The sequence below is a fragment of the Kitasatospora sp. A2-31 genome (genome assembly GCF_022288725.1).
In the GTDB taxonomy this organism is placed as follows: Bacteria; Actinomycetota; Actinomycetes; order Streptomycetales; family Streptomycetaceae; genus Kitasatospora.
Window position 1 is genome coordinate 623,738 of record NZ_JAKNTA010000003.1, and the last position, 111,887, is coordinate 735,624.

General features: G+C 73.4%; 103 protein-coding genes, 2 rRNA genes, 3 pseudogenes, 1 riboswitch and 2 other annotated features (1 of these 111 cut by a window edge). Of the genes and pseudogenes, 69 read left to right on the forward strand and 39 right to left on the reverse strand.

Annotation, left to right across the window (positions count from 1 at the left end; genetic code table 11):
* The 9 genes and pseudogenes from MCM47_RS11690 to MCM47_RS11730 form a co-directional block, all read left to right on the forward strand.
* Nucleotides 1-84, forward strand: a 16S ribosomal RNA gene (locus MCM47_RS11690) (it extends 933 nt beyond the left edge of the window).
* Between the two features lie 261 nt (nt 85-345).
* Nucleotides 346-623: a sequence feature (16S ribosomal RNA rRNA prediction is too short), on the forward strand.
* Between the two features lie 106 nt (nt 624-729).
* Nucleotides 730-992, forward strand: a sequence feature (23S ribosomal RNA rRNA prediction is too short).
* A 94-nt stretch (nt 993-1,086) separates the two neighbouring features.
* A 5S ribosomal RNA gene (gene rrf / locus MCM47_RS11695) occupies nt 1,087-1,203 on the forward strand.
* Nucleotides 1,204-1,277: 74 nt separating this feature from the next.
* Nucleotides 1,278-2,282, forward strand: a complete 1,005-nt coding sequence (gene mshD, locus MCM47_RS11700; protein WP_238861100.1) for a mycothiol synthase — start codon at nt 1,278-1,280, stop codon at nt 2,280-2,282.
* A 370-nt stretch (nt 2,283-2,652) separates the two neighbouring features.
* Entirely contained in the window at nt 2,653-4,830 is a 2,178-nt protein-coding gene (locus tag MCM47_RS11705; RefSeq protein WP_238861448.1) for an RNA degradosome polyphosphate kinase, read from the forward strand.
* A gap of 160 nt (nt 4,831-4,990) precedes the next feature.
* Nucleotides 4,991-6,079 (forward strand): CHAD domain-containing protein, encoded by a 1,089-nt coding sequence (locus MCM47_RS11710; protein ID WP_238861102.1) that lies wholly within the window; start codon nt 4,991-4,993, stop codon nt 6,077-6,079.
* A gap of 97 nt (nt 6,080-6,176) precedes the next feature.
* Nucleotides 6,177-6,602, forward strand: coding sequence for an NUDIX hydrolase (locus MCM47_RS11715; RefSeq protein WP_374209112.1), 426 nt, complete (start codon nt 6,177-6,179; stop codon nt 6,600-6,602).
* Nucleotides 6,603-6,893: 291 nt separating this feature from the next.
* Nucleotides 6,894-8,030, forward strand: coding sequence for a phosphate ABC transporter substrate-binding protein PstS (gene pstS, locus MCM47_RS11720; protein WP_238861104.1), 1,137 nt, complete (start codon nt 6,894-6,896; stop codon nt 8,028-8,030).
* Nucleotides 8,031-8,177: 147 nt separating this feature from the next.
* A pseudogene (gene pstC, locus MCM47_RS11725) lies at nt 8,178-9,086 on the forward strand (phosphate ABC transporter permease subunit PstC); the annotation flags it as partial.
* 82 nt (nt 9,087-9,168) lie between these two features.
* Nucleotides 9,169-9,798 (forward strand): annotated as a pseudogene (locus tag MCM47_RS11730) (phosphate ABC transporter ATP-binding protein); the annotation flags it as partial.
* A gap of 272 nt (nt 9,799-10,070) precedes the next feature.
* On the opposite strand, the gene MCM47_RS11735 reads toward MCM47_RS11730, so the two are convergent.
* Together MCM47_RS11735 and MCM47_RS11740 are read right to left on the reverse strand one after the other, a co-directional pair.
* The gene (locus tag MCM47_RS11735; protein ID WP_238861106.1) at nt 10,071-11,066 is read right to left on the reverse strand and encodes an inorganic phosphate transporter; all 996 of its coding nucleotides are present in this window, start codon (nt 11,064-11,066) and stop codon (nt 10,071-10,073) included.
* Nucleotides 11,067-11,071: 5 nt separating this feature from the next.
* Nucleotides 11,072-11,692 carry a DUF47 domain-containing protein gene (locus tag MCM47_RS11740; protein WP_030059626.1) on the reverse strand — a complete coding sequence of 207 codons (621 nt, stop codon included), beginning with the start codon at nt 11,690-11,692 and terminating at the stop codon, nt 11,072-11,074.
* Between the two features lie 306 nt (nt 11,693-11,998).
* Between MCM47_RS11740 and MCM47_RS11745 the strand changes: the two genes are divergently transcribed.
* The gene (locus tag MCM47_RS11745; protein ID WP_238861108.1) at nt 11,999-12,358 is read left to right on the forward strand and encodes a metal-sensitive transcriptional regulator; all 360 of its coding nucleotides are present in this window, start codon (nt 11,999-12,001) and stop codon (nt 12,356-12,358) included.
* Nucleotides 12,359-12,361: 3 nt separating this feature from the next.
* Here the strand turns inward: MCM47_RS11745 and MCM47_RS11750 are convergent, their stop codons facing one another.
* On the reverse strand, nt 12,362-12,559 hold the full coding sequence (locus MCM47_RS11750; RefSeq protein WP_238861110.1) for a hypothetical protein: 198 nt from the start codon (nt 12,557-12,559) through the stop codon (nt 12,362-12,364).
* A 172-nt stretch (nt 12,560-12,731) separates the two neighbouring features.
* A complete protein-coding gene (locus MCM47_RS11755) occupies nt 12,732-13,634 on the reverse strand; it encodes a hypothetical protein (RefSeq protein WP_238861112.1) in 903 nt (300 codons plus the stop codon).
* A gap of 163 nt (nt 13,635-13,797) precedes the next feature.
* Between MCM47_RS11755 and MCM47_RS11760 the strand changes: the two genes are divergently transcribed.
* A complete protein-coding gene (locus MCM47_RS11760; RefSeq protein ID WP_238861496.1) occupies nt 13,798-13,986 on the forward strand; it encodes a hypothetical protein in 189 nt (62 codons plus the stop codon).
* Nucleotides 13,987-14,123: 137 nt separating this feature from the next.
* Here the strand turns inward: MCM47_RS11760 and MCM47_RS11765 are convergent, their stop codons facing one another.
* Together MCM47_RS11765 and MCM47_RS11770 are read right to left on the reverse strand one after the other, a co-directional pair.
* Nucleotides 14,124-14,837 (reverse strand): phosphatase PAP2 family protein, encoded by a 714-nt coding sequence (locus MCM47_RS11765; RefSeq protein WP_238861114.1) that lies wholly within the window; start codon nt 14,835-14,837, stop codon nt 14,124-14,126.
* 192 nt (nt 14,838-15,029) lie between these two features.
* Nucleotides 15,030-16,202, reverse strand: a complete 1,173-nt coding sequence (locus tag MCM47_RS11770; RefSeq protein ID WP_238861455.1) for a bifunctional lytic transglycosylase/C40 family peptidase — start codon at nt 16,200-16,202, stop codon at nt 15,030-15,032.
* A 248-nt stretch (nt 16,203-16,450) separates the two neighbouring features.
* On the opposite strand from MCM47_RS11770, the gene MCM47_RS11775 reads away from it, so the two are divergent.
* The 6 genes from MCM47_RS11775 to MCM47_RS11800 all read left to right on the forward strand — a co-directional run bounded on the left by MCM47_RS11775 (nt 16,451) and on the right by MCM47_RS11800 (nt 24,044).
* The gene (locus MCM47_RS11775) at nt 16,451-16,801 is read left to right on the forward strand and encodes a hypothetical protein (protein WP_238861116.1); all 351 of its coding nucleotides are present in this window, start codon (nt 16,451-16,453) and stop codon (nt 16,799-16,801) included.
* Between the two features lie 136 nt (nt 16,802-16,937).
* Nucleotides 16,938-17,759, forward strand: coding sequence for a hypothetical protein (locus MCM47_RS11780; protein WP_238861118.1), 822 nt, complete (start codon nt 16,938-16,940; stop codon nt 17,757-17,759).
* 280 nt (nt 17,760-18,039) lie between these two features.
* Nucleotides 18,040-19,062 (forward strand): hypothetical protein, encoded by a 1,023-nt coding sequence (locus tag MCM47_RS11785; protein ID WP_238861119.1) that lies wholly within the window; start codon nt 18,040-18,042, stop codon nt 19,060-19,062.
* Between the two features lie 7 nt (nt 19,063-19,069).
* Nucleotides 19,070-20,644 (forward strand): SCO6880 family protein, encoded by a 1,575-nt coding sequence (locus MCM47_RS11790; RefSeq protein ID WP_238861121.1) that lies wholly within the window; start codon nt 19,070-19,072, stop codon nt 20,642-20,644.
* A gap of 18 nt (nt 20,645-20,662) precedes the next feature.
* Entirely contained in the window at nt 20,663-22,012 is a 1,350-nt protein-coding gene (locus MCM47_RS11795; protein ID WP_238861123.1) for an ATP-binding protein, read from the forward strand.
* 238 nt (nt 22,013-22,250) lie between these two features.
* Nucleotides 22,251-24,044, forward strand: a complete 1,794-nt coding sequence (locus MCM47_RS11800) for a bifunctional UDP-sugar hydrolase/5'-nucleotidase (protein WP_238861126.1) — start codon at nt 22,251-22,253, stop codon at nt 24,042-24,044.
* 69 nt (nt 24,045-24,113) lie between these two features.
* Here MCM47_RS11800 and MCM47_RS11805 read toward each other — a convergent pair whose 3' ends face one another.
* The 5 genes from MCM47_RS11805 to MCM47_RS11825 all read right to left on the reverse strand — a co-directional run bounded on the left by MCM47_RS11805 (nt 24,114) and on the right by MCM47_RS11825 (nt 29,756).
* On the reverse strand, nt 24,114-25,622 hold the full coding sequence (locus MCM47_RS11805; protein ID WP_238861128.1) for a cell wall metabolism sensor histidine kinase WalK: 1,509 nt from the start codon (nt 25,620-25,622) through the stop codon (nt 24,114-24,116).
* Nucleotides 25,619-26,392 (reverse strand): response regulator transcription factor, encoded by a 774-nt coding sequence (locus tag MCM47_RS11810; RefSeq protein ID WP_238861130.1) that lies wholly within the window; start codon nt 26,390-26,392, stop codon nt 25,619-25,621. Before MCM47_RS11810 ends, MCM47_RS11805 begins: the two co-directional genes overlap by 4 nt.
* 98 nt (nt 26,393-26,490) lie before the next feature.
* Complete coding sequence (locus MCM47_RS11815; RefSeq protein WP_305067967.1) at nt 26,491-27,720, reverse strand: S1C family serine protease; 1,230 nt, start codon at nt 27,718-27,720, stop codon at nt 26,491-26,493.
* An 89-nt stretch (nt 27,721-27,809) separates the two neighbouring features.
* Entirely contained in the window at nt 27,810-28,862 is a 1,053-nt protein-coding gene (locus MCM47_RS11820) for a LacI family DNA-binding transcriptional regulator (RefSeq protein WP_238861132.1), read from the reverse strand.
* 159 nt (nt 28,863-29,021) lie between these two features.
* Nucleotides 29,022-29,756 carry a response regulator transcription factor gene (locus tag MCM47_RS11825; RefSeq protein WP_238861135.1) on the reverse strand — a complete coding sequence of 245 codons (735 nt, stop codon included), beginning with the start codon at nt 29,754-29,756 and terminating at the stop codon, nt 29,022-29,024.
* 676 nt (nt 29,757-30,432) lie between these two features.
* Here MCM47_RS11825 and MCM47_RS11830 point away from each other — a divergent pair.
* From MCM47_RS11830 to MCM47_RS11855, 7 genes are all read left to right on the forward strand, one after another.
* On the forward strand, nt 30,433-30,726 hold the full coding sequence (locus tag MCM47_RS11830) for a MoaD/ThiS family protein (protein ID WP_238861137.1): 294 nt from the start codon (nt 30,433-30,435) through the stop codon (nt 30,724-30,726).
* Nucleotides 30,727-30,731: 5 nt separating this feature from the next.
* Nucleotides 30,732-32,105, forward strand: a complete 1,374-nt coding sequence (locus tag MCM47_RS11835; protein ID WP_238861139.1) for a hypothetical protein — start codon at nt 30,732-30,734, stop codon at nt 32,103-32,105.
* A 236-nt stretch (nt 32,106-32,341) separates the two neighbouring features.
* Nucleotides 32,342-33,058: a DUF2993 domain-containing protein gene (locus MCM47_RS11840; protein WP_238861141.1), complete on the forward strand. Its 717-nt coding sequence runs from the start codon at nt 32,342-32,344 to the stop codon at nt 33,056-33,058.
* 340 nt (nt 33,059-33,398) lie between these two features.
* Nucleotides 33,399-33,479, forward strand: a complete 81-nt coding sequence (locus tag MCM47_RS43990) for an Ms5788A family Cys-rich leader peptide (RefSeq protein ID WP_350517234.1) — start codon at nt 33,399-33,401, stop codon at nt 33,477-33,479.
* 257 nt (nt 33,480-33,736) lie between these two features.
* The gene (locus MCM47_RS11845) at nt 33,737-34,570 is read left to right on the forward strand and encodes a sulfurtransferase (protein WP_238861143.1); all 834 of its coding nucleotides are present in this window, start codon (nt 33,737-33,739) and stop codon (nt 34,568-34,570) included.
* A 40-nt stretch (nt 34,571-34,610) separates the two neighbouring features.
* Nucleotides 34,611-34,901: a DUF1416 domain-containing protein gene (locus MCM47_RS11850; protein ID WP_093861460.1), complete on the forward strand. Its 291-nt coding sequence runs from the start codon at nt 34,611-34,613 to the stop codon at nt 34,899-34,901.
* Nucleotides 34,902-34,975: 74 nt separating this feature from the next.
* A complete protein-coding gene (locus MCM47_RS11855; RefSeq protein WP_238861145.1) occupies nt 34,976-35,251 on the forward strand; it encodes a DUF3099 domain-containing protein in 276 nt (91 codons plus the stop codon).
* Between the two features lie 114 nt (nt 35,252-35,365).
* Here MCM47_RS11855 and MCM47_RS11860 read toward each other — a convergent pair whose 3' ends face one another.
* Nucleotides 35,366-35,734, reverse strand: a complete 369-nt coding sequence (locus MCM47_RS11860; protein WP_238861147.1) for a DsrE family protein — start codon at nt 35,732-35,734, stop codon at nt 35,366-35,368.
* 298 nt (nt 35,735-36,032) lie between these two features.
* On the opposite strand from MCM47_RS11860, the gene MCM47_RS11865 reads away from it, so the two are divergent.
* From MCM47_RS11865 to MCM47_RS11875, 3 genes are all read left to right on the forward strand, one after another.
* Nucleotides 36,033-36,635 (forward strand): FABP family protein, encoded by a 603-nt coding sequence (locus MCM47_RS11865; protein ID WP_238861149.1) that lies wholly within the window; start codon nt 36,033-36,035, stop codon nt 36,633-36,635.
* Nucleotides 36,636-36,739: 104 nt separating this feature from the next.
* A complete protein-coding gene (locus MCM47_RS11870) occupies nt 36,740-37,204 on the forward strand; it encodes a Fur family transcriptional regulator (protein WP_238861151.1) in 465 nt (154 codons plus the stop codon).
* Between the two features lie 10 nt (nt 37,205-37,214).
* Nucleotides 37,215-38,177 carry a folate-binding protein YgfZ gene (locus tag MCM47_RS11875; RefSeq protein ID WP_238861153.1) on the forward strand — a complete coding sequence of 321 codons (963 nt, stop codon included), beginning with the start codon at nt 37,215-37,217 and terminating at the stop codon, nt 38,175-38,177.
* A 40-nt stretch (nt 38,178-38,217) separates the two neighbouring features.
* Here MCM47_RS11875 and dtd read toward each other — a convergent pair whose 3' ends face one another.
* Nucleotides 38,218-38,658 carry a D-aminoacyl-tRNA deacylase gene (gene dtd / locus MCM47_RS11880; protein WP_238861154.1) on the reverse strand — a complete coding sequence of 147 codons (441 nt, stop codon included), beginning with the start codon at nt 38,656-38,658 and terminating at the stop codon, nt 38,218-38,220.
* A gap of 579 nt (nt 38,659-39,237) precedes the next feature.
* On the opposite strand from dtd, the gene MCM47_RS11885 reads away from it, so the two are divergent.
* The 3 genes from MCM47_RS11885 to MCM47_RS11895 all read left to right on the forward strand — a co-directional run bounded on the left by MCM47_RS11885 (nt 39,238) and on the right by MCM47_RS11895 (nt 41,272).
* A complete protein-coding gene (locus MCM47_RS11885; protein WP_238861157.1) occupies nt 39,238-39,930 on the forward strand; it encodes an ABC transporter substrate-binding protein in 693 nt (230 codons plus the stop codon).
* 77 nt (nt 39,931-40,007) lie between these two features.
* Nucleotides 40,008-40,967 carry an asparaginase gene (locus tag MCM47_RS11890; protein ID WP_238861159.1) on the forward strand — a complete coding sequence of 320 codons (960 nt, stop codon included), beginning with the start codon at nt 40,008-40,010 and terminating at the stop codon, nt 40,965-40,967.
* An 89-nt stretch (nt 40,968-41,056) separates the two neighbouring features.
* Nucleotides 41,057-41,272 (forward strand): dodecin, encoded by a 216-nt coding sequence (locus MCM47_RS11895; protein ID WP_238861161.1) that lies wholly within the window; start codon nt 41,057-41,059, stop codon nt 41,270-41,272.
* A gap of 328 nt (nt 41,273-41,600) precedes the next feature.
* Here MCM47_RS11895 and MCM47_RS11900 read toward each other — a convergent pair whose 3' ends face one another.
* Nucleotides 41,601-42,092, reverse strand: coding sequence for an inorganic diphosphatase (locus tag MCM47_RS11900; RefSeq protein WP_030244505.1), 492 nt, complete (start codon nt 42,090-42,092; stop codon nt 41,601-41,603).
* Nucleotides 42,093-42,168: 76 nt separating this feature from the next.
* Between MCM47_RS11900 and dacB the strand changes: the two genes are divergently transcribed.
* The 6 genes from dacB to folE all read left to right on the forward strand — a co-directional run bounded on the left by dacB (nt 42,169) and on the right by folE (nt 50,184).
* Nucleotides 42,169-43,797: a D-alanyl-D-alanine carboxypeptidase/D-alanyl-D-alanine-endopeptidase gene (dacB, locus tag MCM47_RS11905; RefSeq protein ID WP_238861163.1), complete on the forward strand. Its 1,629-nt coding sequence runs from the start codon at nt 42,169-42,171 to the stop codon at nt 43,795-43,797.
* 129 nt (nt 43,798-43,926) lie between these two features.
* Nucleotides 43,927-45,108: a zinc-dependent metalloprotease gene (locus tag MCM47_RS11910; protein ID WP_238861165.1), complete on the forward strand. Its 1,182-nt coding sequence runs from the start codon at nt 43,927-43,929 to the stop codon at nt 45,106-45,108.
* Nucleotides 45,109-45,420: 312 nt separating this feature from the next.
* Nucleotides 45,421-46,548, forward strand: a complete 1,128-nt coding sequence (gene tilS / locus MCM47_RS11915) for a tRNA lysidine(34) synthetase TilS (protein WP_238861166.1) — start codon at nt 45,421-45,423, stop codon at nt 46,546-46,548.
* A gap of 69 nt (nt 46,549-46,617) precedes the next feature.
* Entirely contained in the window at nt 46,618-47,172 is a 555-nt protein-coding gene (gene hpt, locus MCM47_RS11920; protein ID WP_030059589.1) for a hypoxanthine phosphoribosyltransferase, read from the forward strand.
* A 237-nt stretch (nt 47,173-47,409) separates the two neighbouring features.
* Nucleotides 47,410-49,467 (forward strand): ATP-dependent zinc metalloprotease FtsH, encoded by a 2,058-nt coding sequence (gene ftsH / locus MCM47_RS11925; protein WP_238861168.1) that lies wholly within the window; start codon nt 47,410-47,412, stop codon nt 49,465-49,467.
* A gap of 111 nt (nt 49,468-49,578) precedes the next feature.
* Complete coding sequence (gene folE / locus MCM47_RS11930) at nt 49,579-50,184, forward strand: GTP cyclohydrolase I FolE (RefSeq protein ID WP_030309924.1); 606 nt, start codon at nt 49,579-49,581, stop codon at nt 50,182-50,184.
* A gap of 95 nt (nt 50,185-50,279) precedes the next feature.
* On the opposite strand, the gene MCM47_RS11935 is transcribed toward folE, so the two are convergent.
* Nucleotides 50,280-51,068 (reverse strand): ferritin-like domain-containing protein, encoded by a 789-nt coding sequence (locus MCM47_RS11935; RefSeq protein ID WP_238861170.1) that lies wholly within the window; start codon nt 51,066-51,068, stop codon nt 50,280-50,282.
* 134 nt (nt 51,069-51,202) lie between these two features.
* Nucleotides 51,203-52,363 (reverse strand): esterase family protein, encoded by a 1,161-nt coding sequence (locus tag MCM47_RS11940; protein WP_238861172.1) that lies wholly within the window; start codon nt 52,361-52,363, stop codon nt 51,203-51,205.
* A 373-nt stretch (nt 52,364-52,736) separates the two neighbouring features.
* On the opposite strand from MCM47_RS11940, the gene MCM47_RS11945 reads away from it, so the two are divergent.
* The 7 genes from MCM47_RS11945 to MCM47_RS11975 all read left to right on the forward strand — a co-directional run bounded on the left by MCM47_RS11945 (nt 52,737) and on the right by MCM47_RS11975 (nt 59,376).
* Entirely contained in the window at nt 52,737-54,572 is a 1,836-nt protein-coding gene (locus tag MCM47_RS11945; RefSeq protein WP_238861174.1) for a phosphatidylglycerol lysyltransferase domain-containing protein, read from the forward strand.
* A gap of 94 nt (nt 54,573-54,666) precedes the next feature.
* Entirely contained in the window at nt 54,667-55,533 is an 867-nt protein-coding gene (folP, locus tag MCM47_RS11950) for a dihydropteroate synthase (protein WP_374209113.1), read from the forward strand.
* 66 nt (nt 55,534-55,599) lie between these two features.
* Entirely contained in the window at nt 55,600-56,082 is a 483-nt protein-coding gene (locus MCM47_RS11955) for a nuclear transport factor 2 family protein (protein ID WP_238861179.1), read from the forward strand.
* A 245-nt stretch (nt 56,083-56,327) separates the two neighbouring features.
* Nucleotides 56,328-56,687 carry a dihydroneopterin aldolase gene (folB, locus tag MCM47_RS11960; RefSeq protein ID WP_030059580.1) on the forward strand — a complete coding sequence of 120 codons (360 nt, stop codon included), beginning with the start codon at nt 56,328-56,330 and terminating at the stop codon, nt 56,685-56,687.
* 60 nt (nt 56,688-56,747) lie between these two features.
* Nucleotides 56,748-57,347 carry a 2-amino-4-hydroxy-6-hydroxymethyldihydropteridine diphosphokinase gene (folK, locus tag MCM47_RS11965; protein ID WP_238861181.1) on the forward strand — a complete coding sequence of 200 codons (600 nt, stop codon included), beginning with the start codon at nt 56,748-56,750 and terminating at the stop codon, nt 57,345-57,347.
* A 252-nt stretch (nt 57,348-57,599) separates the two neighbouring features.
* The gene (locus MCM47_RS11970) at nt 57,600-58,088 is read left to right on the forward strand and encodes a DUF3180 domain-containing protein (RefSeq protein ID WP_238861183.1); all 489 of its coding nucleotides are present in this window, start codon (nt 57,600-57,602) and stop codon (nt 58,086-58,088) included.
* A 142-nt stretch (nt 58,089-58,230) separates the two neighbouring features.
* Complete coding sequence (locus MCM47_RS11975; RefSeq protein ID WP_238861185.1) at nt 58,231-59,376, forward strand: hypothetical protein; 1,146 nt, start codon at nt 58,231-58,233, stop codon at nt 59,374-59,376.
* A 165-nt stretch (nt 59,377-59,541) separates the two neighbouring features.
* On the opposite strand, the gene MCM47_RS11980 is transcribed toward MCM47_RS11975, so the two are convergent.
* Complete coding sequence (locus MCM47_RS11980) at nt 59,542-60,117, reverse strand: TerD family protein (RefSeq protein WP_238861187.1); 576 nt, start codon at nt 60,115-60,117, stop codon at nt 59,542-59,544.
* Nucleotides 60,118-60,241: 124 nt separating this feature from the next.
* Nucleotides 60,242-60,739 (reverse strand): hypothetical protein, encoded by a 498-nt coding sequence (locus tag MCM47_RS11985; protein ID WP_255751988.1) that lies wholly within the window; start codon nt 60,737-60,739, stop codon nt 60,242-60,244.
* Nucleotides 60,740-60,806: 67 nt separating this feature from the next.
* Here MCM47_RS11985 and arfB point away from each other — a divergent pair, with 67 nt between their 5' ends.
* Nucleotides 60,807-61,238, forward strand: coding sequence for an alternative ribosome rescue aminoacyl-tRNA hydrolase ArfB (gene arfB, locus MCM47_RS11990; protein WP_238861192.1), 432 nt, complete (start codon nt 60,807-60,809; stop codon nt 61,236-61,238).
* Between the two features lie 29 nt (nt 61,239-61,267).
* Here the strand turns inward: arfB and MCM47_RS11995 are convergent.
* Nucleotides 61,268-61,801 (reverse strand): annotated as a pseudogene (locus MCM47_RS11995) (flavin reductase family protein); the annotation flags it as partial.
* A 359-nt stretch (nt 61,802-62,160) separates the two neighbouring features.
* Between MCM47_RS11995 and MCM47_RS12000 the strand changes: the two are divergent.
* Together MCM47_RS12000 and MCM47_RS12005 are read left to right on the forward strand one after the other, a co-directional pair.
* Nucleotides 62,161-63,948: a diguanylate cyclase gene (locus MCM47_RS12000; protein WP_238861194.1), complete on the forward strand. Its 1,788-nt coding sequence runs from the start codon at nt 62,161-62,163 to the stop codon at nt 63,946-63,948.
* Between the two features lie 142 nt (nt 63,949-64,090).
* Nucleotides 64,091-65,068, forward strand: coding sequence for a hypothetical protein (locus MCM47_RS12005; protein ID WP_238861196.1), 978 nt, complete (start codon nt 64,091-64,093; stop codon nt 65,066-65,068).
* Between the two features lie 73 nt (nt 65,069-65,141).
* On the opposite strand, the gene nagA is transcribed toward MCM47_RS12005, so the two are convergent.
* Both nagA and MCM47_RS12015 read right to left on the reverse strand, forming a co-directional pair.
* A complete protein-coding gene (nagA, locus tag MCM47_RS12010; RefSeq protein WP_238861199.1) occupies nt 65,142-66,317 on the reverse strand; it encodes an N-acetylglucosamine-6-phosphate deacetylase in 1,176 nt (391 codons plus the stop codon).
* The gene (locus tag MCM47_RS12015) at nt 66,314-67,261 is read right to left on the reverse strand and encodes an ROK family protein (RefSeq protein WP_238861201.1); all 948 of its coding nucleotides are present in this window, start codon (nt 67,259-67,261) and stop codon (nt 66,314-66,316) included. Before MCM47_RS12015 ends, nagA begins: the two co-directional genes overlap by 4 nt.
* Nucleotides 67,262-67,575: 314 nt before the next feature.
* Here MCM47_RS12015 and MCM47_RS12020 point away from each other — a divergent pair, with 314 nt between their 5' ends.
* On the forward strand, nt 67,576-68,850 hold the full coding sequence (locus MCM47_RS12020) for an extracellular solute-binding protein (RefSeq protein WP_238861203.1): 1,275 nt from the start codon (nt 67,576-67,578) through the stop codon (nt 68,848-68,850).
* 27 nt (nt 68,851-68,877) lie between these two features.
* On the opposite strand, the gene MCM47_RS12025 is transcribed toward MCM47_RS12020, so the two are convergent.
* Nucleotides 68,878-69,231 carry a cupin domain-containing protein gene (locus MCM47_RS12025; protein ID WP_238861205.1) on the reverse strand — a complete coding sequence of 118 codons (354 nt, stop codon included), beginning with the start codon at nt 69,229-69,231 and terminating at the stop codon, nt 68,878-68,880.
* Between the two features lie 102 nt (nt 69,232-69,333).
* Here MCM47_RS12025 and MCM47_RS12030 point away from each other — a divergent pair, with 102 nt between their 5' ends.
* Nucleotides 69,334-69,570: a DUF3263 domain-containing protein gene (locus tag MCM47_RS12030; RefSeq protein WP_238861206.1), complete on the forward strand. Its 237-nt coding sequence runs from the start codon at nt 69,334-69,336 to the stop codon at nt 69,568-69,570.
* A gap of 38 nt (nt 69,571-69,608) precedes the next feature.
* A complete protein-coding gene (gene otsB, locus MCM47_RS12035) occupies nt 69,609-70,451 on the forward strand; it encodes a trehalose-phosphatase (RefSeq protein ID WP_238861208.1) in 843 nt (280 codons plus the stop codon).
* Between the two features lie 46 nt (nt 70,452-70,497).
* Here otsB and MCM47_RS12040 read toward each other — a convergent pair whose 3' ends face one another.
* Nucleotides 70,498-71,967 carry a trehalose-6-phosphate synthase gene (locus MCM47_RS12040; protein WP_238861210.1) on the reverse strand — a complete coding sequence of 490 codons (1,470 nt, stop codon included), beginning with the start codon at nt 71,965-71,967 and terminating at the stop codon, nt 70,498-70,500.
* A gap of 38 nt (nt 71,968-72,005) precedes the next feature.
* Nucleotides 72,006-73,046 (reverse strand): glucosyl-3-phosphoglycerate synthase, encoded by a 1,041-nt coding sequence (locus MCM47_RS12045; RefSeq protein ID WP_238861212.1) that lies wholly within the window; start codon nt 73,044-73,046, stop codon nt 72,006-72,008.
* 191 nt (nt 73,047-73,237) lie between these two features.
* Nucleotides 73,238-73,372: riboswitch (SAM riboswitch) on the forward strand.
* 17 nt (nt 73,373-73,389) lie between these two features.
* On the opposite strand from MCM47_RS12045, the gene thrC reads away from it, so the two are divergent.
* The 5 genes from thrC to MCM47_RS12070 all read left to right on the forward strand — a co-directional run bounded on the left by thrC (nt 73,390) and on the right by MCM47_RS12070 (nt 78,213).
* Entirely contained in the window at nt 73,390-74,673 is a 1,284-nt protein-coding gene (gene thrC / locus MCM47_RS12050; RefSeq protein WP_238861214.1) for a threonine synthase, read from the forward strand.
* Between the two features lie 27 nt (nt 74,674-74,700).
* Complete coding sequence (locus MCM47_RS12055; protein WP_238861216.1) at nt 74,701-74,979, forward strand: ubiquitin-like small modifier protein 1; 279 nt, start codon at nt 74,701-74,703, stop codon at nt 74,977-74,979.
* A gap of 559 nt (nt 74,980-75,538) precedes the next feature.
* Entirely contained in the window at nt 75,539-75,742 is a 204-nt protein-coding gene (locus MCM47_RS12060; protein WP_030289665.1) for a cold-shock protein, read from the forward strand.
* Nucleotides 75,743-76,142: 400 nt separating this feature from the next.
* Nucleotides 76,143-77,765: a chaperonin GroEL gene (gene groL / locus MCM47_RS12065; RefSeq protein WP_238861218.1), complete on the forward strand. Its 1,623-nt coding sequence runs from the start codon at nt 76,143-76,145 to the stop codon at nt 77,763-77,765.
* A gap of 88 nt (nt 77,766-77,853) precedes the next feature.
* A complete protein-coding gene (locus MCM47_RS12070; protein ID WP_238861220.1) occupies nt 77,854-78,213 on the forward strand; it encodes a hypothetical protein in 360 nt (119 codons plus the stop codon).
* A gap of 144 nt (nt 78,214-78,357) precedes the next feature.
* On the opposite strand, the gene MCM47_RS12075 is transcribed toward MCM47_RS12070, so the two are convergent.
* The gene (locus tag MCM47_RS12075; RefSeq protein ID WP_238861222.1) at nt 78,358-78,990 is read right to left on the reverse strand and encodes a hypothetical protein; all 633 of its coding nucleotides are present in this window, start codon (nt 78,988-78,990) and stop codon (nt 78,358-78,360) included.
* Between the two features lie 82 nt (nt 78,991-79,072).
* Between MCM47_RS12075 and MCM47_RS12080 the strand changes: the two genes are divergently transcribed.
* From MCM47_RS12080 to MCM47_RS12090, 3 genes are all read left to right on the forward strand, one after another.
* Nucleotides 79,073-79,426, forward strand: a complete 354-nt coding sequence (locus MCM47_RS12080; RefSeq protein WP_238861224.1) for a PadR family transcriptional regulator — start codon at nt 79,073-79,075, stop codon at nt 79,424-79,426.
* The gene (locus tag MCM47_RS12085; protein WP_238861226.1) at nt 79,423-80,364 is read left to right on the forward strand and encodes a hypothetical protein; all 942 of its coding nucleotides are present in this window, start codon (nt 79,423-79,425) and stop codon (nt 80,362-80,364) included. Before MCM47_RS12080 ends, MCM47_RS12085 begins: the two co-directional genes overlap by 4 nt.
* Before the next feature lie 71 nt (nt 80,365-80,435).
* Nucleotides 80,436-81,122: a copper homeostasis protein CutC gene (locus MCM47_RS12090; protein ID WP_238861228.1), complete on the forward strand. Its 687-nt coding sequence runs from the start codon at nt 80,436-80,438 to the stop codon at nt 81,120-81,122.
* A 108-nt stretch (nt 81,123-81,230) separates the two neighbouring features.
* Here the strand turns inward: MCM47_RS12090 and MCM47_RS12095 are convergent, their stop codons facing one another.
* Entirely contained in the window at nt 81,231-83,204 is a 1,974-nt protein-coding gene (locus tag MCM47_RS12095) for an ATP-binding domain-containing protein (RefSeq protein WP_238861468.1), read from the reverse strand.
* Between the two features lie 376 nt (nt 83,205-83,580).
* On the opposite strand from MCM47_RS12095, the gene MCM47_RS12100 reads away from it, so the two are divergent.
* The 3 genes from MCM47_RS12100 (at nt 83,581) to MCM47_RS12110 (ending at nt 85,801) form a co-directional block, all read left to right on the forward strand.
* Nucleotides 83,581-83,775: a hypothetical protein gene (locus MCM47_RS12100; RefSeq protein WP_238861230.1), complete on the forward strand. Its 195-nt coding sequence runs from the start codon at nt 83,581-83,583 to the stop codon at nt 83,773-83,775.
* Nucleotides 83,776-83,871: 96 nt separating this feature from the next.
* A complete protein-coding gene (locus MCM47_RS12105; RefSeq protein WP_238861231.1) occupies nt 83,872-85,227 on the forward strand; it encodes an ATP/GTP-binding protein in 1,356 nt (451 codons plus the stop codon).
* Nucleotides 85,175-85,801: an RloB family protein gene (locus MCM47_RS12110; protein WP_238861233.1), complete on the forward strand. Its 627-nt coding sequence runs from the start codon at nt 85,175-85,177 to the stop codon at nt 85,799-85,801. The genes MCM47_RS12105 and MCM47_RS12110 overlap by 53 nt, the downstream gene beginning before the upstream one ends.
* A gap of 3 nt (nt 85,802-85,804) precedes the next feature.
* Here MCM47_RS12110 and MCM47_RS12115 read toward each other — a convergent pair whose 3' ends face one another.
* Nucleotides 85,805-87,442: a DNA repair helicase XPB gene (locus MCM47_RS12115; protein ID WP_238861234.1), complete on the reverse strand. Its 1,638-nt coding sequence runs from the start codon at nt 87,440-87,442 to the stop codon at nt 85,805-85,807.
* Nucleotides 87,443-87,524: 82 nt separating this feature from the next.
* On the reverse strand, nt 87,525-87,929 hold the full coding sequence (locus MCM47_RS12120) for a hypothetical protein (protein ID WP_238861236.1): 405 nt from the start codon (nt 87,927-87,929) through the stop codon (nt 87,525-87,527).
* A gap of 199 nt (nt 87,930-88,128) precedes the next feature.
* Here MCM47_RS12120 and MCM47_RS12125 point away from each other — a divergent pair, with 199 nt between their 5' ends.
* Nucleotides 88,129-88,380 carry a hypothetical protein gene (locus tag MCM47_RS12125; RefSeq protein ID WP_238861238.1) on the forward strand — a complete coding sequence of 84 codons (252 nt, stop codon included), beginning with the start codon at nt 88,129-88,131 and terminating at the stop codon, nt 88,378-88,380.
* A 38-nt stretch (nt 88,381-88,418) separates the two neighbouring features.
* Here MCM47_RS12125 and MCM47_RS12130 read toward each other — a convergent pair whose 3' ends face one another.
* Nucleotides 88,419-91,028 carry a helicase C-terminal domain-containing protein gene (locus MCM47_RS12130; protein ID WP_238861240.1) on the reverse strand — a complete coding sequence of 870 codons (2,610 nt, stop codon included), beginning with the start codon at nt 91,026-91,028 and terminating at the stop codon, nt 88,419-88,421.
* Between the two features lie 501 nt (nt 91,029-91,529).
* Between MCM47_RS12130 and MCM47_RS12135 the strand changes: the two genes are divergently transcribed.
* Entirely contained in the window at nt 91,530-92,192 is a 663-nt protein-coding gene (locus tag MCM47_RS12135; protein ID WP_238861242.1) for a hypothetical protein, read from the forward strand.
* A 158-nt stretch (nt 92,193-92,350) separates the two neighbouring features.
* On the opposite strand, the gene MCM47_RS12140 is transcribed toward MCM47_RS12135, so the two are convergent.
* Nucleotides 92,351-92,986 (reverse strand): NAD(P)-dependent oxidoreductase, encoded by a 636-nt coding sequence (locus MCM47_RS12140; protein ID WP_238861244.1) that lies wholly within the window; start codon nt 92,984-92,986, stop codon nt 92,351-92,353.
* 98 nt (nt 92,987-93,084) lie between these two features.
* On the opposite strand from MCM47_RS12140, the gene MCM47_RS12145 reads away from it, so the two are divergent.
* On the forward strand, nt 93,085-93,849 hold the full coding sequence (locus MCM47_RS12145; protein WP_238861245.1) for an SDR family NAD(P)-dependent oxidoreductase: 765 nt from the start codon (nt 93,085-93,087) through the stop codon (nt 93,847-93,849).
* Nucleotides 93,850-93,973: 124 nt separating this feature from the next.
* Entirely contained in the window at nt 93,974-94,573 is a 600-nt protein-coding gene (locus MCM47_RS12150; protein ID WP_238861247.1) for a TetR/AcrR family transcriptional regulator, read from the forward strand.
* A 116-nt stretch (nt 94,574-94,689) separates the two neighbouring features.
* Here the strand turns inward: MCM47_RS12150 and MCM47_RS12155 are convergent, their stop codons facing one another.
* A complete protein-coding gene (locus MCM47_RS12155; RefSeq protein ID WP_238861249.1) occupies nt 94,690-95,673 on the reverse strand; it encodes an iron-siderophore ABC transporter substrate-binding protein in 984 nt (327 codons plus the stop codon).
* A 268-nt stretch (nt 95,674-95,941) separates the two neighbouring features.
* On the opposite strand from MCM47_RS12155, the gene MCM47_RS12160 reads away from it, so the two are divergent.
* On the forward strand, nt 95,942-96,580 hold the full coding sequence (locus MCM47_RS12160; RefSeq protein WP_238861251.1) for an HAD family hydrolase: 639 nt from the start codon (nt 95,942-95,944) through the stop codon (nt 96,578-96,580).
* Between the two features lie 74 nt (nt 96,581-96,654).
* Here the strand turns inward: MCM47_RS12160 and MCM47_RS12165 are convergent, their stop codons facing one another.
* A complete protein-coding gene (locus tag MCM47_RS12165; protein WP_238861253.1) occupies nt 96,655-96,891 on the reverse strand; it encodes a hypothetical protein in 237 nt (78 codons plus the stop codon).
* A 456-nt stretch (nt 96,892-97,347) separates the two neighbouring features.
* Here MCM47_RS12165 and MCM47_RS42550 point away from each other — a divergent pair, with 456 nt between their 5' ends.
* Nucleotides 97,348-97,731: a cold-shock protein gene (locus MCM47_RS42550; protein ID WP_305067969.1), complete on the forward strand. Its 384-nt coding sequence runs from the start codon at nt 97,348-97,350 to the stop codon at nt 97,729-97,731.
* A gap of 152 nt (nt 97,732-97,883) precedes the next feature.
* Here MCM47_RS42550 and MCM47_RS12175 read toward each other — a convergent pair whose 3' ends face one another.
* The 4 genes from MCM47_RS12175 to MCM47_RS12190 all read right to left on the reverse strand — a co-directional run bounded on the left by MCM47_RS12175 (nt 97,884) and on the right by MCM47_RS12190 (nt 101,479).
* Entirely contained in the window at nt 97,884-98,744 is an 861-nt protein-coding gene (locus tag MCM47_RS12175) for a 1,4-dihydroxy-6-naphthoate synthase (protein WP_238861255.1), read from the reverse strand.
* Nucleotides 98,737-99,501, reverse strand: a complete 765-nt coding sequence (locus tag MCM47_RS12180; protein WP_238861257.1) for a futalosine hydrolase — start codon at nt 99,499-99,501, stop codon at nt 98,737-98,739. Before MCM47_RS12180 ends, MCM47_RS12175 begins: the two co-directional genes overlap by 8 nt.
* A gap of 11 nt (nt 99,502-99,512) precedes the next feature.
* Complete coding sequence (locus MCM47_RS12185) at nt 99,513-100,043, reverse strand: hypothetical protein (protein WP_238861259.1); 531 nt, start codon at nt 100,041-100,043, stop codon at nt 99,513-99,515.
* Nucleotides 100,044-100,114: 71 nt separating this feature from the next.
* Nucleotides 100,115-101,479 (reverse strand): MFS transporter, encoded by a 1,365-nt coding sequence (locus MCM47_RS12190; protein ID WP_374209118.1) that lies wholly within the window; start codon nt 101,477-101,479, stop codon nt 100,115-100,117.
* Between the two features lie 628 nt (nt 101,480-102,107).
* On the opposite strand from MCM47_RS12190, the gene MCM47_RS12195 reads away from it, so the two are divergent.
* Nucleotides 102,108-102,989 (forward strand): DUF3027 domain-containing protein, encoded by an 882-nt coding sequence (locus MCM47_RS12195; protein WP_238861473.1) that lies wholly within the window; start codon nt 102,108-102,110, stop codon nt 102,987-102,989.
* A gap of 238 nt (nt 102,990-103,227) precedes the next feature.
* Entirely contained in the window at nt 103,228-106,539 is a 3,312-nt protein-coding gene (locus MCM47_RS12200) for a sacsin N-terminal ATP-binding-like domain-containing protein (RefSeq protein WP_238861261.1), read from the forward strand.
* A gap of 90 nt (nt 106,540-106,629) precedes the next feature.
* On the opposite strand, the gene MCM47_RS12205 is transcribed toward MCM47_RS12200, so the two are convergent.
* Together MCM47_RS12205 and MCM47_RS12210 are read right to left on the reverse strand one after the other, a co-directional pair.
* Nucleotides 106,630-109,119, reverse strand: coding sequence for an HAD-IC family P-type ATPase (locus MCM47_RS12205; protein ID WP_238861263.1), 2,490 nt, complete (start codon nt 109,117-109,119; stop codon nt 106,630-106,632).
* 79 nt (nt 109,120-109,198) lie between these two features.
* The gene (locus tag MCM47_RS12210) at nt 109,199-109,519 is read right to left on the reverse strand and encodes a DUF2530 domain-containing protein (RefSeq protein WP_238861265.1); all 321 of its coding nucleotides are present in this window, start codon (nt 109,517-109,519) and stop codon (nt 109,199-109,201) included.
* 247 nt (nt 109,520-109,766) lie between these two features.
* On the opposite strand from MCM47_RS12210, the gene MCM47_RS12215 reads away from it, so the two are divergent.
* The gene (locus MCM47_RS12215; RefSeq protein ID WP_238861267.1) at nt 109,767-111,227 is read left to right on the forward strand and encodes an NCS2 family permease; all 1,461 of its coding nucleotides are present in this window, start codon (nt 109,767-109,769) and stop codon (nt 111,225-111,227) included.
* Nucleotides 111,228-111,300: 73 nt separating this feature from the next.
* On the opposite strand, the gene MCM47_RS12220 is transcribed toward MCM47_RS12215, so the two are convergent.
* Nucleotides 111,301-111,756: a VOC family protein gene (locus MCM47_RS12220; protein ID WP_238861269.1), complete on the reverse strand. Its 456-nt coding sequence runs from the start codon at nt 111,754-111,756 to the stop codon at nt 111,301-111,303.
* Between the last annotated feature and the right edge of the window lie 131 nt (nt 111,757-111,887).

Below are 111,887 nucleotides of genomic sequence, written 5' to 3' on the forward strand. Positions count from 1 at the left end.
CCCGGAAACGGAGCGGAAAACATCTGATAAGCTGGAAACACGAAAGAACGAAGCGCCCGGAGGGCCGGTGTGAAAGCCGCCTGAAGGAAGCGTCCGTTCCTTGAGAACTCAACAGCGTGCCAAAAGTCAACGCCAGATATGTTGACATCCCCGGCCTCAGATTCTCTGGGGTTGGAGATTCCTTTTGAAATAACACAGCGAGGACGCAGTGCGCGGGGCCGCCCTATTCCGGTGGTTGCCGTGCCGCTCAACGCGAGTGTGCCGCTCGCAGCTCTTAATCGAGCACAGTCGGGCAAGCATTCACGGAGAGTTTGATCCTGGCTCAGGACGAACGCTGGCGGCGTGCTTAACACATGCAAGTCGAACGGTGAAGCCCTTCGGGGTGGATCAGTGGCGAACGGGTGAGTAACACGTGGGCAATCTGCCCTGCACTCTGGGACAAGCCCTGGAAACGGGGTCTAATACCGGATATGACCTTCCTCCGCATGGGGGTTGGTGGGAGGGATAACCGCTGAAAGCATCTAAGCGGGAAGCCTGCTTCGAGATGAGCACTCCCACCTCCTTGAGAGGGTAAGGCTCCCAGTAGACGACTGGGTTGATAGGCCGGATATGGAAGCCCTGTGAGGGGTGGAGTTGACCGGTACTAATAGGCCGAGGGCTTGTCCTCAGTTGCTCGCGTCCACTGTGTTGTTCTGAAACAACGACAGTTCGGTCCCTATCCGCTGTGCGCGTAGGAGTGTTGAGAAGGGCTGTCCCTAGTACGAGAGGACCGGGACGGACGAACCTCTGGTGTGCCAGTTGTTCTGCCAAGGGCATGGCTGGTTGGCTACGTTCGGGAGGGATAACCGCTGAAAGCATCTAAGCGGGAAGCCTGCTTCGAGATGAGCACTCCCACCTCCTTGAGAGGGTAAGGCTCCCAGTAGACGACTGGGTTGATAGGCCGGATATGGAAGCCCTGTGAGGGGTGGAGTTGACCGGTACTAATAGGCCGAGGGCTTGTCCTCAGTTGCTCGCGTCCACTGTGTTGTTCTGAAACAACGACCCCCTACCGCTCTGGCGGGTGGGCGGCGGATAGTTTCATAGTGTTTCGGTGGTCATAGCGTGAGGGAAACGCCCGGTTACATTCCGAACCCGGAAGCTAAGCCTCACAGCGCCGATGGTACTGCAGGGGGGACCCTGTGGGAGAGTAGGACGCCGCCGAACAATTCTTCTGAAGAACCCCCATCCGGATTCCCGGATGGGGGTTCTTCGCGTTTCCGTTGACGTATCGTCAGGACATGGACGAAGAGCAGGAGCAGCGGTTCTACAACGGCACGCCGGCGACCGACGAGGGGGCCGTGGTCGCGTACGAGGTGCTGCGGCCCGAGCAGCGTGACAGTGCGCTGCGCGTGCTGGCGGACGCCCAGGAGGCGGACGGCCGGGCTGCGGTCTCCGAGCAGGGGCGGCTCAGGCTGCGTTCGGCCGAGGCCGCCCGGCCCGGCGTGGTCCACTTCGTGCAGGGCCGGCGGGCCGACGTCGGCTACGGCCAGCTGGAGGTGCCGCAGGGCGCCGCCGGGGGGAACCCCGCCGCCGAGCTGGTGGTGGCCCCGGGGGCGCGCGGCCGCGGCCACGGCCGGCCCCTGGTCGACGCGGTGCTGGCCGAGGCGCACCGGGCCGGCCACGACCACGTCGACTTCTGGGTGCACGGCGGTCACCCGGCGGCCCGGCACCTGGCCGAGCTGTACGGCGCCGAGCTGGTCCGCGAACTGCGGCAGATGCGGCGGACCGGACCGCAGACCGAGGAGGTCGCCCTGCCGGACGGCGTCGAGCTGCGGACCTTCCGGCCCGGCGAGGACGACGCGGAGTGGCTGCGGCTGAACGCGCTGGCCTTCGCCCACCACCCCGAGCAGGGCGCCTGGACGGAGCGGGACCTCGCCGAGCGGCTGGCCGAGCCGTGGTTCGACCCGGCGGGCTTCTTCCTCGCCACCCGTGGCGACAAGCTGGTCGGCTTCCACTGGACGAAGGTGCATCCGGCGACCACCACCGAGCCGGCCCTCGGCGAGGTGTACGTCGTCGGTGTGGACCCGGCGGAGCAGGGGAGCGGCCTCGGCCGTGCGCTCACCGCGGCGGGCCTGCGTCACCTGACCGGCGGCAGCCCGGGCGAGCGCGGTCTGGCGACCGTACTTCTGTACGTCGACGCCGACAATACGGCCGCCGTGCGGGTATATGAACGACTGGGGTTCGCCGTCCACGAGGTGGACCTCATGTACCGCGCCGCGTACCGGGGCGGTCAGGTCTCCTGACCCGGCCCCGAGCCGGGGCACGGGGGAGCCCGTGCCCCGGCCCGGGCGCCTCGGCCCGGGAGACAACCGGGCGGAAGCCCCGGGGCCATAGCGGAGGAACGGGTCCGGGGCAATCGGTGGGTCGTACGGCCTCCGACCCCGACCGACTCAGCTTTCCTCCTGGCCATGCGGTGTTTACCGTGGATTCAATTGCTGCCGCGAAGATCACAGGATGAAGTCCGTAGTGTCTCGCTCGTGCAGCACCGGCCGACACTCACCGGCCGGTGCTGTAGCGACCGTGCCGGGTGGGTGGGCGCTGGTACCGGGCGAGGGCGACGGCCCGTTGAGCCTTTCGCGACCGGACGCCGTCCTGCTGGAGGAGCTGGAGCCGATGAGCATCCCCCGCCCCGTCCCTGCCCCGCTGTCCCCGCCGGCCCGGATGTCGAGTGCGCTGGGGATACCGCCGGAGCTGCCGGCCGCCGACGACAAGGACTTCGAGGAGCTGCCCCAGGGCCGGTTCCTGGACCGCGAGCGCAGCTGGCTGGCCTTCAACGAGCGCGTCCTGGAACTGGCCGAGGACGCGTCCATCCCGCTGCTGGAGCGGGCCAAGTTCCTGGCGATCTTCGCCAGCAACCTGGACGAGTTCTTCATGGTCCGGGTGGCCGGCCTGAAGCGCCGGATCGCCACCGGCGTGGCCCAGCGCAGTGCCTCCGGCCTGCAGCCGCGCGAGGTGCTCGACCTGATCTGGACCAGGTCCCGCGAGCTGATGGCGCGGCACGCCGCCGCCTTCCAGCAGGAGGTCCTGCCGGACCTCGCCGCCGAGGGCATCGAGGTGGCCCGCTGGGCCGAGCTGGCGGAGAAGGAGCAGGCCCGCCTGCACACGCTCTTCCGGCAGAAGATCTTCCCGGTGCTCACGCCGCTCGCGGTGGACCCGGCGCACCCCTTCCCCTACATATCGGGACTCTCCCTCAACCTCGCGGTCGTCGTGCGCAACCCGGTCTCCGGGCACAAGCACTTCGCCCGGGTGAAGGTCCCGCAGTCCCTCGCGCGCTTCCTGGAGGCCTCCCCGCAGCGGTACGTGCCCCTGGAGGACGTCATGGGCGCGCACCTGGAGGAGCTGTTCCCGGGGATGGAGGTGCTCGCCCACCACGCCTTCCGGGTCACCCGCAACGAGGACCTCGAGGTCGAGGAGGACGACACCGAGAACATCCTCAAGGCGCTGGAGAAGGAGCTGATGCGGCGGCGCTTCGGCCCGCCGGTCCGGCTGGAGGTCGAGGAGTCGATCGACCCCTACATCCTGGACCTGCTGGTGCGGGAGCTGAACATCACCGAGGCGGAGGTCTTCCCGCTGCCCGGCCCGCTCGACCTGACCGGTCTGTTCGGCATCGCCGACCTGGACCGGCCGGAGCTGAAGTACCCGAAGTTCGTGGCGGGGACGGCCCGCGGCCTGACCGACGTGGAGTCGGCCTCGCAGCCGGACATCTTCGCCGCGATGCGCGAGCGGGACGTGCTGCTGCACCACCCGTACGACAGCTTCTCCACCTCGGTGCAGGCCTTCCTGGAGCAGGCCGCGGCCGATCCGGACGTGCTGGCGATCAAGCAGACGCTGTACCGGACCTCCGGTGACTCGCCGATCGTGGACGCGCTGATCGACGCGGCGGAGTCCGGCAAGCAGGTGCTCGTCCTGGTGGAGATCAAGGCGCGCTTCGACGAGCAGGCGAACATCAAGTGGGCCCGCAAGCTGGAGGAGGCCGGCTGCCACGTCGTCTACGGCCTGGTGGGCCTGAAGACCCACTGCAAGCTGTCGCTGGTGGTGCGCCAGGAGGGCGACACCCTGCGCCGCTACTCGCACGTGGGCACCGGCAACTACCACCCGAAGACGGCCCGGCTCTACGAGGACCTGGGCCTGCTGACGTCGGACCCGCAGGTCGGGGCGGACCTCTCGGACCTCTTCAACCGGCTCTCCGGCTACTCGCGCCGCGAGTCCTACCGCCGCCTGCTGACCGCGCCCCGCGGCCTGCGGGACGGGCTGATCGCGCGGATCCACAACGAGATCGCCCACCACAAGGACGGTCGCCCGGCCTTCGTGAAGCTCAAGGTCAACTCCATCGTCGACGAGGCGGTCATCGACGCGCTCTACCGGGCCTCCCAGGCCGGGGTGCCGGTGGACGTCTGGGTGCGCGGGATCTGCGCGATCCGCCCGGGCGTGCCGGGGCTCAGCGAGAACGTCCGGGTCCGCAGCATCCTGGGGCGGTTCCTGGAGCACTCGCGGATCTTCGTGTTCGGCAACAACGGCGATCCGGAGGTCTGGATCGGCAGCGCCGACATGATGCACCGGAACCTGGACCGCCGGATCGAGGCGCTGCTGCGGATCACCGACCCGGCGCACCGGGCGGAGCTGTCGGGGCTGATCGACCTCGGGATGTCGGACGAGACCGAGTCCTGGCACCTCGGGCCGGACGGCACCTGGACCCGCCACGCCCAGGACGCCGAGGACAAGCCGCTGCGGCACGTCCAGGACCTGCTCATCGACTCGCGCCAGCGCCGCCGGGCCGCCGCCGCCCGGTGACCGTACGTCGCCGCCACGACGCACGGACGCGACCCACCGACGTGAGCCACTGATGCCGACGCGCGCCACCGATGCGAGCCGCTGAGCGGTCGGGACCCGCCACAGCGGTCGGCCACCAGCCCCGGGGGACGGCCCCGGGGGAACGGGGATCTACCTAGTCATGACCGATGCGCCGATGACGGCCCAGGCGGCCTCCACCGCGACCGCCGGGGACATCCTCTCCAGCCATCTCACCGCCCAGGCCGGCGCGTTCCTCCGCGCGCTGCCGGCGGCGGTGGGCGAGGTCGGCGCGAGACCCGGGACGGGGGCCGCACCGTCCGGCGGGACGGCCGACCTGCTGCGGGCGGTGCGGCGGATCGGCGGACTGCTGCACACCTTCGGGGCCACCTTCGAGCAGTCCTGGGCGCAGGAGTCGCGCACCGAGCTGCGCTGGCTGCTGAACCTGCTGGCGCTGGAGCCGGGGTACGTCCGCCGGTCGGCACGGCTGCTGGGGGCGCTGGACGCGCTCACCGGCACCGAGTCGGACGGGCCGGGGATGCTGGCCGGGCACGCCGGGGCGCCGAAGGCGCGGGCCTTGCTGGACCGCCAGCTGACCCTGGCCCGGACCAGGGCGCACTCGACCGTCCTGCAGGAGCTCCGCTCCGCCCGGCTGCACGCGCTGGCGGACCGGATGACGCTGCTGGTGGCGGAGGCGCCGCTGCTGGACGCGGCGGCCGGCCGGGCCGGGGCGGTGCTGCTGCCGCAGGCGGCGGCGGCGTTCACCGCGCTGACCGCCGGCACCCAGAAGCTGCGGCTGCAGCGCGCCGCGACGCCGTACGGCGGCGACGGGCTGCGCCGGCTCGGCTCGGTGCCGGCCGCCCGGGGTGCGATGGACGCGGACACGGCGCTGGCGGCGGACGACGCGCCGTGGCACCGGGTGCGGATCCTGGTGAAGCGGGCCCGGTACGCGCTGGAGGTGTGCGGCCGGCCGGCCGTCGAGCTGGACGAGCTGGACCGGGTGCTGGCGCGGCACCAGGACGCCTCGGACGCGGCGGTCACCGCCGCCACCGCGGCGCGGACGCCGAGGATCACACCCGCGACCGCGTACGTGCTCGGGGTGGTGCATGCTGATCAGCGACTGGAGGTGGAGGCGGCCAGGTACGCCTTCGGCCGCCAGTGGCCCGAGCTCCCGCCCGGCCTGGACGGCTGGCTGGAGATCCCCCCTGCCGAGGGCGGCTGGGGGCACACCCCCGCACCCCGGATGGCATGAGTTGCGCAACCGCCTGAGCACCGAGCAGGCCGAGGGTCCCGCCCGGACCCGTTCCACCACGCCGGGGGCGACCCCGGGGCCCGCAGGTAGGGCGCCGGTGATCCTCGCGGCGGGCGCGGTGCTCTGGCTGCCGGGGCGGCCGAAGAAGAGCGGTCGGCTGGGGCGGCCGCGGATCGCGGTGATCCACCGCCCCAAGTACGACGACTGGAGCCTGCCGAAGGGCAAGCTCGACCCGGGGGAGGGCGTGGTCGAGGCGGCGCTGCGCGAAGTGCGGGAGGAGACCGGCTTCTCCTGCGTGCTGGGGGCGGAGCTGCCCACCCAGCACTACCTGGCGCAGGGTCGGCCGAAGGAGGTCCGGTACTGGGCCGCGGTGCCGGGGGCGGGGGCTTTCCGGCCGAGCCGGGAGGTGGACCGGCTGGAGTGGCTGCCGGCCGGCAAGGCCCGGGCCCGGCTGACGCACGAGCGGGACCGGGTGCTGGTGGACGCGCTGCTGGAGCTGCTGGGCGCCCGCCCGGTGCGGTAGCACGGGACCCGGGTCGTCCGGTGGATCTGGCGAGGTCGGGGCTGTGGAGGAACCATGGAAGTGATCTCCCCGCGCTCTCGCCGTGACGCAACCGTTACTACCTGACGTAGTTTCCTGCCATCCCTTCGAGGTTCACTCTCCGTTCACTTCGGACCGGCTGACGTGTCACTTGCCCGGCCTAACTTCGGCTGCACCGGAGGGCCGAACGGGCCCCGGACCACAGCAAAACCCGCGCTCCGCCGTGGTCTCACGGCCCGCGTGCCGGGCAATGCCACAGAAAGGGACACCCCTGTGAAGCTCCAGCGGAACGGCCGCTCCAAGGCCCTCGCCATCGGTGCCATGGCGCTCGTCAGCTCGCTGTCGCTCGCCGCCTGCGGTTCGGACGAGAACAACAACACCACCGCGTCCAGCGGCAGCGGCTCGGCCGCCCCGGCCGCCGCGATCAACTGTGGCAGCAAGCCGAGCGCGCTGGTCGCCGCGGGCTCCACCGCCCAGGGCAACGCGATCGACGTCTGGAAGACGAACTTCGGCGCGGCCTGCTCCGGCGCTACCATCAACTACGGTGGTGGCGGTTCCGGCGCCGGTGTCCAGCAGTTCACCCAGGGCAAGGTCCAGTTCGCCGGCTCCGACTCGGCGCTCAAGCCGGCCGAGGTCGACGCCACCAAGGCGGTCTGCACCGGCGGCCAGGGCATCAACCTGCCGCTCGTCGCCGGTCTGATCTCGATCGTCTACAACGTCGAGGGCGTCGACAACCTGGTCCTGGACGGCCCGACCACCGCCAAGATCTTCGACTCGCAGATCACCAAGTGGAACGACCCGGCGATCGCCGCCCTGAACCCGGGCGCCAAGCTGCCGGACGCCGACATCCAGGCCTTCCACCGCTCGGACGACTCCGGCACCACCGACAACCTGACCAAGTACTTCGCCAAGGCCTCCGGTGGCGCCTGGTCCTACCCGGCCAGCAAGACCTGGGCGGGCAAGGGCGGCCAGTCGGCCAACGGCTCCGCCGGCGTCTCCGCCCAGGTGAAGCAGGTCAAGAACTCGATCAGCTACGCCGAGCTGTCGTTCGCCCAGACCAACAACCTGAAGAGCGCCGCCATCGCCACCGGCGCCTCCAAGCCGGTCGAGGCCACCGCCGCCAACGCCGCCAACACCTTCGCCAAGGCCAAGGTCGCCGGCACCGGCAGCGACCTGGCGCTGACCCTCGACTACGCGACCAAGGACGAGGGCTCGTACCCGCTGGTCCTGGTCACCTACGAGATCGTCTGCGACAAGGGCAACAAGGCCGACACCCTCGACACGCTGAAGGCGTTCCTGACCTACGGCGCCAGCGAGGCCGGCCAGAAGGCCATCGGTGAGAAGGGCTACGTCCCGCTGCCGAAGGAGCTCACCGACAAGGTCAACGCCGTCATCCCGACGCTGGCCTGACCTCCGTAGTACCTCCGGTGGAGCGGCCCCGTGAACGAGGGGGCCGGGGCCGCTCCGCCGGACAGCACGAAACCCAGCACAACGTCCGGGGCACCGCCGCCAGGGTGCCGCCCCCTCGGGGCAGCACCACCAGACCGGAGTAGACCAATGACTTCACCCACTCCTGCCGCCCCGCAAGGCAGGGTACGCCGCAAGCGCGACAGCCGCTTCGGCGACAAGATCTTCATGAACCTCTCCCGCGGGTCGGGCATCCTGCTGCTGGTCGTCATGGCCGCCATCGCGGGCTTCCTGACCTGGCGCTCGGGCATCGCCCTGAGCAAGAACGAGGGCAACTTCCTCACCACCTTCGAGTGGACCCCGGACGGCGTGAAGCCGGTCTTCGGCATCGCCGTCCTCGCCTTCGGCACCATCGTCAGCGCGGTGATCGCGATGGCGATCGCCGTGCCGGTGGCCATCGGCATCGCGCTGTTCATCTCGCACTACGCGCCGCGCCGGATCGCCCAGCCGTTCGCCTACCTGGTGGACCTGCTCGCGGCCGTCCCCAGCATCATCTACGGCCTCTGGGGCGCGCTCTTCCTCGTCCCGCACCTGGACGGGCTGACCAGCTGGCTGGACCAGTACCTCGGCTGGACGTACGTCTTCGACCAGTCCCGGGCCGGCACCACGCCGCGCAACCTGTTCACCGTCGGCATCCTGCTGGCGATCATGATCCTGCCGATCATCACCGCGGTCTCCCGCGAGGTCTTCCGGCAGGTCCCGCGGATGCACGAGGAGGCGGCGCTCGCCCTCGGCGCGACCCGCTGGGAGATGATCCGCACCGCGGTGCTCCCGTTCGGCCGCCCCGGCATCATCTCGGCCTCGATGCTCGGCCTGGGCCGTGCGCTCGGCGAGACCATCGCGGTCGCGGTGGTGCTCTCCTCCAACAGCGTGCTCTCGCTGCACCTGCTCGACCCGGGCGGCGGCACCTTCGCGCAGAACATCGCGCTGAAGTTCAACGAGGCCCAGCCCCTCGGCCGCGACGCGCTGATGGCCTCCGGCCTCGTCCTGTTCGTCATCGGCCCCGGAGCACGGCCCCGGGGACTCAGCCCCAGAAGAGGTGGACGAACCAGTAGATCAGCGCTGCGACGACGGCGGCCCGCTCAACCGCATGCACGAGGTGATCCCCGGCGCCCGCGTCGAGGGCAAGGTCCTCCTGGACGACGAGAACCTGTACGCCTCGAACGTCGACCCGGTGGCCGTCCGCCGCTCGGTCGGCATGGTCTTCCAGCGCCCGAACCCGTTCCCGACCATGTCGATCTACGACAACGTGGTCGCCGGGCTGAAGCTCGCGGGCGTGCGCAAGAAGTCCGTGCTGGACGGCGTGGTGGAGAAGTCCCTCAAGGGCGCCAACCTCTGGAACGAGGTCAAGGACCGGCTGGGCAAGCCGGGCGCCGGCCTCTCCGGCGGTCAGCAGCAGCGCCTCTGCATCGCCCGCGCCATCGCGGTCGAGCCGCAGGTCCTGCTGATGGACGAGCCCTGCTCGGCCCTCGACCCGATCTCCACCCTCGCCATCGAGGACCTGATCGGCGAGCTGAAGGAGCAGTTCACGATCGTCATCGTGACGCACAACATGCAGCAGGCGGCCCGCGTCAGCGACCGCACGGCCTTCTTCAACCTGGCCGGCGTCGGCCAGCCGGGCAAGCTGATCGAGCTGGACGACACCCAGCGGATCTTCTCCAACCCGTCGGTCCAGGCCACCGAGGACTACATCTCCGGCCGCTTCGGCTGAGCCGCTTCCGGCCGAGCCGGTCCGGCCGAGGAGCACGCCTCGCGCCACAGGCTGCTTCGCGGTGCTGCATGGCGGTGCCGCCGCGAAGTATGAATAAGGGCCCGCCCCCGAGATGTGGGGGCGGGCCCTGTTCCGTCCCCGGCCGTCCGCCGGTTGCTCGGCCGTCCGCGGCGCCGGGGGCGTTCCGTTCCCGGGACGCCGTTGCCTCTCCGGGTCACCGGGCGTACCGGGCCGTGCGCCAGGGCGTGGCCCCGGAGCACGGCCCCGGGGACTCAGCCCCAGAAGAGGTGGACGAACCAGTAGATCAGCGCTGCGACGACGGCGGCCGCCGGCATCGTGATGAACCAGCCGAGCACGATGTTCTTCGCGACGCCCCAGCGGACCGCGCGGATCCGCTTGGTGGCCCCCACACCCATGATCGCCGAGGTGATCACGTGGGTGGTGGAGATGGGCGCCTTGTAGACGAACGAGGTGATGTACATGACGATCGACGCGGTGGTCTCGGCGGCGAAGCCCTGCGGCGGGTCCAACTCGATGATCTTCCGGCCGAGCGTCCGCATGATCCGCCAGCCGCCCGCGTAGGTGCCCAGCGAGAGCATCGTCGCGCAGGAGATCTTCACCCAGACCGGGATGTCGTAGGTGGCCTGGTTGCCGGAGATCACCAGGGCCATCACCACGATGCCCATGGTCTTCTGGGCGTCCTGCAGGCCGTGCGCGAGCGCCATGGCGGCGGCCGAGGCGGTCTGGGCGACGCGGAAGTTGCGCTTGGCGCGGTGCGGGTTGGCCCGCCGGAAGATCCAGAGGATCGCCAGCATCACCAGGTAGCCGCCGACCAGGCCGACCACCGGGGAGACGATCATCGGGATGACGATCTTGTCGACGACGCCGTTCCAGATCACCTCGGTGCCGCCGGCCAGCGCCGCACCCACCATGCCGCCGAAGAGGGCGTGCGAGGAGGAGGACGGCAGGCCGAAGTACCAGGTGACCAGGTTCCAGGCGATCGCCCCGATCAGTGCGGCGAAGAGGATCGCCAGGCCCTGGTTGCCGCTGGGGGTCTCGATGATGCCGCTGGAGACGGTGTGCGCCACGCCGCTGCCGAGGAAGGCGCCGGCGAGGTTCATCACCGCGGCCATCGCGAGCGCGGCCTTCGGGGTCAGCGCCCGGGTGGAGACCGAGGTAGCGATGGCGTTCGCGGAGTCGTGGAAGCCGTTGGTGTAGGTGAAGAAGAACGCAACGCCGATGACGGCGATGAGTGCTGCCGTGTCCACGGGGTTCAGGACTCCTTGACGGCGATGGTCTCCACCGTGTTGGCGACGTGCTCGAAGGCGTCCGCCGCCTCCTCAAGCACGTCCACGACCTGCTTGAGCTTGAGCACCTCGATGGCGTCGTACTGGCCGGAGAACAGGTGGGCGAGCAGCTTGCGGTGGATCTGGTCCGCCTGGTTCTCCAGCCGGTTGACCTCGATCCAGTACTCGGTGAGGTTCGACATGCTGCGCAGGTTCGGCATCGCCTCGGCGGTGAGCTCGGCGGCGCGCGCCAGCACCTCGATCTGCTGCTCGATGCCCTTCGGCAGGGTCTGGATGTCGTAGAGGACGACCAGGTCGACGGCCTCCTCCATGAAGTCCATGATGTCGTCCAGCGACGAGGCGAGGCTGTAGATGTCCTCGCGGTCGAAGGGCGTGATGAAGGAGGAGTTCAGCTGGTGGAAGACGGCATGGGTGGTGTCGTCCCCGGCGTGCTCGGCGGCGCGCATGCGCTCGACGATCTCCGCGCGGGCCGACACGTCTGATCCCAGCAGTTCCAGCAGGAGCTTCGATCCGACGACGAGGTTCTCCGCGGCTGCGGCGAACATGTCGTAGAAGCTCGTCTCCTTCGGGGTCAGGCTAAAACGCACGGAAATCTCCGATGTGCGGGGTTCGGACTGAACGATGCTAGGTGCAACCGAGCACGATCACGCAAACGGGGTGGTGGGGGAGGAGCCGGAACCTCCCCTTCCGGTTGGCCGCCGCGGCGGTGGATCCGGTCCGCACGTCGCCGTGCGGGCGCGAGCCCCCAGTCTGACGGAACCTCGCCCGGATCGCCCCCCGTCCGGCGAACGGAAGCCCGCGGTGTCAGCCCTTACGGGGAACACCACGACGGCTCCGCGTGTTGGACACTGGAGGTCGACGCAGCCACCAGGCACTGATACGAAGGCGGGCCGATGACCACGACGGAAGCGCGCACCGAGCCGGACCACACGCCCGGGGCCGAGCCGCACGCCCACCACGGCGGGCACGGCCAGCACGGCTACAGCGCCCAGAAGGACGCCCACCTGAAGCGGCTGCGCCGGATCGAGGGCCAGATCCGCGGCCTCCAGCGGATGGTCGACGAGGACGTCTACTGCATCGACGTGCTGACCCAGGTGTCGGCCGGCACCAAGGCCCTGCAGTCCTTCGCGCTCTCGCTGCTGGAGGAGCACCTGCGGCACTGCGTCGCCGCGGCCGCCGAGGAGGGCGGCGCCGAGCTGGACGCCAAGGTGGCGGAGGCCACCGCCGCGATCGGCCGGCTGCTGCGCAGCTGACCCTCAGCTCCCCGGTTCCGACGGCCCGTCGGCGGACGCCCCGCCGTCGGGCCGGTCCAGCAGCACCTCGTCGATCCGCGCGGTCGGCAGCCGGTCGCCGGTGCTGGCCGTGGCGGCGATCATCAGCTCGCCGGCCAGGTCGATCTCGTCGAGGGCCGCGTCGTCGTGGCCGCCGCTGCGGCCGCCCGTGGACGACACCACCTGCACCACCCCTTCAGTGCCTCGCCAGCCCGGGCGGCAGCCACCCGCCCTCCAGCCTAGGCACTTCGGAGCCCGCCCACATGGCACGGACGGGCCATCTCGGGGCCGCCGAAACGGGTGGGCCGGGCGATCCCGGGTGACCCACCGGCGCCGGCGGCGCCCCTGCGTCCGGTTACTTCGGGCTCTCCGTGGGCTTCATCGCGTAGATGTCGGCAGCGGCGGGCTCGGCCGCCTCCACCGGCTTGCCGAAGTCGGCCAGCGACATCGTCGACGTCACCTTCACCTGGTCCTTCGCCTCCTTCGAGCCGGGCACGCCGGCGAAGGTGTAGACCTGGACCACCTTGTGCAGCCGGCCCTGCTCGTCCAGCCAGACGTCGTAGGGGACGTCCCGGACGGTGAAGGTCTGGGCCCCCATCCGCAGGCCGTCCCCGCCGCGGCCCCCGGTCGCCTCGGCGGCCTTGGCGAGGTCCAGGGTGCCCCGGTAGTGCTTGAGCGGCACGCCGCCGACGGTCTCGGGGCCCACCAGCTCGGCCTTCTGAGCCCCGCGCAGCGCGCCCGCCGCGGAGGCCGGGTCGGTGGCGCCGCTGCTCACCAGGTTGCCGTCCGGCAGCTGGCGCACGTCCAGCTTCACCCACTTGCCCTCGGGCACCTTGGCGCCGCTGTTCTGCAGGTACACGGTGCCGGGCAGGACCACCTCGACGATCTTCCCGGTGGTCGCCGCGCCGGGCGGCACGGCCACCTCCAGCCGCCCGATCCGCTTCACGTAGTCGTACCCGCCGGTGCCGGTGAAGACGGCCTTCTTCTCGGCGGACTCGGTGACCAGCTCGGTGGCCGCGTGTGCGGAGCCGGTCCGGCCGGTGATGTCGGCGGCGCTGCGGACGGCCGTCAGCGGGTCCGCCGAGAGCTGGTCGGGGGCGGCCGCCCTCCGGTCGGCCGAGCCGGCGGAGTCCGTGGCGCCGCCCGAGCAGCCGGCCAGCCCGGCCAGGGCGGCGGCGAGTACGACGGCTCCGGCCGCCGAGCGCAGCTGGGGCAGCGGGCGGCCCGGCCGCCGGCCGCCGCGCTGCTCGTCGGTCACATTCATCCTCGCCACAACCCCCTCGGGCCCGACTGCTCCGCCGACCAGCACCGGCTGGGCAGAGCTCTTTCCGGGCAAACGACTCGGGCTGTCGGGGGTTACGCGGCACCCGGCGCGAACCGGGCATCGCGCGCCGGGTCCGGAGCGCGTTACGGTGAGGTACGTGCACAGTGAGCTGCCGGCGGGACCCGGCACCACCCCGATGCCCGAGCACCGGGTCGCGATCAGCGAACGCGGCTCCTTCTGCTACGCGAGCTGCGACTGCGGCTGGTTCTCACCGGCCCGCCGCTCGCGGGACCTGACCAGGCGTGAGGCCGCCGACCACCTGGCCGAGAACCGCGACCCGGCGTAGCACCGGGTCGCTCCGGCCCCTTCGTACCCGCCTCCCCGGCGGTCCCGCGTACGGGTGGCGGCCCCTTCGGTGGCGGCGGGTCGGGCCGGTGGCGGCGGGTCAGGCCGGTGGCGGCAGGTCGGGCCGGTGGCGGCGGGTCAGGCCGCGAGGTCGGACTCCGGCGGCTGCTCGTCGGCCCGGACGGCGCCGCGGGCGTCGCCGCGCCTGCGCCCGCCGCGCGGTCGCGGTCCGCCCCGGGGGGCCCGGATCAGCGGGGCGACGGCGGTGCGGCTCAGCGCGTGACAGAGCGGCACCAGCACGGCCATCGCGATCGGCGCGAGCAGCAGCACGACCGCGGTGGCGAGCGCGAAGCCGCCGATCACGTCGGTGGGGTAGTGGACGCCCATGTACATCCGGCAGAAGCCCTGCAGCAGGGCCAGGCCGCCGGCGATCCAGCCGAGCTTCCGGTTCACCAGGAACAGCCCCACCGCGATGCCCATCGACATGGTCGAGTGGTCGCTGACGAAGGAGTGGGTGCCCGCCTTGCCCTCCACCAGGACGTCGAGTCCGGTGTGGTCGACGAAGGGGCGCGGGCGGTCGACGATGGCGGCGATCGGCAGGTTGGCCAGCTCGGCGATGGCGGTCGCCAGCGGGGCCCAGAGCAGCCCCGCGACGGCCACCGGGGCGTCCGGCCGGCGTCTCGCCTGCAACCAGCCGACCAGGCCCAGCAGGGCCAGGCCGATCAGGATGCCGTACTCGCCGATCCAGGAGACCAGGTGGTCCAGCCACTCCGGGGAGCGCTTGGCCAGGCCGTTGACGGCGTAGAGCAGGCCGAGGTCGGGGTTGGTCGTGTCGGCAAGCGGCGTCGACACGCCGCACCTCCTTCTGGTCCGCTGCACCTGGTCGTTCCGGCCGTGGTCCGTTCCGCACCACCCGGCTCGGGGGGTGACGGCGGGCCACCGGACACAACGTCATAACCGGGGCACAGCGTTCCACGGAAACTGGCGGTTATGGAAACTTGACTCAGCGTCCACAGCGCACTCACACGCGGGCTCCGGGACGGGTCAGCTCTTTGCGCTGTTTTGACCTGGACCTGTCGGGGTGGGACGGGCCGCCGCGGAGCCGGCGGGTCGGGGCACCGGGGCGGAGGAGGGCTCGGGGGTGGTCAGGGCGGCCGGGGCGGGGGTCGCGGGGGCGGGCTCGCCGGGTCGGCTCGGCGCGGTGATGCTGCCGTCCGCGTTGCGGCCCGGCAGCGCCTGGGCGCCGTCCGTGGTGACCCGGGTGGCGCCGATGTACTCCCTGGTGTCGATCTTGTCGTAGCGGATCACCGCGCCGGTGTGGGGGGCGTCGATCATGTAGCCGCCGCCGACGTAGATGCCGACGTGGTGGATGCTGCGCGGGTCGCTCAGGTCGGTCGCCCAGAACACCAGGTCCCCCGGGCGCAGCTGGTCCCGCGACGGGTGCGGGCCGGCGTACCACTGGTCGTTCGCCACCCGGGGCAGCGTGATCCCCACGCTGGCGTACGCGGCCTGGGTCAGCCCCGAGCAGTCGAACCGCCCGTTCTGCGAGGGCAGCCCCTCGCCGCCCCACAGGTACGGCGTGCCGAGCTTGGTCTGGGCGAAGTAGATGGCGCCGGCGGACTGCTGGGAGACCTCCACCGGCGTGGTCGGCGCGGTGAAACTGCGGGCCATCGCCTGGATGTTGCGCACGTACCCCTGAGTCTCCCGGTACGGCGGGATCCCGTTGTACTTCGTCACCGCGTACGGTCCGGCGTTGTAGGCGGCCAGGACGTTGGCCTGGCGGTCGCCCGGCACACCGGCGACGTCCTTGGCGAGCGCGCAGTCGAACGTCGCCGCCGAGGCGATGGCGTCGAACGGGTCCCAGACGTCCTTCCGGCCGTCATTGTTGCCGTCGGTGCCGTATGTCGCCCAGGTCGCCGGCATGAACTGTGCCATTCCCTGTGCGCCCACGGGTGATCGGGCGCCCGGGTCGAAACCGCTTTCCTGGTACAGCTGCGCCGCGAGCATCGGCGGGGAGATCTCCGCACAGAGCGAGCCCCACTGCTCGATCGGCCCCTGGTAGGCCGCCGGAACGGTTCCACGGGAGAGTCCGGCACGATTGGCCGACTGCTGCGGCGTACCGCTGGCCGCATACGTCCCCACCGTCACCAGGCCGACGAAGCCGATCGCGACAACTCCCGCAGCGGCGGCGGCCGTACCGGCCTTCCGGAGTACCATCAGCACCATCCCGACGAATCGTCAGTCGAAGTGTCCCGGAAGGCGTTGCTCACCGCAATCATCAGAGATACAAAGAGTGAGCGCTATCCTTCGTACGGTGGACATCCTCGCGTACGTGTCCGATGCCTCACGACCAATCCGCGAGAAGTAGCCAAGTCGACATCAGATCTGGCCAAGAATAGGTGCGGGCCCTTCGCGCGGGCGGGGTCCGGGCCCTTGAATTTGCCTGATCGGGCGGTGAGATGGAAATGAACCTGAGCAGCGTGGACAGCATCGCGATCGGCCACCTGGCCGAGGAGCCTCCAAAGAAGCCGAATATCGACACCATCATCGGCGGGATCGCCCCGGACTGGGGCCCGTTCGCGAGCCTCGGCTCCGAGGCCCGGGTGATGGTCGAGGTCGTCATGGCCGTGGCCATCCTGGCCTGCCTCGGCATCGCCGTCTGGGGCGCGGCCAAGCAGCGCATCGGCGCCACCGCGATGCGCGACAGCTTCGGCGCCGAGCAGGGCAAGGGGCTGATCATCGCCGGGCTGACCGGCGTGTTCATCATTGGATCACTCGGCACTCTGTTCACCATTGTCTACGGCATGGCGATCTGACGATAGGACAGCCGTGACGTCACCGTGAGGACGCGGCCGACGCCGTCGGGAATCCATCCACCACCCGCCCTCCGCCCCCGTCCACGGGCGGAGGGGCCCCGGAGCCGCCCAGGCTCCCCGCACCAGGAGGGCCGCCGTGCCGTTGTCCGACGACCAGCCGCACACCCGTACGCGGCTGCCGGTCGGTGAACAGCCCTCCTCCCAGCCGAACGGCCGTCAGCCCCGTCCGCTGCGAACCCTGGTGACCGTCCTGGTGGTCGTCGTGCTGCTGGTCGTCGCGATCTCCATCGCCAACCGCGGCAAGCCGGACCCCGCCCCCGCCGGCCGCTCCGCCGACGGCGCGGCCGCCACCCCCACCGCCCCCTCCGGCGCCGGCCCCGCCCCCAGCGGCGAGCAGCCCGTCGCCACCACCGCCAACGGCATCGCCGCCGGCTTCCCGCACACCGAGCAGGGCGCGCAGTCGGCCGCCGCCAACTACGCCGTGGCCATCGGCTCCGCCGAGATGTTCCGCACCGACAGCCGCCACACGATCATCGCCACCATCGCCGACCCCTCCGCCGCCCAGACCCTCCAGACCCGCCTGGACCAGGGGTTCGGCGGCGACACCGCGACCCGCTACGGCCTCGACGCCCAGGGCCGCGCGCCCAAGGGCCTCACCTTCGTCAGCCGGACCGTCCCGGTGGGGGCCAAGTCGGTCGGCTACGGCGACAGCGAGACCAAGGTCGAGGTCTGGTGCACCGGCCTCACCGGCCTCGCCGGCGAGCGTTCCGTCCAGCCCGTCACGGCGAACTGGTACACGCTCACCCTGGCCCTCCGCTGGACGGGCAGCGACTGGAAGCTCACCGACTACGCAAGCCGGCAGGGCCCAGCCCCGATGCCGGGCGACCAACAGGCCGCCACCGCCGACGAGATCACCGGCGCCGTCCAGCAGTTCGGGGGTTTCCGCTATGCCCGCTGAGTCCTCACTCCATCGTTCTGCCTTCCGCCGGGGGCCGGTCGTGCGGCCGGTGACCCGGCGAGCCGGCGCGGTCGCGGGGACGGTGGCCGCCGTCCAACTGGCAGCGCTCTTGGCGGCCCAGCGCGCCGTCGCCGACCCATCACCGAGCCCGTCTGCGAGTCCCACTTGCCAGAAGGTAGACCTTCCGATTCCCGGAAGTGATGCCGCGTGCGCTCCCGGCGGGGCTGTGGTGATCCCCGGGACGGGGTCCGTCGGGAGTCTCACCGATCCCCTGGGGTCGTTGGCGAAGGGGTGTTCGCAGGCGGCGGCGTGGGTGGTGCGCAACCTGTCGGGGGCGATCGACGGGACGACGCAGGTGGACTTCACCAATGCGTCGTTCCTCCAACAGTACGCGGTGGTGTTCGCCGCCTCGACGATCATCACGCTGGTGCTCTGGCTGCTGGCGGTGACGAAGCGGGCCGTGCGCGGAGCGCCGCTGACGACGGCGATCTCGGAGGCGATCGGCTTCCTCTGGCTGACCGTGGTGGCCTCGGCGTTCACGCCGCTGATCCTGTACACCGTGGTGAGCGCGACGGACGGGCTGACCAAGGCGATCGCGGTGGGGACGAAGTCGGACACCGGGACGTACCTGGGCGGGTTCGCGGACACGTTGGAGAAGGGCAGCATGGGCGGAGGCCCGCTGATCCTGATCATCGTGTCGCTGGTGGCCGTGCTGGCCGCGGCGGTGCTCTGGATCGAGCTGCTGATCCGGGCGGCGATGCTGTACGTGGGCGCGCTGCTGGGGACCGCGGTGTACGCGGGGCTGGTGGACAAGCAGCTGTGGAAGCACGTGCGCCGTTGGGCGGGGGTGATGCTGGCCGTGGACCTGGCGAAGCCGATCATCGTGATCATCCTCGGCCTGGCCGGCGCGGTGGCGACCGGCGCCGGTGCGAGCGACGACTTCGCCCGGGTGCTGTCGGGCCTGGCGATCCTGTTCCTGTCGATCTTCGCGAGCGCCGCCGTCTACCGCTTCGTGCCGGGCTTCGGCGACGAGATCATGAGCATGCGGCACGCTCGGGCGAGCGCGGTCTCCGCCGGCTCGGCGATGATCAACGGCACCGCGAACCTGGTGAAGCAGGGCATCAGCACGCACGGCGACCGCGGCCCGCAGGGCGTCGGCGGCGGGAGCCCGGGTTCCGGCGGCGGCTCGGTCGCGCCGGGCATCGCGGCCCACGCCACGCGTGCCCCCGCGCCGCCGCCGCAGGCCACCGCGCCGCAGGCTCCGGTTCCGATCCGCGACAGCAACCCAGCGAAGGGAGGGTGACGGGTAAGTGAGCAGCGAACCGCTCGGCCAGTACGGTGCCCAGTACGCCCAGCCGTACGTGCACCAGCGCCGCACCTACCTGATCGGCAAGGCCCGCCCGAACGCGCCGATCGGCCGCAACCGGGAGTCCGGCGAGATCGTCCTGATCATCTTCGGGGCGTTCCTCGGCATGGTCTGGGGCCTGATGATGCCGATCCTGCCGCTGCGCATCGCCGGCCTGGTCGGCCTGCCCGCGCTGGCCATCGCGGCGGTCTACGTGCCGTACCGGCGGCGGACGTTCTACAAGTGGGTGGAGATCAACCGCACCTACCGCCGGACGGTCCGCAGCGGCCGGGCGGTCTGGCGTTCGGACGCGATGGACGCCGGCACCCGGCTGGACGGGCGGGAGGTCGAGGTCGGGCCGCCGCCCGGGGTCGGGCGGCTGCGCTGGCTGGCGGCGCCGTTCGGGCCGGACGAGGTTGGGGTGCTGATGCACCTGGAGCGGCGGACGGTCACGGCCGCGATCGAGATCGAGGGCCCGGGCGTCGGGCTGCGCGACTCGGAGGACCAGGAGGCGCTGGTCGACCGGTTCGGCACGCTGCTGAAGCACGTCGCCAACGGCGACGGCTTCGTGACCCGGCTGCAGATCCTGGCCCGGACGCTGCCCGCCGACCCGGACGCGCACGCCAAGGACGTGGAGCGGCGCGGCGACGTGGATGCGCCGCGCTGGCTGCAGGAGTCGTACGACCAGCTGCAGTCGATGGTGTCGACCTCCTCCGAGCAGCACCGGGCGTACCTGGTGGCCTGCATGCACTACACCCGCGACCTGGCGGCCGAGGCGCACGCGATGGGGCGGACGGCCACCGGCCGGCGGGCCCGGGACGACGAGGGCCTGGCCGCGGTGATGGCGCGTGAGCTGACGGACATCTGCGCCCGGCTGGCGGAGGCGGACATCCGGGTGCGCCAGCCGCTGGGGCAGGCGCGGCTCTCCTCGCTGCTGCACTCGATGTACGACCCGGACCACCCGATCGACCACATCCAGGCGATGTCCCGGCGCAACGCCTGGCCGGCCGAGCTGGACGCGACCCACCCGCAGTTCCTGCAGGCGAAGACCCGTGAGTCGGCGACCCGCGAGCCCTGGTGCCACGCCACCGCCTGGATCAAGGAGTGGCCGCTGACCCCGGTGGGCGTCAACTTCCTGGCGCCGCTGCTGGTGCACACCCCGGACGTGATCCGCACGGTCGCGGTCACGATGGACCTGGAGCCGACCGACGTCGCGATCGAGCGGATGCTGACCGAGAAGACGAACGACGAGGCGGAGGCCAGCCGCGCGGCCAAGATGAACCGCACGGTCGACCCGCGCGACCTGGCCCACACGGGCCGGGTCGACCAGCGCGGCGACGACCTGGCCTCCGGTGCGGCCGGGGTGAACCTGGTCGGCTACATCACGGTCTCCTCGCGCAGCCCCGAGGCGCTGGCCCGCGACAAGCGGACCATCCGCGCCTCGGCGGGCAAGAGCTACCTCAAGCTGGAGTGGTGCGACCGCGAGCACCACCGCGCGTTCGTCAACACCTTGCCGTTCGCCACCGGCATCCGTCGCTGATCCTCCTGGAGGCCCCGCATGGCGCTCGGCAACCTCACCGACGCGTTCACCAGCCTGATGTTCGGCAAGGTGGAGACCACCCGGCTGCCGGTGCGCACCTCCACCGGCCAGGCGCAGGCGGTCTACCTGCCCACCGCCGCCCCGGGGCTGGGCGACTCGGGTGTGATCATCGGGCGTGAGGTGTACAGCGGGAAGGGGTACGTGTACGACCCGTTCCAGCTGTACGGGCAGCAGCTCCCGGCCCCGCACTGGCTGGTGCTGGGCGAGTCCGGCAACGGCAAGTCGGCGCTCGAGAAGACCTACGTGCTGCGCCAACTGCGGTTCCGCGACCGGCAGGTGGTGGTGCTGGACGCCCAGGGCGAGGACGGCGTCGGCGAGTGGAACCTGATCGCCGACGCGCTGGGCATAAAGCCGATCCGGCTCGACCCGATGGCGGCCCGCGACGGCGGGGTGAAGCTGAACCCGCTGGACCCGGCGATCACCCAGACCGGTCAGCTGTCGCTGCTGCGCACCATCATCGAGGTCGCGATGGGGCGGGGCCTGGAGGAGCGGGCCGGCTTCGCGCTGAAGGCGGCGCACGCCCACGTGGTGGCGACGGTGACCGACCGCCAGCCGGTGCTGGACGACATCATCGACACGCTGCGCAACCCGGAGCTGTCCTCGGTGGAGTCGCTCGGCGTCGCGGTGGACGAGGTGCAGTCCTGGGGCCTGGACGTGGCGCTGGTGCTGGACCGGCTGGTCGACGGTGACCTGCGCGGCATGTTCGACGGGCCGACCACGGACGGCATCGACCTGGACGCGCCGCTGATCGTCTTCGACCTCTCGCACATCGACCGCAACTCCATCGCGATGCCGATCCTGATGGCGATCGTCGGCGTGTGGCTGGAGCACACCTGGATCAGGCCGGACCGGAAGAAGCGGATCTTCCTGGTCGAGGAGGCCTGGCACATCATCAACAGCCCCTTCGTCGCGCAGCTGTTCCAGCGGTTGCTGAAGTTCGGCCGCCGGCTCGGGCTCTCCTTCGTCGCCGTGGTGCACCACCTGTCGGACGTGGTGGACGGTGCGGCGGCCAAGGAGGCTTCGGCGATCCTCAAGATGGCCTCCACCCGGACCATCTACATGCAGAAGGCCGAGGAGGCGAGAGCCACCGGCCGGGTGCTCGGTCTGCCGCGCTGGGCGGTGGAGATCATTCCCACACTTTCGCCGGGCATCGCGGTCTGGGACGTGAACGGCAACGTCCAGGTGGTGAAGCACATCATCACCGAGACCGAGCGGCCATTGGTCTACACCGACCGGGCGATGACGGAGGACGCGGTGGCCGAGCGGGCCCGCGCAGAGCGGCAGTTGGCGGCCGAACCGGGCGTCTGATCCTGTCGCGTCCCGCTCGCCGGGCTCGTCCGGCCGGGGCCGCCGGGGGTGGGCGGGGCCCGGGCGCTCGTCGGTCCGGGCGGTGTCGGACGAAGACGATTCGTCAGTAGGTAACCCTGTCGTTACGTTCGAGGTCCTGACAGCTACGCGCGTTGACTCTAGGCTGCACTCGCGCAATTCATGGCCGACGCCCGGACCTTCCCACAACTGGGCGCTCTTCGAGGTGCAGGGGACCTTCATGCTCACCGCCAGATCCCGACGTGCGGCGCTCGCCGTCGTCGCCTCCGCCGGTCTGCTCGGCGCGGTGGTCGTACCGACCGCCGCCCAGGCCGCGGACGCCAAGCGAAACAAGACCGTCAACCTCCAGCTGCTGGCGATCAACGACTTCCACGGCAACCTGGAGCCCCCGGCCGGCTCGTCCGGCACCATCAAGGAGATCGACCCGGCGACCGGTCAGGTCGTCTCGACCCCGGCCGGCGGCATCGAGTACCTGGCCACCGCGCTTCGTCAGGCCCGCATACCGGCCGACGACTCGATCACCGTCGCGGCCGGTGACATCGTCGGTGCCTCCCCGCTGACCTCGGCGCTCTTCCACGACGAGCCCACCATCGAGGCGATGGACAAGCTCGGCCTCGACGTCACCGCGGTCGGCAACCACGAGTTCGACGAGGGCGCCAAGGAGCTGATCCGCCTCCAGGAGGGCGGCTGCCACCCGGTCGACGGCTGCTACGAGGAGGGGCGCAAGTTCAAGGGCGCCAACTTCAACTACCTCGCCGCCAACGTCACCGACGAGAAGACCGGCAAGCCGATCCTGGCCCCGTACTGGGTGACCAGGTCGCAGGGCGTGAAGGTCGGCTTCATCGGCGCCACCCTGGAGGGCACGCCGAACATCGTGACCGCCGAGGGCGTCAAGGGCCTGAAGTTCGGCAACGAGGTCGCCACGATCAACAAGTACGCCGCCGAGCTGAAGAAGCAGGGCGTCAACTCGATCGTCGCGCTGATCCACGAGGGCGGCTACCCGGCCAGCAGCACGTACAACTACGACTGCGGCACGGCCGGCCAGGGCATCTCCGGCCCGATCGTCGACATCGCCAGGAACCTGGACCCGGCGGTCGGCGCCATCGTCACCGGCCACACCCACAACGCGTACGCCTGCACCATCCCGGACCCGCAGGGGGTGCCGCGCTCGGTGACCAGCGCCGCCTCCTTCGGCCGGCTCTTCACCGAGATCAACCTGAAGCTCGACAAGACCACCGGCGCCATCGTCCGCCCGTCGGTCAAGGCCGAGAACCACGTCGTGCGCCGGACGGTCGAGAAGGCCCCGGACATGACGGAGCTGATCGCGCACTACTCCAAGCTGGCCGCGCCGATCGCCAACCGTCCGGTCGGCTACGTCGGTGCGGACATCAACGGCCGTGGCAGCAGCGACCTGGAGAAGCCGCTCGGTGACGTGATCGCCGACGCGCAGCTCGAGGGCCTGGCCCCCGCCGACAAGGGCGGCGCCCAGGTCGCGTTCATGAACCCCGGCGGCATCCGCTCCGACCTGGTGTACAAGGCCGCCGGCGCCGAGGGCGACGGCGTGGTGACCTACGGCGAGGCGTTCACCGTCCAGCCGTTCACCAACATGATGCAGGTCAAGACGCTGACCGGAGCCCAGCTGGTCCAGGTGCTGCAGCAGCAGGTCAGCGGTGGCAACGACGCCGCGCCGAAGATCCTCCAGGTGTCCAAGAGCCTGAGCTACACGCTGGACATGCGCAAGACCGGGGCGGACCGCGTGCTGGTGGACTCGATCCGCCTCAACGGCGCGCCGATCGACCCGGCCGGCAAGTACCGGGTCGCGGCCAACGAGTTCCTGGCCGGCGGCGGCGACGGCTTCCCGGCCTTCGCGGCCGGCACCGACAAGCTGGTCGGCGCCTCGGACCTGGACGTCTTCACGGCCTACCTCGGTGCCCACAGCTCGGCGGCCGCGCCGCTGCAGGCTCCGGCGCAGGACCGGATCAAGGTCATCGGCCCGGGCAGCGACATCGACTGACCGTGTGCCGGACATGAGGCGGGCGGGGCGCTGTCGGGGCGCCCCGCCCGTCCGCCTTTCCGCCCCCGCTCAGTCGGGGGCCGGGCCGCCGGGCAGCCGGACGGTGGCGAGCGCGCCCGGGCCGCCGTCCGCGGCCGGGCCCAGCGAGACCTCGCCGCCGGCCTCCCGGACGCTCTGCGCGACGATCGACAGGCCGAGGCCGGAGCCCGGCAGCTGACGCGACGATGGGGAGCGCCAGAACCGGTCGAAGACGTACTGCAGTTCGTCCGGCGGGATGCCGGGGCCGTGGTCGCGCACCGTCAGCACCCCGTCGACGAGCCGGACGTCGATGGTGCCGCCGGGCGGGCTGTACTTCACCGCGTTGTCCAGCAGGTTGATCACCGCCCGTTCCAGGGCGGCGGCGTCCCCGTGCACGTACCAGGGCTCGACGGAGGTCTCGAAGACCAGCCCCGGACCGCGCAGCTTCGCCCGGGCGACCGCGCGGTCGGCGATCTCGTGCAGGGCGACGACGGCCAGGGTGCGGGCGGGCCTGGGGGAGTCCGGCCGGGAGAGCTGCAACAGGTCGCCGATCAGGCCGGTCAGCTCCTGCATCTGCGCCTTCATGTTGCCGAGCAGCTTGGTCCGGGTGGCCGGGGGAAGCGGCCGGCCGGTGTCGTCGCTGCGGATCAGCAGGTCGACGTTGGTGCGCAGGGAGGTGAGCGGGGTGCGCAGCTCGTGCCCGGCGTCGGCGATCAGCCGGGTCTGCCGGTCGCGGGAGTTGGCCAGCGCGGTGGACATGGAGTTGAACGAGGTGGCGAGCCGGGCGATCTCGTCGCTGCCCTCCACCGGGATGGTGGTGCCGACCTCCTCGGTGCGGGCGATGTGCTCGACCACGTCGGTGAGCCGGTCGACGGGCTTGAGCGCCGAGCGGGCCACGAACCGGCCCGCCAACCCGGCGAGGACGATCCCGCCGAGCGCCACGCCACCGAGGATGACGGCGAGCCGGTCGAGCGAGTCCTCCACGGCGGCGGTCGGGGTCGCGACCATGACCAGCACGGACGAGTGGCTCGCGGTGCGGGCCAGGGAGATCCTCACCATGGCCGGCTCGCCGTTGGTGTAGCGGCCCTCCCGGATGATCGCCTGGTTCGGCTTGAGCGCGAACGCGCGGGCGTCGCCCGGCTCGATTGCGATCGCCTTGGTGGCGCTGAGGGGGAGGGTGACGCACGTCGGGGCGGTCCAGACGAACTGGGTGTCGCGGGGCGCGGGCCCGCCGCCGGGCAGCTCCGGCAGCGAGCCGGTCTCCTGGGCCTCCTGCACGGTCTTCAGGGCGGCCTCCGGCGTCGTGGCGCACGGGAGCTGGAGGGCGACGTTGCGCGGCGGCGGGGCGTTCTCCAGCTCGTGCCGCACCTGGCCGTAGAGCTGCTTCTCCACGATGAACCAGCACGCCAGCGCCGACAGGGCGATCGCCACCGCGACCGCCGCCGCCGTGAGGAAGGTGAGCCGGCTGCGCAGGGAGCGGGCGCGGTACCAGGAGAGGAGGCGCCGGCGGCGGGGTGCGGTGGGCGGGACCAGCGGGGGCGGCGGGAGGGTGTCGCTCACGCGGGGGTGCCGGGAGCCGGGCGCAGGGCGTAGCCGACGCCGCGTACGGTCTGGATGAGCCGGGACATGCCGCCCTGCTCGGTCTTGCGGCGCAGGTACATCACGTACACGTCCAGGGAGTTGGAGGAGGGTTCGAAGTCGAAGCCCCAGACCGCCTTGAGGATCTGTTCGCGGGTGAGGACCTGGCGGGGGTGGGAGAGGAACATCTCCAGCAGCATGAACTCGGTGCGGGTCAGCTCGACCGGGCGCCCGGCGCGGGTGACCTCGCGGGTGGCGGTGTTCATCCGCAGGTCGGCGAAGGCCAGTACCTCGGTGGCGTCCTCGGCGGCCGCGGCGCGGGCGGCGGCCTCGGTGGCGAGGGCGTTGCGCCGCAGCAGGGCGCGGACCCGGGCGAGCAGCTCGTCCAGCTCGAAGGGCTTGGCGAGGTAGTCGTCCGCGCCGACGTCCAGGCCGGTGACCCGGTCGCCGACGGCGTCGCGGGCGGTGAGCATCAGCACCGGGACGGTGTCGCCGCGCGAGCGCATCCGGCGGACGGCGGTGAGGCCGTCCATCCGGGGCATCATGATGTCCAGCAGGACGAGGTCCGGCTTGTCGCGTTCGACGGCCTCCAGGGCCTCGTGGCCGTCGGTGGCGGTCGCGACCTCGTAGCCCTCGAAGGCGAGGCTGCTCTCCAGGGCGTCCCGGAGGGCGGGTTCGTCGTCGACCACGAGGAGCCGGGCGGTGGCCTGCCCGGACTCGGAGGAGGTGCGGTCGTCGGCGGACGGGGTCATGGGCGGGCGCCCTTTCTCGTCGTCGGTGGGCCTGCTGGGGGGTGCGCCGGGCCGTCTGAGGCGCCCGGCGCGGGGACCTGCTCGGAGTAATTGTCCGTCTACACGTTCTGGCCGGACTGCAGCTGCGGCAGCACCTGCTTGACGTCGTTGATCGGGATGGCGAAGCCGAGGCCGACGCTGCCGGCGCCGCTGCCGCCGGCCGTGGCGCCCACGCCGCTCGGCGAGTACATGGCCGAGTTGATGCCGATGACCTGCCCGCCGGCGTTGATCAGGGGGCCGCCGGAGTTGCCGGGGTTGAGCGCGGCGTCGGTCTGGAAGGCCTTGTAGGTGGTGGTCTCGCCGCCGCTCTGCGGGGCGCTGCCGCGCAGGCCGGGCAGGTCGGGGAAGCCGAAGCCGCCGTTGCCGCTGGTGGCGCCCTCGTCGACCTGGACGGTGACGTCGCGGTTCTCGGCGCTGATGATGCCCGAGGTGACGGTGCCGGTCAGGCCCTCCGGGTTGCCGATGGCGACGACCGGATCGCCGACCGAGACGGCGCCGGAGTCGCCGAGGGTGGCGGGGGTGAGGTTTCTGGCGCCGCTCGCGGTGATCACGGCGACATCGAGGCCCTTGTCGGTGCCGGTGACGGTGGCCCGGGCGGTGGAGCCGTCCTTGAAGGTGACGGTGGTCTGGCCGCCGTCGGCCGCGCCGGCGACGACGTGGTAGTTGGTGAGGATCCGGCCCTTCTCGTCGAGCACGACCCCGGTGCCGGTGGCCGTGCCGCTCGCGGTCTTCACGGTGATCTGGACGACGCTGGGCGAGACGGCGGAGGCGATGGCCGCCACGTCGGCGCTGCCGTCCGAGCGGGCCGCGACCGGGCTGGCGATGGTGCCGGTGCGGCTGCCGGCGGCGTGCTGCTCCGCGGCGACCACGCCGCCGGTGACCCCGCCGAGGACGGCGGCGACCGCGGCGACGGCGGTGACCAGCGCGACCCGGCCGCGCAGGAAGCCCCGCCGGGTCCGGCCGCTGTGGCCGCCGCCCTCGCCGCCGGGGGTGGCCGGGCCGCCGGCCTCGGGCGGTGTCGGCGGCGCGGGCGGCATGGCGGGCGGCGGGGGCGGCGGACCGACCGGTGCGCTGCCGGCGGCCGGGTACCCGCCGGTGGTGCTGCCGAGGACCGTTCCGGGGACGACCCGGCCCCCGGCACCGTCGTGGCCAGGGGTGCCCTGGGTGCCCTGGCCGCCGTGGTCGGCGTGGCTGCCGGGGCCGCTCTCGTACCCGTGGCCGTACCCGTACGGGTGGCCCTCGTCGTACTGCTCGCCGTACGTGCTGCGGTGCTGCTGGTGATCGCTCATGCCGACCAACGTCCGCCCGCCGGATGAGAATCCGGTGAGAGTCCGCTCAGAAGCCCCCGAGAAGCCCGTTGACTTCTCATAAAGCCTGGTCAGGCCGGGGTCGGCACCCCGTCGGGGTGGCAGCCGCAGGAACGGCGCACGACCAGGCGCGACGGGAACTTCCGCACCCGCTCGGTGTCCGAGCCGGGCACCATCAGCGAGTCGTCCAGCACCAGGTCCACCGCGGCCCGTGCCATCGCGTCGCGGTCGGAGGCGACGGTGGTCAGCGGCGGGTCGGCGAGGGCGGCCTCGGGTACGTCGTCGAAGCCGGCCACCGCGAGGTCCTCCGGCACCCGCAGGCCGACCTCGCGGGCCGCCCGCAGGACGCCGATCGCCTGGTCGTCGGTGGAGCAGAAGATCGCCGAGGGGCGGTCCGCCGACCGCAGCACGCCGAGCGCGACCTCGTAGGCGCCGTAGCGGTGGAACGGCGCGTCGATCAGGTGCGGCTCGGTGGGCAGGCCGTGCGCGTCCATGGCCCGCTGCCAGCCCTCGACGTGGTCGATGACCGGGTCTCCGGGGGCGGGGGAGTCGACCGGGCCGCCGAAGCAGGCCACGTACGGGTGTCCGTGCTCCTCCAGCAGGTGGCGGACGACGGCCTCGGCGCCGCCCACGTCGTCGGTGACCACCGCGACGTCGTCGATCGCCTCGGGCCGGCGGTGCAGCAGCACCACCTTGGCCCCCTCCATGGCGGCGAACTCCTCGGCGGCCCGCTGCGAGGGGCCCTGGCTGACCAGGATCAGGCCCGAGACCCGCATGCCGAGGAAGGCGCGGACGTAGTGCACCTCGCGGTCGTCCACGTAGTCGGAGTTGCCGATCAGCACGAGCTTGCCGCGTTCCGAGGCGGCCCGTTCGACGGCGTGCGCCATCTCGGCGAAGAACGGCTGGCGGGCGTCGGGGACGACCATGCCGATGAGGTTGGTGCGGCGGGAGGCCATCGCCTGGGCGACGCTGTTCGGCCGGTAGCCGAGCTGCTCGATCGCCGCGAGCACCTTCTCCTTGGTGGCGGGCGCGACCGGTCGCGGCCCGTTGTTGATGACGTAGCTGACGACCGCGGTCGAGGTACCAGCCAGTCGGGCTACATCGTCGCGCGTCACTTTGGCCACGGGGGGAGTCTACGCGTGTGGCGTCCGCCGGGGCAGTGGGAGCTCGGCGGACCGCCGGAATCCTCCTGGACAGCCCCGGGCGAACCGGGACAGGCCGGGCGGGTGGGCCGGCCCGCCCGGCCTGCCCCGGCCGGACGGCCCCACCCGCCCGGCCTGTGGTCAGGCCTCCGCGGGGGCCGACGCGCGCTGGGGGAGCTCGGCGCGCTCGGCCTTCTCGGCCTTGTCCGGGACGACGAAGCGGTAGCCGACGTTGCGCACCGTGCCGATCAGCCCCTCGTGCTCGACGCCGAGCTTGGCGCGCAGCCGCCGGACGTGCACGTCGACCGTCCGGGTGCCGCCGAAGTAGTCGTAGCCCCAGACCTCCTGCAGCAGCTGCGCCCGGGTGAAGACCCGGCCGGGGTGCTGGGCGAGGTACTTCAGCAGCTCGAACTCCTTGAAGGTGAGGTCGAGCACCCGGCCCTTGAGCTTGGCGGAGTAGGTGGCCTCGTCGACCGAGAGATCGCCGTTGCGGATCTCCATCGGGCTGTCGTCGACGGACTCCTGCAGCCGCCGTCCGAGGGCGAGCCGGAGCCGGGCCTCGACCTCGGCGGGGCCGGCGGTGTCCAGCAGGACGTCGTCGATGCCCCATTCGGCGGTGACGGCCGCCAGGCCGCCCTCGGTGACCACCAGGATCAGCGGGCAGCCGATCCCGGTCGAGCGCAGCAGCTGGCAGAGGCTGCGGATCTGCGGCAGGTCCCGCCGGCCGTCGACCAGGATGACGTCGGCGCTGGGGGTGTCGACCAGGGCCGATCCCTCGGCCGGCGCCACCCGGACGTTGTGCAGCAGCAGGCCCAGGGCCGGCAGCACCTCCGCGGAGGGCTGCAGTGCGTTGGTGAGGAGGAGCAGTGAACTCATACCCGGTAGTCCCCTTTCCGGGTCGTCGCGGTCGCGTTGCGGCTGCCGCCACAGCCGGATGGCGCTCGTGCTGAGGTGAGGGGGAGCGAGGACGCCTGGTCTCCTCCGGAGGATTCGCCGGCGCGCACGGCGTGACGGCTCGCGCACCGGAGGTCCCGCAACCCCCGTGGCACCGCTCCTGCCCTGCTCATCCCGCGAACCTTCCGGTCTGTCCGGTACCGGGCGGCGGCCCGGCGCCGGGTGTCCGAACACCCCGGCCGGGCCCGGGCACGTCGTTGTGCCGCGAATGGCGGGGCGGTCCTTGCGGTGCGCCGGGGGTGGGCCGACGAATCGCAAGAACGTCCGTACTGGCGTCCTGAAAGCACAAAAGGATCCGGGGGCGACTCTGCCCGGATCCCTCAGGGCACGAGAATAGCCGACCGGCACCCGCACCGGGAGGGTTCGAAAACGGCGCAACGGGCGAACCGGGCGCATCCGGGGTGAGCCTGGCCACAGCCCCGGCGGTCCGCGGGCGGCCTCCGGGCCGGGGCGATTGCCGGTCGCCCCGACGGACACGCCATCATGGGACGCACATCGGCGGCACCGCGCGCGTACCCCTTTCGGGTGGTGTCCGGCCGCTCCGATGGCGGCCCGACCGGGCACCGGTCGCGGGCGAGGACGACGAGAAGGGGTTGCCATGGGCGCGACCACGGAGCCGGCGGAGGCCGCCCGGGTGAGCGGGACGATCCGCTACTGGGCGGCGGCGAAGTCGGAGGCCGGGCTGGCCGAGGAGCCGTACGAGGCGGCGACCCTGGCGGAGGCGCTGGCCGGGGCCAAGGAGCGGCACGCGGACCGGCCGAAGCTCGTCCGGCTGCTCGGACACTGCTCCTACCTGGTGGACGGCTCGCCGGTCGGCGGCCGCGACCACGCGACCGTGGCCCTCACCGAGGGCGGGACGGTCGAGGTCCTCCCGCCGTTCGCGGGAGGGTGAGCGGCGTGACGGATCCGAACCAGGTGCACGGCGCCCAGGGCGGCTGGCCGCAGCCGCAGTACCCGCCGACCCCGATGCCGACCCCGCAGGCCCGGCCGCAGCAGCCGTACGAGGCCCAGCAGCCGTACGACGCCCAGCGCCCGTACCCGCCGCAGCAGGCGTACGACCCGCAGCAGGCGTACGCGTCGGAGCCGGAGGCACTGCAGGGGCACGCGGCGCAGCCGTACGCCCCCGGGCAGGGCCACGCGCCGGGGCCGTACGGGCCGCCGGACCAGGCACCGGGCCACGGGTTCCCGGGCCAGGGGCTCCCGGGCCACGGACTCCCGGGCCACGGCGCACAGCCGTACGGCGGCCCGGCGTACGGGCAGCCGCCCCGCTCGCCGGCCCCAACGGCGGACGACGCCGCGGCCACCACCCTGCTGCCGCCGGTCCCGGCGGACGACGCCGCGGCCACCACCCTGCTGCCGCCGGTCGTGGTGTCCGGCCCGGCGCCCGGCGGTGCCCCGGCGCCCGCCCCCGGCCAGGCCCCGCCCCAGGACTTCGACCCGCCGACCATGACGCTCAAGCGCCCGGCGCCCCCGGCCGGCCACGCACCGCAGGCCCCCCGCCGGCCGTTCCCGGCCGTGCCGCCGCCCGGTGCCGTCCCCGCCCCGCCCGCACCGGCGGCCCGGACCGGCTCGCCGATCATCGACCCGGGCCTGCAGCCGGCCCTGATCACCGCGGGCGCCGCCGCACTGCTCGCCGGCGGTGCCGCGCTCGGTCAGGTCGGGCTCGCGCTGGCCCTGGCACCGCTCCAGGTGCTGACGGCGGCCGGCTGGTTCCGCCTGAACGGCATGTGGCCGGCCCGCCAGGGCATCGCGCTCGCCGCGCTGGCCGGCCTGACCGCCGACGCGGCGGTGCTGCTGGCCGACGCGAACGGCGGCGCGGCGGCCGTGGTCGGCACCCTCGGCGGGTTCTTCCTGCTGGTGATGGTGCTTCAGACGTTCCGGCCGGCGGACCCGAAGGAGCGGTTCTACGCGCTGACCGTGCTCGGCTCGGCCACCGTGGTGACGGTGCTCTGCACGGCGCTGCTGCTGGCCGACTGGGTCCCGGCGGCGGTCGGCGCGGTCGCGCTGGCCACCGTGCTGGCCGCGGCACCGCTGCCCGGACCGAAGCAGCTGGGGCCGGTGCTCGGCCTGGTCGCGGCGGTGGTGTTCGGTCTGGCCGTGGGCGCGCCGCCGGCGCTGGGCGCCCTCGCGGGCCTCGGCGCGCTGGTCGGCCGCCGGGTGGCCGGGTACGACTTCCCGTCCCGCTTCGTGCACATGACGGCGGGCGTGGCGCTGCCGCTGGCGGTGGCCGCGCCGCTGGTCTGGATCGCGACCCGCCTGCTGGCCGGCTGACCCCGGCGCCGCACCGGGCACCCGCCCGGGCCAGCCCCCGCCCACCGCGCCCCGCCCGTACGACGTCCCGCCCAGGAACCATGCTCCGGGGCGGGACGTCGTACGGTCGTGCGGAAGCGGCCGTACCGGAGGGCCGCGACCGGGCGAGGGCGGCGACCGGGCGCGCCGACGACCGGTAGGACAGCGCGGCAGGACGGCATCGGCAGGACGACGACAGGCGACGACGGGGGAGAGCGATGCGCGGTTGGCTGAAAGCGACGATCGTCGTGGGGGTGCTCTGCGGTCTGCTGGCGGGTGCCGACCGGATCGCGGTCGGCGTGGCCGAGGACGAGGCCGCCGACCAGCTGCTGAAGAGCGGCCGGATGAGCAAGCGGCCCGACGTGTCGATCGAGGGCTTCCCGTTCCTGACCCAGGCCCTGTCGATGAAGCTGGACGACGTCCGGATCTCGGCGGACGGGCTGACCGTGGGTGACGGCAGCCGCCAGGTGGCCCTGCATTCCTTCAAGGCCGAGCTGTCGGGGGTCGAGGTGAGCGGCAGCATGACGAGCGCCACCGTGGACCACGGCAGCGGCACCGGCCTGATCACCTACGCGGACCTGTCCCAGCTGCTGCCGCCGGCGTCCCAGCTGGTGCCGAGCGCGGGCAAGCTCCCGATCGGCGGCAACACCCGCTTGAGCCTCTCCTACGGCGGCCCGGGCAAGATCAAGGCCTCGATGGGCCCGCTCCCGGTCGGCGAGGGCGTGCTGCACAGCCAGGGCAACACCGTCACGGTGGACGGCTTCAAGCTCAGCGGGATGGCCGGGATGCTGGCGGGCCTGTCCAACCAGCAGATCGAGCCGATCAGCTTCACGCTCTCCGCGCTGCCGGCCGGGCTCAACCTGGCCGGGGTCTCGCCCCAGGAGGACGGTCTCCGGATGAGCTTCGACGGCAGGGACGTCAAGCTCATCGGCTGACCGCAGACCCGATCGCCCCGATCGCCCCGATCGCCCCGATCACATCGATCGCGTCGACGGCGTCGCGTGCCCGTCCCGGTGCCCGGGCCACGACCCGGCCCCCCTCCCCGGTCCCCCCGCCGTCGGTCCCCCCACCGTCCCGACCGTTCCGCTCCGCGAGACGCGCTGTCCAGCGCCGGCCGCGGAGCGGTGCCCTTCCCGCCCCCGTTCGGGCCTCCGGGCGGCCCCCGACCGGTGTCCGCAGCCCTCAGGACGGTCGAATCCCACGATGCGAATGTTCTGGTCTCGCCATTCGATACGCTGATGACAGCGGGCGTCCGGTGTCCCTAGCATCGTCGGCATGAAGCGACAGACGGACCTCACGAAGCGGCGGGCGGTAGACCTGTGCCGCGTGGCCGCCTGTCTGTGTCGAATGCGCTAACTCGGCTTAGTGGCAGGGCAGTTGACGCCCGCCGCCGACTTCCCCGGTGACCAGGGCCGGCGCCCCGCCCGCCCCTCCCGGCTGTACCCCGCAGAGCACCGCCCGGCCGCCCCGTGCACCCTCCGCTGTCCCATCATTCGGACAGGGATTCGGACCGGCCGTCACCGGGCGACCCGCACGACCTCCTCGGCCCCGGCCGTGGGACCCCCCGTAGCAGCACCACCTTCCGCCAACCGCCCCCGGATGGAGACACCACCATGAGCCGCAGCGACGTCCTGGTCGACGCCGACTGGGTCCAGGCCCACCTGGACGACCCGAAGGTCGTCATCGTCGAGGTCGACGAGGACACCTCCGCCTACGACAAGAACCACATCCGCAACGCCGTCCGGATCGACTGGAAGAAGGACCTCCAGGACCCGGTGCGCCGCGACTTCATCGACCAGGCCGGCTTCGAGGCGCTGCTCAGCGCCAAGGGCATCGCCAACGACGACACCGTCGTGCTCTACGGCGGCAACAACAACTGGTTCGCCTCGTACGCCTACTGGTACTTCAAGCTGTACGGCCACGGTGACGTCCGCCTGCTGGACGGCGGCCGCAAGAAGTGGGAGCTCGACTCCCGCGACCTGGTCTCCGAGGTGCCGCAGCGCGCCGCGACCGAGTACAAGGCGCAGGCCGCCGACTCCTCGATCCGCGCCTTCCGCGACGACGTGGTGGCCGCCATCGGCACCCTGAACCTGGTCGACGTCCGCTCGCCCGACGAGTTCTCGGGCAAGCTGCTCGCCCCGGCCCACCTCCCGCAGGAGCAGTCGCAGCGCCCCGGCCACGTGCCGAGCGCCCGGAACATCCCGTGGGCCAAGAACGCCAACGACGACGGCACCTTCAAGAGCGACGACGAGCTCAAGGCGCTCTACGAGGCCGAGGGCATCGACCTGGCGAAGGACACCATCGCCTACTGCCGCATCGGCGAGCGCTCCGCGCTCACCTGGTTCGTGCTGCACGAGCTGCTCGGCCAGGAGAACGTGAAGAACTACGACGGCTCGTGGACCGAGTACGGCAGCCTCGTCGGCGTGCCGATCGAGCTCGGCAACTGAGCCGCCGGCTCCACGCGTAAGTCAGAAGGGAAGACAAGACATGTGCGGTGCGAAGGCCGGCGGCCCGGACCTGGCAGGAGTTGACGTGGCGAACGAGACGATCATCCAGGGTTCCGTGACCCGAGACGGCGAGCCGGTCAACGGCTACGTCCGGCTGCTCGACGAGGGCGGCGAGTTCACGGCCGAGGTGCCCACCTCGGCGACCGGCCAGTTCCGGTTCTTCGCCCGCCCGGGCAAGTGGACCCTGCGCGCGCTGGTCCCGGGCCAGACCGTGGACCGCCAGGTGGTCGCCTCCCAGGGCAACCTGACCGAGGTCGCGATCGCGGTCTGACGACCGCCGGTCCGGCCACGGACACGCCCCGGGGGCCCCTGCCGAGCAGGGGCCCCCGGGCATACCGTGGAGGGGTGCAGGCACGCCGGCGACACCGCTACTACTTCGCCATGATGGGCGTCTGCCTCGGGCTGTTCGTCCTGGCCTGGGGCGTGGTGCGCTTCTGGTCCGTGCCGGCCGCGATCGGCATGTGCCTGGTCGCGATGGTCATCCCGCCTGCCGCCGCGGTCTTCGCCAACCGGCGGGACCCGGAGGACGACTGGTGGAACGATCCGCGCTGGGACGACCCGAAGTGGGACGACCCCGGCCACGACCGGAACCGCCCCGACCACGAGCCGCGCGACCGGTGACGCCAGGCCGGGTGCACCCCGCATCGGTGCCGGGCACAGCGTCCAGCGGTGCCGGCAAGGCCAGCGGCACCAGCCGGCGGTGTCCGCACGGCCGTTCACCACGAGCCGGCAGTACTAGTAGACGAGCGCCTGCACGCCGTCGGCCATGATCTCGCTGACGAAGACCTGCGCGCCCGCGATCCGGACGCCATCGAGGGTGTCCTTCTCCTCGATCCCGCGCCGGGCGGCGCACTGGGTGCAGAGCGTGATGCCGCCACCGCCCGCCAGGATCGACTCGATCAGGTCCGGCAGCGGCGCCGCGTGCGGCAGCTCGAACTCCGCCGCGCGGCCCGGGAGGGCGAACCAGGAGGACTCCCCGGTCAGCCAGAGCGAGACCTCGATCCCGCTGGCCGCGGCGACCGCCGCCACCGTGAAGGCCTGGGAGCAGCGCTCCGGCGCGTCGGCCCCGGCCGTGACCTTGACTACGAGCTTCTTCGACGACATGACGTCACCCTAGAGCCTGACCGCCGGCGCCCGCCGCCACCGCGACGTGGTGGGGCTCACCGCGACCCGCCGACACCCGGCGGATAGAGTGAGCGCCAGCAAAATCCACCACACTGTCGCCGCCTGGGAGCACCCCGTGTCCGGTCTGGAAATGTTCTTCGACGGTCTGCTGGCCCTCATGGCCGTGCTGATCACCTGGTTCGCCATCTTCTCCGTGATGAAGCTGTACCAGGGCCAGCGCTGACCCCGCCTGCCGTACGGTTGAAGCAGTCCCACACCGACGACAGCGACCAGGAACATGATCGAGATCCCCTCTGACCTCCACAAGGACGTCGTCCCGCTCGCCTTCCTCCTCGGCACCTGGGAGGGCGCGGGCGTCTACGCCCCGCTGCCCGGCGAGGAGGGCACGGGTGCGGAGAAGTGCAACTTCGGCCAGGAGGTCGTCTTCCGGCACGACGGCCGCCCGTTCCTCGAGTTCCGCTCCCGCACCTGGGTGCTGAACGAGGAGGGTGAGAAGGTCCGCCCGCTGGAGAACGAGCACGCCTTCTGGCGCATCACCAGCAACGCCCACGGCACCAGCGGCGCCCGGGGGATCGAGATCTCCTCCGTCCGCGACGACGGCACCGTCGAGGTCTGGTACGGCGAGCTGGCCGACGGCAAGCCGCAGGTCGAGATCGCCACCGACGCCGTGGCCCGGATCGAGGGCTCGGCGCCGTACTCCGGTGGCAAGCGCCTGTACGGCTTCGTCAACGAGGAGCTGCTCTGGGTCGGCGAGAAGTCGGCGCCCGAGGTGGAGCTGCGCCCGTACATGTCCGCGCAGCTGAAGAAGGTGCTCAGCCCGGCGCAGCTGATCAAGGACATCAACGACCTCCCGGACGACGGCATCGCGTTCTTCCGCTGAGCCGGTTCCGCACGGAGCCCGCGAAGCGCGCAGGAGGTAGGGACCGGCCGTCGGCCGGTCCCTACACTTGCCTCAGGACCCCCGACCTTGGCAGGGACAGCACCGTGGCGGACACCGGCACCACCGACTGGCAGCTCTCCGGCGACTGGAAGGCCGACCTGCGCGAGCGCGGCTACCGCCTGACGCCCCAGCGCCAGCTCGTCCTGGAGGCGGTCGACGTGCTCGACCACGCGACCCCGGACGACATCCTCGGCCACGTCCGCAAGACCGCCAGCGGCATCAACATCTCCACCGTCTACCGGACGCTGGAGCTGCTGGAGGAGCTCGGCCTGGTCTCGCACGCCCACCTCGGGCACGGCGCCCCGACGTACCACCTGGCCGGCCGCCACCACCACCTGCACCTGGTCTGCCGGGACTGCGAGAAGGTCACCGAGACCGGTACCGAGATCGCCCGGCCGCTGATCGACAGCCTGCGCGAACAGCACGGCTTCGACACCGACCTGAAGCATTTCGCCATCTTCGGCCGCTGTGCCGACTGCACCGCCAAGCGCGCGGAGGGCGGGTCGTAAGCTGGCCGGTATGAAGAGCCCGCTGCTTGCACTGCCCGGTGCCGTCCCCGCCGAGGGAACCGACGAGGGCGTGGCCGCCCACTACGGCGACATCTTCCGCGAGCAGCGCAACCTCGCGCAGGGCGCGGGCTTCGTGGACCTCTCGCACCGCGGCGTCGTCACCGTCACCGGTGAGGACCGGCTCAGCTGGTTGCACCTGCTGCTCACCCAGCACGTCAGCGCGTTGCCGCCGCAGCAGGCCACCGAGGCGCTGGTGCTCTCCCCGAACGGGCACGTCGAGCACGCGCTCTACCTGGTCGACGACGGCACCACCACCTGGGCCCACGTCGAGCCGGGCACCGAACGGGCGCTGGTCGGCTACCTGGAGAGCATGAAGTTCTTCTACCGGGTCGAGGTGGCGGACGCGACCGCCGACTACGCGGTGGTGCACCTGCCGGCCGGCTCCACCGCCCCGGCGGACGGCGCGGCGGCGGTGCGCGAGCTGCCGTACGGGCGGGACCTCTTCCTGCCGCGCGCCGAGCTGGAGGAACTGACCGCGGGCTACGGCCCGGCGGCGGGGGTCTGGGCGTACGAGGCGCTGCGGATCGAGGGCCACCGGCCGCGGCTGGGCTTCGAGACCGACCACCGGACCATTCCGCACGAGGTGGACTGGCTGGCGACCGCCGTGCACCTGCAGAAGGGCTGCTACCGCGGCCAGGAGACGGTCGCCCGGGTGCACAACCTGGGCCGTCCGCCGCGCCGGCTGGTCTTCCTGCACCTGGACGGCACCGAGGAGGTGCTGCCTCCGCACGGGACGGAGGTGCGGCTCGCCTCGGACCCGGACGGCCGGGCGCTGGGCTTCGTGACGTCCTCGGCGCGCCACCACGAGCTGGGGCCGATCGCGCTGGCGATCGTCAAGCGGAACGTGCCGGTGGACGCGGTGCTGCTGGCCGGGACGGTGCCCGGGACGCAGGACGTGATCGTCCCGCAGTAGGTCCGGGGTCGCCCGCGCCCGTGGCCGCGGCCAACAGGCCTCAGACCTCGACGAGCACGGTGAACGGGCCGTCGTTCACCAGGGCGACCTGCATGTCCGCGCCGAACCGGCCGGTCTCCACCTTGGCGCCGAGCGCGCGCAGCTGGGCGACGACCTCGTCGACCAGCGGTTCGGCGACCGGGCCGGGCGCGGCGGCGTTCCAGGTGGGGCGGCGGCCCTTGCGGGCGTCGCCGTAGAGCGTGAACTGGCTGATCACCAGCAGCGGTGCGGCCAGGTCGGAGCAGGACTGCTCGACGCCGTTCTCGTCGGCCTCCAGCAGCCGCAGGGTCCAGAGCTTGCGGGCCAGCTGGGCCGCCTTGGCGGGGGTGTCGTCGTGCGTGACACCGACCAGGACGCAGAGCCCGGGCCCCTCGATCGCACCGACGGTCTCGCCGGCCACCGTCACCCGGGCCTCGGTCACACGCTGAACCACTGCTCGCATGCGGCCATTGTGCCGGAGCCGGACCGCCCCGCCGTACGGCCCCCGGCCGCTTCCGCGCAACGGTGCGGCGCTTCCGCGGCGGCCTCGCGAGGCCGTCCGCCCCCGCTTGCGGCACGGCGCCCGGATGCCCCGGAGGGGGCGCGCGATGATGCGGTACGCGCCGGACGGTGTGCGCCCGCGCTCGGTCTGGCGCTGATCCCGCCGCGGAATGCCCCGGTCATATCAGCCACCCCCGTTCGCCAGGGGGCCGTTCGGGTGCACGGGCGGTGCACGGGCGCCGGGCGGGGTGGCACCCTGGGGCCGTACCAGGGGTCCGGGGCGTCAAGGTCCGCCGCGTCGGGCCCGGTTCGGCCGGGCGGCCGGTTCGGTGGATCGGGTGTTCGAGCGGTGTCGCCCCGGCGGGTGGTGCCGGCCGGGGGCGGGAACCATCGGGGGCGCCCGGGCGTGCCATCGCACGACCCGTCCATCGGCGGGCGGCCGCGACGGGCGCGCGACGGCCGCCCGGGAACGGGCCGGACCGGCGGCAGGCGACGGGGTGCCGCGAGCGGGCGGGATCGGACGACGGCAGGTGGTTGGTTGATGGACGCGAGCAGTGCGGAACAGGACCGGTACGGGCGGGCCCCCGGGGGCGCGGAGCCGGCGGGGGACTTCGCCGCCCCGGTCCGGCCGGGAGACGTCCCCGGCCCGCCGGCCGGCCGGGCACCGGCGGACGGCCCGGCGGCGGACCGCGCTGCGGACCGCGCGGCGGAGCCCGACCTGGAGGGGCTCGGCCTGGACCAGCTGCGGACCCTGCGCCGGGAGACCCTGGAGCAGGAGGCCGACCTCTCCTACCTGCGGCGCCTGCTGCACGGACGGATGGACATCCTGCGGGCCGAGCTGGACCGCCGCCCCGGTTCCTCGGTCCTGGTGCCGGCGGGGGCCGAGGGCGCCCCGGCCGGGGCGCTGCTGGACCGGCTGCCGGCCATCCTCACCGACGCCCCCTCCACCGTGCGGCGCTCCGCCCGGCACGTCACCGTGGGGCCGCCGCGCGGCCTCCAGTCGCAGGTGGAGGCGGACGCGCTGATGGGCGACGTCCAGCTGGCCGACCTGGCCGCGCACCCGGCGGAGGAGCTGCTCGCGGCGCTGGACCGGCTCCGGGCGCACGAGCGGGAGGTGTCCGGCCGCCGGCAGCTGCTGCTGCGGACGGCGGACGGCTGCAGTGCGGAAATCACCCGCAGGTACCGTGATGGGGAAGCACGGGTCGACGACCTGCTCGCGGGCGGCCCGCTCTGACCGGGTGAGGCACCCCGGGGGCGGGGGCGGGCCCGGGCTCGCCCCCGGTCCACCCTCACCCCCGGAAGGCCTCCGCCATGACCGACTCCGCAGCCCTGCCCGTCCTCGCCGAGGTCATACGGTCGGGCTTCACCGAGGGCCGGCACCACGGTTCGCTGGTGCTGCTCGCCGCCGACGGCTCGGTGGAGTTCGCGCTCGGCTCGCCGGACGCGCCGGTCTTCCCGCGGTCGTGCGCCAAGCCGTTCCAGGCGGTGGCCACCCTGCGGGCGGGGCTGGAGATCGAGGGCGAGCTGCTGGCACTGGCGGCCTCCAGCCACTCTGCGGAAACGTTCCACCAGGACGGTGTCCGGCGGATCCTGGCCGGCGCCGGGCTGGACGAGTCCGCCCTGCGGACCCCGGCGGACCTCCCGCTGGACGAGGCCGAGGCCGAGCGGCACCTGCGCTCCGGCGGCGAGCGGGCGCCGATCCTGATGGACTGTTCCGGCAAGCACGCCGGCTGGCTGGCCGCCTGCGTCGCCAACGGCTGGCCCACCGAGACCTACCTGGACCCGGCCCACCCGGTCCAGCGGCTGGCCGGCGAGGCCCTGCAGGAGGCCACCGGCGAGCCGGTCGCGCACGCCGGCGTGGACGGCTGTGGCGCGCCGCTGCTGGCCGTCACGCTGACCGGCCTGGCCCGCGGCTACCGCGCGCTGCTGCGGGCCGAGGAGGGCACCCCGCAGCGCCGGGTCGCGGACGCGATGCGGGCGCACCCCGAGTACGTGGCGGGCACCCGCCGGGCCGACACCTGGCTGATGCGGGCGGTGCCGGGCGCGCTCTCCAAGATGGGGGCCGAGGCGGTGCAGGTGGTGGCGCTGCCGGACGGCCGGGCGCTCGCCTTCAAGATCGACGACGGCGCCGAGCGGGCCCGTGGGCCGGTCCTGGCGGCCGCGCTGCGCCGGCTGGGCGTGACGGCGGCGGACGGCACGCTGGAGCGGATCGGCGCCGCGCCGCTGCTCGGCGGCGGGGTGCCGGTGGGCGAGGTCCGCGCCGCGTTCTGAGCCGCCCTGGCCGGCTGCCCCCGGAGTGCGGACCGCCCGGACGCGGTGCACGGTGGACCGGGGGCCGTCGCACAGCTGAGGGAGTGGTCATGAGCGAGCACGTGTACCGGGTGACCGAGATCGTCGGGTCCTCGACCGAGTCCATCGACGCGGCCGTCCGCAACGGGGTCGAGCGGGCGTCCCGGACGCTGCGCAACCTCGACTGGTTCGAGGTGACGCAGGTCCGGGGCCACCTCGCGGACGGCCGGATCCAGCACTTCCAGGTCGGCCTGAAGATCGGCTTCCGGCTGGACGACGAGGCCTGACCCCGCCGCGGCGGTCGAGCCGTGACGGCGGGCGCCCGCCGTCACCCGCGCTCCGGCAGCACCGGCGGGAGGCCGGTGCGCGGGTGCGGCAGCACCTCCACCGGGTTGCCCTGCCCCTCGCGCCGGCGGACTCGCGCCACGACCTGACCCCGCGCCACGACCTGACCACCCGAAGCCACGACCTGCCGGATGCCGTCGGGGTGTCGGCGAACCGGCCCGGCGCCGGGAACGGCGAAGGCCGGGGCCGCGGACTGCTCCGCGGACCCCGGCCTCCGACTGCCTCGACCTACCTCGAACGGCCCTGGGCGAACGAGATCGGCACGACGGCTCAGTGACCGCCCTGCTCCGCCAGGCGCTTGATCGACGCGGTGACCTCGGCCTCGGCCTCGGCGCGGCCGACCCAGTTGGCACCCTCGACCGACTTGCCGGGCTCCAGGTCCTTGTAGACCTCGAAGAAGTGCTGGATCTCCAGGCGGTCGAACTCCGACACGTGGTGGATGTCCCGCAGGTGCTCCCAGCGCGGGTCGGTCGCCGGGACGCAGAGCAGCTTGTCGTCGCCGCCGGCCTCGTCCGTCATCTGGAACATGCCGATCGCGCGGCACTTGATCAGGCAGCCGGGGAAGGTCGGCTCGTCCAGGATGACCAGCGCGTCCAGCGGGTCGCCGTCCTCGCCGAGCGTGCCCTCGACGTAGCCGTAGTCGGCCGGGTAGCGGGTCGAGGTGAAGAGCATCCGGTCGAGCCGCAGACGGCCGGTCTCGTGGTCGACCTCGTACTTGTTACGAGAGCCCTTCGGGATTTCGATAAGGACGTCGAACTCCAACGCTTCCTCCAAGGTAGGGACTGACAGAATCCAAGTGTCTCCTACGGGAGTGAGTGCTCAGGAAAGGGGCCGGTCGGTGGGTGCAGGGGTCGGGGCGGGACGCCGCCGCAGGGGGACGGCCGTCGGGCTGTTCGGGGTGGCGCTGCTGGTCGCCGGTACGGTCCTGACCTCGGGTGGTGGTGCGTACGCGCAGCCGTCCCCGTCGCCCGGCGGGCACAGCGCGGGCCATGACGAGGAGGACGACCGGGCCGGCAGAACCGGCGAGAACGGCGACAACAAGGGGGGCAACGGCAAGGGCAAGGGGCGCACGGGCGCCACCGAGACGCCCCACCCGACCGGGACGCCCTCCGCCGCCCGGACCCCCTCGGCCGGATCCTCCGCCCCGGCCTCCTCCGCGGCCTCCCCGGGCGCCGCGCGCCCGGCGCCCGGTGCCGGCGCCGTCCTGGCGCTGGCCGAGGCCGGCCCGACCACCGGCCTGCCGACCGCCCAGGGGCTCCAGCAGGCGCTCGCTTCCGCGCTCGGCGACAAGAACCTCGGCACCGTCAGCTTCGCGGTCGCCGACGCCGCCGGTGGCCAACTCCTCTACGGCTCGGGCGAGAACACCCCGGCGACGCCCGCCTCCACCACCAAGCTGGCGACCTCGGTCGCCGCGCTCTCGCTGATCCCGGCCGACACCCGGCTGACCACCCGGGTCGTCAAGGGCGTGGGTCCCGGCGAGATCACCCTGGTGGGTGGCGGTGACCCGACCCTCACCGCGCTGCCCGCCGACCAGGTGCAGATCGGCGGCCTGCCCGCCGACGCCGACACCGCCCCCGCCTCGCTGGACGCGCTCGCCCGGCAGACCGCGGCGGCGCTCAAGGCCGCCGGCACCACCGCGGTCAAGCTCGACTACGACCTCTCGCTCTACTCCGGGAACCCGCAGCACAAGAACCACGACGCCGAGAACATCGCGCTGGTCACCCCCCTGATGGTGGACGAGGGCAAGGTCGACCCGAAGAGCCGGGAGGACGCCCCGCCCCGCGTGGCCGACCCGGCCGGGCAGGCCGCCGAGGCCTTCGCCGCGCTGCTCAGGGCCCAGGGCATCACCGTCGAGGGCAAGGCCAGGCCCGCAGCCGCCCCGGCGGCCCCCACCGCGCCGGTCCTCGGCCGGGTCGACTCGCCGACCGTCGCCAGGCTGGTCGAGCGGCTGCTCACCACCTCGGACAACACCCTCGCCGAGGCGATCGCCCGTCAGGCCGCGATCGCCGCGCACCAGCCGGCCAGCTTCGAGGGCGCGGCCACCGCCGTCACCCAGGAGCTCGCCCGGCTGGGCGTCCCGATGACCGGTGTGGTGCTCAACGACGGGAGCGGGCTGCACCCGGGCAACGCGATCCCGCCGGCCGTCCTGGTCCACCTGCTGGCGCTGGCCGCCTCCGAGCAGCACCCGGCACTGCGCCCGGTGCTCACCGGCCTGCCGATCGCCGGGTTCACCGGCACCCTCGGCAAGCGGTTCGGCTCCGGCTCGGGTGCGGTCGACGCGGCCGGCCTGGTCCGGGCCAAGACCGGCAGCCTCAGCGGCGTCAACACCCTGGCCGGCACGGTGGTGGACGGCGAGGGCCGGCTGCTGGTGTTCGCCGTGATGACGAAGACCACCGCCCCCGCCGACACCGCCCGCGCCGCCATGGACCGCGTGGTGGCCCGGATCGCCGCCTGTGGCTGCCACTGACCGGCTGTCGCGCCGTCGGCGCCCCGCGGGCCCGCGGGGAGGCGTCCGCAGGCCCTGGGCGCGGTCCGGTTCGCGGGCCGTTGCCACGGGTGGCTCCCCTCGATGGGTCCGAGCACGTACGGTGAGGGCATGACGAGCGCGAGCGGTGGTGCCGACATGGTCGACTGGAATCTCGCGGTCGCGACCGCGATCAGGCTGGTGCGGCCGGGGCCGGAGGTGAGCCGCGCGGAAGCGGCGGCCGTGGTCGCCGAACTGCGCCGGCACGCCCTGGAGGCCGAGGAGCACGTCCGGGAGTTCACCGGCATGCGCTCCAGCAGCCTCGCCGAGGCCGCCGCGACCCCGGTCCTGATCGTGGACCGCCCCGGCTGGGTGCGGGCCAACGTCGCGGGGTTCCGCACCGTCGTCCAGCCGCTGGTGGAGAAGCTGCAGGCCCGCCGGGCCAACAGCGCCACCGCCGGCGTCCTGGGCACGGTGGGCGAGAAGGCCACCGGCATCGAGGTGGGCGCGCTGCTGGCCTTCCTGTCCACCAAGGTGCTCGGCCAGTACGAGACCTTCGCCCCGGCCGAGCCCTCGCTGGAGGCGCCGGACAGCCCGGCAGCGCTCTTCGACAAGCCCCGGCTCGGTCCCGAGGGGCCCGGCCCCGGCCGGCTGCTGCTGGTGGCGCCGAACATCGTGCACGTCGAGCGCGAGCTGGACGTCGACCCGGCCGACTTCCGGCTCTGGGTCTGCCTGCACGAGGAGACCCACCGCACCCAGTTCACCGCGGTGCCCTGGCTGCGCGACCACATCCAGTCCGAGGTGCAGTCCTTCCTCGCCGAGACGGACGTCGACCCGGGGGCCCTGCTGGACCGGCTGCGGGACGCGGTCGGCTCGCTCGGCGGGAGCCTGCCCGGCCTCGGCGGCCGGGGCGAGTCCGGGCAGCCCGCGACCGGCCTGCTGGAGATCGTCCAGTCGCCCGCCCAGCGCGAGATCCTGGGGCGGCTGACGGCCGTGATGTCGCTGCTGGAGGGCCACGCGGACGTGGTGATGGACGGAGTCGGCCCGGCGGTGGTGCCGAGCGTGGCGGAGATCCGGGAGAAGTTCCAGCAGCGCCGGGACCGCGGCGCCAACCGGCTGGACCTGGTGCTGCGCCGGCTGCTCGGCATGGACGCCAAGCTCCGCCAGTACCAGGACGGCGCGGTCTTCGTGCGCGGCGTGGTGGAGCGGGTCGGCATGGAGGGCTTCAACCGGGTCTGGACCTCGCCGAACACGCTGCCGACCAAGGAGGAGATCCACGACCCCGCCGCCTGGGTCGCCCGCGTGGGGAGGTGACCCGCCCGGACGGGGTGCTCCGCCGGCCCGGAACCGGGCGACGCTCCCGACCGGGCCGGGTCCGGCCCGTCCACCGGTCGGCAGCGGTCAATCCCGTTCGTACGAGTGGTCCAGTCGTGCAGATGGCGGGTGAAGATACGTTTCTCCATTCACCCGAACGTGGGACGGTGGTCGTACCGGTGGCGCGGGTGGCGTAGCGGGTGCCTCCTTTCTGCCACCATCTGTGAGCGCCCGGTAACACGGTGCACACAGATGCGCGGTCCCCGCCGCGCCCACCGCCGTCCCGTCCCCTCCGCCAAGGAGCCGTCCGCCGTGGGCCCACACCCCGCAGTCGCCGCGATACGCCTGGCCGTACGCCGCACGCTGACCGACCTCGCCGCCGAGGCCGGCACCGCCTTCACCGCGCCCGTGCGCGAGCCCCGTGAGCGCCCGACCGGGGCGCCGCTGGTCGGCGCCGCCGCCGGCACCACCCTGATCGGCAACGCCCACCGCCACCCCTCCGGCCTCCCGCGCACCCCGGCCGCACCCGGCTCGCCGCTGGTCCTGGTCGCCGTCAGCGGCGGTGCGGACTCCATGGCGCTGGCCATCGCGGCCGCCTTCGAGGCCCCCAAGATCGGTCTGCGGATCGGCGCCGTCACCGTCGATCACGGACTGCAGGACGGTTCCGCGGACCGCGCCGCGCAGGTGGCCGAGCGGCTCCGCTCGCTCGGGCTCGACCCGGTCGAGGCGATCCCGGTCCGGGTCGGCCGGGCGGGCGGCCCGGAGGCCGCCGCGCGGGACGCCCGCTACGCGGCGCTGGACGAGGCCGCCGAGCGCCACGGTGCGCTCGCCGTGCTGCTCGGCCACACCCGGGACGACCAGGCCGAGACGGTGCTGCTGGGCCTGGCCCGCGGTTCCGGCGCCCGCTCGCTGGCGGGCATGCCGGCCCAGAAGGGCCGCTACCGGCGCCCGCTGCTGGAGCTGGACCGGGCGGCCACCCGGCAGGCCTGCTCCGCCCAGGCGATCCCGGTCTGGGACGACCCGCACAACTGCGACCCGGCCTACACCCGCTCCCGGGTGCGCCACGAGGTGCTGCCGGTGTTGGAGAAGCACCTGGGCGGCGGCGTGGTGGAGGCGCTGGCCCGCACCGCCCGGCTGTTCCGCGACGACGCCGACGCGCTCGATCAGTGGGCCTCGCTCGCCGAGCGCGACCTCCGGACGGGCGAGGGCACCCTGGACGCCGTGAAACTCGCCGAACTGCCCCCCGCGGTGCGCCGCAGGGTGCTGCGCCGGGCCGCGCTGCGGGCGGGCTGTCCGGCCGGGGACCTCTTCGCGCGCCACCTCGAAACGATCGACCTGCTGGTCACCGGATGGCGCGGCCAGGGGCCGCTGCACCTACCCGGGGGCGTCGAAGCCACCCGCAGGTGTGGCACGCTGGTCTTTCGGCGGCAGGGCGACTGACGGGCAGGCATGCCCGGGGGCGTCGGCCGCCGGCCATCCAGACCCCGAACGTTTGAGGACGTATCCCCGGTGGACCAGAACGACATGGGCGCTGACCTCGCGAAGGTGCTCATCAGCAAGGACGAGATCGACGCCAAGCTCCTGGAGCTGGCCGAGCGCATCGACCGGGACTACGCAGGCAAGGACCTGCTGATCGTCGGCGTCCTCAAGGGGGCCGTGATGGTCATGGCCGACCTCGCCCGGGCCCTGCACTCGCAGGTGACCATGGACTGGATGGCCGTCTCGTCGTACGGGATGGGCACCAAGTCCTCCGGCGTCGTCCGGATCCTCAAGGACCTGGACACCGACATCGCCGGCCGCGACGTCCTGATCGTCGAGGACATCATCGACTCCGGCCTGACGCTCTCCTGGCTGCTCGGCAACCTGGGCTCGCGCGGACCGGCCTCGCTGGAGGTCTGCACCCTGCTGCGCAAGCCGGACGCGGCCAAGGTCGAGATCGACGTCAAGTACGTCGGGTTCGACATCCCCAACGAGTTCGTGGTCGGCTACGGCCTCGACTACGCGGAGAAGCTGCGCAACCTCCCCTTCATCGGGACCCTCGCGCCGCACGTCTACGGCGGCTGAGGCACGGTCCGCGCGCCCCGTTCGGGCTACGGGCGGGAACAGTACGTCGTTCCCGCCCGTTGGATCGGGGGGAAATGGAAACATGTCGTGCCGCTGTGCTCCCGCCACTGGCGGGGTGGACTGCGGTACGGTCCAATAAACCGCTCTTCACATGAGCACAGACCGGATGCGCCGGTGGCCAAAGCCCCGCGGCGCCGTTGAGTGGCAGGAGGGACGGGGCGGCAACGCCCCGCATGGATGGACGTCAAGCGATACTTCCGTGCGCCGATCATGTGGATCGTGCTGGCCGTCCTCGCCGTCATCGTGCTGATGCAGGTCGTTTCGGACTCGAACGGCTACAAGACGGTGGACACCGGGCAGGTCGTCGCGGCGATCGACGCCAAGCAGGTCAAGTCGGCGCAGATCACCACTGGTGACTCGAACACGATCAAGATCCAGCTCAAGGACGGCGCCAAGCTGTCCGACGCCGGTACGGGCAAGACCCCGTCCGGCAGCAAGTTCCAGGCCTCGTACATCGGCGACCAGGGTGTCGGCATCGCCGACAAGCTCCAGGCGCAGATCAACGACAACGACCAGAACACGCTCCCCGAGGGCTACACCATCAGCCCGGAGAAGCAGAGCACCTTCGTCAGCCTGCTGCTGTCGATGCTCCCCATCGTCATCATCGTCCTGGTCTTCCTGTTCCTGATGAACCAGATGCAGGGCGGCGGCTCGCGCGTCATGCAGTTCGGCAAGTCCAAGGCCAAGCTGCTCACCAAGGACACCCCGAAGACCACCTTCGCGGACGTCGCCGGTGCGGACGAGGCGGTCGAGGAGCTCCACGAGATCAAGGAGTTCCTGCAGGAGCCGGCCAAGTTCCAGGCCGTCGGCGCCAAGATCCCCAAGGGCGTGCTGCTCTACGGCCCGCCCGGTACCGGCAAGACCCTGCTGGCGCGCGCCGTCGCGGGCGAGGCCGGCGTGCCGTTCTACTCGATCTCCGGCTCGGACTTCGTCGAGATGTTCGTCGGTGTCGGCGCCAGCCGCGTCCGCGACCTCTTCGAGCAGGCCAAGGCGAACGCCCCGGCGATCGTCTTCGTCGACGAGATCGACGCCGTCGGCCGGCACCGCGGTGCGGGCCTCGGCGGTGGCCACGACGAGCGCGAGCAGACCCTCAACCAGCTGCTGGTCGAGATGGACGGCTTCGACGTCAAGGGCGGCGTGATCCTGATCGCCGCGACCAACCGCCCCGACATCCTGGACCCGGCGCTGCTGCGCCCGGGCCGCTTCGACCGCCAGATCGCGGTCGAGCGCCCCGACCTCCAGGGCCGGCTGGACATCCTCAAGGTGCACCAGAAGGGCAAGCCGATCGCGCCGGACGTCGACCTCTCGGCCGTCGCCAAGCGCACCCCCGGCTTCACGGGCGCGGACCTGTCGAACGTCCTCAACGAGGCCGCGCTGCTGACCGCCCGTTCGGACAAGAAGCTGATCGACAACGGCATCCTGGACGAGGCGATCGACCGTGTCGTGGCCGGTCCGCAGAAGCGCACGCGGATCATGTCCGACAAGGAGAAGAAGATCACCGCGTACCACGAGGGCGGCCACGCCCTGGTGGCGGCGGCGTGCCCGAACAGCGACCCGGTGCACAAGATCACCATCCTGTCCCGCGGCCGGGCCCTCGGCTACACCATGGTGCTGCCGGACGAGGACAAGTACTCCACCACCCGCAACGAGATGCTCGACCAGCTGGCCTACATGCTGGGCGGCCGCGCGGCGGAGGAGCTGGTCTTCCACGACCCGACCACGGGCGCCTCGAACGACATCGAGAAGGCCACCGCCACCGCGCGGGCCATGGTCACCCAGTACGGCATGACCGAGCGCCTGGGTGCGATCAAGTTCGGCAGCGACAACTCGGAGCCCTTCCTGGGCCGCGAGATGGGCCACCAGCGCGACTACTCGGAAGAGGTCGCCGGGCTGGTCGACGAAGAGGTCAAGAAGCTCATCGAGAACGCGCACAACGAGGCCTGGGAGATCCTGGTCGAGAACCGCGACGTGCTCGACAACCTGGTCCTCGAGCTCCTGGAGAAGGAGACCCTCAACAAGGAGCAGATCGCCGAGATCTTCGCCCCGATCGTCAAGCGCCCGGCCCGGCCGGCCTGGACGGGCTCCGCCCGCCGGACGCCGTCCACCCGCCCGCCGGTCCAGTCGCCGAAGGAGCTGGCGCTGACCAACGGCGCCGCGAGCTCCGCCACCGACGCTGCCCAGGTCGACGTGGTGAAGCTCCCGCCGCTCCCGACGGAGCCGCCCACGGAGGGCTGACCGGCCCGCCGTACGGAACGGAATGGATGCCGCGTCACCGGGGTTTGTACCCTGGAGGCGCGGCATCCGTGCTGTTCAGCCCCCGTAGTCCCACGAGTAAGCGAGGCCCGCATGATCGACCCGGTGACGCTCGACGGTCCGCCCGCCGTCGGGACCTTCGACCAGAAGCGGGCCGAGAACGCCATTCGCGAGCTGCTGCTCGCCGTGGGGGAGGACCCGGACCGCGAGGGACTGCTGGAGACCCCCGCCCGGGTCGCGCGGGCGTACAAGGAGATATTCGCGGGCCTCTGGCAGGAGCCGGAGGACGTCCTCACCACCACCTTCGACCTGGGCCACGACGAGATGGTGCTGGTCAAGGACATCGAGCTGACGTCCGTCTGCGAGCACCACCTGGTGCCCTTCCGCGGCGTCGCGCACGTCGGCTACATCCCGTCCACCAGCGGGAAGATCACCGGCCTGTCCAAGCTGGCCCGCTTGGTCGACGTCTACGCCCGGCGCCCGCAGGTCCAGGAGCGGCTGACCAGCCAGGTCGCGGACGCGCTGATGCGGATCCTGGAGCCGCGCGGGGCGATCGTCGTGGTCGAGTGCGAGCACATGTGCATGTCGATGCGGGGCATCCGCAAGCCGGGCGCCAAGACCATCACGTCCTGCGTGCGGGGCCAGCTGCGCGACCCGGCCACCCGGGCCGAGGCGATGAGCCTCATCATCGGGCGCTGATGCGCTGATGCGCTGATGCGCTGATGCGCTGAGGCGCTGGGGCGCCGAGGGCGGCCGGGGCGCCGGGCCGTCCTCGCTGCTCGGCGCCCGGCTGCTCAGAGCAGCTCGCGCTCGGCGTGTGGCGGGGCCGGCGTGCCCAGGGCGTTGCGGCGCTCGGGCATCCGCAGCTTCACCATCCGGCGCCAGCCGAAGGCCCGGTCGTACAGGTAGAGCGCGTGGACGCCGGCCGTGACCACGGCCAGCTGCCAGCGAGGCCACCGGAGGATCCGGGCCATCCGGGAGGTCACCGCGAGGCCGACGTCCCGGTGGGTGCGGATCTCGCCGCGGGCGCTGTTCTCCAGGACGTGCCGGATGTACGGGCCGTGGCCCTCGGCGGCGAAGCGGAGCAGCTCCTCGTGGCAGTAGGCGAGGTGGTTGTCCTCGTCGGCGGAGATCATCCGCATCGCCCGGGCGAGGTCGGGGTTGTCGCCGTAGACCTTGACCAGCTGGCGCATCTGCTCCGCCGCGCGCTGCTCGGTGACCCGGCTGTGCGCCAGGTAGGTGATGATCTCGCGCTCGGTCAGCGGCACCTCGCTGTTGAGCCGTTCGTGGGAGAGGCCGACCCCCTGGCGCTCCAGCAGCATGCAGTAGTCGGCCTCGGCGGGGACCGCCACCCTGGGCAGGGCGCGTTTGTGGAGCAGCTGGGTGAAGATCCGGCCGTGCTTGCGCTCGTCGGCGCCGTGCCTGGCGATCTTGGGGGCGAGCACCGGGTCCCGGGTGAGCGCGGTGATCCGTTCGTTCTCCCAGCCGCCCTGGTCCTCGCCGCCGGCCGCGATGCTGCAGAACAGCTGGTAGGCCTCGTCGTTCCGGTAGATCTCGTCGAAGAGCGATCGAGTGCTGAGCATGGGGCCTCCTGCTCGGGTCCGGGCGGTGCGGCCGTTCGGCCGCGGCCGCGATACGTTCCCCCCGGTACGCCGGCGGTCCGGCGACCGGCCGGTAATCACCCGCCCGGCGGCCCGGCCGGCCGTCGTGCCGCCGCTCAGTTCCAGGTGAGCCGGGCGCTCATCCACTCCAGGGCGGCGGGCAGCTCGCGCACCCAGCTGTCGAAATTGTGGCCCCCGTCGTCCAGGTACAGCGACTCGACCTTGAACTGCGGGTTGGTCGCGGCCACCTTCTCGGCGAGGTCGACGAACTTCACCGTGTCGGGGTAGTCGGTCTCCTTGCGCGTGCTGATCACCATCAGCGAGAGGTTCGGCGCGGGGAGGTTCTGCAGCCGCCAGGAGAGGTCGCTCTGGTCGGCCAGCGCCCGGTCGCCGCCGAAGAGGCTGCCGCCGGTGAACTGGTCCTCGACCACCTTGAAGTCGCCGTGCATGCCCGTCCCGTTGCCGAAGACGTCGGGGAAGCGCATCGCCAGCCGCAGGGCGCAGCTGCCGCCGGTGGAGTAGCCGAGCACGCCCCAGGAGGAGGCGGACCGACTGGTCCGGTAGGTCGCGCGCAGCGCGTCGGGGACGTCCTTGGCGAACCAGGTCTCGGTGCGCGGCCCGCCGGGGACGTCCACGCACTCGGTGTTGCGCGGCGAGACGACGGCCGGGCGGGCCATCACGATGATCGAGGGCGTGAGCTTCCCGGCCTTGCGCAGCTCCCAGGCGGTCTGCGGCAGGGCCAGCTCCTTCACCAGGTGCTGGGTGGTGCCCGGGTAGCCGGAGAGTGCCAGCAGCACGGGGAAGCGGACCATGGAGAGCTTGGGGTCGAAGTACTCCGGGGGCAGGTAGACGAACATCTGGTCGGAGAGGCCGGTCTCCTTCCCGGTGACCCGGACCGATTCGATCTTGCCGACCTCCTCCGGGGGGCCCTTCGGCAGATCGGTGACGCCCTCCAGGCCGCCCTCGTCGGTCGGCTGGATCGGCGCGTCGGAGACCGGGGTGCCGCCGTGGTGGTTCTCGTTGCTGGTGAGGGCCAGCTTGGCGCCGCCGGGGCTGAACAGGTCGTCCCACGAGGTGTAGAAGCCGAAGGAGTTGTTGACCGACAGCGCGAGCACGGCCAGCACCGAGACCTGGGTCACCGTCAGGAGTCCGATCCGGCCGAGCACCGGCAGGGGGCGCTGGCGGGCCAGCCGCGGCCAGAGCCAGAGCGTCGCGAGCAGGGCCGCCGCGCCGAGTGCGAGCAGCGAGTTCACCAGCGCTTCGCTGGTCAGTTCCATGCCGTCGGCCTTCCGGTGGGACACTGTCGGTGCAGGCTTCATCGTCTGGCGGTCCGTCAGTCGCGGCCATCGCGGCTAGGCTGTCCGGGCGCCGGGGCGGGGCGGGAGGGCGAGGAGGAGTCGGCGCAACCGGCGCCCTAGAATGCGGCGTCCACCGTACGTACCGCGTACGCAGGGGCTCGTCGCGCCACGCGGCACGGGGCTTCGGCTCCCACCCACGGCTCAATCGCAGCGCCCACCGGGGCCGGTTTACCGACCGTTTCCCGTTCCTTGGTGTGCGCATTGCCTGATGAAGGAAAAGGCATGAAGGTCCCTCACAACTCCTCCCCCGGAGTGGCAGGACTGCGCACCGCAGCCTCTACGCTGAGCTTCCATGAGCGTTCCCGTGTCCGTTGAGCCGAGCCCCGAGCAGCCGCCGCGTCGCCGCGGCCTGCAGACGCTTCGTACCCAAGCGGCCGCCGTACCGAGGGCCTGGCTCCCCGGCGCGGTCGGTTACGCCTGCCTGCTGATCGGTCTGGTCGACATCGCCAGTGCGGTGTTCCCCAAGCTCCGGCACACCAAGGTGCACGACTTCACCGGGCAGCTGCCCGGCGGCACCACCACCCTGGCCGCGGCCGGGACCCTGATGGTCGGCCTGCTGCTGGTGCTGCTCGCCCACGCTCTGCGCCGCCGCAAGCGGCGCGCCTGGCGGGCGGTCTGCGTGCTGCTGCCGATCGGCGTGGCGCTGCACGTCCTGCGCTGGCACCAGATCGGCCCGGCGGTCGTCTCGCTGGTGCTCTTCGTGGTGATGCTGGTGCACCGGCGCGAGTTCTACGCCAAGGCCGACCCGCGCACCCGCTGGCGGGCGCTCGTCAACCTGGTCGTGATGGGCACCGTCAGCGTGCTGCTCGGCCTGCTGGTGGTCTCCACCCGGACCAAGTACGAGCTCGGCGACCCCGGCCTGCTGCACCGGCTGGAGCACGTCGGCTACGGGTTGTTCGGCTTCGAAGGACCGCTCGGCTACACCTCGGACCGGGTCTCCGACCTGGTCGCCTACCTGCTCGGCGGGATGGGCCTGATCACCGCGCTCACCACCGCGTACCTGGCGCTGCGCCCGGAGAAGCCCAAGCCGGAGCTGACCGCCGAGGACGAGGAGAAGGTCCGCGGACTGCTCGACCGCCACGGTGAGCGGGACTCGCTCGGCTACTTCGCGCTGCGCCGCGACAAGAGCGTGCTGTTTTCCCCCTCCGGCAAGGCCGCGATCTCCTACCGCGTGGTCTCCGGCGTGATGCTGGCCTCCGGCGACCCGGTGGGTGACGTCGAGGCCTGGCCCGGTGCGATCAAGACCTTCATGGCCGAGGCCCGCGAGCACGCCTGGGTGCCGGCCGTGATGGGCTGCAGCGAGGTCGGCGGGGAGGTCTGGACCCGCGAGGCGGGCCTGGACGCGCTGGAGCTGGGGGACGAGGCGATCGTCGACACCGAGAGCTTCTCGCTCTCCGGCCGGGCGATGCGCAACGTCCGCCAGATGGTCAAGCGGATCGAGCGCAACGGCTACTCCTGCCAGGTGCGCCGGGTCTCCGAGCTGACCCTGGAGGAGAAGTACCGGATCGCCGACGCGGCCGCCCGCTGGCGCGGCACCGACACCGAGCGCGGCTTCTCGATGGCGCTGGGCCGCTTCGGCGACCCGCTGGACGACGCCTGCGTCGTGGTCACCGCGCACAAGGCCCCGGAGGAGGGCGAGTCGGGCGACGACCTGAAGGCCGTGCTGCACTTCGTCCCCTGGGGGCCGGACGGCATCTCGCTGGAGCTGATGCGCCGCGACCGCGCTGCCGACCCGGGCCTGAACGAGCTGCTGATCGTGGCCGCGCTGCAGGCGGTGCCGGCGATGGGCATCCGCCGGGTGTCGCTCAACTTCGCGATGTTCCGCTCCGCGCTGGCGCGCGGCGAGCGGATCGGCGCCGGCCCGGTGCTGCGCGCCTGGCGCGGGCTCCTGGTCTTCCTCTCGCGCTGGTTCCAGATCGAGTCGCTCTACAAGTTCAACGCGAAGTTCCAGCCGCAGTGGGAGCCGCGCTTCCTGGTCTTCCCGAACACCCGGGATCTGCCCCGGATCGGCTTCGCCGCGATGCAGGCCGAGGCCTTCATCACGCTCGGCATGCCGCGCTTCGGCCGCAAGCGGCAGCGCGAGGGCCTGATGCCCTCCCCGCGCCCGGAGGTCACCGAGGCCGCCTGACCGGCGCGCGCCGCCACGGCCGCGCGCCGCTCGACCCTGAACCGGACCCCGGTCGGAACTCCTCCGGCCGGGGTCCGGTTCGATAATGGGGTTTATGAGCGATTCGCTGTCCTTCTCCCTGCCGGCCGGGCTGCCGCGGCTCGACCGCTGCGCCGTGATGGGCGTCGTCAACGTGACCCCCGACTCCTTCTCGGACGGCGGGATGTGGCACGACCCCGCCCGCGCCATCGCGCACGGCCTGGCGCTGCGGGCCCGGGGCGCGGACCTGGTGGACGTCGGCGGCGAGTCCACCCGCCCCGGCTCGGCGCGGGTGCCCGAGGAGGAGGAGCTGAGCCGGGTGCTCCCGGTGGTCCGCGAGCTCGCCGACGCCGGGGTGGTGGTCTCCGTCGACACCATGCGCGCCTCGGTCGCCGAGCGGGCGGTGGCGGCCGGCGCCCGGATCGTCAACGACGTCTCCGGCGGGCTGGCCGACCCGGCGATGGCCCGGGTGGTGGCGGAGACCGGGGTCCCCTTCGTGGTGATGCACTGGCGCGGACAGTCCGCCGACATGGACCGGCTGGCCGTCTACGACGACGTGGTCGCCGACGTGGTCGGCGAGCTGACCGCCCGGGTGGACGCCCTGCTCGCGGCCGGCGTCAAGGAGGAGCAGCTGATCCTGGACCCGGGCCTGGGCTTCGCCAAGACCCCCGCGCACAACTGGGCCCTGCTCGGCCGGCTGGACGCGATCACCGGGCTCGGCCGTCCCGTCCTCGTCGCCGCATCGCGCAAGCGGTTCCTGGGTACGCTGCTCGCCGACCCGGAAACCGGGGAGCTGCGTCCGGCGCGGGAGCGCGACGACGCGACCGCCGCGGTGTCGGTGCTGTCGGCACAGGCGGGGGCCTGGGCGGTGCGGGTGCACGACGTGTCGGGCACGGCGGACGCCGTGCGGGTGGTCGCGGCCTGGCAGCGCGCGGCCCGGTAGGGACCCTCCGGCCCGACGGCGGGCACGGAGGGCGAGACGGGAGGGTCTGTGGCAGGTGACGGCAGGGTGAGCGGAGACACCGCGGGACAGCGGGCCCGGGAGGCGGACGTGGAGGCCGTCCTGGAGGCCAACCGGGCGCTCTACGAGGCGCTCGAGAACGGCGATCAGGAGGCGGTCGAGGACGCCTGGCTGGGCGCCGCCGACGCCGACGACAAGGGCGGCGTGGTGTGCGTGCACCCCGGCTGGCCGGTGCTGCGCGGACGGGCCCAGGTGACCCGCTCGTACATGCTGATCATGGCGCACACCGAGTACATCCAGTTCATCCTGACCGACGTCGAGGCCGAGGTGCACGGTGATGTGGCTCTTGTCACGTGCACGGAGAACATCCTTTCCGGTGGTGAGGCGGAGGAGGAGGGCGAGCTCGGCCCGCTGGTCGGCGGAAAGGTCGTCTCGACCAATCTCTTCCGCCGGACGCCGGCCGGCTGGAAGCTCTGGTCCCACCACGGGTCACCGGTGCTGACCAGCGGCGACGAGGACGGCGAGGACTGATCCGGGGGCCGTCGGGAAATGGGCCCCCGGCGGTCGCCCGGGAATTTCCGGAAGGTCACCCAACGTTCACGTCAATCGCCATTTCGGTGTGCGTGGCGACGGTTCGTGCCGGGTAGGACGGTCAGGCGTTGTCCGCGCTCGCAGGTAGATTCGAAACGGAGTGGCGGGCGCGATGCCCGCCTTCGCCCTGCCTGCCCGCCTCGTTCGGGGCAGGGCCCGTCCGACTGGGAGCAGTGATTCGTTTGCTGGACCGCGTCACCCTGCGGGGTCTGCGTGCCCGGGGCCACCACGGCGTCTTCGAGCGCGAGCGCGTCGAGGGCCAGACCTTCGTGGTGGACCTCGTGCTGTACCTGGACACCCGCCCCGCCGCGTCCGGCGACGACCTCACCCGCACGGCGCACTACGGCATCGTGGCCGAGGAGGTCACCGCGATCATCGCCGGCGAGCCGGTCGACCTGATCGAGACCCTGGCGCAGCGCATCGCCGACCAGTGCCTGAAGCACGAGGCGGTGGAGGAGGTCGAGGTGACCGTGCACAAGCCGGACGCCCCGATCACCGTGCCGTTCGACGACGTGACCGTCACCATCCACCGGGGCCGCGCATGACCGCTGCCGTGCGCCCCGTTCCCGCCGTCAAGCCCGCCTTCCTGCTGTAGAGGACGCCCGATGAGCACCAGCGACCCGACCGCCTCGCCGAGCACGTTCGACCTGGAGCGCCGGGTGGACTCGGCCGACACCACGCTGCACGGCCAGCGCTGCGCGGTGATCGCCCTCGGCTCCAACCTCGGCAACCGCCTGGACACCCTCCAGGGCGCCGTGGACGCCCTGGCCGACACCCCCGGGCTCCGGATCAAGGCCGTCTCCGCCGTGTACGAGACCGAGGCCGTCGGCGGCCCGGACGAGCAGCCCAACTACTACAACGCGGTGGTGGTGCTGCGCACCTCGCTGCCCCCGCACGACCTGCTGGAGCGCGGCAACGCGATCGAGGACGCGTTCGGCCGCGTCCGCACCGTCCGTTGGGGCCCGCGCACCCTGGACGTGGACATCCTCGCCTACGAGGGCGTCACCAGCGACGACCCGCAGCTGCTGCTGCCGCACCCGCGCTCGCACGAGCGGGCGTTCGTGCTCGCCCCCTGGCTGGACGCCCAGCCGGAGGCCGAGCTGCCCGGCCACGGGCGGGTCGGCGCGCTGCTGGACGCGCTCGGCGGCGCGGACGCCCAGGGCGTCCGCCGGCGCGACGACATCCGGCTGACGCTGCCGGAGTAGGACCGCACGGCCGGGGCGCCCCCGGGTGAACGGAGTCCGGGAGCGGTGCGGCGCGGGAACTCGGGAGGGGGCCCGGCCGTACGAGTAGGTGTCCGGCCCGCACGAGGGTGCCCGTCGGGGCCGGCCCGGTACGGTGGCCTGGCGCCGTCGTACCCAGCCCCCGCCCGCCGCCGGACCGGGGCGCCTCCCGCCCGCCGGGCCGGGGAGCGGGCCCGGCCGCCCGACCCTGGTACCCGGAAGGACCACGTCCGAGTGAAGCTGCTTCGCCTCCGCCTGCTGATCGGCATCACCGCCGCGACGACGGCGCTGTCCTGGGCCGGCGCCAAGACGTGGGCCTCCCTGGACACGCTGCCCGCCGTTCCCGGCGCGGCGCCGGTGGTGCTGGCGGCGGTGGCGGTGATCCTGCTCGCCACGGCGATCTCGCTGCGCTCCCGGCTGAAGGCGGCGCGCGAGCGGCAGCCCGGCGCCAAGCGGGTCGACCCGATCGGTGCGGCCCGCGCGGTGGTGCTGGGACAGGCGAGCGCGCTGGTCGCGGCGGTGGTCACCGGCATCTACGCCGGTGCGGGGATCTACCTGCTCGGCGAGCTCGACGTGCCGGCCCGCAAGGACCAGGCCGTCACGGCCGGCTTCGCGGTGCTGGCCGGCGCCGCGGTGATCGCGGCGGCGCTCTGGCTGCAGCACGTCTGCAAGCTGCCGGAGAACCACGACGATCCGGGCGGGCCGGCGGCCACGCACCGCTGAGCGCGCGTCCCGTGCGCGGGCCGGCGGGCCGGCGGTGATCACGGGTGAGGGCCCGGGCACGTGCGGTACGGCTTCCGCGGTGTCAAGGGCCAAAGCCGACCCTGGGCTGACACGGCCCCAATTCGCACGCTAGTTTCTTGGCATGTCTCGCGGACGCCACCGTCATTCCTCCTTCCTCGGCCGGGTCCTTCCCCCCACTGCGGCCGGCGTGCTCATCGTCGCCGCGGTGGCCGCGCTGCTGTTCAGTCAGGACACCGTCCTGGTCCGCTCGATGGGCGTCGCCGCGGTGCTCGCCGCGCTCGGGATCGCGGTGCTGCTGCGCCAGCGCGACCGGGCCGCGCGGGCGGCCGCCGAGGTCTCCGTCGCCCAGCGGCTGCGGGCCGAGGAGCGCTTCGAGGAGCAGCTCGCCGAGGCCGAGTACGCGGCGGAGGTCGCCGAGGAGCGGGCCACCCGTTTCGGACGCCGGCTGACGGCGGAGAAGTCGCGGCTGGCGAAGGCCGAGACGGAGATCGCCCGGCTGCTGCGCGAGCGGGCCGTGATGGTCGCCGAGCAGGCGCTCAAGGAGGCCGAGGCGGCCCAGCGGGCGCTCGCGGCGAGCCGCCCCAAGTACCCGGCGAGCCCGGCCGCGTTCGTGCGTGCCGCGTCCGTGCTGCGGCAGCTGGAGCGGCGGGCCGCGGCGGCTCAGGAGCAGCGCGAACGCGCGGCCGGGGCGCAGCTCGCCCTGCGTGCCCGGACGGCGCCCGTCCCGGCGGCCGCGGCGGTGCCCTCGCCGGTCGTTCCCGCCCCGGTGGCCCTCGCCCCCGAGCGCCGGACTGCGGCCCCGGTCCCTGCGGCCCCTGCGGTGCCCGCCCCGGCGACGGCCAAGCCCGCGGTGGCGGCACCCGCGGCCCCGGTCCGGCCGGTGCTGACGGCGACGGTCGGTCAGCTGGGCGGCCCGCCGGCCGTGCCCGTGGCCCCGGTCGAGCGGCAGCGGCCGCGCCCGGCGCAGCCCGGGGCCGGCCGCAACTTCAGCTTCTTCGGGCGCACCGCCGGCGGGGTGGCCCGGCCCGCGGCTCCGGAGCCGGCCGTCGGCAGCGTCGCGGAGCTCGGCGAGCGCGCCGATCTGGCGGACGTGGTCGGGGACGAGGCGGTCGCCGCGCAGCACCGGACGGAGGGCGGGGACCGGGACGCCGTGCAGACCGGGACTCCGGACCGGACGACGGAGGAGACCGCCCCGGAGGTGGTCGACCTGACGCCCGATGACGAGACCGAGCTGATCCAGCTCCCGGAGCTGCGCGCCTCGCGCTAGGCCCGCTGCCGACCCCTCACCTGCAGCCCTCGGCGCGGGGAGCCGCCCGGCTCCCCGCGCCGACGCCTTCCCGGGCGGGGGAACGGCGAAGCGCCCGGCCCCTGACGGAGTGGGGCCGGGCGCTTCGTGCGGTGGAGCCGCGTGGGTGTCCGCCGGAGCCGGACGTCAGAGCTGGACGCCGAAGTCCTGGGCGATGCCCGCGAGACCGGAGGCGTAGCCCTGGCCGACGGCGCGGAACTTCCACTCGGCGCCGTTGCGGTAGAGCTCGCCGAAGATCATGGCCGTCTCGGTGGCGGCGTCCTCGGAGAGGTCGTAGCGGGCGATCTCGGCGCCGCCGGCCGCGTTCACCACGCGGATGTAGGCGTTGCGGACCTGGCCGAAGTTCTGCGACCGGGCCACGGCGTCGTAGATCGAGACCGGGAAGGTGATCTTGACGGCCTCGGCCGGCAGGCCGGCCAGGTTGACGTTGATGGCCTCGTCGTCGCCGGCGCCCTCGCCGGTGCGGTTGTCGCCGGTGTGGACGACGGTGTTGTCCGGGGTGCTGGTGTTGTTGAAGAAGACGAAGTGGCTGTTGGACAGCACCTTGCCGTCCGCGTTCAGCACGATCGCGCTGGCGTCGAGGTCGAACTCGGCACCGGTCGTGGTGCGGACGTCCCAGCCGAGGCCGACGGTGACCGAGGACAGGCCGGGGGCCTCCTTGGTCAGCGAGACGTTGCCACCCTTGGAGAGGCTCACTGGCATGGTGTGTGCTGTCCCTTCGTTGCTTGTGCCCGGGATAACGCGGGAGGGCGGGGGCTTGGTTCCACGCTTCCCGGCAGATTCTCGGGGTCGCGGCCGGATCGGGCAACGACCGGTCGACGGCGGGTCAGATCCGCCGGAAGCGTCCCTGCAGCGACCAGACGTTGGGATTGTCGGCGAGATCGGGGTGCATGTCGAAGAGGTCGGCCAGGGTGTCCTGCAGGAAGTCGCGGGCCTCGCGCCGCAGGTCGCTGTGGCGGACCACGACCGGTTCCTCGTCCGGCAGCCAGGTGGCGCTGACCTCGACCCAGTTGAAGCGGCGCGCGAACCGCAGCAGCTCGGTGTTCTGGGTGAAGTCGAGGTCGGCGGTCTGCACCCGGGCCGAGCGGCTGCCGTCCGGATCCCGGTCGAGCTGCTCGGCGATGTCGCACAGCGCCCAGGCGAAGTCGAGGACCGGCACCCACCCCCAGGCCGTGGACACCTCGGCGCCGTCCGATTCCAGGTAGACGTCGCCGCAGAAGAGGTCGTACCGCAGCGCCTGGACCGAGGCGGTCCGGTAGTCCGTCTGCGGGGGGTCCGGGAAGCGGTTGGAGAGGGAGTAGCCGAGCTCGATCACACAGGCCATTGTCGGGGCTGCGGGCACCGGGGTTAAACCGGGTGACCGCCGCCACCGGGCACGGGATGATGGACGCATGCCCGAGCCCATCCGCGTACGGGGGTCGGTGGTCGTCCCCGACGCCGAGCTCGTCTGGCGCTTCTCCCGTTCCTCCGGCCCCGGTGGCCAGCACGTCAACACCTCCGACACCCAGGTCGAGCTGCGCTACGACCTGGCGGCCTCCGAGGCGCTGCCGGAGGTGTGGAAGCAGCGCGCCCTGGAGCGGCTGGCCGGACGGCTGGTCGACGGCCGGGTGCTGGTGGTCCGCGCCTCCGAGCACCGCTCGCAGTGGCGCAACCGCGAGGTCGCCGCGGCCCGGCTGGCGTCGGTGCTGGGGGAGGCCACCGCACCGCCGCCGAAGGCCCGCAGGGCGACGAAGCCCAGCCGCGGCATGGTCGAGCGGCGGCTGTCCAACAAGCGGCACCGCTCCGAGCTGAAGCAGGGGCGGCGGTCGCCGCGCGGCGAGTAGCCGGGCCGGCCGTGACGGCGGGCGGCCCAGCCGAGCTGCCGGTACCCGCCGCGGAAGTAGAGGAGCGGGCGGCCGCCCGGGTCGGGCACCACGGCCTCCAGGACGCGGCCCAGCAGCAGCGTGTGGTCACCGGCGGGTATCCGCTGCTCCGTGCGGCACTCGACGGTGGCGAGCGCGCCGTCGATCAGCGGCGCCCCGCTGAACGGGCCCCGGTGGTGCGGCGCGTCGGCGAACAGCAGCCGGTCGCTGAGCCGGCCCTTCATGGCGAACCGCGAGCCGAGCGCCTTCTGCCCCTCGGAGAGCAGCGAGACGGCCCAGGTCTCGGCGCGGGAGAGCACCTCGTCCATCCGGGAGTCCTCGCGGACCGAGATCAGCACCAGCGGCGGTTCCAGCGACACGGACAGGAACGAGGTCGCGGTCATGCCGACGTCCTCGCCGTCGTCCGGGTCGTGGACGGTCACCAGGCTCACGCCCGAAGCGAGCTGGGAGAGTGCCGCCCGGAACTCATCGGGCGTGGCTTGGGTGGCAGCTTCCGGCTGCGGGGACGAGTACACGTACCGCACGGTAGTCGCCGCGAGCCGTGAACGGCATCGGGCCGTGGTCGTAGGACCACCGTTGCAGAAGTCACGGTTCGCGGCCGCGCTCACCCCCAGGAGTGAAGGCAGGGGGCCTGCCGGCCGTCCGGAGGCTTCAGTGCGCGACCAATGCGGCCGACCACCGGAAATGTTCCGATAAAGCCTTATGTCCCGCTCTGGGGCGGATGAGCTGAATAAAGGCGCATAAGTCTCGTGTGATTTAAGTCACAAGTGATGGCCTATTGCTGACCGAGCGTGCCGAACGCTGTGCTCCCTGTGATTCAGTTCTTCTGGCAATCGGACGATAACCATTCAAGAACTATCCGAAGCAGCCGGGGAGCCCCCGCATGGAAGCCGAGTCGGAGCCCTACGTCCGTCTCGCGACCCTCCGCACCTTGCACCGGGTCGTGGCGGACCTCAACGCTGCCCGCAGCCTGGCGGGCACGCTGCAGGCCGTCGTCGAGGGTGCGGTGCACGGGCTCGGGTTCGACGCCGCCGCGGTGAGTCTGGTCCGGCCGGACGGCGACCTGGTGGTGGCGGCCGTCTGGGAGCTGGAGGAGAGCGCCATGGGCGGCCCCTCCGTACTGCTGGGGCAGGTCGGCTCGCGCGAGTCCTGGGACCGGCTGCTCGGCGTCAGCGACCACTGGGGCACGCTCCGCTTCCTCCCCTACGACCGCGGCTGGGCCGTGGCCAGCGACATCCCGCGCTGGATCGGCGACGGGCCGATGCCGGTCTACGCCAACGACTGGCACCCCGCCGACGGCCTGCTCGCCCCGATGTACAGCGCCGGCGGCGACCTGCTCGGCGTCCTCTCGGTGGACCGCCCGCGCAGCGGCAAACGGCCCGGGGCCTGGACCCGCGAGGCGCTGGAGATGTTCTCGCTGCAGGCCTCGATCGCGATCGGCAACGCCCGGCTGCGGGCCGAGATGCAGCGGGCGCTGGCCCGCCTCGAGAAGGAGCAGCAGGCACTGCGGGCCAGCGAGGAGAGCTTCCGCCAGGCCTTCGAGTACGCCCCCAGCGGGATGGCCATCACCGAACTGCACGGGGCCGGGCGCGGCCAGCTGACCAGGGTCAACGACGCGCTCTGCCGGCTGCTCGGCCGCCCGCGGGCGGTGCTGCGCCAGCAGAGCTTCGCCGACCTCGTCCACCCCGACGACCGCGCCCTGCTGGAGCGGACCAGCGCCGAGAGCGGTCGGGCCGAGCTGCGGCTGTCCCGGCGCGACGGCGGCTACCAGTGGGTCTGCCTGCGCAACTCGATCGTCGCCGACGCGGCGGAGGGGCCGAGCTTCCTGCTCACCCACGTCGAGGACATCGAGGACCGCAAGCGACACGAGCTCCAGCTCGCCCACCGGGCCAGCCACGACGCGCTGACCGGCCTCCCGAACAGCGCCGAGCTGAAGGCCCGGCTGGCCCGCCGGCTCTGTCCCGAGCCGCAGAACACGGGCGCCGCCGGACCCGGCGACGGATCCCACCCGCAGCCGTACGGCGGCCACCGGCCCGACCCCTACGCCGGGTTCGACGGCCCGGACGGCGCGGAGTCGCGCGCCGAGCCGGTGCACCACTACGGCGCCGAGGGCTACCCGCCGCCGGCCGCGCCCGACGCCCCGCTCGGTTACGGCGAGCACGTCCACGCGGTGGTCCCGGCCGACCACGCCGTCGGCGGCGACGTCTGGTCCGGCCCCTTCCGCTCGGGCGGGGCCGCACCGGTCGACAAGGGCCTCGCCGTCATTTTTTGTGACCTGGACGGGTTCAAGTCGATCAACGACCGGTTCGGCCACAACGCCGGCGACGCCGTCCTGGTCGAGGTGGCCCGTCGGCTCAGCCAGGCCGTCCGGGACGGCGACACGGTGGCCCGCCTCGGCGGCGACGAGTTCGTGGTGCTGGCCGACGGCATCGGGCGGGAGGAGGCCAAGGACCTCGCTCACCGGCTGCGCAACGCGATCATCCCGCCGATGCGGATCGACGGCCGGGCGATGCGGGTCGGCGTCAGCCTCGGCATCGGCTGGGCGGGCTGCGGGATGAGCATCGAGGAGGTGCTGCACACCGCCGACGAGCGGATGTACGACGAGAAGCGGGCCCGGGGCGGGGCGGTGCGCGGAGCCCGCGGCGAGCGCTCGCACCGGCGGGCCGGCTAGCGGCGCGCCCGGACAAAGCTACCGGCGAGTTGTCAAGGCTTCTTTTCGAAGGACCCGAGGCGGCAGGTAGGGTGCCCGGGTACGAGCGACACCACGAGCGCCGCCGGCACGGTTGCCAGGCGGCGCGACCGCGATGGGGGAGTTGACCACCGTGACGACCGCCGGCAGCAACGGAGTGCCCGAGGGCCCGGAGGGCGGTGCCCCACAGGACGACGACCCCTTCGGCTACCTCTACCGTCCGGCCGACGGCGGCGCCGCGCAGCCGGCCGAGCCGCAGCAGGGCGTGCCGCGCACGCCGTACAGCCGCCCGGTGGAGGTCGGCCGGGCGCAGTACGGGCAGCACTCCTACCCGCAGCAACGCCAGCAGCCCTACCCGCCGCAGCAGCCGGCCCACCCGCAGGGCCGCCCCTACCCGCCGCAGGCCGAGTTCGGCGGTGCGCCCACCCAGCAGGCCCGGTACGCCGAGCACTCCCGGCCGCAGCCGGGGGAGGAGCGGCCGAGCAGCGGCCGGAGCAAGGGCGCGGTGATCGGCGCGGTTGCGGTGGTCGCGGCCATCGCGATCGGCGCGGGCATCGCGTTGTCGACCGGGGGCCAGGACGGCGGCGAGAAGACCGCCAGGAGCGCCAGCCAGACCGCCGCGCCGCCGGCCCCGAGCGGCACGACCGGCGGCACCCCGCCGGCCTCCGGCTCCGCCTCGCCGTCGGCCAGCGCCTCCGGGGCGTCCGCCCTGGGTGCGGTCGACGCGGCGCAGCTGCAGGGCCAGAACGCGCCCGCCGGGAACACCGTCAAGGGCGCCAAGTCGGCGGACGGCGGCTACCTGACGCTCCAGCCGGGCGGCTCGGTCAGCTGGACCGGCGAGGTGGCCGCGGCCGGCACCTACAAGTTCACCGTGCACTTCAACAACCCGGGCGGCGACGTCAAGGCCGCGGCGAGCGTGAACGGCAAGGACTGGCCGAGCGGGCTGTCCTTCCGGAACTACTCGCCGGGCAAGGAGCCCGCCTCGTCCTGGTACACGACGTACATAACGCCGGCGCTGCAGGCGGGGTCGAACACCATCACGATCTCCGGCCCGGCGGGCGGGACGGTCCTGATCGACCAGGTGGTGCTGGAGGCGGCCTGATCCGCCCCGTACCCGGCGACGGCCGCCCGCTCCCCGCGCGAGGGGGGACCGGGCGGCCGTCGCCGTCGGAGCGTCAGGCCGCCGCGACCCGGGCGAACGCGTCGCCGCCGACGACCCACTCGCCGCGGCGCATCACGGCCACCAGGTCGTAGCCCGCGGAGTCGAGCACGACCAGGTCGGCCTGCTTCCCGGGCTCCAGCGAGCCGACCCGGTCGGCGAGGCCGAGCAGCCGCGCCGGGGTGGCCGAGAGCGATTCGACGGCCTGGCCGAGCGTCAGCCCGTTGACGGTGACCGACCGCTTGAAGGCCACGTCCAGGGTGAGCGTGGAACCGGCGATCGCGCCGCCCTCGACCAGCCGGGCGACGCCGTCCTTGACCTCGACCTGGAGCGGGCCGAGCGGGTAGAGCCCGTCGCCCATCCCCGCCGCCCCCATCGCGTCCGTGATCAGCGCGACCCGCGCCGCCCCCGCCGTCCCGTACGCCAGGTCGAGCACCGACGGATGCAGGTGCACCCCGTCGTTGATCAGCTCCACCGTGACCCGCTCGTCCTCCAGCAACGCCACGATCGGACCCGGCGCCCGGTGCGCGATCCCCGGCATCGCGTTGAACAGGTGCGTCGCCACCGTCGCCCCCGCCTCCACCGCCTCCAGCGTCCGCCCGTAGTCCGCATCGGTGTGCCCCACCGCCGCCACCACCCCCAGCTCCGCCAGCATCCGCACCGACTCCAGCCCACCCGGCAGCTCCGGCGCCAGCGTCACCATCCGCGCCCGCCCCCGCGCCGCGTCCACCAGCTTGCGCACCAGAGCCGGATCCGGATCCCGCAGCAGATCCGGACGGTGCGCACCGCACCGGTTGTGCGAGATGAACGGCCCCTCGAAGTGGATCCCGGCCAGCACGCCGTCCTCCACCAGCTCCGACAGCACCGCCGCCTGCCGCGCCACCTCGTCGATCTCCCCGGTCACCGTCGAGGCCATCGTCGTCGTCGTCCCGTGCTCCAGGTGGGTGCGCGCCACCCGCAGCGCCTCCTCCGCGACCCCCGACGCGTACGACGCACCCCCACCGCCGTGCACGTGCAGGTCCACGAACCCCGGCACCACCGTGAACCCCGACAGATCCAGGTCCCCCGGCGCCACCGCGCCGCCGACACCGGCCACCACCGCGCCCTCCACCACCAGACGGCCGTCCTCGACCACCCCGGACGGAAGGACCAGCCGGGCGCCGGACAGTGCAGTACGGTCCGCGACAGTCACGCGGCCACCTCCATCGAGAGCAGGTCCCAGGCGAGCAGTCCGGCGCCCAGGGACGCGGCGGTGTCTTTGAGCATGGCGGGTACGACCTCGGGGGGCATCTGGAAGGTCAGCCGCTCGGCGACGGCCGCGCGCAGGGGGGTGAAGAGGGTGTCGCCGGCCTCGGCGAGGCCGCCGCCGACGATCACGGTGGACGGGTCGAGCAGGCTCTGGGCGAGCACGATCCCGTCCGCGAGGGCGTCCACCGCGTGCTGCCAGACCGCGGCCGCGCGGGCGTCCCCGGCGTCCACCGCGACGGCGCAGGATGCCGCGTCGGCGTCGGGGTCCCCACTGGCCCCGGCCCAGGCGCGGGAGACGGCGGAGGCGGAGGCGAGGGTCTCCAGGCAGCCGCGGGCGCCGCAGCCGCAGGGCGGGCCGCCCGGGCGGACCACGACGTGGCCGATCTCGCCGCCGTAGCCGTGGGCCCCGGCCTCGATCCGGCCGTCGATGCCGATGGCGCCGGCGATGCCGGTGCCGAGGGCGATGAACAGGAAGCGGTCGACACCGCGCCCGGCCCCGAGCCGGCCCTCGGCCAGGCCGCCCGAGCGCACGTCGTGGCCGAGGGCGACCGGCATCGCGGCGCCGCCCGGCCCGGCCAGGCGCGCGCCCAGCAGCTCGCGCAGCGGGAGGTCGCGCCAGCCGAGATTGGCCGAGAAGACGGCGATGCCGTTCTCCTCGTCGATCGTCCCCGGGACGGCGACCCCCGCCGCCAGCGGCGCGACGCCGAAACGGCTGCGGCCCTCGTCCGCCAGGTCGGCGGCGAAGTCGAGGATGGCGGCGACGACGGCTTCCGTGCCGTGCTCCCGCCCGGTCGGTCGGCGTGCTTCGAACAGCACGGAGCCGTCCTGGGCGAGCAGCGCGGCCTTCATGCCGGTGCCGCCTACATCGAGTGCGATGACGTGCTTCACGGAGGACAGTTTCCCTTGGCCAGGTCGGAGAGGTCTAGTCCAGTTGTCGGATTGGTCTGGTCCAACTGGGGTGAGCTTTGTCGCAGATCCATGGGGTGTGCGGCACTTTGCGCGCGCCCCGCACGGCCGGGTTCGCCCCGGTTCGCAGCCGGGCGTTGCGCATCGCGCAACGACCCCCGCACTTCGGTAACTACCCGTCGCGCACCGCCCGGAGGTCTGGACCACTGTGCCGGAGGTTTGGCAGGGTGGCGGCCTCCCCGCCGGATTTCCCCCCGTCCGGCCGGTTTCCTCCCCCCCCGAAGGCGGTACCCGCGTTGAACAGGCGTGCCCAGGCTCCCACCCGGCTGCTCGGCGCCGCGCTGGCCGGAGTGCTGTTGCTCACCGGCTGCGGCGGCCAGGGCGACCGGACGGTCACCCTCAAGCTGGTGGCGGCCGACTACGGCGAGGACGCGGCCACCAGCTCCAAGCTCTACTGGGAGGACGTGGCCCGCCGCTTCCAGACCGCCAACCCGGATGTCAGGGTCGACGTCGAGGTGGTCGGCTGGACGGACATCGGCAAGCGGGTCGCCGACCTGGTGGGCAGCGGCAGGTCGCCCGACCTGGTGCAGACCGGCGGCTTCGCCGACCAGGCCGCCGCCGACCGGCTCTACCCCGTCGCCGACGTGCTCTCGCTGGACACCCAGGCCAACATGATGGAGTCGTTCAGCCACGCCGGGCAGGTGCTCGGCACGCAGTACGGCATCCCGTTCGTCTCCTCTTCGCGGGTGCTGTTCTACAACAAGGCGGTCTTCCAGAAGGCCGGCATCACCCAGCCGCCGGCCACCTGGAACGAACTGCGGCAGGCCGCCGAGAAGATCCGGGCGAAGGTGCCCGGGGTCGTGCCGTACGGGCTGCCGCTGGGGCCCGAGGAGGCGCCGGCCGAGTCGATGCTGTGGACGCTGAGCGGCGGCGGGAGCCTCTCCGACGACGTCGGCAACTACACCATCGACAGTGCCCAGAACCAGGCCACGTTCGGGTGGCTGCGGAGCAACCTGGTCGAGACGAAGCTGACGTACCCCGAGCCGGGCAGGATGAACCGCACCCCGGTGTTCACCGACTTCGCGGCCGGCAAGGTGGCGATGCTCAACGGACACCCGACGCTGCTGCGGATGGCCGCCAACGCCAAGGTCGACTTCGGCACGGCGCCGATCCCGCGGAAGGACGGCCTGGCCAGGACTGCGAGCCTCGGCGTGGCGGACTGGATGATGGCGTTCAGGGCGAACGGGCACAAGAACGAGATCCGCAGGTTCCTCTCCTTCGTCTACGCCAAGGAGAACCAGCTCAAGTTCGACGAGGCCTACAACCTGCTGCCGGTCACCCAGGACGCCTTCACCGAGATGACCAGGGCCGGCGGCCGGCACGAGGACCTGAAGCAGTTCGCGGCCGGGCTGGCCAACGCCAGCTTCTACCCGTTCGGGGACCCGGCCTGGGCCGAGGTCAGCAACCGCATCAAGACGGGGATCGGCGGGGCCGTGACCGGCGACCCCAAGCAGGTCCTGGAGGGACTGCAGGAGGCCGCGGTCAAGGAAGCGGCCCGGGTCCGCAGGTGAGGGGGGTCCCGAGCCGCGCGGTGGGCGTCAGAGACTGATCGCGTAGGCCTTGCGGAGCGTCTCGTGGATCGTCCAGGTCGTGCGGTCGCCGGCGCGCAGGACGCCGCAGTCGCCCGGGCCGACGTGGAGCGTCGGGCCGTCCTCGACCTCGATGGTGGCCCGGCCGCTGAGCACCACGAACATCTCGTCGGCCTCCACGTCGGTGACCACACCCGGGGTGATCTGCCAGATCCCGCGGAGCTGGCGGCCGTCGGCGGACTCGGAGAGCACGCGGCCGGAGACCTCGGGGGTGCCGGAGACGATCTGGGCCGGGTCGAGCGGGTCGGGTTCGAGCTCGGCGGCGGGGATGTGCAGGGCGTAGCTGGGCGTCGTGGCGGTCATGGGGTCGACGCTAGCCGGGGACGCCCCCGGCCGCGGGGCGCAGAGTGTGTCGGGTCCGCGGGGCAGAATGACACTCCGTAGTGGTGGGCGGAGGTGTGGCTCGTGGCCGGCACGGGTGGACTGGGTGAGCGGGACCTGGCGGTACTGGAACTGGAAGGCCGCCAGTGGCGGACGGCCGGGGCGAAGGAGCGGGCCATCCGGGAGGAGCTCGGCCTCTCCAGCACCCGCTACTACCAGCTGTTGAACGCGCTGCTGGACCGGCCGGAGGCGCTGGCCCACGCTCCGGTCCTGGTGAACCGGCTGCGCCGGATCCGGGACGCCCGCCGGGCCGCCCGGTAGCACGAGTCCGGGTGCGGTCGCGGGGGTAGGGTCCGGGCATGGGCCTTGAGCAGAGTGTGCTGTCGACCACCGATGCCGGGCGCGCGGGCCTGGCGGAGATCCTCCGGGCGCCGCAGGACGCGGTGGTCGCACTGGACTTCGACGGGACGCTGGCGCCGATCGTGGCCGACCCCGCGTCCGCACGGGCGCACCCGGACGCGCCCGGGGCACTGGCCGCCCTGGCGCCGCGGGTCGGGTCGATCGTGGTGGTGACCGGTCGGCCGGCCGCGCTGGCGGTGGAGTACGGCGGCCTGGACGCGCTGACCGGTGTGGTGGTGCTCGGCCACTACGGCGCCGAGCGCTGGGAGGCGGGGGAGCTGACCGCCCCACCGGTGCACCCGGGGGTCGAGCGGGCCCGGGCCGGGCTGCCCGGGGTCCTGGCGGAGTCGGGGGCGCCGGCCGGGACGTGGGTGGAGGACAAGGGGCGGTCGCTGGCGGTGCACACGCGGCGCACGGAGGCACCCGAGGAGACGCTGGCTCTGCTGCGTGCGCCGGTCGAGGCGCTGGCCGAGGCCCACGGACTGGTGGTGGAGCCGGGCCGGCTGGTGCTGGAGCTGCGTCCGCCGGGCGTCGACAAGGGCGCTGCGCTGACCGGTTACCTGCGCGAGCGCGGAGCGCGCTCGGTGCTGTACGCGGGGGACGACCTGGGCGACCTGGCGGCCTTCGACGCGGTGGAGCGGCTGCGCGGCGAGGGCATGGCGGGGCTGCTGGTCTGCAGCGGCACGGTGGGCGACGCGCCGGTGAAGGAGCTCGCCGACCGGGCCGACCTCGTGGTGGCGGGCCCGGCGGGCGTGGTGGAGCTGCTGACGGAGCTCGGCACGGCGCTCGGCGCGGAAGGCTGAGCGGCGCGCCGATCCGGTCCGATCGGCGCGCCGTCCGGTCCGCCGGTCAGCGCAGCGCGTCCAGCTGGTCGAGGAACCACTGCTGGGGCGGCAGCGCGGTGGCCGCGGCGGCGAGCCGCTTGGTGCGGTCGGAGCGCTCGTCCACGGCCATGGTGAGCCCGGCATGCAGCGCGTCGGCGGTGGCGATCACGTCGTAGGGGTTGACGCTCAGCGCGTCCTCGCCGAGCTCGGCGTGGGCGCCGGCCTCGCGGGAGAGGACGAGCGCGCAGCCCCGGTCGGAGACCACCGGCACCTCCTTGGCGACCAGGTTCATGCCGTCGCGGATCGGGTTGACCAGGGCGACGTCGGCCAGCCGGTAGGCGGCGAGCGAGCGCGGGAAGTCGTCGTCGACGTGCAGGAGCAACGGCTGCCAGGAGTCCGTGCCGAACTCGGTGTTGATCTCCGCGGCCAGTTCCCGGACCCGTGCGGTGTAGTCGCGGTACTCGGCGAGGTCGGTCCGCGAGGGATAGGCGAAGGCGATGTGGACGACGCGGTCGTGCCACTCCGGGCGGGTGCGGAGCAGGTGCCGGTAGGCCTGGAAGCCGCGGACGATGTTCTTGCTCAGCTCGGTGCGGTCGACCCGGACGACGGTGCGGCGGTCGCCGACGGCCTCGCGCAGCGCGGCGAGCCGCTCCTCGACGTCCGGGCGGTGGGCGCGCTCGCGCAGGAAGTCGGCGTCCGCCCCGAGGCCGTGGACGCCGAGGCGGGTGGTGCGGCCCGCGTGGGTGACGGTGAGGGCCTCCCGGTCGACCTCGGCGCCGAGCACCTCGGCGCAGCACTCGGCGAAGGCGAGCGCCCAGCGGCGGGTCAGGAAGCCGGCCCGGTCGGCACCGAGGACGCCGGTCAGGACGGCCTCGGCGACGTCGTCGGGCAGCAGCCGGAAGTACTCGGGCGGGGCCCAGGGGGTGTGCGAGAAGTGGCCGATCCGCAGGTCCGGCCGGGCGGCGCGGAGCAGGGCGGGGGCCAGCGAGAGGTGGTAGTCCTGCACCAGGACGGCCGCTCCCGGGGCGGCCTCGGCGGCCAGCGCCTCGGCGAACGCGGCGTTGTAGGCGGTGTACGCCTGCCACTCGGTGCGGAAGCCGGCGTCGAAGGCGGGGGCCGTGGGGGTGGCGTAGAGCAGGTGGTGGACGAACCAGAGGGTCGAGTTGGCCACGCCGTTGTACGCGCGGGCGAAGGTCTCCGGGTCTATGTCCAGCATCCGCACCGCCTGCCCGCCGACGTCGTGGCCGGCCCGGTCGAGGCGGCCGTCCGGGGCCTCCCGGGCGGCCCGGCGGTCCGCGGCGCCGAGGGCCGCGCAGACCCAGACGGCGTCGGGGTCGCCGATCGCGGAGAGCCCGGAGACCAGGCCCCCGCCGCCCCGGCGGAGGGCCAGCGTGCCGTCCTCCGCCGTGCTGAACGACACCGGTCCCCGATTGGAGGCCACCAGGACCGGAGCGGTGCCGGTCGAATTCGAACGCTCGGTCGTGAGATCGCCCATGATGGGTAGGTTGCCGGGGGCCCGGGGCCGCAAACCCCTCAGCGCGGCAGGTGGCGACCCGCGTACTCGGGGACGGTGTGCATCGGGGGCCGCTCCAGGGCCGTGACCGGGTGGGTGTGCGCGGTGAACTCCCTGGTCTCCGGGTCCCGGGTGAACTGGGTGAGCAGCGGGTGCACCAGGTCGGCGGAGGCCTTGAGCCGGTGCGTCCGGTCGAGCCGTTCGAGTGCCGTGCGGTAGATGGTGGCGGCCATCCGGCCGAGGGCCTGGCCGTCCTGGTGGCGGTGGTGGCGCACCCCGACGTCCACCTGGGCCAGCGCGTCCAGGCCGACGGTCTCCAGTGCGTCGACCAGCAGGCCCAGCTCGACGCCGTAGCCGGTGGGGAAGGGCAGGCGTTCGAGCAGCGAGCGGCGGGCCGCGTACTCGCCGCCGAGCGGCTGGACGAAACCGGCGAGTTCCGGCCAGTGCAGGTTCAGCAGGGGGCGGGCGACCAGTTCGGTGACCCGGCCGCCGCCGGACGGGACCACCGCGGCGTCCCCCGCGGCGGAGTCGCTCGGCGTCACTTCGAGCGGCCGGTCGTACATGGCCTTGACCAGCTGGATCCCGGGGTCGGTGAGCAGCGGCCCGACGATGCCGGAGACGAAGGCCGGGTCGAACTCCCGCAGGTCGGCGTCGATGAAGCAGACGATCTCGCCGCGGGTGACCAGCAGCGAGCGCCAGAGCACCTCGCCCTTGCCGGGGGCGGCGGGCAGCCGGGGGAGGATCCCGTCCCGGTGGACCACCCGGGCTCCGGCGGCGGCGGCCACGGCGGCGGTGCCGTCGGCGGAGCCGGAGTCGACCACGACGAGCTCGTCGACCAGCGGCAGGCGCTCCATCAGCTCCCGGCGGACCGTCCGGACGATGTCGCCGACCGTGGCCTCCTCGTCCAGCGCGGGCAGCACGACGCTGACGCTGCCCGCGCGGCCGGCGGCCCGCTTGGCCTCCAGCAGGGTGTGCACCGGACGGTCGGCCGCGCTCCACGAGCGGCGGCGCAGCCAGGACGCCGCCTGCGGGACGAGCTCGGGTGTCGGGTCGGCGGGCACGGGTCTCTCCTCGGCGGGATCGGGTGGAGCGGATCGGGTGGATCGGTCGGGTGGAGCGGATCGGGTGGAACGGGCCATCTCGCGTGGCGGACGGTCCCGTTCAAGCTTCACGCCTTCGGATACAGTCTTCGTACAGCGGTCGGACCTTCGCACGCCGGGGTCGCCGCTGAGCAGGACCGACAACTTCACAGAGCTCATCCAGAGGGACTGAGGGAACGGCCCGTTGACGTCCCGGCAACCTTCTCGCGCGGCTGTCGTCACAGGCCCCGGCGGGACAGGTGCCAATTCCGGCCTGTGGCGCAACCGCGCCGCGGGGAAGATGAGGAGAGAGGCCTCCGCCACCATGGCTATCGACACAGCCGCACCCGTCAGCACCGTTGACCTCGGCCCCGCCGCCGCGCTGTCCTGTCGCGAGTGCGGCACCCGCTTCCCGCTCGGCCCCAGCTTCGCCTGCCTGGAGTGCTTCGGGCCGCTGGAGATCGCGTACGACTTCGGGAGCGAGGGCGCCGAGGCGCTGCGGAAGCGGATCGAGTCCGGTCCGGCCTCGATCTGGCGCTACGCCCCGCTGCTGCCGGTGCCGGCCGACGTCGCCACCAAGCCGAACCTGAACCCCGGCTGGACCCCGCTGGTCAAGGCGGACAACCTGGGCCGCGAGCTCGGCTTCACCGCGCAGCTGCACATCAAGGACGACTCCGGCAACCCGACCCACTCCTTCAAGGACCGCGTGGTCGCCTGCGCGATCGAGGCCGCGCGGGCCTTCGGCTTCACCACGCTCTCCTGCTCCTCGACCGGCAACCTGGCCGGCGCGGTGGGCGCCGCGGCCGCCCGGGCCGGCTTCAAGTCCTGCGTGTTCATCCCGCACGACCTGGAGCAGGGCAAGGTCGTCATGGCCGGTGTGTACGGCGGCGAGCTGGTCGGCATCGAGGGCAACTACGACGACGTGAACCGCTTCTGCTCGGAGCTGATCGGCGACCCGGCCGGCGAGGGCTGGGGCTTCGTCAACGTCAACCTGCGCCCGTACTACGGCGAGGGCTCCAAGACGCTGGCGTACGAGATCTGCGAGCAGCTGGGCTGGCGCCTGCCGGAGCAGATCGTCGTCCCGATCGCCTCGGGATCCCAGCTGACGAAGATCGACAAGGGGCTGCGGGAGCTGGTGAGGCTCGGCCTGGTCGAGGACCGCCCGTACAGGATCTTCGGGGCCCAGGCCGAGGGCTGCTCGCCGGTGTCGGCGGCGTTCAAGGCCGGCCACGACGTGATCCGCCCGGTCAAGCCGGACACCATCGCCAAGTCGCTGGCGATCGGCAACCCGGCCGACGGGCCGTACGTGCTGGACATCGCCCGGCGCACCGGCGGCGCGGTCGAGGACGTGACGGACGCCGAGGTGGTGGCCGCGATCAAGCTGCTGGCCCGCACCGAGGGCATCTTCGCCGAGACCGCCGGCGGCGTCACCGTCGGCGTGCTGAAGAAGCTGGTCGAGACCGGACAGCTGGACCCGGCCAAGGAGACCGTCGCGATCAACACCGGCGACGGCCTGAAGACGCTGGACGCCGTCTCCGACGCCGGGATGACCGCCGTCATCCGCCCGACGCTGGCCTCGTTCCGCGACGCCGGCCTCGCCTCCGCCTGACCCACCCCCAGCTAGGAGAAGCCCCCCATGAGCGCGAACGTCCGCATCCCGACCATCCTGCGCACCTACACCGGCGGCGCCGCCGAGGTGAGCGCCGAGGGCGCCACCCTGGGCGACGTCATCGCCGACCTCGACCGGAACCACGCCGGGATCGCCGCGCGCATCCTGGACGACACCGGCAAGCTGCGGCGTTTCGTCAACGTCTACGTCAACGACGACGACGTGCGGTTCGCGGAGGGCCTGGCCACCGAGATCAAGGACGGCGCGAGCGTCTCGATCATTCCGGCGGTGGCGGGCGGCTGCTGAGCCGTCCGGCCGCGGAGTCGGCCGCCCCGGGACGGAATTCCGCCCCGGGGCGGCCGGTCGTATTTTGGCGGGAATATTCGCGGTCCCAGTCGGAGTAGAGTGTGGCTCGACCGGGAACGGGGGCTCCCCTCCCCTCGTACCGGTGGTCGAATCCGTCCGCGCCCGCACCGCCGTTTCCCGTCCGGCCGCTGAGACCGCCGGCCGCTCCGCCGCCGTGAAACATGTCAGGCCGATGTCAGAATTCTCGAGGGGATTTGGGTAATTCGTCCGCTATGTCCGGCGTGAATTGCGGCGTTCCTTCCGATTCCGTCGGATCTGCCCCTTGGCGGGCCCGGTGAATTCACGGCGATTGGGCCTGTTGCAGAGGGCGTCGATCCGGATACATTCAGCCGCGGTCGACGCAATCGCCCGTGCACCGGACACCGTCCGGTGGTCTCGGCGGGGATTGCGGCGTGCACGGCTGTGCCCAGGGGGGGTTCCCCGGGCCGGCCTCAACCAGACCCGCACCCGCAGACCCGCGGGCGCGTGAAGGGCCAGCACAGCACTAGGGGAGTTCGGAATGGCTCAGGGCACCGTCAAGTGGTTCAACGCGGAGAAGGGTTACGGCTTCATCGCGGTCGACGGTGGTGCGGACGTCTTCGTCCACTACAGCGCGATCCAGATGGACGGCTACCGCACCCTTGAGGAGGGCCAGCGGGTCGAGTTCGAGATCTCTCAGGGGCAGAAGGGCCCGCAGGCGGACATGGTCCGCGCGGCGGTCTGACCTTTCCGACACCCAGGAGTTCGGCTCGGCCCATCGGCTGGTGCACCTCTTGCTTCGCGGCGGGCCCGCACGACACGCGTCGTGCGGGCCCGCCGCCGTGTCCGGGCGTGATGGGAGGCGCGGCGCAGGGGGGAGCGCGGCGTGGTGGGGAGCGTGGCGCGGGCCCCGGGCGGGCCCGGCGCAGCGGTGCGGCGCGGCTCGCGGGTTCGCGATTGGGCTTGCACTCGCCTACCCGGAGTGCTAATCATTGGCGTTAGCACTCACAGCGTGAGAGTGACAGCGGACCGGGTCGGTGAGGCCCCCGGGAGCGGTAGGGGAAAGGACCCCCGCACACCAGGGCCGTCCGTCGCGGGCACCCCTTGGTCCGAGCAGTCGACCGTGTCCCGGAGGACCACTTCTGATGGCCAAGATCATCGCCTTTGATGAGGAAGCTCGCCGCGGCCTTGAGCGTGGCATGAACCAGCTCGCCGACGCAGTGAAGGTCACGCTCGGCCCCAAGGGTCGCAACGTCGTGCTGGAGAAGAAGTGGGGCGCCCCCACGATCACCAACGACGGTGTCTCCATCGCCAAGGAGATCGAGCTCGAGGACCCCTACGAGAAGATCGGCGCGGAGCTCGTCAAGGAGGTCGCCAAGAAGACCGACGACGTCGCGGGTGACGGCACCACCACCGCCACCGTGCTGGCCCAGGCGCTCGTCCGCGAGGGTCTGCGCAACGTCGCCGCCGGCGCCAACCCGATGGCCCTGAAGCGCGGTATCGAGAAGGCCGTCGCCGCCGTCTCCGACCAGCTGCTGGCCCAGGCCAAGGACGTGGAGACCAAGGAGCAGATCGCCTCCACCGCCTCCATCTCCGCCGCCGACACCCAGATCGGCGAGCTCATCGCCGAGGCCATGGACAAGGTCGGCAAGGAAGGCGTCATCACCGTCGAGGAGAGCAACACCTTCGGTCTGGAGCTGGAGCTCACCGAGGGCATGCGCTTCGACAAGGGCTACATCTCCGCCTACTTCGCCACCGACCTGGAGCGGATGGAGGCGACCTTCGAGGACCCCTACATCCTCATCGCCAACTCCAAGATCGGCTCGGTCAAGGACCTGCTCCCGCTGCTGGAGAAGGTCATGCAGAGCGGCAAGCCGCTCGTCATCATCGCCGAGGACGTCGAGGGCGAGGCCCTGTCGACCCTGGTCGTGAACAAGATCCGCGGCACCTTCAAGTCCGTCGCCGTCAAGGCCCCGGGCTTCGGCGACCGCCGCAAGGCCATGCTCGGCGACATCGCCATCCTCACCGGTGGCACCGTGATCTCCGAGGAGGTCGGCCTCAAGCTGGAGAACGCCGGCATCGACCTGCTGGGCACCGCCCGCAAGGTGGTCATCACCAAGGACGAGACCACCATCGTCGACGGTGGCGGCGACAGCGAGCAGGTCGCGGGCCGCGTGAACCAGATCCGCGCCGAGATCGAGAACAGCGACTCGGACTACGACCGCGAGAAGCTCCAGGAGCGCCTCGCCAAGCTGGCCGGCGGCGTGGCCGTCATCAAGGCCGGCGCGGCCACCGAGGTGGAGCTCAAGGAGCGCAAGCACCGCATCGAGGACGCCGTCCGCAACGCCAAGGCCGCCGTCGAGGAGGGCATCGTCGCCGGTGGTGGCGTCGCCCTGCTGCAGGCCGGTGTCGCCTTCGAGAAGCTGGAGCTGGAGGGCGACGAGGCCACCGGTGCCAACATCGTGAAGGTCGCGCTGGAGGCCCCGATCAAGCAGATCGCGACCAACGCCGGCCTCGAGGGTGGCGTCGTGGTGGAGAAGGTGCGCAACCTCCCCGCCGGTCACGGCCTGAACGCCGCCACCAACGAGTACGTCGACCTGGTCGCCGAGGGCATCATCGACCCGGCCAAGGTCACCCGCTCCGCGCTGCAGAACGCCGCCTCCATCGCGGCGCTCTTCCTCACCACCGAGGCCGTCATCGCCGACAAGCCGGAGAAGGCCGCTGCGGCCGCCGGCGGCGGCATGCCGGGCGGTGACATGGACTTCTGATCCCTCGCCGGATCGGTCAAGTCTTCGATCGCACGGGCGGTTCCCTTCGGGGAACCGCCCGTGCGGCGTTCTCTGGGAGAATGGACGGATGGCTTCCGCAGATGACATCGAGACGGCGCTGCACAGCGCGCGGGCACTGATCCTGGCCGACCTGACCGCCCGGGACGTGGCGGACGCCGCCGTGGTGTCGCTGGTCGAGAAGGCGGTGACGCACCGGCGCTGGTGGCTGGAGCAGTGGCCGGACGGCACCGAGTACGTGCTCGGGCTGGTCGCCCAGGACGTCCAGGACGCCCTGCTGGAGGCGTACGGCCGCTGGCCGCTCTGTGCCGCGTGCGCGGCGGAGGGGGATCCGCACGCGCTCAGCGTGGAGCCCGAGCTGGGGCCGGACCCGCACTGGGTCTGCGGCAAGGAGGGCGCGGTGGTCGCGCCCGTCGGGCGGCTCGCCTGAGGCACCCGGCCGGGCCCGTTCGCGTGAAGCCGTCCGCCCGGGCCCGATCGCGTGAAGCCGTCCGCCCGGGCCCGTTCGCGTGGAGGCACGCGTCCGGGCCCGTTCGCATGAGGCCGGCCCCGCCGGGCCGGTCCGGGTGAGGCGCTAACCCTCCAGTGCCCCGAGCTCGGTGCCGAGGTTGGCCCGGGCCCGGGCGTCGAACCGCTCGTGGGCGGCAGGGGTCCGGTAGAGCGCGGGGAGCGCCAGCAACTGCCGCAGGACCGCGGCCCGGCCGGCCCGGAAGTCCGGTTCCGGGACGAAGGCGTACTCCGCCCGCACGGCCGCCGCATAGCCGGCGTACGCCTCCGGGGCGCCGCCGAGGACGGCGAGGTCCGCGTCGCAGAGCACCTCCCCGTCGCGGTCGCCCGGCTCGGGCCGGTGGGTGACGGTGAGCCGGACCAGCCGGACCACTTCGGCCACCCGCTCCTCCGACAGGCCCGCCTCGGTGAGGGCCCGGGCAGCGAGGGCGGCACTGCGCTCCTCGTTCTCGGAGCGGTCCGGCCGGTAGACGGCGTCGTGGAACCAGGCCGCCAGCCGGACGGTGTCCGGGTCCGTGGCGTGCGCGGCCAGCGCGTCCACGTGGTCGAGCACCGCCCGCAGGTGGTCGGTGGTGTGGTAGCGCCGCTGCGGCTCGGCCCAGCGGCGCAGTAGCTCGCGGCCGTAGGGCTCCGGGTCGCCGCTCGCGCCGCAACGGCGGAGCAGGGAGGTCCAGTCGGCGAGCAGGTCTCGGTCGGGCATGGAGGCCATTCTGCTGGGTACGGGCGGTCGATCTGACGATTCCTCTGGACTGTATATGTCGTCGACCGGTATATGTAGTCCCATGACAGAACGAGCCATGCAGGAGCCGACGCTGCTCCTGCTCACTGCGCTGGCCGATGCGCCCAGGCACGGCTACGCGCTCATCCAGGAGGTCGCCGCGATCTCCGAGGGCCGGGTCAGGATGCGGACCGGCACGCTCTACGGCGCCCTGGACCGGCTGCTCCAGCAGGGCCTGATCGAGGTCGCCGCCGAGGAGGTCGTCGACGGCCGGGCCCGCCGCACCTACGCGCTCACCGGCGGTGGGCGGGAGGTGCTGGCCGCCGAGGCCGAGCGACTGCGCGCCGTCGCCGAGGAGGCCCAGCGCCGGCTGGCCGTCGCCGTTGTCCGTCCGAGGGTCAGGGGGGCCTTCGCATGACCGATGTGACCTTGAGGGCCGCCCTGCGGCTCTACCCGGCCCGCTACCGCCGGGAGCGGGCCGACGAGATCGCCGCCGTCTTCGCCGACACCACGGCGGGCGCCGGGCGGCTGGCCACCGCGCGGGAGGCCTTCGACCTCGCGGCGTACGGCCTGCGCGTCCGGACCGGGTTGACGTCCACCTCGCCGGGCGGGCGGTTGGCGGCGCTGACGGCGCCGCTCGCCGCCGGCGCGTCGGCCGGGATGGCCGCCGCCTACCATCTCGTCGGGCACTCCTGGCTGCAGATCGAACTCCCCGGCTCGGCCGGGGACGTGCCGTTCTTCCTGGCCGTGGCGGCGATGACCGCGCTGCCGCTGCTCGGGGCGGTCGCCGCCCTGTTCGGGCGGTGGTCGGCCGCGCGGATCCTGGCCGGCGGAACGGCGCTCGCGGTGCTGGCGCACCTCCTCCTCCTGGCGGTGGTCACGGAGCCATGGGGTGGGGTCTGGGTGACCATGTACGCGTTCCAGTTCGAGGGCGCCTTCCTGCTCTGGAGCCTGGTGCAGCTCGCCGCTCCCCGGGACGTCCTGCCGTCGCCCGCCTGGCGGGAGTGGTGCCTGGTGCTGGTGTCGGCGATCGCGGCCCCGACCGCGGCCGTTTCGATCGACGCCTACGCCTCCTGGAGCACGATCGATCCGCTGTGGCGGGGTCTGATGGTCGGCGTGCCGCTGTTCATGGCGCTGGCGGCACTGCGCCGCTGGTACGTGGTCGCGGTGCCCGGGCTGGCCGCGCTCCCCTGGACGTTCAGCGCCAACCTCCACGGGCTCTGGCAGCAGGCCGGCGGGATCACCAGGCTGTTGCCGGCGGCCGTGCTGGCGGTGGCCGCGATGGTCGGAGTGCTCATGCTGCGCCGGCCGACCGGCGGGGCGGCTCCGGGTGACGGGGGCCGGCAGCCGGCGTGATCCGGCGGGTGGCCCGGCGGATCGGCGGGGTGGGTGTCGCCGGGGGCGTCGCGGTGTGGCAGTCTACCGATATGTCTAGACCAATTTTCGAAGTCATCGCGCTGACGCCCCAGGACGCCCAGGCCGCCGAGTCGGGCGGCGCCGACCGGCTCGAACTGGTCACGGACATGGCCGCCGACGGTCTCACCCCGTCCGTCGAGGACTTCGCCGGGATCCGCGCCGCGGTGGAGCTCCCGCTCCGCGTCATGCTCCGCCTGCGGGACGGCTTCACCCCGGGCGACCTGGACGGGCTCTGCGCCCGCGCCGACGCCCTGCGGGCCGAGGGCGCCGAGGAGTTCGTCTTCGGTTTCCTCGACCCCGACGGCGGTGTCGACCTGGCCGCCACCGCGGCCGTCGCCGAGGCGGTGGCCGGCTGCCGCTGGACCTTCCACCGGGCGCTCGACCACAGCGCCGACCGGGCCGCCGTCCGCGCCGCCGTCGGCGCCCTGCCCGGCCTCGACACCTTCCTCACCTCCGGCGCGGCCGGCGGGGTGGACGCCGGCCGGGACGTCCTGCTGGCCGAGCTGGAGCGGGCCGGTGAGCCCGGGTACGGCCAGCGCATCCTGATCGGCGGCGGGCTGCGGGCGGAGCACGTGCCGGGGCTGCGGGCGGCGGGCTTCGACGCCTTCCACGTCGGCGGCGCGGTGCGCCCCGACGGGTGGCGGTCGCCGGTGGACGCCGGCAGGGTCGCCGAGTGGCGGTCGCTGATCGATGGCTGAGCGTGAGAGCGCCGACGGCTGAGCGATCGGTGGCCCGCGGCTCGGAGCGGAGGGGACCGGCACGGGCCGGTCCCCTCCGCGCGTCCGGCCCCGGCCGCGCGTGCGGCGTCAGGCCAGCTGCGCGGGCAGCGGCTCGGCGTGCAGCACCGCGAGCCCGGAGACCGCACGGGTGAGGGCCACGTACAGCCGGCGCAGCCCGGTGCGCTCGTCCGGCTCGCCGGCGACCACCGCGGCCGGCTCGTCCAGGACCACGTAGTCGTACTCCAGACCCTTGGCCAGCGAGGCCGGGACGAGGGTCAGCCGGGCCTCGGCGCTGGTCTCGGTGCCGGGGGCGAGGTACGGCAGGCCGGCCTCGGTCAGCGCCTCGGCCAGCACCGGGACGCGGGCGTCGGCGGCGATCAGGCCGGTCGACCCCTCGCGCTCCAACGCCCGGCGGCAGGCCTCGACCACCGCCTTCTCCAGCCCGTCCGCCGGGACCGGGGTGACGGCCAGCGAGCCGGGCGCCTCGCGGACGGAGCTCGCCGGTGCCAGGCCGGGGGCGATCGCCGGCAGCAGCCGGGAGGCGTAGGCGATGACCTCCTCGGGGACGCGGAAGCCCTTGGTCAGCTCCTCGATGTGGGCGGCCGGCTTGCCCAGGTGGTGCAGGGCGTCCGGCCAACTCGCCGTCGCCCACGGAGTGGTGCCCTGGGCGAGGTCGCCGAGGACGGTCGCCGAGCCGGTGGTGCAGCGGCGGCCGACCGCGCGGTACTGCATGGGGGAGAGGTCCTGCGCCTCGTCCAGCACCACGTGGCCGAGCGAGGGCGTGCGCTGCACCAGGTCGGTCGCCTCGTCCACCAGGACGGCGTCGGCCTGGGTCCAGCGGGCCGTCCTCACCGAGCGGCCGGGCTTCGGCCAGAGCACCACCGCCTGCTCCTCGGGGGTGAGGACGCCCTCCGCGCACGTGGCCAGGAACTCCGGGTCGGAGAGCAGCCGCAGCACCAGCTTGGCCGGCTCGACCAGCGGCCAGCACTCCTTGACCACCGCCTTGACCGCGGCGTTGCGGGCCACCGCGTCCTGCACCCGGTCGTCCGGGGCCTCGCCGCCCTGCTCCATCTTCAGCAGCACGGCGTGCGCGATCCGCTGCGGCAGGGCGTCCCGGGCCGCCCCGTAGCGGATCTCACGTCCCTTCAACTCCTTGATGATCTCGACCAGTTCGTAGGCCGGGACGCGCCAGCGCCGGGAGCCGCGGACCACCACGCAGGGCTCGGTGGGCAGCCGGATGCCCGACCGGACCGCGCGGCGCAGCACCTCCGCCATCCGGGCGTCGCCCTTCAGCCGGGCCGCCTCCGCGGTGTCCTCGCCGCGCACCTCGACGTGCGCGACCAGCTGCTGCACGGTGGCCTGGGCCACGTCCAGCTCGCCGAGCGCGGGAAGCACCTGCTCGATGTACGAGAGGAAGGCGTTGTTCGGGCCGATCACCAGCGTGCCGGTGCGGGCCAGCCGCTCGCGGTGCGCGTACAGCAGGTACGCCACGCGGTGCAGGCCGACGGCGGTCTTCCCGGTGCCGGGGGCGCCCTGGACGCAGACCGTGCCGCCGATGTCGGCGCGGACGATCTCGTCCTGTTCGGGCTGGATGGTGGCCACGATGTCGCGCATCGGGCCGACGCGGGGCTTCTCGATCTCGGCGGCGAGCAGTGCGGAGGCGGTGTCCGACTCCGCGGGGTCGGTGAGGTGCTCGTCCTCGTAGGCGGTGAGCTCGCCGCCGGTGTAGCCGAAGCGGCGGCGGCGCTCGACGTCCATCGGTCGGGTGCGGCTGGCCCGGTAGAACGGCTGGGAGACCGGAGCGCGCCAGTCGATCACCATCGGGTCGCCGTCGGCGTCGTGGACGTGCCGGCGGCCGATGTAGAAGCTCTCGCCGCCGGAGCCCTCGGAGAGCTCCTCGCTGATCGCGTGCAGGTAGTCGAGGCGGCCGAAGAACAGCGGGGTGTGCGAGAGGTCGGCCAGGGCGGCGATCCGGGCCTCGATCTGGTTCTGCAGGACGAGGGCGGTGACCCAGGTGCCGGTCACGTCGCGGATGTCGAGCGACTGCACGTCCTCGCGCATGGCGCGCAGCGCGGCCCGGGAGGCGGCGAGGTGGTCGCGCTCGCGCCGGAGGGGGTCGGTGGTGGGGGTGGCGGGCACGGCGAACCTTCCCGGCTGCGCCGGAAGCGGGCGCAGCGGATCGTAGGAGCTCACGGTGGATACGGCCGGCCGGTTGCCGAGCGGTCGGCGCCTCCCCCGGCTGCCTGCGCGACTCAGCAGGTACCACGGTTCGGGAGGGGGCAGGCGAACGATCTTAGACCCGTGCGCCTCGGGGTTCCAGCCCGTTCCGGCCCCGGGGGGCGTCAGGGGCGGCGTACACCCGGAGGACGACCCGCGTCCTGCCGGATACGGCCTTTCGGGCGATGTGCCCGGCGCGTCCGGAACCTACCGTTGGAGTATGAGCACCGTACACGTCACGGCGCCGAGAGTGCCGAACCAGAAGTCCACCCCCGACCGCCCCGCCGGCGCCACGGCGGCGGCCGTCCCCGGCCGGCGCCACGGTCCGCTGAAGACCGCCGTCCGCAACCTCGGCATCGCCATCGACACCGCCGCGCGCGTGGTGCTCCTCGGGCGCGACGGCGTCGGGTACTGAGATTGGTTCAATCAAAGACGGGATCTCGCGAAACTTTGCGGATTTCGGCGGTTTGATTTGGGTAGTCTTCCCATCGGTAGATGAGGAGGACCGGCCATGCTGATGCGATTCCGGGTCGCCAACCACGCGTCCCTCCTGGATGAGCAGGAGCTGAGTCTCGTCGCGACCGACGAGCACGAGGACATCGCGGTGACTGAGGTCGCCTCGGCGGGCGTTCAGGTGCTGCCGGCCCTGGCGATCCTTGGGGCCAACGCCTCGGGCAAGTCCAACGTGCTCAAGGCGCTCGCGTACATGCGCCACGCCGTGCTCGAATCGCACGCCCGTTGGCTGCCCGACGGCGGAACGTCGCGGACGCCCTTCCTGCTGGCCGCTGCCGGGCGGACCTCACCGTCCGCGTTCTCGGTGGACATCGCTCTGGACGGCGTGCACTACGAATACGGATTCGAGGTGGACGACCGGCAGGTGCGTGAGGAGTGGCTCAGGAGCTTCCCGGAGGGACGGCCCCGGCGCCTCTTCGAACGGTCGGTGGCGGAGGACGGCGGCTCCCGCTACGAGTACGGGCCGAGTTTCCGCGGACGGAAGCGGCTGATCGAGGATGTCGTGCGACCGAACAGTCTCTACCTGTCGGCCGGTGCGGGGAACAACCACGAAGTCCTGGGCCGTATCCACCGGTGGTTCCACCGAGGGCTGAGGGTGGCACTGGATGCGAACTTCGCCGCAAGGATCCAGGAAACCCGCAGGTTGTGGGACGAGTCGGACGTGCATCGCGACAGGCTCCGAGGTCTGTTGCAGTTCGCGGACCTGGGCATCACCGACCTGTCGATCACCGAGGAGGAATGGGACGACGAGCGCGTGCGCCAGGTGAGGTCGGCGATGCGCGTCCTGGTCCCGGAGATCCCGGAAGACGAGCCGTTCGATGTCAAACCGGCGCCCCGCATCGGCTTCGTCCACGCGGCGGAGGGCGGGCCACTGACGCTGGACCTCGCCGACGAGTCGAACGGTACCCGCACGTGGGCGGGTCTCCTCGGGCCGGTGATCGGCGCGCTGCAGGACGGGTCGCTGCTGGTGGTGGACGAACTCGACGCGCGGTTGCACCCGCACCTCGCTGCGAGGCTGGTGGCACTGTTCCAGGACCCGGAGCGGAACACGAACGGCGCCCAACTCCTCTTCAACACCCACGACGCCACGCTGCTGGCTCCGCAGAGCGAGGCGAACCTCCACCGGGACCAGGTGTACCTGGCGGCGAAGAACCCCCGTACCGGGGCCACCGAGCTCACGGCCCTCGTCGACTTCAGGGTCAGGGACGGGGTCGAGAATCTGGAGAAGCGCTACCTCGCAGGGCGCTACGGTGCGCTACCGTTCTTCGACGAAGAGCTTCTGGTGGGGATCGGGGCGAAGCGTGAGGCGGGGCAGGCCACTCGGCACGAAGAAGCAGAGCGCGAATACGCGTGAGCAGGAACGGCGGTTCCTGGTCTACTGCGAGGGCGAGGTCACCGAGAAGATCTACCTCCGCGGTCTGGTGAGGGACCTCCGGGGGAAGCCGATCTCGCTGAAGATCGGTAACAGTCACGGTGAGCCCTGGCTACTGGTGAGTTCCGCGATCGCACACGCGGCACGTGCGGACGAGCCCTTCGACGAGGTGTGGTGCGTACTCGACGTCGAGGCCCCGCAACAGGCACCGTCCCTCGCCCGAGCGCTGAAACTGGCCCGGGAGAGCGGCGTCAAGTGCGCGCTGTCCTCACCGTGCTTCGAGGTCTGGCTGCTGCTGCACTTCGGTCGGGGGCGGTCGTACTTGGCGAGCCACCAGGCAGCCAAGGAACTGGCCAAGGTCCTCAGGGGGTACGACCCGAAGGGTAAGGCGTTCGACTTCGAAGACGTGCGGATGCTCACCGCCGAGGCGCGCAGGGCAGCACTCGATCTGCACGACCGGCACGAGCAGCCGGGAAGGCAGATCGAGTGCTGGTGCGTCAGCAACCCGTGCACCTCGGTGGGCAGTTTGCTGGACGCCCTCGAATACAAGCCCTGATCGCTACAGGACGTCGTCCGCGTCGATGATGCGGTAGGCGTAGCCCTGCTCGGCCAGGAAGCGCTGCCGGTGGGCGGCGAAGTCCTGGTCGACGGTGTCGCGGGCCACCACCGAGTAGAAGTGGGCCGCGTGGCCGTCCGCCTTGGGGCGCAGGACGCGCCCGAGGCGCTGGGCCTCCTCCTGCCGGGAGCCGAAGGTCCCGGAGACCTGGATGGCGACGGTGGCCTCCGGCAGGTCGATCGAGAAGTTGGCCACCTTGGAGACCACCAGGACGCTGATCTCCTTGTTGCGGAAGGCGTCGAACAGCTTCTCGCGCTGGGCGTTGCTGGTCTCGCCCTTGATCACCGGCGCGTCCAGGACCTCGCCGAGCTCGTCCAGCTGGTCGATGTACTGGCCGATGATCAGCGTCTGGTCGTTCTCGTGCTTCTTGACCAGGGCCTCGACCACCCGCCGCTTGGTGGCGGTGGTCGCGCAGAACCGGTAGCGCTCCTCGGGCTCGGCGGTCGCGTAGGCGAGCCGCTCGGAGTCGGTCAGGGTGACCCGGACCTCGCAGCAGTCGGCGGGCGCGATGTAGCCCTGGGCCTCGATCTCCTTCCACGGGGCGTCGAAGCGCTTGGGGCCGATGAGCGAGAAGACATCGCCCTCGCGGCCGTCCTCACGGACCAGGGTGGCGGTCAGCCCGAGCCGGCGGCGGGCCTGCAGGTCGGCGGTGAACTTGAAGACCGGCGCGGGCAGCAGGTGCACCTCGTCGTAGACCACCAGGCCCCAGTTGCGGGCGTCGAACAGCTCCAGGTGGGCGTAGACGCCCTTCCGCTTGGTCGTCATCACCTGGTAGGTGGCGATGGTGACCGGCCGGATCTCCTTCCGGGTGCCGCTGTACTCGCCGATCTCGTCCTCGGTGAGCGAGGTCCGCTTGACCAGCTCGTGCTTCCACTGCCGGGCCGAGACGGTGTTGGTGACCAGGATCAGCGTGGTCGACTTGGCCTCGGCCATGGCGGCGGCGCCGACCAGCGTCTTCCCGGCCCCGCAGGGCAGCACCACGACGCCGGAGCCGCCGTGCCAGAAGCCCTCGACGGCCTGGGCCTGGTACGGGCGCAGCTGCCAGCCGTCCTGCTCCAGGTGGATGGGGTGCGCCTCGCCGTCCACGTACCCGGCGAAGTCCTCGGCGGGCCAGCCGAGTTTGAGCAGCACCTGCTTGATCTGGCCGCGTTCGGACGGGTGCACCACCACGGTGTCCGGATCCACCCGCGCGCCGACCAGCGGGGCGATCTTCTTGGAGCGCAGCACCTCCTCCAGCACCGGGCGGTCCGTGGTGCTCAGCACCAGGCCGTGGGTGGGGTGCTTGGTGAGCTGCAGCCGTCCGTAGCGGCCCATGGTGTCGGCCACGTCGACCAGCAGCGCGTGCGGGACGGGGTAGCGGGAGTAGGTGACCAGGGCGTCGACTACCTGCTCGGCGTCGTGGCCCGCGGCGCGCGCGTTCCAGAGCCCCAGCGGGGTGACCCGGTAGGTGTGCACGTGCTCTGGTGCGCGCTCCAGCTCGGCGAACGGCGCGATGGCGCGGCGGCAGTCGGCAGCCTTGGGGTGGTCGATCTCCAGGAGGAGAGTTTTGTCGCTCTGGACGATGAGCGGTCCGTCGTTCACGCGGGGAAGCCCTCCACTGGCTGACAGGTCTGTCGGGACTCGGACCCTCCAGTGTCCCGCATCCGCCGCGCGGGTGGGTGGGCTACTTCCACTCGTAGAACCTGCCGGTGGACTTCCCGTCCGGGCTGACCTCGTACTCGAACAGCCCGACGACGTCGTTGAGCCGCTCGAACTGCGGCGAGACGCTGGAGAAGAAGAGCGAGCCGCGCCAGCTGGTGCCGCCGCCCTCGGTGAAGTGGCCGATGCCGACGCCCTGCCAGCTGAGGGTGCCGCCGTCGGCGGACATGTCGACGCCCTGGCCCTCGCCGCGGAGCGTGCCGTCGGGGCGCAGTTCGGACTCGTAGGTGCCGAAGCCGTTGACCGCGGTGCCGTAGTAGCTGCCGGTGCCCGCGAAGGAGACCTCGACCAGCACGTGGCCGTCGCCGGCGGCGATGACGCGCCGGCCGGTGTCCTGGCCCTGGAATTCGCCGATGAGATCGCCGAGCATGATGACTCCTTTCGGGATCCCCTCTTCCGGAGTACGCCGGGTGCGACCCGCCGTCAAGGGCGGTCCTCCGTCACGGAGAAGGGCCGGCGCGCCGGCACCGCGCCTGGTGACCGGCGGGGGGCCGCGGCCGGTCGTGCGGCCGGTGACGGCCGGTGATCGCAGCGGGTGACCACCGGGCCGGTCGGTCGTTGAGCCGGGCATGAACAAGCCGAAGCGCGCCCTCACCGCTCTCGCCCTCGTCGGGACGGCCTTCGCCGCGACCGCCGCCTCCGCCGGCTCCGCCCACGCCCTCGCGGGCATCGGCGAGGGCCCGGGCGGGCTGATGACGGCCCCCGCCTTCCTGCTCGCCGACCTGGCCGGCGCCCCCGAGCTGCCGGTCGGCCAGGGCCAGATCGGCACCCTGGCGGACCAGGCGGTCAAGGAGAAGATGAAGGAGGCCCGGGGTCACTGAGCCGGCCGCCGGCCGCCTCGGGCGGCCGCGGGTGGAGGTCACTCGTCCAGTTCGGCCACGCCCGTGATCCGGTGCAGGGCGAAGGTCCGGACCTCGTCGGCGTGGTGGTCGAACGCCGTGACGAAACCGCCCTCCACCTTGACCGGGTCGATGATCCGCTGGCTGGCCAGCCCCTCGGCGTTGAGGTAGCCGATCCACATCCGCTCGCCGAGCAGCACCGCCGTCTGCAGTGCCGCCAGCGTCTCGGCGGCCGGGGTGCGCGGGAGCCGCTGGGCGTCCGGGGCCGGCTCGCGGCGCACCGCGGTGGCGGCGCGGTCGCCGGCCCGGATCGCCTTGATGGCGGCCGCGAGCAGGGTGTCGTCCGGCGTGGGCGGGCCGTCCGGGACCGGGACCGGGGCCGCGCGCGGCGGGGTCCGGTGGCTGTCCGGCCGGGTGATCAGGACGTCGCCCTCGGCGGATTCGGCCGCGGGCGCGTAGCCCATGGCGCGCAGTGTGGCGAGCAGGACGTCGGGCGCGACCTGGGCGGCCAGCACGGTGGGGGCGAGCAGCCGCAGCCGCAGGTCGGCGGCGCGGCGGTCGGCCAGGACCTCGCCGAGCAGCGCCGGGTCGTCACAGCGCAGGTACGAGGAGGCGGCGCCGACCCGCAGGATGCCGTGCCGGCGCGCGACGTCGTCGACCAGGTAGGCCAGCGGCTGCGGGACGGGCGTCCGCGAGTGCCGCTCCAGGAAGGCCTGGAGGTCGGCGGCGGTGCGACCGGCGTCGAGGGCCCGGCGGACCGACTCCGCGGTGAACCGGTAGACGGTGGCGCCGCCCTTGGACTCGACGTCGGCGCAGAGCGCGAGCGCCTGGGCGAGCGGGGTGAGCAGCGGGCCGGGCGCGATCGCGGTGAGGTCCGGCTGGAGGATGACGTGGTCCAGCGGCTGCGGGAGCAGCGGGGCGAGCACCTCGGCGGGATCGGCCTCGGCGGTGAGCAGCGCCCGGCCCGGAGCGGCGAGGGCGCCGCGACCGGTGATGCCGAGCAGCTCGGCCTCGGCGAGCGTCCAGGCGGTGAGGTCGTCGCGGAGCTCGCGGCCCGCGCCGTTGCCGGGGGCCGGCTGGGCCGGGACGTGACCGGCGGGGCTGGGGCCGGCCGGGGTGGGCCCGGCGACGGGGCCGGGGCCGGTGGCCGGGCCGCCGCGCAGCGGGCGCTGCCAGCGCAGGGTCGGCAGCAGCTCGTCCGCGGTGGCCGGGGTACCGGGCGGCAGCTCGGCGAGCAGCGCGAGGGTGGCCCGGCGGACGGACGGGGCCAGGGTGCGGTCCAGCTCGGGGCCCAGGACGGCGCGCAGCCTGCCCTTGCCGTCCGGGGTGCCGGCCAGCGCGGGTACCCGGGTGGCGGCGAGCCAGCTCTCGGCCAGCAGCGTCCAGCGGTCGGCGGTGTCCTGCTGCAGCCAGCCGTCGTACGCCGGGGTCGGCGCCCAGCGCTCGTCGGCCTCCGTGTCGGGGGCCAGCAGGCCTGCGGTGTAGGCGAGTTCGAGCCAGAAGGCGGCCTGCTGCTCGGTGGTCTCCAGTGCCTGAGCGGTCCGCTTGAGGTCGCGGACGCCGAGTCCGCCGGCCCGCAGGGTGGGCGGCGGGTTGAGGCCCCAGAGGTCGAGCACCTCCTCGACGGTGCGCACGGCGGTGTGGGCCTGCCCGGCGGCGGTGCGGTCCACGGTCTGCGGATCGCGCGGGGCGCCGGCCGGGGCGGGCTCGGGCTGGACCGGCTCGACCGTGCGGTGGCTGCGGCCGCCGCGCAGGTGCAGGGCGAGCTCGCGGGGCAGCACGACGCTGCCGGGGCCGCTGGGCAGCAGCAGGCCGCGGGCGAGCAGCCACTCCACCGGGCTCTGGGCGTCCTCGGCGGTGACCGGGCGGGTGGCGTCCGGGACGGTGCCGGTGGGCGGGCCCCAGACCAGCCGGTCCAGCAGCCGCAGGGCCGGCTCCGGGGCGGAGGCGAGCAGGGCTTCGCAGCGCGCCCGGTCGCTGAGCAGCGCGGTGAGCGCGGCCACCGCGGTGACCGGGTCCGGGGTGGCGGGCTGTCCGGCGGAGGCGAGGAGCTGCTGGAGCCGGGCCGGGGACATGCCGACCGTGGCGTCGGCGAGCGTCGGACCGAGGCCGGTGCGGCCCGGGTTGGCGGCGGTCGGCGCGAGTGCCTCGCGGGCCGCGATGACCAGGCGCAGCCCGTTCTCCGGGCCCCAGATCAGGGCGCGGTCGCGCAGGGTGGCGAGCGCCCGGGGGAGGGCCGCGGCGACGGCGGCCCGGTCGGCGGTGGTCAGCGGCGTGGCGCCCGGGTGCGGCTTGACCTTGGCCGGCCCGGTGAGCAGCGTGCGGACGGTGGCCGGCGAGGCGCCGTCCGGGGCCACCGCCAGCGCCTCGGCGACCTGCAGGGTGAAGCGGTCGAGGCGCTCCAGCGCACGCAGGGCGGAGGCGCGGGAGGAGAGCCGGGCGGCGAGCTGGGTGAGGTCACCGGGGACGGGGTTGAGCAGATCGGGGCGGGACCGGAGCAGGGTGGCGAGGTCGTCGTCCGCGCGGCCGCGGAGCTCCTCCGCGAGGGTGCGGGGGGCGGCGGCCCTGCCGGGGCGTTGCGGGGTGGGGCGTCGGGCCGCGGGGCGTTGCGGGCCCTGCTGTGTGGTCATTCGACCTAGGTTAGTCGGGTGGGGCGACGGTGGGGACCGGTCGGCGTGGGCGCGGTTCGGCTGGGTACCGTCTGACCGGCGGGGACGGGCACGGGCGAGGCGGGGTGTGGGGCGATGGCGGACGGCGGGACGGCCGGCGGCGAGTGGTGGCGCAAGCAGGGGCCGTGGACTGCTCCGGCGGGTGACGGCGCGGGCCAGGGCGCGGGTGGCGGCGCAGGCGCCGGCGTAGGCAGCGGTGCGGGCGCGGGTGGCGGCGCGGCCTCTGCGGACGAGGACAGCGTGTACAGCGCGGAGCCGCCGGTGGGCGCCCCGGCCGTTCCGCCGCGGCCGTCCGCGCCGCCGCGGTCCGGGTCGTCGGGTTCCGGGTCGTCCGACTCCGGGAAGCCCGGCCCGTCGGTGCCGGGACCGTCCGAGTCGCCCGGGCCGTCCGGGCCGGTGCGGCGCCCGGCGGCGCGCGCGGCCGACGCGGGCTCGCGGTGGGAGGCGCAACTGTCCCCGGACATGGGCGCCGACGAGGACGCCCTGCCGCCGTCGTTCCTGGCCGCGCACGCCGACGGCTGGGACTACGTGGAGATCGACTTCTCGGGCGGGTCGGGCCGGCCGGTGACGCCCGTGCCCGAGCAGCGCAGCTCGCCCGAGGACGCCCCGGCGCAGCAGCCGGCCGCCGAGGAGGCCCCGACGAGGCTCCGGGGCCGGAAGGCCCGGGCGCGGGCGAAGGAACGGGCCGGGGCGGCCCCGCCGCAGCAGGTCCCCGGCGCCGCGCCGCCCGCCGCGGCGGGCGAGCCGGGCAGGCCCTCCGCCCTGGCCGGGCGCCGGCCGTCCCCGCTGCTGCTGCTCGCCGCGGTGGTGCTGGTCGGTGGTGCCGTGACCGGCCAGCTCCTGGTGATGCTGGTGGGCTGGGCCCTCGGCTGGATGTCCCGCCGACTCTCGGACCTCACCCGTAAGTTCGCCGTCCTCGGTATCCCGCTGGCGACGATGAGCGGGACCACGCTCTGGTACTGGGGCCGCGCACAGGGCCGGTGGGGCGAGGCGCTCCAGCCGGGTCAGCAGGCCGGGCAGGTCGCCTGGTCGGCGGCTCCGGGCGTGCTGCGCCTGGCGGCGGTGCTGTCGGCGCTGTTCCTGGTGGCCGTGGCGCTGAAGCGGCGGGCGCAGCCGGAGGGGTGAGCCGGCGGGGCGGGCCCGGCGGGAACGGCCCCCCGCCCGTCGGAGCGTCAGCCTGCCGGAGCGTCAGCCTGCCGGGGCTCCCGCACGTCGGAGCTCCCGCTCGTCGGAGCGTCCGCACGTCGAAGCCCCGCCCGCCAGGCCGTGGGCGCGTCCCGGGCTCACCCGTCGGCGATGGTGACCCGGCGGCGGAAGGTTTCCGGGGCGCCGAGGTGGTCGACGATCCACGCGGCGATCGTCGCGCGGCTCGCCGTGCCCGCCCGGGCGAGCGGGAGTCCGTACGACACCCGGGGGCTCGCGGCGGCCGGCCCGTCCTTGAGCATCGGCGCCCGGACCACGGTCCAGACCGTGTCGGACCCGGTCAGCACCTCCTCCATCCGGGCCAGGTCCCGGTGGACCTCCCGGTAGAGCCGGTCGACCACCAGCCTGGTGACCACCCGCTGGGCGAACGGCAGGTGGTCGGTCTCCAGCCCGGCCGAGGACATCACCACCACGTGCCGGGCCCCGCCCGCCCGCGCGGCGGCCACCAGCTCCCGCGCGCCGTCCGAGAAGACGGTGGTGGCGGCCCGGCCGGAGGTGCCGAGCGCCGAGACCACCGCGTCCTGGCCCGCCAGCGGCTCGTGCAGCGAGCCGGGTTGGTGGACGTCCGCCTGGGCGGTGAGCGGGGTGCCGTGCGCGAACTCCGGCAGTCGGGCGGGGGTTCGGGCCACCGCGGTGACGGTGTGTCCGGCGGCCAGGGCCAGGTCGACGACCAGGCGGCCGGTGCGTCCGGCGGCGCCGACGACGGCGATCTTCATCAGGTCCTCCCAGGGGGTCGGTCCTTGTGATTCATTCAGACAGCCTGTATGACTGAAATCAAGTGAACCACAGATCCGACCCGAAGGAGCGATGGCACATGGGAGTTCGCTACCCCGACCTGGCCGGGAAGGTCGCCGTAATCACCGGAGGCAGTCGCGGCATCGGCGCCGGGACCGCCCGCGCGTTCGCCCGGCAGGGGGCCGCGGTCGCCGTCCTCGGCCGCGACGAGGCCGCCCTCGCGGCCGTCGCGGAGCAGCTGCGCGACCTCGGCGCCAAGGCGCTCGGCCTGGTCGCCGACTGCACCGACGCCGCCGCGCTCGGGCCCGCCGCCACCAGGATCGAGGCGGAGCTGGGCCCGGTGGACGTCCTCGCGGCGTTCGCCGGCGGCAACGGCCACCCCGTACCGACCGTCCGGGAGACCGAGGAGCACTGGCGGTCCGTCCTGGACGGCAACCTCACGGCCACCTTCCTCACCGTCCAGGCCTTCCTGCCGGGCCTGCTGGAGCGCCGCAGCGGCTCGGTGATCACCATGGCGTCCACCGCCGGGCGGTTGCCGAGCGGTTCGTCCGCCGCGTACGCCGCCGCGAAGGCGGGCGTCCTGATGTACTCCCGCCACCTCGCCCTGGAGCTGGCGGGCGAGGGCGTGCGGGTCAACGCGATCGCGCCCGGCGCGGTCCGGACCGAGCGGACCGACACCGTCATGCCGGCGCCGATCCAGGCGGCGGTCGCGGCGGCCCACCCCCTCGGGCGGCTCGGCGAGCCGGAGGACGTCGCGGCGGCCACGCTCTTCCTGGCCTCCTCGGCGTCCTCGTGGATCACCGGCCAGACGCTGGACGTCAGCGGCGGGCGGGTCATCGTCTGAGGCGGGGGCGGAGCCGGAGGCCGCTCGCGCCCGTGCTCCGCCCGGGCGCCGGGCGATCGGGGATACTGCCTGTTCACGGCGGCCGTGGCAGCGGCGTCGGGACGAGCGAGTGGAGGCGAGCGCGATGAGCCCCCGGTCCTACCGGATGGGACAGCGGCAGGCGGACGTCGACGGTACGCGTGCGCGGATCGTCGAGGCCGCGCGGGCCCAGCTGACCGCGACGGGCGCGCTCTCGCTCGACGCGGTGGCGAAGCGGGCCGACGTCGCCCGGGCCACCGTCTACTACCAGTTCGGCTCCAAGACCGGCCTGCTGGAGGCGGTCTGCGACGCCCTGGCCGAGCAGGGCGGGATGGCGCGCCTGGCCGAGGCGTTCAGCCGGCCGGATCCGTGGGCGGCGGTGGACGGCTTCGTCGAGGTGATGGGCGGCTTCTGGGCGGTGGACCGGGTCTGCACCCGGCGGCTGCGCGCGCTGGCGGCGCTCGACGAGGAGGTCGGCAGGGTCGTCGCCGAGCGCGACGCCCGGCGGCGCGAGGGCACCCGGGTGCTCGCCGCCCGGATCGACGGCGGGCCGCGGGACGCGGCGGCGGTGCTCTTCGTCCTCACCGGTTTCGAGACCTTCGACGCCCTCGCCGGGGAGGAGGTCGGGCCCGACGGCGACCTCCGGACGGCGGTCCCCGCCGTCACCCGGCTGGCCAGGGCGGCGCTGGGCGGCCCGCCGGCCTGAGCCGGGCTCCGGCCCGTTGGGGCGGCCTCGGGCTGACGCGGCCGTCCCTGACGGCAGGGCCCGCCCCTGTCGTCAGGGCCCGGCCCTGCCGTCAGGGCCGCCGGGGTCCACCGCCGTCACGCACCCAGGAGGCGCTGCAGCTCGTCCAGGACGAAGTTGGCCCCGGTGTACCCGACGCCCTGGAACCAGAGCTGGTCGTCCACCTCGAAGGCCCGGTGCGCCTTCACGGCGCCCAGCGCCTGCCAGACCGCGCCGGCCAGGACCGCCGTCGCGCCCGACCGCGCCGGGTCGCCGTACGAGGCGTACAGCAGCAGGTCGCCGTCGGCCCTGGCGAGCTGGTCTTCCGGGACCTCCACGTCGAACTGGTCGACGTTCTGCGCGTCCGGCCGGCCTAGCTGGACGTCGGCCAGCACCGTGCCCGGGAAGTTCTGCCTCCCGTACATCCGGATCCCGCCGCCCTCGACGAACCGCACCAGGCTGACCCGCCGGCCCGAGGCCCTGGCGCTCGACAGCGCCTGCACCACCTGCGCGACGTGCCGCTGGTAGGAGGAGACGAACGCGGCCGCCGCGGCCTGCCGGCTCAGCGCCTGGGCGTGCACCTGGAAGTCGGCCCGCCACGGTGCGCCGGTGGTCTGGGTCATCACCGTGGGGGCGATCTCGCGCAGCTGGTCGTACCGGGCGCCGTCGCGGGCCTGGTTGGTGAGGATGAGGTCCGGGCGCAGGGCCCGGATCGCGGAGAGGTCCGGCGCGCCGATCGACCCGACCCGGGTGATCCCGCTCAGCCGGGACGTCGGCCAGTAGTCCGGGAAGCCCGCGTCGGCCGCCGCCAGGGCCGCACCGACCGGGGTGATGCCCAGGGTGAGCGCCGAGTCGAGCTCGGCGGTGTCCAGCGTGACGACGCGCATCGGGGCACCCGGAACCGTGACCGGCCCGTTGGCGGTGTTGACGGTGACCGGCGGCCGCGGGTCCGGGCTCGGCGGGGACGCGGCGGCTGCCGAGGCGGCGCCGTCCAGCGGCGGGGTGCTGTGCCGTGCGCTGCATCCGGCGAGGGCGGCGGCGCCGACTGCCGCGAGCAGCGTGCGGCGGGTGATCGGGGGCATCGGCGGTCCTCGGGCGGGTCGAACGCGGTGGCGGCGCGTCGATTATGTCCGAATTGCCCGCTGGGTGTCCGCCTCCACCGCCCACCGGCGCGCCCGGGACGACCAGCGGCGTGCCGGTCACCGGGCCCGGCACGACCACCGACTCCACCTGGCGCCGCCGCAGGAGACCGACCGCTGCGCCTGCGCCGCCCGGAGCCGGGGAAGTCCGGGCGAAGCGTTCCCGCAACAGCCCCCGGGCCGCCGGGCGGGCGTTGGATAGCCTGACGGCATGCCCGCGAACCCGGACGCCCCGCCCCCGCTCACGGTCGGCTTCGACCTCGACATGACCCTGCTGGACACCCGGCCCGGCATCAAGGCGACCTACCTGGCGCTCGCCGCCGAGACCGGCGCGTTCATCGACGCGGACCTGGCGGTCTCCCGGCTCGGGCCGCCGCTCCTGGACGAGCTGCGCAACTGGTTCCCGGCCGAGCACCTGGCGGAGATCGCCGACCGCTACCGCACGCTCTACCGCGAGCACGCCTTCGAGCCCACCGTCGCGCTGCCCGGCGCGCACGCCGCCGTCGAGGCGGTCCGCGCGCACGGCGGCCGGGTCGCGGTGATCACCGGCAAGTACGAGCCGAACGCGCGGTTGCACCTGGACCACGCCGGCCTGCACGCCGACGCGCTGGTCGGCGACCTCTGGGCGGAGACCAAGGGCGCCGCGCTGCGCGAGCACGGCGCGAGCGTCTACGTCGGCGACCACCTCGGCGACATCCGGGGCGCCCGGCACGCGGACGCCGTCGCGGTCGGCGTGGCCACCGGCCCGTACCCGGCCGAGGAGCTGCTGGCGGCCGGCGCGGACGTGGTGCTGGCCGACCTCACGGAGTTCCCGGCCTGGCTGACCGGCCACCTCGCCGCGGCGTCCTGAGGGCCCCGGCGTTCCCGAGGGGCCCGCCGCCCCGACGGCCGTCCGGTGCTGCCGCGCCGCGGGTCCGCGGCGGCTCAGCTCCCGGCGCGGACCCGGCGGCGCTGGGCGCGGGCGGAGAGCACCATCCCCGTCAGGGCCAGCAGGAACCCCAGCGGCATCAGCATGCTCAGCCAGTACGCGGTCGTCGGCAGCGGCGTCAGGTGCAGGAACAGCGGCACGAAGGTGGCGAGCGTGGCGAGCGCGCCGAGTCCGAAGACGATCGCTCCGGACTTGACGTAAAGGTCGCCGCGGTCGGCGCTCTTGCTGCTCACTGGGGTGCTCCTCTGCGGGTCGGGCTGCCGCACCAGTCTGGCAGAGGCCCGGTGCGGCCGCCGGACCGGACCGCTCCGCAGGCGGTCCGGTCGGTCACGTTGCGCAGTTTCCCGGGAGCTGGGAGTTTTGATCCCTGCTGAGCGGGGGTATGCAGGCTGTGCCGAGGGGTGCGACAGGTGCGCCCCGTCTCCTCAGACCCGGGGGTGTGAGCCAGTGGAAAGCGCCGAGTCGCGCCCCGGCCGTGCCAGTACCGGGTCGTCCGTGGCCGCGAGAGCCCCGCACGGAAGCTTCGCGGAACGCGGATGAGGCAGTAACGGACCGTTAGTCTGCTCCCTGCGCGTACCGACCATGAGCGTCTTGCCGGGCGTCCGCCCGAGGTCGGCCCGCCACCCCATCACCCAGTGATCCCCGGCCAGGTCCGGGATCCCTCACACCCACGACGAGGACTGTTCGAGATGCCCACCGGCCAGGTCAAGTGGTTCAACGAGACGAAGGGCTTCGGCTTCCTGTCGCGCGACGACGGGGGCGACGTCTTCGTCCACACCAAGGCGCTGCCCGCCGGTGTCACCGCGCTGAAGCCGGGCCAGCGGGTCGAGTTCGGCGTGGTGGCGGGCCACCGCGGCGACCAGGCGATGGGGGTGCAGCTGCTGGACGCGCTGCCGTCGGTGGCCGCGGCGCAGCGCAAGAGCCCGGACGACATGGCGGCTCTGGTGCAGGACCTCATCACGATGATGGACGCGGTGCTGCCGGGCCTGCAGCACGGCCGCTACCCGGCCAAGCCGACCGGCCAGAAGCTGGCCGGGGTGCTGCGCGCGGTGGCCGACCAGTTCGACATCTGACCGGAGCGTGCCGGCGCGCCCCGGACGGATGCGCACCCGCCCCCGGGCGGTGCGTGTCCGTCGGGGCGCGCCGTGCTGTCTGCGGGGCCGCCCGGAGCCGGGAGGCCCCGAGGTCCGGCGCGTCCGCGGCCGGAGGGGCTGCGTGTTTGCGCTCAGAGGTCCAGCGCGTCCGGGGCGAGCGGGGGCACCAGCCCCTCCTCGGCGGCCCGGGTGAGCAGCGCCCGGACGGCGCCGTAGCCCTCCTCGCCGAGGTCCGCGGTGAACTCGTTCACGTACAGCCCGATGTGCTGGTCGGCGACGGCCGGGTCCATCTCCTGGGCGTGCGCCAGCACGTACGCGCGGCTCGCCGACGGGTCCGCCCACGCCTGCCGGACCGATTCGCGGATCGTCCCGGCGAGCGCCTGCAGCCGCTCGGACCCGAGCGAGCGCCTGGCGATGATCGCCCCGAGCGGGATCGGCAGGCCGGTCTCCCGCTCCCAGGCCTCGCCCATGTCGGCGAGGCGGTGCAACCCGTACTGCTGGTAGGTGAACCGGGCCTCGTGGATCACCAGGCCGGCGTCGACCCGGCCGTCCCGGACGGCGGGCATGATCTCGTGGAACGGCAGGACGACGATCTCCCCGAAGCCGCCGGGCACCGCCTTGGCCGCCCAGAGCCGGAACAGCAGGTAGGCCGTGGAGCGCTCGGACGGCACCGCGACGGTCCGGCCGGTCAGGTCGGCGCCGCCCGCGCCCGCCGCGAGCTCCGGACGGGTCAGCACCAGCGGGCCGCAGCCGCGGCCGAGCGCGCCGCCGCAGGGCAGCAGCGCGTACTCGTCCAGCACCCAGGGCAGCGCGGCGTAGCTGACCTTGAGCACGTCCAGCTCGCCGCGTTCGGCCAGGCCGTTGGTGACGTCGATGTCCGCGAAGGTGACCTCGGGCGCGTCCGCACCGGGCACCAGGCCGTGCGCCCAGGCGTGGAAGACGAAGGTGTCGTTCGGGCAGGGCGAATAGGCGATGCTCAGCGGTTCAGCCACGGCGGGCCTCCTTCAGGAACTCCGGACAGGGCAGCGCGGCGAACGCCCGCTCCAGTGCGGCCAGCGCCTCGCCGATCCGCCAGGCGGCCCGGTCGCGCGGTCCGACCGGGTTGGAGACGGTGCGCAGCTCGAAGGCCGGGACGCCGTGCCGGGCGGCGGCCTCGGCGACCCCGAACCCCTCCATGGCCTCAGCCGCCGCGTCGGGGTGGCGGGCGGTCAGGGCGGCGGCGCGCTCGCCGCTGCCGGTGACCGTGGAGACGGTGAGCACGGTGCCGGTGACCACCGGCCCGGCGGCCCCGGCGGCCAGCGCCTCGGCGGCCAGCGCCACGGCGGTCGGCGGCGGGGTGTGCCGGACGGTGCCGAAGCCCAGTTCGGTGACGTCGGCGAAGCCCTCCGGGGTCTCGGCGCCGAGGTCGGCGGCGACCATCGCCCCGGCGAGCACGGTCGCGCCGATCGGCGCCCGCGGGGCGAAGCCGCCGGCGATCCCGGCCGAGACGACCGCGTCGTACCGGTGGGCGGCGAGCGCGGCGGACGCACCCGCGGCGGCGGCGGCCGGGCCGACCCCGGCGGCCAGCACGTCCACCTCCGGACCGTCCGCGTGGCGCACCCGGTGCAGTCCGCCGCCGGGCAGCGGAGCCGGTTCGGCGGAGCCGGGGAGGCCGCGCAGGACCGCCTCCGCCTCCGCGGGCACCGCGACGACGACGAGCAGCCGGCCCTGCTCGGGGGCCGACTGCTCGCCGGGAAGCCGTACGGTCACCGGGACGGCCGTCAGTGGTCCTGGGTGTTCAGCTGGAAGTACCAGACGCCGTAGATCGCGTCCGGCTGCTTCGGGTCGGACTCGACCACGGTGATCAGGGTCTTGCCGGACGAGTTGAGCGCCTTGGAGGCCTGGACGGTGCCCGAGTAGGTCGAGCCCTTGGCCGCGGAGGCCAGCACGAAGCGGCCGCCCTGGCCCTGGCCGCCGTTGGAGTTGGCCCACCAGCCGCGGTCCGCCACGTCCGGGGTCACCCCGAGGCCGATGCCGTCACTGGGGACCACGTCGGACTTGGGGAGCTTGCCCTCGTCCAGGGCCTTGCCCGCCTTCTCCTGGCACTCCTCCTGCTGCTGGTCGGTCAGCGGCTTGCCGTCGTTGAAGCAGAAGGGGTCCTCCTCCATGGAGGAGGTGCCGACGGTGAGGGTGACGCGGTGGTCGCTCGGCTCGGGCTGGTCTTTCGCGTAGGCGACCGACCCGACGACCGTGCCGACGCCGATCACGACGACGGCGCCGAGGGCGGCGATGACACGGGTGTTGAGGCTCATGCGTCAGAGGCTACCGGGCTTTCCCGATCACGCTACGCGGGGGTGGGCAGCCGCGTGTTGCGCCCGGTCGGTCAGGCGACCCGGGGAGCGGTGGCGCGGTGGCGCAGGCCGATCCGCAAGAGCGAGCGGACCGTCAGGAGCAGCACCACGCCGACCACCGCGGCCGCCACGGAGAGGCCCAGCACGCCGTTCAGCGGAAGCAGGATGCCGACCGTCCCGCCGGCCACCCAGGAGAGCTGGAGCAGGGTCTCCGAACGGGCGAAGGCCGAGGTCCGGACCGCCTCGGGGACGTCGCGCTGGATCAGCGCGTCCAGCGCCAGCTTCCCCAGCGAGGCCGACACCCCGGCGACCCCGGCGACCGCGATCACCGTCACCACCCCGTACCAGAGCGCGGCGGCGGCCGTGGCGCAGGTGGCCAGCAGCAGCATGGCGGTGACCGTCGCCTCCGACCCGCGGGTGCGCAGCCAGGAGCCGAGCACCGAGCCGAGCGCGTTCCCGGTACCGGCGGCCAGCGCCACCAGGCCGAGCGCGAGGGTCGGCTGCAGCCCGCCGATCGGCTCGGTGCGCAGCAGGAAGGCCAGGAACATCACCAGGAAGCCGACCAGCCAGCGCAGTGCCGACATCGCCCGCAGCGCCAGGATCACCGAAGGGCCGACGGTGCGCAGCGACGCCTTCGGGGCGGGGGGCCGGGCGGTCTGCCCGGAGGGGCCGACGGTGCCCGCGGCCTGGCCGTGCACCTCCGCGTGCAGCACGGCGCGCTGCTCGCCCTTGGCCGAGTCCACCTTGTGCGGCAGGTGGAAGGCCATCAGGGTGCCGACCACGAAGACCAGGAAGGCGCCGCGCAGCGGCCAGCCGGGCCCGATCAGGTGCAGCAGTCCGCCGACGCCGGCCGCCACCATGGTGGCCAGCAGTCCCGCCAGGGTGACCCGGGAGTTCGCCTTCACGAGGGACAGCCGGCTGGGCAGCAGCCGGGGCACCACCACGCTGCGCACCACGCCGTAGGCCTTGGACGCCACCAGGACGCCGAGCGCCTCCGGATAGAGCGCCAGTCCGCCGCCGGCCACGGTGCTCGCCATCGTCCAGGCCAGCACCGCGCGGGCCAGCATGGACATCGCCATCGCGGCCCGGCGGCCGTGCGGCAGGCGGTCCAGCAGCGGGCCGATCACCGGGGCGAGGACGGCGAACGGCGCCATCGTGATCAGCAGGTAGAGCGCCACCCGGCCGCGGGCCTCGCCGGTGGGGACGGAGAAGAAGATGGTGGAGGCGAGCGCGACGGTGATCAGCATGTCGCCGAAGGAGTTCAGGGCGTGCAGCTCGATCAGCTTGGCGAGTCCGGACTCGCCGGCCCCCTCGGCGGAGGTGGCCCGGCGGATCCGCCGGCCGGTGCCGTGCACGACCTTGCCGGTGCGCGAGCCGGCGGCGGAGGCGGTGCGGATCAGGAAGTGCCGGCGGGGCTCCTCCGGTTCCTCGTCATCGAGGTCGGTGGGGGCGTCGGAGCCCGGGTGCCCGTCCGGGTACCCGCCCTTGTCGGGGTGCCCGCTCCCGTCGGGGGGCCCGCCGGACACGGCGGTCGCGCCGGCCGGGTGCGCCGGTTGCCCGGCGGGACCGGGGTCGACGGGATCCGGGGGCGTAGACGAGGCGTCCACCGGCTGCGGGTCGCCCGCAGCGAGGACCGGAGGCTGCTGCCGCGGCACGGCGCCCGCCTCGTCGTCGGGACTGCCGGCCTGCGAAGCGTGCAGTGCGTGCTGCGACGGGTTCTCGTCCGCCACATGCCCATCCTGCCCCAGAATCGGTACCGCAACGCGGGATTCCGGTCCGCGCGGCGCGGCCGCGGCGGCGGCGGCGTCCGCCCCGGACTGTGCCGGGTGGCCGACCGGCGGGTAGCCTGCCCAGGTCCGACCCACCAGCGGCCGCGGCCGGCCGGACCGGAAGAGCGGCGCGGCCGGTACCGCTGGCGGCCCGTGGTCGCGCAGAATGGACGAGGGACACCGAGCCGCGACGGAACGGGCAAAACGCCGCAGGCAACAGAAGAACTGGGAGAGAATCGACGCCGTGAGTGCTGCGATGCGAAGCCGTACCCCCGATCGGCTCTGTGCCGAGGCCGTCGAACTCGCCCGACAGGCAGCGAACGAGGCCGTCGGAGCCGAAGCCGTCGGGGCCCACCTCGGTGCCCAGGCGGACGCCGACCGCGTCGTCACCCACACCTTCGAGTGCCTGGACGCCGCCTACCGCGGCTGGCACTGGGCCGTGACCGTCGCGCGCGCCCCGCGCGCCAAGAACGTCACCCTGGACGAGGTCGTGCTGCTGCCGGGCCCCGACGCCGTCCTCGCCCCGCAGTGGGTGCCGTGGAGCGAGCGGCTGCGCCCCGGCGACATGGGCCCGGGCGACCTGCTGCCCACCGACGCGGACGACCTGCGCCTGGAGCCGGGCTGGACCGGCGAGGACGAGCCGGCGCCGAACTCGGCGATGGCGCTGGCCGCCCCGGAGGACGTGGTCGTCAGCGACCCGGACATCCAGCCCGCCCCCGCCCGCGCCGAGATCCGGGCCGTCGCCGCGGAGCTCGGCATGGGCCGCAGCCGGGTGCTCTCCCGCCTCGGCCTGCACCTCGCCGCCGACCGCTGGGAGAAGGCCCACGGGCCGCAGACCCCGATGGCGCAGGCCGCCCCGGCCTCCTGCGTCAGCTGCGGCTTCCTGATCCCGATCGGCGGCTCGCTCGGCCAGGCCTTCGGCGTCTGCGGCAACGAGTTCGGCCCGGCCGACGGGCAGATCGTCTCCTTCGCGTACGGCTGCGGCGGCCACTCCGAGGCGGCCGTGATCCCGGCTCCGCCGGCGCCGTCCGAACTGATCCTGGACGAGCTGGTGGTCGAGCCGATGCAGCTGCACCCCGACCGCACCACGGGCTCGGTCGAGCCCGACGCCCCCGCCGAGGAGCTCGGCCACTCCTGATCCCGTGCCCCGTGACCCCGCGCTCCCGGCCGGCCCTCCCGGTCGACCGGCCGCGCGGCGGTCCCGGCGGACCGATGTCCGCCGGTCGGAACGCATCGCGGCCCGCCCACCTGCGCAGGTGGGCGGGCCGCGGCCGTTCCGGGGGGCGGCACGGCCCCACCCCGGTCGGCCGGGGGTGCCCGGCCGGGGGAGAATGCCCCCCGTACGAAGTACAGGGCGGCGGAAGGCGGCAGGTCCAGTGGAACCTCGGATCATCGGCAGCGGAACGGACGAGCACCGCGCGGACCCCTTCGGCAGCGCCGCGCTGCGCCGCCGGGTGCTGGACGCCTGGGCCGCCTCCCCGGCCCGGTTCCGGGAGGACGCCAACGCCGAGGAGGAACTCGCCCTCGGCGGCTACCGGGACCGCCTGGTGGTCGAGTTGGCGCAGAACGCGGCCGACGCGGCGCTCCGCGCGGGCGGCGCCCCCGGCCGGCTCCGGCTCACCCTGGCGGACGGCGTCCTGGCCGCGGCCAACACCGGCGCGCCGCTGGATGCGGCCGCCGTCGAGTCGCTCTCCACGCTGCGTGCGTCCTCCAAGCGGGACGCGGCCGCCGGCCGGCCCACCGTGGGCCGGTTCGGCGTCGGCTTCGCCGCCGTCCTCGCGGTCACCGACGAGCCCGCGGTGCTCGGCGCGGCCGGCGGCGTGCGCTGGTCGCTCGGCGAGGCCCGCTCGCTGGCCGAGGCGCAGCCCGCACTGGCCGACGAGCTGCGCCGCCGGGACGGCCACGTGCCGCTGCTGCGGCTCCCGTTCGCCGCCGAGGGGCCCGCCCCGGACGGTTACGACACGGTCGTGGTGCTGCCGCTGCGGGACGCCGCCGCCGAGGACCTGACCCGCCGGCTGCTGGCCGGTGTCGACGATGCCCTGCTGCTGACCCTGCCCGGGCTGGCCGAGGTCGTGGTGGAGACCCCGGAGGGCACCCGCACGCTCACCCGGTCGGCCGCAGCGCCGCGGCCGGACGGCGTCACGGCGATCACCGTCACCGACGACGCGGGCGGGCGGCTGCGCCGGACCGTCTGGCAGACCGCCGTGGCCTCCGGCACCCTGGACGCCGCGCTGCTCACCGACCGGCCCACCGAGGAGCGTGCCCGCCCGTACTGGACGGTGACCTGGGCCGTCCCGGTCGGCCCGGACGGCGCCCCGCAGGCGCCCGGCATCGCGCCCGTGCTGCACGCCCCCACGCCCAGCGACGAGCCGCTCGGCCTGCCCGCGCTGCTGATCGCCTCCTACCCGCTGGACTCCACCCGCCGGCACGTCGCGCCGGGCCCGCTGGCCGACTTCCTCACCGAGCGCGCCGCCGAGGCCTACGCCGACCTGTTGCGCGCCCGCGGCGGCGACCTCGGCTCGCTCGGCCTCGTCCCCGGACCGCTCGGCGAGGGCGCGCTGGACAACGCGCTGCGCGCCGCGATCCTCTCCCGGCTGCCCGGCACGCCGTTCCTGCCGCACCCGGCGCCGGTCGAGGAGGGCACGCCGGCGCTGCGGCCCCGGGACGCGACGCTGCTGGAGGGCGCGGACGAGTCGGTGGTCGAGGCGCTGGCGCCGATCTTCCCGGGGCTGTTGCCGGCCGGTCTGGAGCGCCGCACCGAGCTGAGGGTGCTGAAGGTGCGCCGGGTGCCGCTGGCCGAGGTGGTCGACCAGCTCGGCGGGCTGGACCGCGAGCCGGCCTGGTGGCGCAACCTCTACGCGGCGCTCGGCGCGGCCGACCCGGAGGCGCTCGGCGCGCTGCCCGTCCCGCTGGCCGACGGCCGTACCGTCACCGGCCCGCGCCGGGTCCTGCTGCCCTCCGACGCCGCCGAGTGGGCGGCCTACCCCGGCTACCCCGAGGCGCTGGCCGGCGCGCTGGCCCTGCTCGACCTGCGCCTCGCCCACCCGGAGGCCGCGCACCCGCTGCTGGCGAAGCTCGGCGCCGGCACCGCCACCCCCGCCGGCGTGCTGGACACGCCCGAGGTGCGGGCCGCCGTCGCCCGCTCCTACGAGCTGGCCGAGGAGGACCTGGACGCCGCCGCCGACCTCGCCGACTCGGTGCTCGCCCTGGTCAAGGCGGCCGCCCCGGCGGTCGGCGAGCACCCGTGGCTGGCCCGGCTGGCGCTGCTGGACGACGAGGGCGAGCCGGCCCGCGCGGGCGAGCTGATCCTGCCCGGCAGCCGGCTCGCCGCCGTCGCCCGGGAGGACGACGCGGGCTGGGTGGACGACGAGCTGCTGGAGCGCTGGGGCCCCGAGGTGCTCGCCGCCGCCGGCGTGCCGGCCGAGTTCGTGCTGGTCCGGGCCGAGGACGTGGTGCTCGACCCGGACGACCTGGAGCGGCTCGACCCGACCGCCCCCGCCGACCGCGCGGCCGGCGGCCACCCGACCGGCCTGCTGGACGAGGCCCCGGACGGCCTCGCCGAGTGGGCCGAGGACGCCCTGGAGGCGCTGCACGCCGATGACGGCGACCCGGTGGGCGTGCCGCCCGTCGCCGCCGAGCTGCTGGCCGTGCGCGACCTCGACCTGGTGGACGACGACGCCTGGCCCGAGGCGCTGGCCGCGCTCGCCCGGCCGCCGTACCGGGACGCCGTCGTCAACCCCGTCCGCACCCTGCTGCCCGACGGCTCCTACGCCGACCTGCCGCCGTACACCGCCTGGTGGCTGCGCGATCACCCGGTGCTGGACGGACGCGAGCCGGCCGGTCTGCGCGCGGCCGGCGCCGACCCGCTGCTGCGCGGCCTCTACGACGAGGCGCGGACCACGCTGGACGAGCAGTTCCTGCACGCGCTCGGGGTGCGCACCACGCTGACCGCGCTGCTCGCCGAGCCGCATGGCCCGGACGAGCTGCTGGACCGGCTCACCGACCCGGCCTCCGAGGTCGGCCACCGCCAACTGCACGGCATCCACAGCGCGTTGGCCCGGGTCGAGGCCGAGCGGATCGAGCCGCTGGACGTGGTGCGGGCGCTGCCGCCGCTGGATCCGGACACCGGCCGCCGTCCGGCGCACACGGTGATCGTGGACGCCGCCGAGGCGGTCGTCGCCGACGCGCCGGACCTCGTCCAGCTGCTGCACCCGTACCCGCTGCTGCCGGTCGCCCCGGCGCTGGCGGCCGACCTCGCCGAGCGGCTGCACGTCTCGCTGGCCAGCGAGGTGGCGGGCGGCCGGGTGCTCTCCGAGGGCCGGCTGCACCGGCTCCCCGCCGTGGTGCGGGAACTGCTGCCGGGCTGCCCGGTGGCCTACGAGGAGCACGAGGAGCTGCTGGTGGTCGGCCCGGACGGCGACGAGGCCGCCGTGGACTGGCGTTGGGACACCGAGGCGGACACCCCGGAGGTGCCGTACGACCCGGACGAGGCCGAGGTGACCGACGAGGACGACGAGTTCGAGCTGCCGCCGGTGCCAGGGCTGCTGCACGCCGCCACCCCGGAGGGGCTGGCGGCCGGGCTGGCCTGGTCGGTCGGTCAGTGGCACCGCCGGTTCGAGGTGCTGGCCGCGCTCACCGAGCCGGACCGCGCCTACGAGCTCTCCGCCGCCCGCGACTTCGAGGGCTGACGTCCGGAGGAGCACCACCCCGGCACCCCGCCACCCCGGCCGGGTGCACCCGCTCCACGACGGGGGCGGGTGCCCCCGCGCCGTACGGGCTCAGTCCGAGGCGCGCCGCATGACCCGCCAGACCACCTCCAGGAGCACCCCGGCGACCAGGGCGATGGCGACGCCCAGCCACGGGTCACGGACGCCGGCGAGCGAGAGCTCGAAGAAGTCCGACAGCCAGGGCACCGTCAGCACCAGCGCGAACGCCCCGCACATCGCCCCGATCAGCAGCAGCCGCCACCAGTTGTAGGGCCGGGCCACGATCGCCAGCACCCAGATCGCCACGATGAACAGCGTCAGCGTGGCCACGCTGGTGTCGGACTCGAGGTCGGTCGTGTGGTTGGACCGGGCCAGTGCGTACGCGGTGAAGGTGGCCGTCCCGGCGATGATGCCGCCGGGGACGGCCAGCCGCAGCACCCGGCGGACGAAGCCGGTGCGGGCCCGCTCGTTGTTGGGCGCCAGAGCCAGGAAGAAGGCCGGGATGCCGATGGTGAGGGTGGAGAGCACCGTGGAGTGCCGTGGCAGGAACGGGTACGGCGAGTGCGTGAAGATCACCAGCAGCGCGAGCAGCACCGAGTAGACCGTCTTCACCAGGAAGAGCCCGGCCACCCGCTCGATGTTGCCGATCACCCGGCGGCCCTCGGCGACCACGGAGGGGAGGGTGGCAAACGAGTCGTTCAGCAGCACGATCTGTGCGACGGCCTTGGTCGCGTCGCTGCCGGTGCCCATCGCCACGCCGATGTCGGCGTCCTTGAGCGCCAGCACGTCGTTGACGCCGTCGCCGGTCATCGCCACGGTGTGCCCGCGTGACTGCAGCGCGCCGACCAGCTCCCGCTTCTGCTGCGGGGTGACCCGGCCGAAGACGGTGGTCCGCTCGGCGGCGTCGGCGAACTGCGCGGGCTCGGCGGACAGGCTGCGCGCGTCCAGCGGCCGGTCGGCGCCGGGCAGGCCGAGGTGCGCGGCGACGGCGCCGACCGAGACGGCGGCGTCGCCGGAGATCACCTTGGCCTGGACGCGCTGGCCCTCGAAGTAGCGCAGGGTGTCGGCGGCGTCCTCGCGCAGCCGCTGCCGGAGCACGACCAGGGCGAGCGGCTGCAGGTCGGCGGCCGGGTCCGGGGCGTCGAGCGGGACGGGGGTGCGGCCCAGCAGCAGCACCCGCAGGCCCTTGGTGCCGAGCTCGTCCACGTCGGCGAGCGCCGGGTGCCCGGCCGGCAGCAGCACGTCCGGCGCGCCGAGCAGCCAGCTGGCCTCGCCGCCCTGCGGCTCGAGCAGCTGGACCCCGCTCCACTTGCGGGCGGAGGAGAACGGCATCGCCTCGATCACCCGCCAGCCGCCGCTCGCGCCGTCGCCGTCGCCGTCGCCCCCGCCCAGCCCGTAGGCCTCGATCACCGCCTGCATCGACGGGTTGGGGCGGGCGTCCGCGCCGGCCATCACGCCGAGCGCCTGCTTGATCACCTCCGGGTCGGCGTGCACGGAACGGGCCGGCGGGGCGTCCGCACGCGGGTGGCCGTCGGCCCCGGCCAGGGTGCGCAGCTCGACGACGTCCATGCCGCCCTCGGTGAGCGTGCCGGTCTTGTCCAGACAGACGGTGTCCACCCGGGCCAGCCCCTCGATCGCGGGCAGCTCCTGCACCAGGCACTGCCTGCGGCCGAGCCGGATCACGCCGATCGCGAAGGCGACCGAGGTCAGCAGCACCAGGCCCTCGGGGACCATCGGCACGATGCCGGCCACCATCCGGCGGACGGCCTCCTTCCAGTCCCGCCCCTCGACCGCGAGCTGGCTGATCACCAGTCCGACGGCGGTGGGCACCAGCAGCCAGGTGATGAACCGCAGGATGCTGTCGATGCCGCTGCGCAGCTCGGACCTGACCAGGGTGAACCGGCTGGCCTCCTCGGCGAGCTGGGCCGCGTACGCCTCGCGGCCCACCTTGGTGGCGGTGAACGCCCCCGCGCCGGCCACCACGAAGCTGCCGGACATCACCTGGTCGCCGGGCTGCTTGAGGACGGGGTCGGGCTCGCCGGTGAGCAGCGACTCGTCGATCTCCAGCCCGTCGGCCTCGGTCACCGCGCCGTCGACGATCACCTTGTCGCCGATGCCGAGCAGCACGGTGTCGTCGAGGACGATCTCGCCGGTGGCGATTTGCTGGACGGTGCCGTCCCGGCGGACCTGGGGCCTGGCCTCGCCGATCAGCGCCAGGCTGTCCAGGGTCTTCTTGGCGCGCAGCTCCTGGACGATGCCGATCGCCGTGTTGGCGACGATGACCAGGCCGAACAGGCCGTCCTGGATCGGCCCGACGACCAGGATGATCCCGAACATCACGCCGATGATCGCGTTGAAGCGGGTGAAGACGTTGGCCCGGACGATCTCCCGGGTGGAGCGGCTGGAGCGCACCGGGACGTCGTTGACGTCCCCCCGGGCCACCCGCTCGGCGACCTCCGCAGCGGTGAGGCCCGCGCGCCGCCCGGGCAGCAGGCCGAGCGGGTGGGCGCCGTCATGACCGTCGCCGGGCGCCTGATCCGGTTGCTGGGCAGGCTGCGTCATGGCACCGACTCTACGGGTGCCTCATGTCCGATGCGTGCTGCTGGAGGACTGTGCAGTCCGACCGGGTGGCCGGATCCGGTCAGTCCCGGGCGGCCGGGTCCGCGCCGTTGTCGCCGGTCGAGCGCTCGCCGGCCGACCGCTCGGCCGCCCCGGCCCCGGCAGCGCGGCTGCGGGCGATCGCGTCCCGGCGGGCGCGGCAGTACCAGAGGCCGATCAGGCCGAGGCCGGCCCCGGCCAGGCAGATCCACGGCCAGTTCCCGTGGCCGTGGTCGGCGAGCGTCCCCCGGAACGGGAGCAGGGCCAGGAAGGCGACGAACCACAGCACCGTGCCGCCGCCGACGATGGCGACGTCGTTGGCCTCCAGCGGCGGGGGCGAGGGGTGCAGCGGGGTCTTCGGCATGGGCTCTAGAGTACGGGGCGGCGGCCGCTCGTCCGACTTTCGGCCACTCCCGATCTGTCCTCTTGTCACGTTGATCGTTCTACGCGCGAAGATAGCGCGTGTGCGATCGGGGCGCCCATACTGGGGCCTTCCGGTTGGCTGCGCCATGCCCAGGACGCCTGGGCCGACGCCGCGCCGCCGGGCCCGCCCGGCCATCGTCGCCCCGGGCGCGGACCCCTCTCCTCAGCCCCCACCAGAGGACGCACGCATGCCTGTGGCCCAGCCGACCACCGAGTCGCCCGAGCCCGTCGCCACGGCGCCCAAGCCCCCCGCCGGCGCCCTGGACCGCTACTTCCGGATCTCCGAGCGCGGCTCCACCCTCCCGCGCGAGATCCGCGGTGGCATCGCCACCTTCTTCACCATGGCGTACATCCTGGTGCTCAACCCGATCATCCTGGCCAGCGCCACGGACATGACCGGGGCCCACCTGGACAACGCGCAGCTGGTCACCGCGACCGCCCTCACCGCCGGGCTCACCACCCTGCTGATGGGCGTGATCGGCAACGTCCCGATCGGCCTGGCCGCCGGCCTCGGCGTCAACACCATCGTCGCCCTCCAGCTCGCCCCCAAGATGACCTGGCCGGACGCCATGGGCATGGTGGTGCTGGCAGGATTCGCGATCATGCTCCTGGTCGCCACCGGCCTGCGCGAGCGGGTCATGAACGCCGTTCCGCTCGGCCTGCGCAAGGCGATCGCGATCGGCATCGGGCTCTTCATCGCCCTGGTCGGCCTGGTCGACGCCGGCTTCGTCAGCCGGATCCCGGACATCGCCCACACCACCGTCCCGCTCCAGCTCGGCGGCAACGGCCACCTGCTCGGCTGGCCGGTGCTGGTCTTCGTGCTCGGTCTGCTGCTCACCCTGGTGCTGATCGTCCGCAAGGTGCCCGGCGCGATCCTGGTCTCCATCGCCGTGACCACCGTGGTCGCCGTGGCGATCGACAAGCTCGCCGGAGTCCCCGACGCCGGCTGGGGCCTGACCGTCCCGGCCTGGCCCGGCAACCCGGTCGCCGCCCCCGACTTCGGCCTGGTCGGCCACGTCAGCCTGTTCGGCGGCTTCGAGAAGGTCGGCGCGCTCACCGGCGCCCTCTTCGTCTTCACCGTCCTGATGTCCTGCTTCTTCGACGCGATGGGCACCATCCTCGGCGTCGCCGACGAGGCCCACCTGCTGGACGAGAAGGGCGACCTGCCCGGCATCAACCGGATCCTGATGGTCGACGGCATCGCCACCGCGGCCGGCGGCGCCACCTCCTGCTCCGCCAACACCTGCTACGTCGAGTCCACCGCCGGCGTCGGCGAGGGCGCCCGGACCGGCGTCGCCTCGATCGTCACCGGCCTGCTCTTCGTGGTGGCGATCTTCTTCGCCCCGCTCGCCGGCATGGTCCCCGCCCAGGCCGCCACCCCCGCGCTGGTGGCCGTCGGCTTCCTGATCCTGGCCAACTCGGTCAAGGAGATCGACTGGGCCGACCACACCGTCGCGATCCCGGCCTTCCTGACCATGGTGACGATGCCGTTCACCTACTCCATCACCAACGGCATCGGCTTCGGCTTCGTCGCCTTCTGCGTCCTGCGCCTCGCCGCCGGTCGCGGCCGCGAGGTCCCGGCTGCGATGTACGCGGTGTCCGCGGTCTTCGCCTTCTACTACCTGATGCCCGCCCTCGGCCTGCTCTGACGCCGCCCCCGTACGGCAGCGGCCCCGCACTCCCCGGAGTGCGGGGCCGCTGCCGTACGTGGCGGGCGCGTCCTCACTGCACGCAGAACTCGTTGCCCTCGGGGTCGGCCATGACGACGTGGTCGGTGCCCGGCTCCCGGACGTGGCGCAGGACGGTGGCGCCCAGGCCGCGCAGGCGGGCCACGGTGGCGTCGCGGGCGTCGGGGCCGGGGTGGAGGTCGAGATGGAGGCGGTTCTTGACCGTCTTCGGCTCGGGGACGTGCTGGAAGAGCAGACGGCGGCCGAGCCCGGTGCCGGAGGTGGGGTCGTGCGGGTCGTCGGGATGGCGGACGGCGGCCAGGGTGCGCCAGGCGCGGCGCCCGCCGACCTCGGTGAGGAGGTCCGGGGTGATCCGCCCGGCGTTGAGCAGCTGCTCGATGAGGACGGCGTGGTCCTCGACCGTGTAGCCGAGCGCCGCTGCCCAGAAGGCGGCCTGGCGGTGCGGGTCGGCGCAGTCGACGACGACTTTCCAGTGCACGGGGATGGTCATGTAACCGTTTATATCGGTTACCGGCCTGACGGGCAATCACGTGCCGCCGTCAGGTGGCAGGAAGGCGACTGTGTAGCCCAGTCGGTGGTGGGCATACTGCCTGGGCCGGACACGGGGAGGGGGCTCTACCG

What these genes read in the sequence shown, in the direction of transcription:
- mshD (WP_238861100.1), top strand. Translation starts at nt 1,278, where the DNA reads ATGGACGAAGAGCAGGAGCAGCGGTTCTACAACGGCACGCCGGCGACC.
- MCM47_RS11705 (WP_238861448.1), top strand. Translation starts at nt 2,653, where the DNA reads ATGAGCATCCCCCGCCCCGTCCCTGCCCCGCTGTCCCCGCCGGCCCGG.
- MCM47_RS11710 (WP_238861102.1), top strand. Translation starts at nt 4,991, where the DNA reads ATGACCGATGCGCCGATGACGGCCCAGGCGGCCTCCACCGCGACCGCC.
- MCM47_RS11745 (WP_238861108.1), top strand. Translation starts at nt 11,999, where the DNA reads ATGACCACGACGGAAGCGCGCACCGAGCCGGACCACACGCCCGGGGCC.
- MCM47_RS11770 (WP_238861455.1), bottom strand. Translation starts at nt 16,202, where the DNA reads ATGGTACTCCGGAAGGCCGGTACGGCCGCCGCCGCTGCGGGAGTTGTC.
- MCM47_RS11775 (WP_238861116.1), top strand. Translation starts at nt 16,451, where the DNA reads ATGAACCTGAGCAGCGTGGACAGCATCGCGATCGGCCACCTGGCCGAG.
- MCM47_RS11795 (WP_238861123.1), top strand. Translation starts at nt 20,663, where the DNA reads ATGGCGCTCGGCAACCTCACCGACGCGTTCACCAGCCTGATGTTCGGC.
- MCM47_RS11800 (WP_238861126.1), top strand. Translation starts at nt 22,251, where the DNA reads ATGCTCACCGCCAGATCCCGACGTGCGGCGCTCGCCGTCGTCGCCTCC.
- MCM47_RS11810 (WP_238861130.1), bottom strand. Translation starts at nt 26,392, where the DNA reads ATGACCCCGTCCGCCGACGACCGCACCTCCTCCGAGTCCGGGCAGGCC.
- MCM47_RS11815 (WP_305067967.1), bottom strand. Translation starts at nt 27,720, where the DNA reads ATGAGCGATCACCAGCAGCACCGCAGCACGTACGGCGAGCAGTACGAC.
- MCM47_RS11825 (WP_238861135.1), bottom strand. Translation starts at nt 29,756, where the DNA reads ATGAGTTCACTGCTCCTCCTCACCAACGCACTGCAGCCCTCCGCGGAG.
- MCM47_RS11830 (WP_238861137.1), top strand. Translation starts at nt 30,433, where the DNA reads ATGGGCGCGACCACGGAGCCGGCGGAGGCCGCCCGGGTGAGCGGGACG.
- MCM47_RS11840 (WP_238861141.1), top strand. Translation starts at nt 32,342, where the DNA reads ATGCGCGGTTGGCTGAAAGCGACGATCGTCGTGGGGGTGCTCTGCGGT.
- MCM47_RS43990 (WP_350517234.1), top strand. Translation starts at nt 33,399, where the DNA reads ATGAAGCGACAGACGGACCTCACGAAGCGGCGGGCGGTAGACCTGTGC.
- MCM47_RS11845 (WP_238861143.1), top strand. Translation starts at nt 33,737, where the DNA reads ATGAGCCGCAGCGACGTCCTGGTCGACGCCGACTGGGTCCAGGCCCAC.
- MCM47_RS11850 (WP_093861460.1), top strand. Translation starts at nt 34,611, where the DNA reads ATGTGCGGTGCGAAGGCCGGCGGCCCGGACCTGGCAGGAGTTGACGTG.
- MCM47_RS11860 (WP_238861147.1), bottom strand. Translation starts at nt 35,734, where the DNA reads ATGTCGTCGAAGAAGCTCGTAGTCAAGGTCACGGCCGGGGCCGACGCG.
- MCM47_RS11865 (WP_238861149.1), top strand. Translation starts at nt 36,033, where the DNA reads ATGATCGAGATCCCCTCTGACCTCCACAAGGACGTCGTCCCGCTCGCC.
- MCM47_RS11875 (WP_238861153.1), top strand. Translation starts at nt 37,215, where the DNA reads ATGAAGAGCCCGCTGCTTGCACTGCCCGGTGCCGTCCCCGCCGAGGGA.
- dtd (WP_238861154.1), bottom strand. Translation starts at nt 38,658, where the DNA reads ATGCGAGCAGTGGTTCAGCGTGTGACCGAGGCCCGGGTGACGGTGGCC.
- MCM47_RS11885 (WP_238861157.1), top strand. Translation starts at nt 39,238, where the DNA reads ATGGACGCGAGCAGTGCGGAACAGGACCGGTACGGGCGGGCCCCCGGG.
- MCM47_RS11890 (WP_238861159.1), top strand. Translation starts at nt 40,008, where the DNA reads ATGACCGACTCCGCAGCCCTGCCCGTCCTCGCCGAGGTCATACGGTCG.
- MCM47_RS11895 (WP_238861161.1), top strand. Translation starts at nt 41,057, where the DNA reads ATGAGCGAGCACGTGTACCGGGTGACCGAGATCGTCGGGTCCTCGACC.
- MCM47_RS11910 (WP_238861165.1), top strand. Translation starts at nt 43,927, where the DNA reads ATGACGAGCGCGAGCGGTGGTGCCGACATGGTCGACTGGAATCTCGCG.
- ftsH (WP_238861168.1), top strand. Translation starts at nt 47,410, where the DNA reads ATGGACGTCAAGCGATACTTCCGTGCGCCGATCATGTGGATCGTGCTG.
- folE (WP_030309924.1), top strand. Translation starts at nt 49,579, where the DNA reads ATGATCGACCCGGTGACGCTCGACGGTCCGCCCGCCGTCGGGACCTTC.
- MCM47_RS11935 (WP_238861170.1), bottom strand. Translation starts at nt 51,068, where the DNA reads ATGCTCAGCACTCGATCGCTCTTCGACGAGATCTACCGGAACGACGAG.
- MCM47_RS11940 (WP_238861172.1), bottom strand. Translation starts at nt 52,363, where the DNA reads ATGGAACTGACCAGCGAAGCGCTGGTGAACTCGCTGCTCGCACTCGGC.
- MCM47_RS11945 (WP_238861174.1), top strand. Translation starts at nt 52,737, where the DNA reads ATGAGCGTTCCCGTGTCCGTTGAGCCGAGCCCCGAGCAGCCGCCGCGT.
- folP (WP_374209113.1), top strand. Translation starts at nt 54,667, where the DNA reads ATGAGCGATTCGCTGTCCTTCTCCCTGCCGGCCGGGCTGCCGCGGCTC.
- folK (WP_238861181.1), top strand. Translation starts at nt 56,748, where the DNA reads ATGAGCACCAGCGACCCGACCGCCTCGCCGAGCACGTTCGACCTGGAG.
- MCM47_RS11975 (WP_238861185.1), top strand. Translation starts at nt 58,231, where the DNA reads ATGTCTCGCGGACGCCACCGTCATTCCTCCTTCCTCGGCCGGGTCCTT.
- MCM47_RS11980 (WP_238861187.1), bottom strand. Translation starts at nt 60,117, where the DNA reads ATGCCAGTGAGCCTCTCCAAGGGTGGCAACGTCTCGCTGACCAAGGAG.
- MCM47_RS11985 (WP_255751988.1), bottom strand. Translation starts at nt 60,739, where the DNA reads ATGGCCTGTGTGATCGAGCTCGGCTACTCCCTCTCCAACCGCTTCCCG.
- arfB (WP_238861192.1), top strand. Translation starts at nt 60,807, where the DNA reads ATGCCCGAGCCCATCCGCGTACGGGGGTCGGTGGTCGTCCCCGACGCC.
- MCM47_RS12000 (WP_238861194.1), top strand. Translation starts at nt 62,161, where the DNA reads ATGGAAGCCGAGTCGGAGCCCTACGTCCGTCTCGCGACCCTCCGCACC.
- MCM47_RS12025 (WP_238861205.1), bottom strand. Translation starts at nt 69,231, where the DNA reads ATGACCGCCACGACGCCCAGCTACGCCCTGCACATCCCCGCCGCCGAG.
- otsB (WP_238861208.1), top strand. Translation starts at nt 69,609, where the DNA reads ATGGGCCTTGAGCAGAGTGTGCTGTCGACCACCGATGCCGGGCGCGCG.
- MCM47_RS12040 (WP_238861210.1), bottom strand. Translation starts at nt 71,967, where the DNA reads ATGGGCGATCTCACGACCGAGCGTTCGAATTCGACCGGCACCGCTCCG.
- thrC (WP_238861214.1), top strand. Translation starts at nt 73,390, where the DNA reads ATGGCTATCGACACAGCCGCACCCGTCAGCACCGTTGACCTCGGCCCC.
- MCM47_RS12055 (WP_238861216.1), top strand. Translation starts at nt 74,701, where the DNA reads ATGAGCGCGAACGTCCGCATCCCGACCATCCTGCGCACCTACACCGGC.
- MCM47_RS12060 (WP_030289665.1), top strand. Translation starts at nt 75,539, where the DNA reads ATGGCTCAGGGCACCGTCAAGTGGTTCAACGCGGAGAAGGGTTACGGC.
- groL (WP_238861218.1), top strand. Translation starts at nt 76,143, where the DNA reads ATGGCCAAGATCATCGCCTTTGATGAGGAAGCTCGCCGCGGCCTTGAG.
- MCM47_RS12070 (WP_238861220.1), top strand. Translation starts at nt 77,854, where the DNA reads ATGGCTTCCGCAGATGACATCGAGACGGCGCTGCACAGCGCGCGGGCA.
- MCM47_RS12075 (WP_238861222.1), bottom strand. Translation starts at nt 78,990, where the DNA reads ATGCCCGACCGAGACCTGCTCGCCGACTGGACCTCCCTGCTCCGCCGT.
- MCM47_RS12080 (WP_238861224.1), top strand. Translation starts at nt 79,073, where the DNA reads ATGACAGAACGAGCCATGCAGGAGCCGACGCTGCTCCTGCTCACTGCG.
- MCM47_RS12085 (WP_238861226.1), top strand. Translation starts at nt 79,423, where the DNA reads ATGACCGATGTGACCTTGAGGGCCGCCCTGCGGCTCTACCCGGCCCGC.
- MCM47_RS12090 (WP_238861228.1), top strand. Translation starts at nt 80,436, where the DNA reads ATGTCTAGACCAATTTTCGAAGTCATCGCGCTGACGCCCCAGGACGCC.
- MCM47_RS12095 (WP_238861468.1), bottom strand. Translation starts at nt 83,204, where the DNA reads ATGCGCGAGGACGTGCAGTCGCTCGACATCCGCGACGTGACCGGCACC.
- MCM47_RS12100 (WP_238861230.1), top strand. Translation starts at nt 83,581, where the DNA reads ATGAGCACCGTACACGTCACGGCGCCGAGAGTGCCGAACCAGAAGTCC.
- MCM47_RS12105 (WP_238861231.1), top strand. Translation starts at nt 83,872, where the DNA reads ATGCTGATGCGATTCCGGGTCGCCAACCACGCGTCCCTCCTGGATGAG.
- MCM47_RS12120 (WP_238861236.1), bottom strand. Translation starts at nt 87,929, where the DNA reads ATGCTCGGCGATCTCATCGGCGAATTCCAGGGCCAGGACACCGGCCGG.
- MCM47_RS12125 (WP_238861238.1), top strand. Translation starts at nt 88,129, where the DNA reads ATGAACAAGCCGAAGCGCGCCCTCACCGCTCTCGCCCTCGTCGGGACG.
- MCM47_RS12130 (WP_238861240.1), bottom strand. Translation starts at nt 91,028, where the DNA reads ATGACCACACAGCAGGGCCCGCAACGCCCCGCGGCCCGACGCCCCACC.
- MCM47_RS12135 (WP_238861242.1), top strand. Translation starts at nt 91,530, where the DNA reads ATGGGCGCCGACGAGGACGCCCTGCCGCCGTCGTTCCTGGCCGCGCAC.
- MCM47_RS12140 (WP_238861244.1), bottom strand. Translation starts at nt 92,986, where the DNA reads ATGAAGATCGCCGTCGTCGGCGCCGCCGGACGCACCGGCCGCCTGGTC.
- MCM47_RS12145 (WP_238861245.1), top strand. Translation starts at nt 93,085, where the DNA reads ATGGGAGTTCGCTACCCCGACCTGGCCGGGAAGGTCGCCGTAATCACC.
- MCM47_RS12150 (WP_238861247.1), top strand. Translation starts at nt 93,974, where the DNA reads ATGAGCCCCCGGTCCTACCGGATGGGACAGCGGCAGGCGGACGTCGAC.
- MCM47_RS12155 (WP_238861249.1), bottom strand. Translation starts at nt 95,673, where the DNA reads ATGCCCCCGATCACCCGCCGCACGCTGCTCGCGGCAGTCGGCGCCGCC.
- MCM47_RS12160 (WP_238861251.1), top strand. Translation starts at nt 95,942, where the DNA reads ATGCCCGCGAACCCGGACGCCCCGCCCCCGCTCACGGTCGGCTTCGAC.
- MCM47_RS42550 (WP_305067969.1), top strand. Translation starts at nt 97,348, where the DNA reads ATGCCCACCGGCCAGGTCAAGTGGTTCAACGAGACGAAGGGCTTCGGC.
- MCM47_RS12185 (WP_238861259.1), bottom strand. Translation starts at nt 100,043, where the DNA reads ATGAGCCTCAACACCCGTGTCATCGCCGCCCTCGGCGCCGTCGTCGTG.
- MCM47_RS12195 (WP_238861473.1), top strand. Translation starts at nt 102,108, where the DNA reads ATGCGAAGCCGTACCCCCGATCGGCTCTGTGCCGAGGCCGTCGAACTC.
- MCM47_RS12205 (WP_238861263.1), bottom strand. Translation starts at nt 109,119, where the DNA reads ATGACGCAGCCTGCCCAGCAACCGGATCAGGCGCCCGGCGACGGTCAT.
- MCM47_RS12210 (WP_238861265.1), bottom strand. Translation starts at nt 109,519, where the DNA reads ATGCCGAAGACCCCGCTGCACCCCTCGCCCCCGCCGCTGGAGGCCAAC.
- MCM47_RS12215 (WP_238861267.1), top strand. Translation starts at nt 109,767, where the DNA reads ATGCCTGTGGCCCAGCCGACCACCGAGTCGCCCGAGCCCGTCGCCACG.
- MCM47_RS12220 (WP_238861269.1), bottom strand. Translation starts at nt 111,756, where the DNA reads ATGACCATCCCCGTGCACTGGAAAGTCGTCGTCGACTGCGCCGACCCG.